The 115,343-nt window shown below is 71.7% G+C and carries 100 protein-coding genes, 2 tRNA genes and 1 pseudogene (1 of these 103 running past the window's edge); 67 read left to right on the forward strand and 36 right to left on the reverse strand.

The genetic code is table 11. From position 1 onward, the window contains the following. From HW837_RS24305 to obgE, 5 genes are all read left to right on the forward strand, one after another. A partial coding sequence (locus tag HW837_RS24305; RefSeq protein ID WP_193383459.1) for an Rne/Rng family ribonuclease occupies positions 1 to 3,459 on the forward strand: 3,459 nt, incomplete at its 5' end. Between the two features lie 325 nt (positions 3,460 to 3,784). Next, entirely contained in the window at positions 3,785 to 5,086 is a 1,302-nt protein-coding gene (locus HW837_RS24310; RefSeq protein ID WP_045557527.1) for a phospholipase D-like domain-containing protein, read from the forward strand. 195 nt (positions 5,087 to 5,281) lie between these two features. After that, on the forward strand, positions 5,282 to 5,602 hold the full coding sequence (gene rplU, locus HW837_RS24315; RefSeq protein ID WP_033525816.1) for a 50S ribosomal protein L21: 321 nt from the start codon (positions 5,282 to 5,284) through the stop codon (positions 5,600 to 5,602). Positions 5,603 to 5,616: 14 nt separating this feature from the next. Beyond that, entirely contained in the window at positions 5,617 to 5,871 is a 255-nt protein-coding gene (rpmA, locus tag HW837_RS24320) for a 50S ribosomal protein L27 (RefSeq protein ID WP_045557526.1), read from the forward strand. A gap of 146 nt (positions 5,872 to 6,017) precedes the next feature. Continuing rightward, a complete protein-coding gene (gene obgE, locus HW837_RS24325; protein WP_045557525.1) occupies positions 6,018 to 7,454 on the forward strand; it encodes a GTPase ObgE in 1,437 nt (478 codons plus the stop codon). A 317-nt stretch (positions 7,455 to 7,771) separates the two neighbouring features. Here obgE and HW837_RS24330 read toward each other — a convergent pair whose 3' ends face one another. After that, a complete protein-coding gene (locus HW837_RS24330) occupies positions 7,772 to 9,841 on the reverse strand; it encodes a membrane protein (protein ID WP_045557524.1) in 2,070 nt (689 codons plus the stop codon). Positions 9,842 to 10,187: 346 nt separating this feature from the next. On the opposite strand from HW837_RS24330, the gene proB reads away from it, so the two are divergent. The 5 genes from proB (at position 10,188) to HW837_RS24355 (ending at position 15,293) form a co-directional block, all read left to right on the forward strand. Beyond that, positions 10,188 to 11,294 carry a glutamate 5-kinase gene (gene proB, locus HW837_RS24335; protein WP_045557523.1) on the forward strand — a complete coding sequence of 369 codons (1,107 nt, stop codon included), beginning with the start codon at positions 10,188 to 10,190 and terminating at the stop codon, positions 11,292 to 11,294. 196 nt (positions 11,295 to 11,490) lie between these two features. Further along, positions 11,491 to 11,958, forward strand: coding sequence for a hypothetical protein (locus HW837_RS24340; protein WP_045557522.1), 468 nt, complete (start codon positions 11,491 to 11,493; stop codon positions 11,956 to 11,958). Between the two features lie 144 nt (positions 11,959 to 12,102). Next, positions 12,103 to 13,389 carry a glutamate-5-semialdehyde dehydrogenase gene (locus tag HW837_RS24345; RefSeq protein ID WP_045557521.1) on the forward strand — a complete coding sequence of 429 codons (1,287 nt, stop codon included), beginning with the start codon at positions 12,103 to 12,105 and terminating at the stop codon, positions 13,387 to 13,389. A gap of 119 nt (positions 13,390 to 13,508) precedes the next feature. Next, positions 13,509 to 14,099, forward strand: coding sequence for an SCO2584 family spore wall biosynthesis protein (locus HW837_RS24350; RefSeq protein WP_060884730.1), 591 nt, complete (start codon positions 13,509 to 13,511; stop codon positions 14,097 to 14,099). Between the two features lie 123 nt (positions 14,100 to 14,222). Continuing rightward, a complete protein-coding gene (locus HW837_RS24355) occupies positions 14,223 to 15,293 on the forward strand; it encodes an SCO2583 family membrane protein (protein WP_093790881.1) in 1,071 nt (356 codons plus the stop codon). 121 nt (positions 15,294 to 15,414) lie between these two features. On the opposite strand, the gene HW837_RS24360 is transcribed toward HW837_RS24355, so the two are convergent. After that, positions 15,415 to 16,494 carry a M48 family metallopeptidase gene (locus HW837_RS24360; RefSeq protein WP_093790882.1) on the reverse strand — a complete coding sequence of 360 codons (1,080 nt, stop codon included), beginning with the start codon at positions 16,492 to 16,494 and terminating at the stop codon, positions 15,415 to 15,417. Between the two features lie 98 nt (positions 16,495 to 16,592). Here HW837_RS24360 and HW837_RS24365 point away from each other — a divergent pair, with 98 nt between their 5' ends. The 9 genes from HW837_RS24365 (at position 16,593) to HW837_RS24405 (ending at position 22,179) form a co-directional block, all read left to right on the forward strand. After that, the gene (locus tag HW837_RS24365) at positions 16,593 to 16,763 is read left to right on the forward strand and encodes a hypothetical protein (protein WP_045557517.1); all 171 of its coding nucleotides are present in this window, start codon (positions 16,593 to 16,595) and stop codon (positions 16,761 to 16,763) included. A gap of 177 nt (positions 16,764 to 16,940) precedes the next feature. Beyond that, the gene (locus tag HW837_RS24370; protein ID WP_045557516.1) at positions 16,941 to 17,108 is read left to right on the forward strand and encodes a hypothetical protein; all 168 of its coding nucleotides are present in this window, start codon (positions 16,941 to 16,943) and stop codon (positions 17,106 to 17,108) included. 58 nt (positions 17,109 to 17,166) lie between these two features. After that, the gene (gene nadD / locus HW837_RS24375) at positions 17,167 to 17,877 is read left to right on the forward strand and encodes a nicotinate-nucleotide adenylyltransferase (RefSeq protein WP_045557515.1); all 711 of its coding nucleotides are present in this window, start codon (positions 17,167 to 17,169) and stop codon (positions 17,875 to 17,877) included. 16 nt (positions 17,878 to 17,893) lie between these two features. Next, the gene (locus tag HW837_RS24380) at positions 17,894 to 19,711 is read left to right on the forward strand and encodes an LCP family protein (RefSeq protein WP_193380093.1); all 1,818 of its coding nucleotides are present in this window, start codon (positions 17,894 to 17,896) and stop codon (positions 19,709 to 19,711) included. Between the two features lie 177 nt (positions 19,712 to 19,888). Next, the gene (rsfS, locus tag HW837_RS24385; protein WP_045557513.1) at positions 19,889 to 20,335 is read left to right on the forward strand and encodes a ribosome silencing factor; all 447 of its coding nucleotides are present in this window, start codon (positions 19,889 to 19,891) and stop codon (positions 20,333 to 20,335) included. Next, the gene (locus HW837_RS24390; RefSeq protein WP_045557512.1) at positions 20,332 to 21,000 is read left to right on the forward strand and encodes a histidine phosphatase family protein; all 669 of its coding nucleotides are present in this window, start codon (positions 20,332 to 20,334) and stop codon (positions 20,998 to 21,000) included. The genes rsfS and HW837_RS24390 overlap by 4 nt, the downstream gene beginning before the upstream one ends. 132 nt (positions 21,001 to 21,132) lie before the next feature. Beyond that, positions 21,133 to 21,205 (forward strand) — tRNA-Ala (locus tag HW837_RS24395). Positions 21,206 to 21,604: 399 nt separating this feature from the next. Continuing rightward, positions 21,605 to 21,838: a hypothetical protein gene (locus tag HW837_RS24400; protein WP_005479297.1), complete on the forward strand. Its 234-nt coding sequence runs from the start codon at positions 21,605 to 21,607 to the stop codon at positions 21,836 to 21,838. Between the two features lie 268 nt (positions 21,839 to 22,106). Next, a tRNA-Ala gene (locus HW837_RS24405) sits at positions 22,107 to 22,179 on the forward strand. 147 nt (positions 22,180 to 22,326) lie between these two features. Here HW837_RS24405 and HW837_RS24410 read toward each other — a convergent pair. Both HW837_RS24410 and HW837_RS24415 read right to left on the reverse strand, forming a co-directional pair. Continuing rightward, complete coding sequence (locus HW837_RS24410; RefSeq protein WP_045557511.1) at positions 22,327 to 23,943, reverse strand: NADH-quinone oxidoreductase subunit NuoF family protein; 1,617 nt, start codon at positions 23,941 to 23,943, stop codon at positions 22,327 to 22,329. Further along, positions 23,940 to 25,352: a ferric reductase-like transmembrane domain-containing protein gene (locus HW837_RS24415; RefSeq protein ID WP_196790384.1), complete on the reverse strand. Its 1,413-nt coding sequence runs from the start codon at positions 25,350 to 25,352 to the stop codon at positions 23,940 to 23,942. Before HW837_RS24415 ends, HW837_RS24410 begins: the two co-directional genes overlap by 4 nt. Before the next feature lie 403 nt (positions 25,353 to 25,755). Here HW837_RS24415 and leuS point away from each other — a divergent pair, with 403 nt between their 5' ends. From leuS to holA, 8 genes are all read left to right on the forward strand, one after another. Next, on the forward strand, positions 25,756 to 28,623 hold the full coding sequence (gene leuS / locus HW837_RS24420; RefSeq protein WP_193380092.1) for a leucine--tRNA ligase: 2,868 nt from the start codon (positions 25,756 to 25,758) through the stop codon (positions 28,621 to 28,623). Positions 28,624 to 28,869: 246 nt separating this feature from the next. Further along, entirely contained in the window at positions 28,870 to 29,643 is a 774-nt protein-coding gene (locus HW837_RS24425) for a hypothetical protein (protein ID WP_045557509.1), read from the forward strand. Positions 29,644 to 29,733: 90 nt separating this feature from the next. Beyond that, positions 29,734 to 30,579, forward strand: coding sequence for a DegV family protein (locus HW837_RS24430; RefSeq protein WP_045557508.1), 846 nt, complete (start codon positions 29,734 to 29,736; stop codon positions 30,577 to 30,579). Between the two features lie 182 nt (positions 30,580 to 30,761). Beyond that, entirely contained in the window at positions 30,762 to 32,048 is a 1,287-nt protein-coding gene (locus tag HW837_RS24435; RefSeq protein WP_064744208.1) for a ComEA family DNA-binding protein, read from the forward strand. 83 nt (positions 32,049 to 32,131) lie between these two features. Next, positions 32,132 to 34,705 carry a ComEC/Rec2 family competence protein gene (locus tag HW837_RS24440; protein ID WP_193380108.1) on the forward strand — a complete coding sequence of 858 codons (2,574 nt, stop codon included), beginning with the start codon at positions 32,132 to 32,134 and terminating at the stop codon, positions 34,703 to 34,705. A gap of 4 nt (positions 34,706 to 34,709) precedes the next feature. Continuing rightward, the gene (locus tag HW837_RS24445; RefSeq protein WP_193380091.1) at positions 34,710 to 35,528 is read left to right on the forward strand and encodes an arylamine N-acetyltransferase family protein; all 819 of its coding nucleotides are present in this window, start codon (positions 34,710 to 34,712) and stop codon (positions 35,526 to 35,528) included. A 95-nt stretch (positions 35,529 to 35,623) separates the two neighbouring features. Continuing rightward, positions 35,624 to 35,869, forward strand: coding sequence for a hypothetical protein (locus HW837_RS24450; protein ID WP_193380090.1), 246 nt, complete (start codon positions 35,624 to 35,626; stop codon positions 35,867 to 35,869). 262 nt (positions 35,870 to 36,131) lie between these two features. Next, complete coding sequence (gene holA, locus HW837_RS24455; RefSeq protein ID WP_193380089.1) at positions 36,132 to 37,118, forward strand: DNA polymerase III subunit delta; 987 nt, start codon at positions 36,132 to 36,134, stop codon at positions 37,116 to 37,118. 603 nt (positions 37,119 to 37,721) lie between these two features. Here the strand turns inward: holA and rpsT are convergent. After that, complete coding sequence (rpsT, locus tag HW837_RS24460) at positions 37,722 to 37,988, reverse strand: 30S ribosomal protein S20 (RefSeq protein ID WP_045557503.1); 267 nt, start codon at positions 37,986 to 37,988, stop codon at positions 37,722 to 37,724. 224 nt (positions 37,989 to 38,212) lie between these two features. On the opposite strand from rpsT, the gene lepA reads away from it, so the two are divergent. Both lepA and HW837_RS24470 read left to right on the forward strand, forming a co-directional pair. Further along, positions 38,213 to 40,081, forward strand: coding sequence for a translation elongation factor 4 (gene lepA / locus HW837_RS24465; RefSeq protein ID WP_045557502.1), 1,869 nt, complete (start codon positions 38,213 to 38,215; stop codon positions 40,079 to 40,081). 244 nt (positions 40,082 to 40,325) lie between these two features. Further along, positions 40,326 to 42,203: an AMP-dependent synthetase/ligase gene (locus tag HW837_RS24470; protein ID WP_045557501.1), complete on the forward strand. Its 1,878-nt coding sequence runs from the start codon at positions 40,326 to 40,328 to the stop codon at positions 42,201 to 42,203. Between the two features lie 78 nt (positions 42,204 to 42,281). On the opposite strand, the gene HW837_RS24475 is transcribed toward HW837_RS24470, so the two are convergent. Then, positions 42,282 to 42,854 carry a response regulator gene (locus HW837_RS24475; RefSeq protein WP_045557500.1) on the reverse strand — a complete coding sequence of 191 codons (573 nt, stop codon included), beginning with the start codon at positions 42,852 to 42,854 and terminating at the stop codon, positions 42,282 to 42,284. Then, positions 42,851 to 47,023, reverse strand: a complete 4,173-nt coding sequence (locus HW837_RS24480) for a HAMP domain-containing protein (RefSeq protein WP_193380088.1) — start codon at positions 47,021 to 47,023, stop codon at positions 42,851 to 42,853. The genes HW837_RS24475 and HW837_RS24480 overlap by 4 nt, the downstream gene beginning before the upstream one ends. A gap of 104 nt (positions 47,024 to 47,127) precedes the next feature. Here HW837_RS24480 and HW837_RS24485 point away from each other — a divergent pair, with 104 nt between their 5' ends. From HW837_RS24485 to HW837_RS24495, 3 genes are all read left to right on the forward strand, one after another. Continuing rightward, entirely contained in the window at positions 47,128 to 49,860 is a 2,733-nt protein-coding gene (locus HW837_RS24485; protein ID WP_193380087.1) for a SpoIIE family protein phosphatase, read from the forward strand. A gap of 110 nt (positions 49,861 to 49,970) precedes the next feature. Next, positions 49,971 to 51,203: a radical SAM family heme chaperone HemW gene (gene hemW, locus HW837_RS24490; RefSeq protein WP_093789145.1), complete on the forward strand. Its 1,233-nt coding sequence runs from the start codon at positions 49,971 to 49,973 to the stop codon at positions 51,201 to 51,203. Positions 51,204 to 51,286: 83 nt separating this feature from the next. Further along, positions 51,287 to 51,883 (forward strand): Uma2 family endonuclease, encoded by a 597-nt coding sequence (locus tag HW837_RS24495; protein ID WP_093789146.1) that lies wholly within the window; start codon positions 51,287 to 51,289, stop codon positions 51,881 to 51,883. Here HW837_RS24495 and HW837_RS24500 read toward each other — a convergent pair. Together HW837_RS24500 and HW837_RS24505 are read right to left on the reverse strand one after the other, a co-directional pair. Beyond that, a complete protein-coding gene (locus HW837_RS24500) occupies positions 51,861 to 52,676 on the reverse strand; it encodes a DUF3097 domain-containing protein (protein ID WP_093789147.1) in 816 nt (271 codons plus the stop codon). The genes HW837_RS24495 and HW837_RS24500 overlap by 23 nt on opposite strands. Before the next feature lie 41 nt (positions 52,677 to 52,717). Next, the gene (locus HW837_RS24505; protein WP_045557496.1) at positions 52,718 to 53,473 is read right to left on the reverse strand and encodes an MBL fold metallo-hydrolase; all 756 of its coding nucleotides are present in this window, start codon (positions 53,471 to 53,473) and stop codon (positions 52,718 to 52,720) included. A 463-nt stretch (positions 53,474 to 53,936) separates the two neighbouring features. Here HW837_RS24505 and hrcA point away from each other — a divergent pair, with 463 nt between their 5' ends. The 10 genes from hrcA to HW837_RS24555 all read left to right on the forward strand — a co-directional run bounded on the left by hrcA (position 53,937) and on the right by HW837_RS24555 (position 65,130). Further along, positions 53,937 to 54,953 carry a heat-inducible transcriptional repressor HrcA gene (hrcA, locus tag HW837_RS24510; RefSeq protein ID WP_045557495.1) on the forward strand — a complete coding sequence of 339 codons (1,017 nt, stop codon included), beginning with the start codon at positions 53,937 to 53,939 and terminating at the stop codon, positions 54,951 to 54,953. Further along, complete coding sequence (gene dnaJ, locus HW837_RS24515; RefSeq protein WP_045557494.1) at positions 54,954 to 56,090, forward strand: molecular chaperone DnaJ; 1,137 nt, start codon at positions 54,954 to 54,956, stop codon at positions 56,088 to 56,090. Between the two features lie 264 nt (positions 56,091 to 56,354). Beyond that, the gene (locus tag HW837_RS24520; RefSeq protein WP_093789149.1) at positions 56,355 to 57,464 is read left to right on the forward strand and encodes a nitronate monooxygenase; all 1,110 of its coding nucleotides are present in this window, start codon (positions 56,355 to 56,357) and stop codon (positions 57,462 to 57,464) included. Further along, positions 57,461 to 58,201, forward strand: coding sequence for a 16S rRNA (uracil(1498)-N(3))-methyltransferase (locus tag HW837_RS24525; protein WP_045557492.1), 741 nt, complete (start codon positions 57,461 to 57,463; stop codon positions 58,199 to 58,201). The genes HW837_RS24520 and HW837_RS24525 overlap by 4 nt, the downstream gene beginning before the upstream one ends. A gap of 43 nt (positions 58,202 to 58,244) precedes the next feature. Continuing rightward, a complete protein-coding gene (locus HW837_RS24530; protein WP_193380086.1) occupies positions 58,245 to 58,637 on the forward strand; it encodes a VOC family protein in 393 nt (130 codons plus the stop codon). A 181-nt stretch (positions 58,638 to 58,818) separates the two neighbouring features. Further along, entirely contained in the window at positions 58,819 to 59,304 is a 486-nt protein-coding gene (locus HW837_RS24535; RefSeq protein WP_045557755.1) for a hypothetical protein, read from the forward strand. Positions 59,305 to 59,391: 87 nt separating this feature from the next. Continuing rightward, positions 59,392 to 62,622, forward strand: coding sequence for a S41 family peptidase (locus HW837_RS24540; protein WP_093789150.1), 3,231 nt, complete (start codon positions 59,392 to 59,394; stop codon positions 62,620 to 62,622). Positions 62,623 to 62,848: 226 nt separating this feature from the next. Then, entirely contained in the window at positions 62,849 to 63,202 is a 354-nt protein-coding gene (locus HW837_RS24545) for a histidine triad nucleotide-binding protein (protein WP_045557489.1), read from the forward strand. 6 nt (positions 63,203 to 63,208) lie between these two features. After that, complete coding sequence (locus HW837_RS24550; protein ID WP_045557488.1) at positions 63,209 to 64,117, forward strand: ribonuclease Z; 909 nt, start codon at positions 63,209 to 63,211, stop codon at positions 64,115 to 64,117. Positions 64,118 to 64,137: 20 nt separating this feature from the next. Next, positions 64,138 to 65,130: an adenosine deaminase gene (locus HW837_RS24555; protein WP_093789151.1), complete on the forward strand. Its 993-nt coding sequence runs from the start codon at positions 64,138 to 64,140 to the stop codon at positions 65,128 to 65,130. A 56-nt stretch (positions 65,131 to 65,186) separates the two neighbouring features. Here HW837_RS24555 and HW837_RS24560 read toward each other — a convergent pair whose 3' ends face one another. The 6 genes from HW837_RS24560 to HW837_RS24585 all read right to left on the reverse strand — a co-directional run bounded on the left by HW837_RS24560 (position 65,187) and on the right by HW837_RS24585 (position 70,869). Then, positions 65,187 to 66,380: an MFS transporter gene (locus tag HW837_RS24560; protein WP_093789152.1), complete on the reverse strand. Its 1,194-nt coding sequence runs from the start codon at positions 66,378 to 66,380 to the stop codon at positions 65,187 to 65,189. 361 nt (positions 66,381 to 66,741) lie between these two features. Continuing rightward, positions 66,742 to 67,851 carry a carbohydrate kinase family protein gene (locus HW837_RS24565; protein WP_093789153.1) on the reverse strand — a complete coding sequence of 370 codons (1,110 nt, stop codon included), beginning with the start codon at positions 67,849 to 67,851 and terminating at the stop codon, positions 66,742 to 66,744. Positions 67,852 to 68,135: 284 nt separating this feature from the next. Beyond that, a complete protein-coding gene (locus HW837_RS24570) occupies positions 68,136 to 68,579 on the reverse strand; it encodes a MarR family winged helix-turn-helix transcriptional regulator (protein WP_060884752.1) in 444 nt (147 codons plus the stop codon). Next, a complete protein-coding gene (locus HW837_RS24575) occupies positions 68,576 to 68,989 on the reverse strand; it encodes an EVE domain-containing protein (protein WP_045557483.1) in 414 nt (137 codons plus the stop codon). Before HW837_RS24575 ends, HW837_RS24570 begins: the two co-directional genes overlap by 4 nt. Further along, positions 68,986 to 69,423 carry an SRPBCC family protein gene (locus HW837_RS24580; RefSeq protein WP_045557482.1) on the reverse strand — a complete coding sequence of 146 codons (438 nt, stop codon included), beginning with the start codon at positions 69,421 to 69,423 and terminating at the stop codon, positions 68,986 to 68,988. The genes HW837_RS24575 and HW837_RS24580 overlap by 4 nt, the downstream gene beginning before the upstream one ends. A gap of 144 nt (positions 69,424 to 69,567) precedes the next feature. Then, positions 69,568 to 70,869: a glucarate dehydratase family protein gene (locus HW837_RS24585; protein WP_313895575.1), complete on the reverse strand. Its 1,302-nt coding sequence runs from the start codon at positions 70,867 to 70,869 to the stop codon at positions 69,568 to 69,570. Positions 70,870 to 71,002: 133 nt separating this feature from the next. Here HW837_RS24585 and HW837_RS24590 point away from each other — a divergent pair, with 133 nt between their 5' ends. The 6 genes from HW837_RS24590 to HW837_RS24615 all read left to right on the forward strand — a co-directional run bounded on the left by HW837_RS24590 (position 71,003) and on the right by HW837_RS24615 (position 75,650). Continuing rightward, on the forward strand, positions 71,003 to 71,791 hold the full coding sequence (locus HW837_RS24590) for an IclR family transcriptional regulator (protein ID WP_193382455.1): 789 nt from the start codon (positions 71,003 to 71,005) through the stop codon (positions 71,789 to 71,791). 204 nt (positions 71,792 to 71,995) lie between these two features. Next, positions 71,996 to 73,069, forward strand: a complete 1,074-nt coding sequence (locus tag HW837_RS24595) for a PhoH family protein (RefSeq protein WP_093789155.1) — start codon at positions 71,996 to 71,998, stop codon at positions 73,067 to 73,069. Positions 73,070 to 73,083: 14 nt separating this feature from the next. After that, positions 73,084 to 73,581, forward strand: coding sequence for an rRNA maturation RNase YbeY (ybeY, locus tag HW837_RS24600; RefSeq protein ID WP_033530060.1), 498 nt, complete (start codon positions 73,084 to 73,086; stop codon positions 73,579 to 73,581). Continuing rightward, entirely contained in the window at positions 73,578 to 74,885 is a 1,308-nt protein-coding gene (locus HW837_RS24605) for a hemolysin family protein (protein WP_045557481.1), read from the forward strand. The genes ybeY and HW837_RS24605 overlap by 4 nt, the downstream gene beginning before the upstream one ends. Then, positions 74,882 to 75,241, forward strand: coding sequence for an MmcQ/YjbR family DNA-binding protein (locus tag HW837_RS24610; protein ID WP_193380084.1), 360 nt, complete (start codon positions 74,882 to 74,884; stop codon positions 75,239 to 75,241). Before HW837_RS24605 ends, HW837_RS24610 begins: the two co-directional genes overlap by 4 nt. A gap of 49 nt (positions 75,242 to 75,290) precedes the next feature. Beyond that, positions 75,291 to 75,650 (forward strand): cytidine deaminase, encoded by a 360-nt coding sequence (locus HW837_RS24615; protein WP_193380083.1) that lies wholly within the window; start codon positions 75,291 to 75,293, stop codon positions 75,648 to 75,650. Between the two features lie 25 nt (positions 75,651 to 75,675). Here HW837_RS24615 and HW837_RS24620 read toward each other — a convergent pair whose 3' ends face one another. After that, positions 75,676 to 77,256 carry a hypothetical protein gene (locus HW837_RS24620; protein ID WP_045557478.1) on the reverse strand — a complete coding sequence of 527 codons (1,581 nt, stop codon included), beginning with the start codon at positions 77,254 to 77,256 and terminating at the stop codon, positions 75,676 to 75,678. A gap of 429 nt (positions 77,257 to 77,685) precedes the next feature. On the opposite strand from HW837_RS24620, the gene HW837_RS24625 reads away from it, so the two are divergent. Continuing rightward, complete coding sequence (locus tag HW837_RS24625) at positions 77,686 to 78,162, forward strand: hypothetical protein (protein ID WP_045557477.1); 477 nt, start codon at positions 77,686 to 77,688, stop codon at positions 78,160 to 78,162. Positions 78,163 to 78,233: 71 nt separating this feature from the next. Here the strand turns inward: HW837_RS24625 and HW837_RS24630 are convergent, their stop codons facing one another. Continuing rightward, entirely contained in the window at positions 78,234 to 78,572 is a 339-nt protein-coding gene (locus HW837_RS24630; RefSeq protein WP_045557476.1) for a P-II family nitrogen regulator, read from the reverse strand. Positions 78,573 to 78,575: 3 nt separating this feature from the next. Then, positions 78,576 to 79,907 (reverse strand): ammonium transporter, encoded by a 1,332-nt coding sequence (locus HW837_RS24635; RefSeq protein WP_045557751.1) that lies wholly within the window; start codon positions 79,905 to 79,907, stop codon positions 78,576 to 78,578. Between the two features lie 154 nt (positions 79,908 to 80,061). Between HW837_RS24635 and era the strand changes: the two genes are divergently transcribed. Beyond that, positions 80,062 to 81,024, forward strand: a complete 963-nt coding sequence (era, locus tag HW837_RS24640) for a GTPase Era (RefSeq protein WP_177261760.1) — start codon at positions 80,062 to 80,064, stop codon at positions 81,022 to 81,024. Between the two features lie 92 nt (positions 81,025 to 81,116). Then, positions 81,117 to 81,836 carry a bleomycin resistance protein gene (locus tag HW837_RS24645; protein ID WP_093789159.1) on the forward strand — a complete coding sequence of 240 codons (720 nt, stop codon included), beginning with the start codon at positions 81,117 to 81,119 and terminating at the stop codon, positions 81,834 to 81,836. Positions 81,837 to 81,905: 69 nt separating this feature from the next. On the opposite strand, the gene HW837_RS24650 is transcribed toward HW837_RS24645, so the two are convergent. From HW837_RS24650 to HW837_RS24670, 5 genes are all read right to left on the reverse strand, one after another. Then, entirely contained in the window at positions 81,906 to 83,843 is a 1,938-nt protein-coding gene (locus HW837_RS24650) for a protein-arginine deiminase domain-containing protein (protein ID WP_093789160.1), read from the reverse strand. A 285-nt stretch (positions 83,844 to 84,128) separates the two neighbouring features. Next, the gene (locus tag HW837_RS24655) at positions 84,129 to 85,382 is read right to left on the reverse strand and encodes an MFS transporter (protein WP_045557473.1); all 1,254 of its coding nucleotides are present in this window, start codon (positions 85,380 to 85,382) and stop codon (positions 84,129 to 84,131) included. Continuing rightward, positions 85,379 to 86,713, reverse strand: coding sequence for a GH1 family beta-glucosidase (locus HW837_RS24660; RefSeq protein ID WP_045557472.1), 1,335 nt, complete (start codon positions 86,711 to 86,713; stop codon positions 85,379 to 85,381). The genes HW837_RS24655 and HW837_RS24660 overlap by 4 nt, the downstream gene beginning before the upstream one ends. 88 nt (positions 86,714 to 86,801) lie before the next feature. After that, positions 86,802 to 87,068 (reverse strand): protealysin inhibitor emfourin, encoded by a 267-nt coding sequence (locus HW837_RS24665; protein ID WP_045557471.1) that lies wholly within the window; start codon positions 87,066 to 87,068, stop codon positions 86,802 to 86,804. Positions 87,069 to 87,127: 59 nt separating this feature from the next. After that, on the reverse strand, positions 87,128 to 88,198 hold the full coding sequence (locus HW837_RS24670) for a M4 family metallopeptidase (protein WP_045557470.1): 1,071 nt from the start codon (positions 88,196 to 88,198) through the stop codon (positions 87,128 to 87,130). 419 nt (positions 88,199 to 88,617) lie between these two features. On the opposite strand from HW837_RS24670, the gene leuA reads away from it, so the two are divergent. The 3 genes from leuA (at position 88,618) to HW837_RS24685 (ending at position 92,313) form a co-directional block, all read left to right on the forward strand. Further along, the gene (gene leuA, locus HW837_RS24675; protein WP_093789161.1) at positions 88,618 to 90,339 is read left to right on the forward strand and encodes a 2-isopropylmalate synthase; all 1,722 of its coding nucleotides are present in this window, start codon (positions 88,618 to 88,620) and stop codon (positions 90,337 to 90,339) included. 219 nt (positions 90,340 to 90,558) lie between these two features. After that, complete coding sequence (locus HW837_RS24680; RefSeq protein WP_045557468.1) at positions 90,559 to 91,290, forward strand: tellurite resistance TerB family protein; 732 nt, start codon at positions 90,559 to 90,561, stop codon at positions 91,288 to 91,290. 252 nt (positions 91,291 to 91,542) lie between these two features. Continuing rightward, complete coding sequence (locus HW837_RS24685) at positions 91,543 to 92,313, forward strand: hypothetical protein (protein WP_177261761.1); 771 nt, start codon at positions 91,543 to 91,545, stop codon at positions 92,311 to 92,313. 28 nt (positions 92,314 to 92,341) lie between these two features. On the opposite strand, the gene HW837_RS24690 is transcribed toward HW837_RS24685, so the two are convergent. Next, positions 92,342 to 93,277 carry a dihydrodipicolinate synthase family protein gene (locus HW837_RS24690; RefSeq protein ID WP_093789162.1) on the reverse strand — a complete coding sequence of 312 codons (936 nt, stop codon included), beginning with the start codon at positions 93,275 to 93,277 and terminating at the stop codon, positions 92,342 to 92,344. A gap of 36 nt (positions 93,278 to 93,313) precedes the next feature. Further along, positions 93,314 to 93,523, reverse strand: a pseudogene (locus tag HW837_RS24695) (peptide ABC transporter ATP-binding protein); the annotation flags it as partial. A 222-nt stretch (positions 93,524 to 93,745) separates the two neighbouring features. On the opposite strand from HW837_RS24695, the gene HW837_RS24700 reads away from it, so the two are divergent. From HW837_RS24700 to HW837_RS24710, 3 genes are all read left to right on the forward strand, one after another. After that, a complete protein-coding gene (locus HW837_RS24700; protein WP_234442505.1) occupies positions 93,746 to 94,360 on the forward strand; it encodes a FadR/GntR family transcriptional regulator in 615 nt (204 codons plus the stop codon). Positions 94,361 to 94,363: 3 nt separating this feature from the next. Further along, entirely contained in the window at positions 94,364 to 94,804 is a 441-nt protein-coding gene (locus HW837_RS24705; RefSeq protein ID WP_045557464.1) for a protein-tyrosine phosphatase family protein, read from the forward strand. Between the two features lie 203 nt (positions 94,805 to 95,007). Then, entirely contained in the window at positions 95,008 to 95,694 is a 687-nt protein-coding gene (locus HW837_RS24710) for a hypothetical protein (RefSeq protein WP_193380080.1), read from the forward strand. Between the two features lie 187 nt (positions 95,695 to 95,881). Here the strand turns inward: HW837_RS24710 and HW837_RS24715 are convergent, their stop codons facing one another. The 3 genes from HW837_RS24715 to HW837_RS24725 all read right to left on the reverse strand — a co-directional run bounded on the left by HW837_RS24715 (position 95,882) and on the right by HW837_RS24725 (position 100,835). Further along, positions 95,882 to 96,538, reverse strand: a complete 657-nt coding sequence (locus HW837_RS24715; protein WP_045557462.1) for a M15 family metallopeptidase — start codon at positions 96,536 to 96,538, stop codon at positions 95,882 to 95,884. A 362-nt stretch (positions 96,539 to 96,900) separates the two neighbouring features. Next, positions 96,901 to 99,993 carry an AfsR/SARP family transcriptional regulator gene (locus tag HW837_RS24720; RefSeq protein WP_193380079.1) on the reverse strand — a complete coding sequence of 1,031 codons (3,093 nt, stop codon included), beginning with the start codon at positions 99,991 to 99,993 and terminating at the stop codon, positions 96,901 to 96,903. 230 nt (positions 99,994 to 100,223) lie between these two features. Next, positions 100,224 to 100,835, reverse strand: coding sequence for an HD domain-containing protein (locus HW837_RS24725; protein ID WP_234442504.1), 612 nt, complete (start codon positions 100,833 to 100,835; stop codon positions 100,224 to 100,226). Between the two features lie 298 nt (positions 100,836 to 101,133). On the opposite strand from HW837_RS24725, the gene HW837_RS24730 reads away from it, so the two are divergent. From HW837_RS24730 to HW837_RS24745, 4 genes are all read left to right on the forward strand, one after another. Next, positions 101,134 to 101,364, forward strand: coding sequence for a hypothetical protein (locus HW837_RS24730; protein WP_045557460.1), 231 nt, complete (start codon positions 101,134 to 101,136; stop codon positions 101,362 to 101,364). A 183-nt stretch (positions 101,365 to 101,547) separates the two neighbouring features. Next, on the forward strand, positions 101,548 to 102,297 hold the full coding sequence (gene recO / locus HW837_RS24735) for a DNA repair protein RecO (RefSeq protein WP_045557459.1): 750 nt from the start codon (positions 101,548 to 101,550) through the stop codon (positions 102,295 to 102,297). 42 nt (positions 102,298 to 102,339) lie between these two features. Then, positions 102,340 to 103,188, forward strand: coding sequence for an isoprenyl transferase (locus HW837_RS24740; protein WP_193380078.1), 849 nt, complete (start codon positions 102,340 to 102,342; stop codon positions 103,186 to 103,188). 3 nt (positions 103,189 to 103,191) lie between these two features. Beyond that, a complete protein-coding gene (locus HW837_RS24745) occupies positions 103,192 to 103,716 on the forward strand; it encodes a YcxB family protein (protein WP_193380077.1) in 525 nt (174 codons plus the stop codon). Positions 103,717 to 103,752: 36 nt separating this feature from the next. Here HW837_RS24745 and HW837_RS24750 read toward each other — a convergent pair whose 3' ends face one another. The 4 genes from HW837_RS24750 to HW837_RS24765 form a co-directional block, all read right to left on the reverse strand. After that, positions 103,753 to 104,166, reverse strand: a complete 414-nt coding sequence (locus tag HW837_RS24750) for a Fur family transcriptional regulator (RefSeq protein ID WP_045557456.1) — start codon at positions 104,164 to 104,166, stop codon at positions 103,753 to 103,755. Positions 104,167 to 104,237: 71 nt separating this feature from the next. Continuing rightward, a complete protein-coding gene (locus HW837_RS24755; RefSeq protein ID WP_045557455.1) occupies positions 104,238 to 105,182 on the reverse strand; it encodes a metal ABC transporter permease in 945 nt (314 codons plus the stop codon). 13 nt (positions 105,183 to 105,195) lie between these two features. Continuing rightward, entirely contained in the window at positions 105,196 to 105,963 is a 768-nt protein-coding gene (locus tag HW837_RS24760) for a metal ABC transporter ATP-binding protein (RefSeq protein ID WP_193380076.1), read from the reverse strand. A gap of 28 nt (positions 105,964 to 105,991) precedes the next feature. Beyond that, positions 105,992 to 106,954: a metal ABC transporter substrate-binding protein gene (locus HW837_RS24765; RefSeq protein WP_045557453.1), complete on the reverse strand. Its 963-nt coding sequence runs from the start codon at positions 106,952 to 106,954 to the stop codon at positions 105,992 to 105,994. 215 nt (positions 106,955 to 107,169) lie between these two features. Here HW837_RS24765 and HW837_RS24770 point away from each other — a divergent pair, with 215 nt between their 5' ends. After that, the gene (locus HW837_RS24770; RefSeq protein WP_045557452.1) at positions 107,170 to 108,552 is read left to right on the forward strand and encodes a glycine--tRNA ligase; all 1,383 of its coding nucleotides are present in this window, start codon (positions 107,170 to 107,172) and stop codon (positions 108,550 to 108,552) included. 125 nt (positions 108,553 to 108,677) lie between these two features. Here HW837_RS24770 and HW837_RS24775 read toward each other — a convergent pair whose 3' ends face one another. Next, on the reverse strand, positions 108,678 to 109,790 hold the full coding sequence (locus tag HW837_RS24775; protein ID WP_193380075.1) for an endonuclease/exonuclease/phosphatase family protein: 1,113 nt from the start codon (positions 109,788 to 109,790) through the stop codon (positions 108,678 to 108,680). Between the two features lie 247 nt (positions 109,791 to 110,037). On the opposite strand from HW837_RS24775, the gene HW837_RS24780 reads away from it, so the two are divergent. The 3 genes from HW837_RS24780 (at position 110,038) to HW837_RS24790 (ending at position 112,776) form a co-directional block, all read left to right on the forward strand. Next, positions 110,038 to 111,048 (forward strand): DUF4394 domain-containing protein, encoded by a 1,011-nt coding sequence (locus HW837_RS24780; protein ID WP_193380074.1) that lies wholly within the window; start codon positions 110,038 to 110,040, stop codon positions 111,046 to 111,048. 106 nt (positions 111,049 to 111,154) lie between these two features. Continuing rightward, on the forward strand, positions 111,155 to 112,159 hold the full coding sequence (locus tag HW837_RS24785; RefSeq protein WP_193380107.1) for an aldo/keto reductase: 1,005 nt from the start codon (positions 111,155 to 111,157) through the stop codon (positions 112,157 to 112,159). 26 nt (positions 112,160 to 112,185) lie between these two features. Continuing rightward, on the forward strand, positions 112,186 to 112,776 hold the full coding sequence (locus HW837_RS24790) for a TetR/AcrR family transcriptional regulator (protein WP_045557449.1): 591 nt from the start codon (positions 112,186 to 112,188) through the stop codon (positions 112,774 to 112,776). Between the two features lie 37 nt (positions 112,777 to 112,813). On the opposite strand, the gene HW837_RS24795 is transcribed toward HW837_RS24790, so the two are convergent. Beyond that, positions 112,814 to 113,278 (reverse strand): VOC family protein, encoded by a 465-nt coding sequence (locus HW837_RS24795; protein WP_045557448.1) that lies wholly within the window; start codon positions 113,276 to 113,278, stop codon positions 112,814 to 112,816. Positions 113,279 to 113,299: 21 nt separating this feature from the next. Between HW837_RS24795 and HW837_RS24800 the strand changes: the two genes are divergently transcribed. Then, the gene (locus tag HW837_RS24800) at positions 113,300 to 113,968 is read left to right on the forward strand and encodes a CGNR zinc finger domain-containing protein (protein ID WP_045557447.1); all 669 of its coding nucleotides are present in this window, start codon (positions 113,300 to 113,302) and stop codon (positions 113,966 to 113,968) included. A 16-nt stretch (positions 113,969 to 113,984) separates the two neighbouring features. After that, positions 113,985 to 114,389 carry an SRPBCC family protein gene (locus HW837_RS24805; RefSeq protein WP_045557746.1) on the forward strand — a complete coding sequence of 135 codons (405 nt, stop codon included), beginning with the start codon at positions 113,985 to 113,987 and terminating at the stop codon, positions 114,387 to 114,389. 44 nt (positions 114,390 to 114,433) lie between these two features. Here the strand turns inward: HW837_RS24805 and HW837_RS24810 are convergent, their stop codons facing one another. Continuing rightward, on the reverse strand, positions 114,434 to 114,640 hold the full coding sequence (locus HW837_RS24810; RefSeq protein WP_045557446.1) for a hypothetical protein: 207 nt from the start codon (positions 114,638 to 114,640) through the stop codon (positions 114,434 to 114,436). Positions 114,641 to 114,958: 318 nt separating this feature from the next. After that, on the reverse strand, positions 114,959 to 115,343 hold the end of the coding sequence (locus HW837_RS24815; RefSeq protein ID WP_045557745.1) for an MFS transporter. It continues 1,061 nt past the right edge of the window; only the last 385 of its 1,446 coding nucleotides appear in the window; its start codon lies beyond the right edge, outside the window; the stop codon is at positions 114,959 to 114,961.

Raw genomic sequence — 115,343 nt, forward strand, 5'->3', positions numbered from 1 at the left:
CCCGCGGAGGCCGGGGAGACCGCGCCCGCCGCCGTTCAGGAGAGTGCGCCGGTGGAGGCGGCGGCCGAGGAGGCCGCGCCCCGTCGCACCCGTCGCCGCGCCACACGCCGGGTCACCGCGCCCGAGGGCGAGGCCGCCGAGACCGTGTCGGCCCCGGCCGAGCAGGCGACGCCCGCGGCCGAGGTCGCCCCGGCGACCGCCGTCGCCGAGCGTGAGCCGGTCGAGGCGCCGCGCGCGGCCGCCGAGGCCGAGCCCGAGGAGGCCGGTCCGCGTCGGGCCCGTCGTCGGTCCACCCGCAAGGCGGCCGGTGGCTTCTCCGAGCCGGCGGCGCCGGCCGGGGAGGACACGCCGTCGCGTCCGTCGCGGCCCGCCGTGGCCGTGTTCCAGGCGCCGGTGTTCACCGAGCCGATGTTCCAGACGCCGGAGCGGGCCGCCGCGCAGGCCGCCGCCGAGGCGCAGTCCGAGACCGAGCCGGTCGAGCCGGTCGAGTCGGCCGAGGCAGCCGAGACCACCGACCTCGGCGGGTTCGCCGAGGAGGAGCCCACCGGCGGCTCGCGGCGTCGCCGCCGTCGCCGGGCCGAGCCCGCCGAGGCCGAGCAGCCCGCCGCCGCCCCCGTGGTCGCCGACGAGCCGGAGGAGCCCGAGGACTCCGAGGAGACCGGCGAGGCCGCCGACGAGGGCGACGAGTACGGCGAGGAGGAGTCCACCGGGTCGCGGCGTCGCCGTCGCCGTGGTGGCCGCCGCCGTCGCCGGGGCGAGTCCGCCGAGGCCGAGGACGCCGCCGAGGGCGACGACCTCGCCGCCGAGCAGGCCGAGCAGGACGCCGAGGACACCGCCGAGCAGCTGGACGAGGACGCCGAGGACGACGGCGACGAGCGCGAGGAGTCCGGTTCGGGCTCCAGCAGCAGCCGTCGGCGCCGTCGCCGTCGTCGCCGCGCCGGTGACTCCGGCACCGAGGCCGAGACGGGCTCGGACGACCCCGAGCGCACGGTCGTCAAGGTCCGCGAGCCGCGCGAGCCGCGCGAGCGGCGCGCCAAGGAGACCGAGTTCTCCGACGAGGTGCAGTCCATCAAGGGCTCCACCCGGCTGGAGGCCAAGAAGCAGCGCCGCCGGGAAGGCCGCGAGCAGGGCCGCCGTCGCGTCCCGATCATCACCGAGGCCGAGTTCCTCGCCCGCCGCGAGGCCGTCGAGCGCGTCATGGTCGTCCGCCAGAGCGGTGAGCGCACCCAGATCGGCGTCCTGGAAGACAACGTGCTCGTCGAGCACTACGTCAACAAGGAGCAGGCGACCTCGTACGTCGGCAACGTCTACCTCGGCAAGGTGCAGAACGTGCTGCCGTCGATGGAGGCCGCCTTCATCGACATCGGCAAGGGGCGCAACGCCGTCCTGTACGCCGGTGAGGTCAACTTCGAGGCGCTGGGCATGGCCAACGGCCCGCGCCGTATCGAGTCCGCGCTCAAGTCCGGTCAGTCGGTCCTCGTCCAGGTGACCAAGGACCCGATCGGGCACAAGGGCGCGCGTCTGACCAGCCAGGTCTCCCTGCCCGGCCGGTACCTGGTCTACGTCCCCGAGGGGTCGATGACCGGTATCAGCCGCAAGCTGCCCGACACCGAGCGGGCCCGGCTGAAGACCATCCTCAAGAAGATCGTCCCCGAGGACGCGGGCGTCATCGTGCGCACCGCCGCCGAGGGCGCGAGCGAGGACGAGCTGCGCCGTGACGTCGAGCGGCTGCAGGCGCAGTGGGAGGACATCCAGAAGAAGGCCAAGAACGGCAACGCGCCGACGCTGCTGTACGGCGAGCCGGACATGACCGTCCGGGTCGTCCGCGACATCTTCAACGAGGACTTCTCCAAGGTCATCGTGAGCGGCGAGGAGGCCTGGGAGACCATCCACGGGTATGTCTCGCACGTCGCGCCCGACCTCGCGGAGCGCCTTCAGAAGTGGACCTCCGAGGTCGACGTCTTCGCGACGTACCGCATCGACGAGCAGCTGATGAAGGCGCTGGACCGCAAGGTGTGGCTGCCCAGCGGTGGTTCGCTGGTGATCGACAAGACCGAGGCCATGATCGTGGTCGACGTCAACACCGGTAAGTTCACCGGCCAGGGCGGCAACCTGGAGGAGACGGTCACCAGGAACAACCTGGAGGCGGCCGAGGAGATCGTGCGTCAGCTGCGGCTGCGTGACCTCGGCGGCATCGTCGTCATCGACTTCATCGACATGGTCCTGGAGTCCAACCGGGACCTGGTGCTGCGGCGCCTGCTGGAGTGCCTGGGACGCGACCGTACGAAGCACCAGGTCGCCGAGGTCACCTCGCTGGGCCTGGTGCAGATGACCCGCAAGCGGGTCGGCCAGGGTCTGCTGGAGTCCTTCTCCGAGACCTGTGTCCACTGCAACGGGCGCGGCGTGATCGTGCACATGGACCAGCCGACCGCCCCGGGCGGTGGCGGCAAGCGCCGCAAGCGCGGGCGTGGCGGTGCCGAGCACGACCACGAGCACGTGTCCGCTCCCGAGGCCGTCGAGCCGGCGGAGTCGGCCGAGCTGGTCGAGGCCGAGGTGGCCGCCGAGGTCGCCGAGCCCGTGGCGCTGCCCGCGCCGGAGTTCGAGCCGGACGAGGAGCTGTACAGCAGCGTCGCCGAGGCCGAGGCGGCGGTCGGCCGCGGCCGTTCGCGCCGTCGGGCGACCCGCCGGGCGTCGGCGCCCTCCGGTGCCCCGAAGTCCCGCGAGTCCCGCGAGGCCGTGGCGGTCACCACCGTCTCCGAGGACCGTGCCCCGAAGTCGCGGGAGGCCGCCGAGGCGGAGCCCGTCGCGGTGGAGGACCCGGTCGTCGAGATGCCGGCCGCCGCGCCGAGCACCGAGGAGGCCGCGCCCAAGGGCCGTACGCGTCGTCGGGCGACCCGGAAGGTGTCCGCCCCCGCCGGCGCGCCGGCCGGGGCGGCCGCGGACGACGCCGTGGTCACGGTCGAGCCGACCCCGGAGCCGGTCGCCGAGCCGGTCGTCGAGCCCGTGGCCGAGGAGGTCGCGCAGCCCGAGGCGGCGGTCGTCGCCGAGAGCGCGGCTCCGGCGCGTCCGCGTCGGCGTGCCGTGCGCAAGGCGACCGCGCCCACCGCGTCCGAGGAGGCGGCCGTGGTCGTGGTCCCGTCGGCTCCGGCCGAGGACGCGGCCGAGGCCCCCGTCGAGGCTCCGGTCGAGGAGGCCGCTCCGGCCGCCGAGGAGACCGAGGCCGGGACCGAGGCCGAGGCGCCCGCCAAGAAGGCGGCGGCGCGCAAGACAGCCAAGAAGGCCACGGCGAAGAAGGCCGCCACGAAGAAGACGGCGGCCGCCAAGAAGACCGTCGCGAAGAAGACCACGGCCAAGAAGGCGGCCACGAAGGCCGCCACCAAGAAGGCGGCCGCGAAGAAGACCACGGTGGCCGCCGAGCAGTCCTCGGCCACGGTGACGGCTTCGACCGACGAGGGCTGAGCCCACGGGGCGGACGTCCGGTCCGCTCCAACTGATGCCCCCGGCGGGTGGTTTGACCACCCGCCGGGGGCATCGGCGTGTACGGGGAGAGTAACTTCACACCCGCTGGGAAGCTTTGTGCGGGTTTGCCGTTCTCTGTCGTCTCATCCGCACCCCCTCGCGCTTGGAGCCTCCTCTGACGCCTGTAACACTCACGTAGTCGAATTCGCAGTCGTATACGCAGTGGTGAGTGCTGTCGAGGACATTCCGGCAGAGCGAGTCGGCGCGGAGCAAGACAGAGCAAGGCAGAGCAAGGCAGAGCAGGGCGGGAACGGGGAGGGATCGCATGGCGCGCACGCGTGTGCGGGGAGCGGTGGCGCTGGCCACCGTGCTGGCGGCGGCCGGTGTGCAGGTGACGACGGCCGCGGGAGTCGCGCAGGCCGCGCCGAACTGGACCGAAGGCCCGCTCTTCAACGACCCGTTGGGCGACGGGAACGCGCAACTCGCCATACGCACCCGGCTGATCGAGCTGACGGACGCCGCGCTGCCCGGCTCCACCATCAAGGTCGCCGTCTACCACGTGTGGGAGGCGTCGGTCGTCGACGCCCTCGTCGCCGCGAAGAACCGGGGCGTGCACGTCCAGGTCCTGCTGGACGAGTCGAGCGTCAGCGACCGCCCCACCAACACCGCGTACGGCAACCTGGTCGCGGCGCTCGGCACCGACCGGACCAAGGGGTCGTACATAGCGACCTGCGCGGTCGACCGGTCCTGCCTCGGCGATCCGAAGTACGGGCAGTCGATCATGCACAACAAGTTCTGGCTGTTCTCGGCGGTCGAGGGCGCCACCAACGTGGTCGTGCAGACGACGTCGAACTCGACGCCCTCCGCGCACACCAAGTTCTTCAACGACGCGCTGCTGCTGCCGGACAACCCGACGATGTACGACGCGTACGCGGACTACTTCGACACGATGGTCGCCCGGGACTGGGCGGCCTGGGAGTACCGGACCGTCAGCAACGGCCTCTACAAGGCGTACTTCTTCCCCCGGGCCGGGAGCACTCGGGCCACCGACACCGTGTACTCCGTGCTCAACAACGTGCAGTGCTCGTACAAGGACAGCGCCGGGGTGGCGCGGAAGACCTGGGTGCGGGTCGCGATCTTCAAGATCACGCGGTTGGCGATCGCCGAGAAGCTGGTGGCCCTGAAGCAGGCCGGCTGCAACGTGAGCATCGTGTACGCCGAGTCCGACAGCGCCAAGAGCAGCGGCGGGACCAAGGGGACGTGGGAGAAGCTGCACACGTCCGGCGGACCGACCGTGCGGTGCTACAACGACGACCGGGACCCGCTGAACCCGGGGAACAAGCTGACCACTCCGTACATCATCCACACCAAGTACATCCTGGTGGACGGCCAGTACGACGGCGTCCGCAACAAGATCAGCTTCACCGGGTCGGGCAACTACACCGGGCCCGCGCTGCGCGAGAACGACGAGGCGATCGTCAAGGTCGACGACGACGCGGTGCACGACATGTACCGGACGCACTTCGACAAGGTGATCGGCGTCGCCTACCCGGGCAAGGCGGACACCACCGACCTGTGCAAGGGCGTGAAGCCGCTGCCGGCGGACGGCGAGAAGCCCGCCGGGTAGCGGGGGAGGGGCTCGGTTTGACCCCTTCGGGCGTGGCCCCGTAACCTTGACCGTCGGCGTGTCCGTAGGTAGAGACGCGTCACATCCCCGTAAACCTCATTCCTTCCGCGCGCCGGGCGCCGTGGGAGAGGCCGTTCGCATGTCGGGCGGCTGGACTGCGGGGGTGCCGTTCCCGAGCGAGAGAGTGAGATCCGCGTGTACGCCATCGTGCGCAGCGGTGGTCGCCAGCACAAGGTTGCTGTCGGCGACATCGTTGAGGTTGACAAGATTTCCACCGCCAATGTCGGCGACACGGTCGAGCTCTCGACCCTGCTCGTCGTCGACGGCGACGCTGTGACCAGCGACCCGTGGGTGCTGGCCGGCATCAAGGTCCAGGCCGAGGTCGTGGACCACCACAAGGGCCAGAAGATCGACATTCTGCGCTACAAGAACAAGACCGGCTACCGCCGTCGTCAGGGCCACCGCCAGCAGTACACGGCGATCAAGGTCACTGAGATCCCCGCGGCTGCGAAGTAAGGGACTGAGGAGAGATGGCACACAAGAAGGGCGCATCGTCCACCCGGAACGGTCGCGACTCCAACGCTCAGCGGCTCGGCGTGAAGCGCTTCGGCGGTCAGGTCGTCAACGCCGGTGAGATCCTGGTCCGCCAGCGCGGCACGCACTTCCACCCGGGCGCGGGTGTCGGCCGCGGCAAGGACGACACGCTGTTCGCGCTGTCCGCCGGTGCGGTCGAGTTCGGCACCGCCCGTGGGCGCAAGGTCGTGAACATCGTTCCGGTCGGCTGATTCGGATCAGTCTTCGGACAATCTTTCGCGAGGCGGACCTCACTTCCCGTTCGGGAAGGCGGGTCCGCCTTTCGCGTGTTAACCAAGAACTGAACCCGTACCACCCTCGGCCGCCGGCCGGGGGGACCCCCAGGAGGCACCCCACCATGACCACCTTCGTGGACCGCGTCGAGCTGCATGTCGCCGCGGGTAACGGAGGTCACGGCTGTGCCTCCGTCCACCGGGAGAAGTTCAAGCCGCTCGGCGGCCCCGACGGCGGCAACGGCGGACGGGGCGGCGACGTCGTCCTGACCGTCGACCAGTCGGTGACGACGCTCCTCGAGTACCACCACTCCCCGCATCGCAAGGCCACCAACGGCAAGCCCGGAGAGGGCGGCAACCGCTCCGGCAAGGACGGCCAGGACCTGGTCCTGCCGGTCCCGGACGGCACCGTCGTGCTCGACCGGCAGGGGAACGTCCTCGCCGACCTCGTCGGTCACGGCACCTCCTTCGTCGCCGCCCAGGGCGGCCGCGGCGGCCTCGGCAACGCGGCCCTCGCCTCCGCCCGCCGCAAGGCCCCCGGCTTCGCGCTGCTCGGCGTGCCCGGCGACACGGGCGACATCGTGCTGGAGCTCAAGACCGTCGCCGACGTGGCGCTGGTCGGCTACCCCAGCGCAGGCAAGTCCTCGCTGATCTCGGTCCTGTCCGCCGCCAAGCCGAAGATCGCGGACTACCCGTTCACGACCCTCGTCCCCAACCTGGGCGTGGTCACGGCCGGCGAGACGGTCTACACGATCGCCGACGTGCCCGGCCTGATCCCGGGCGCCAGCCAGGGCAAGGGCCTCGGCCTCGAGTTCCTGCGCCACGTCGAGCGGTGCAGCGTCCTCGTCCACGTCCTCGACACCGCGACGCTGGAGTCGGACCGCGACCCCGTCTCCGACCTCGACATCATCGAGGAGGAGCTGACGCAGTACGGCGGGCTCGACAAGCGGCCCCGGATCGTCGTCCTCAACAAGATCGACGTGCCCGACGGCAAGGACCTCGCCGAGATGGTCCGGCCGGACCTGGAGGCCCGCGGCTACCGCGTCTTCGAGGTGTCCGCCGTCGCCCACACCGGGCTGAGGGAGCTGTCCTTCGCCCTCGCCGACCTCGTGGGCCGGGCGCGTGCCGCGAAGCCCAAGGAGGAGGCGACGAGGATCGTCATCCGGCCCAAGGCCGTCGACGACGCGGGCTTCACGGTCGTGCGGGAGGAGGACGGTCTCTTCCGGGTGCGCGGCGAGAAGCCCGAGCGCTGGGTGCGCCAGACCGACTTCAGCAACGACGAGGCCGTCGGCTACCTCGCCGACCGGCTCAACCGCCTCGGTGTCGAGGAGGAGCTGATGAAGGCGGGCGCCCGCTCCGGCGACGGCGTCGCCATCGGCCCCGAGGACAACGCGGTCGTCTTCGACTGGGAGCCGACGGTCATGGCCGGTGCGGAGATGCTCGGCCGCCGGGGCGAGGACCACCGCTTCGAGGCGCCGCGGCCCGCGGTCCAGCGCCGCCGCGACCGGCAGGCCGAGCGGGACGAGCTCCAGAAGGAGTACGACGACTTCGAGCCGTTCTAGGGGTGCCGGGGGCGCTCTGGGGCTCTGCGACGGCCGGGGGATCCCTCGGAGTCAGGGGCCCTGCGGCGCTCTGGTGCCGACCGGGGGCGGGTTTCGCTGACCGGCGCTCGCCGCGCGCCGCCTGCGCCCACCCGTGCCCCGTCAGGGGCGCGGGGAACTGCGCGAGCAACCACGTACGTGCCGCGGTCGCCCTACCGGCTCAGCCCCCGAGCTGACGGGCGGTCTTCCACCCGGCCTTCCACCCGGCCCGCAACGGCCCGCACACGACGAAGGGCCCCGGTCACGACCGGGGCCCTTCGGCTGCTGACGGACGGCCGTCAGGCCAGTGCCTCCGTGGTCTCGCCCTCCGCGAGCTCGTCGCTCGACTCCTCCGGCTTCCGCGGTGACGGCACCTCGTCGGCGAGGCGCGACTCCATACGGGCGCGACGGTCGTCCGCCTTGGCGCACAGCGCCTTCACCGCGAGGTCGAAGCGGACCAGGGACGGCGGGTCCGAGGGGCCGAGCAGCTGCTCCTTGAGCTCGGCGCGGGCCGGCGCGAACCGGTCCTTCTCGGGGTTGCGGACCGCGTCCAGCAGCGCCGGCACACCGTCCGCCTTGGGCGTCAGCACGACACCCGCGGAGACCGTCGGGAACGCCGCCCGGAACGCCACCTCCGGAAGCCCGGAGGTGTTGGCGACCGAGTACGGCTTCTCGCTGGACAGCCAGTCGGAGACCACCGACGAGACATCGCTGATCAGCAGGTCCGACGCGTTGAAGCAGGCGAAGATCGCGGGTCGCGCCTCGGTGACGATCCGGTGCTCCCACTCCGGGAACGACGCCCAGTACGCCTTCTCCCAGGCCAGCGTCGCCTCCGCGATGGCCGCCTCGCGGTCCCCGCTCGGCGTGCCCTGGAGCAGCATCCGCTCCATCTCGTCCGCGCTGGTCCGGAACGACGTCGAGGTCAGCTTGTCCAACTCGGCCGTACGGCGTACCAGTTCGGCGGCCGCCTCCGGACCGGGGCGAGCGCCGGACCGCTTGGTGTTGGCCTCCCGGATCATCGCCTTGATCCGCTCGTTCGCGGCGCCCGCGCGCGGGTCGACCGAGCCGGTCATCGGGTGCGGCTTGTACAGCAGCCGGACCTTGTCGTCGGCGAGGAGCTGCCGGACGATGTTCTCGCCGGCCAGGACCACGGACGTGTTGCCGGGGTTGCCGTCCCAGCCCTCCCAGGTGGGGGCGTAGAGGACGGTGGTGTACGCGCCGGTCGGCGGGCCCGCGTACGGGCGGATCGGCGCCAGCTGCGGGCGGCCGACCTCGACGATGTCCTTGTCCTCCACGCCGACCTCGGCGAGCGCGTACCGCTCGCGCGCCGCGGGACCGGCGACCCACACCTCGTCGTACGCCTTGGCGTACGGGTTGCAGGAGGACAGCTTGTCGCTCTCGCCGTGGTTGATGAAGGCGTGCTTGATCGTGGGGATGCGCAGCACCTGGGAGGTCTTCGCGGCGTTCGCCGGGTGCAGCATCATCTTCAGCGTCGAGTTCTCCAGGGAGAACATCGTGGAGACCTTCGGGAAGCAGATGACCGGCACGTCCGTCGCGTCGATCTTCTGCACCATGAAGCGCTCACGCAGCACGATCAGCGGCTTCTCCAGCTGGGAGAGCGTGGAGAGCCACATGTTCGCCTGGTACGCCGAGGTGGTGCCGCCGGAGAAGTACATCGCGGTGGTCGGCCGGTAGTCGGCGAGCCACCTGTCAAGCCACTCCATGACCTGCTGCTCGTTCTTCGCGCGCTTCTTCGGCAGCAGCCAGGTCGCCAGGTGGGCGGTGCCCAGGACGAGCAGGGCGAGCCCGGTGCCGACGCCGGCGAAGCCCCAGACGGCGTCCTGCGTGGCCGCCGTGAGCGTCAGGCCGGCCGTGACCGGCAGGGAGAAGGTGAGCAGCCGGTGGGCCTGGCGGCGGGCCAGGATGCGCGGCGGGGCGGCGGTCAGGCGCAGCTCGGAGGCGTCGATGTTGCGGGTGACGATCGGCAGGGTCCGGGTGCGGCGGACCAGCACCGAGACGGCCTGGCAGGCGAAGTGCACCGCATAGAAGGCGATCAGGGCGACCAGCAGAGGGGCCTGCTCGCGCAGCGGATCGATGCCGTCGATGCGCAGCAGCCCCACCAGGATCAGCATGTCGCGGAGCAACTGGCGCACCAGCGCGTCGAAGCGGACCTTGCCCAACAGGGCGAGCAGTCCGGGATCCCGGTACTGGAGGAACGTGTCCAGGAGGAGGCCCGCCGCGCTCGCGGCGACGAACACGGGGATGTTCGGCAGCAGAGCGGAGACGATCTGGGCCGTGAAGAGCGCGAACATCGCGAGCAGCGCTGACAGCTGCGCGATGCGGCGGGGTGCGAGGCGTGCGGAGGGCACGGGCTGGGCTCCTGCGGAGGGTGCGACGGACGAAGGGGGGAGGGGCAAGTCTGGGGGTGGCCTGAGGAGGCCGATCCCTGACCGTATGACCTAGGGAGGTCGAGGAGCAATCTCCCGAGGGCGCAAGGTTCGCATGTCAGACATAACGCCGGGAACCTTGAGGGACGTCACACCATCTCCTCATAAAGGGCTCCGCGCCGGACCGTCCCCTTCCGCACCGGCGGCCGTGCCGTCCGCCCCTCGAAATGAGAACGCGTCCGGCCCGCGCCCTCCCGTAGATTGCGCAGTGCACACACCGGGCTGGTTCGGAACATTGGGGATACAGGTGTCAGCGGCAAGGCAGGGCGTGCGGGACGCGCACCGGATCGTCGTCAAGGTGGGCTCCTCGTCGCTGACGACGGCCTCCGGAGGCCTCGACGCGGACCGGGTGGACGCCCTCGTGGACGTCCTCGCCAAGGCCCGCAGCGGCGGCGAGCGGGAGGTCGTGCTGGTCTCGTCCGGCGCCATCGCCGCCGGGCTCGCGCCCCTGGGCCTGCGCCGCCGCCCCAAGGACCTCGCCCGGCAGCAGGCCGCCGCCAGCGTCGGCCAGGGCCTGCTGGTGGCCCGCTACACCGCCTCCTGCGCCCGCTACGGCATCCGGGTCGGCCAGGTGCTCCTCACCTCCGATGACATGAGCCGCCGCGCCCACCACCGCAACGCCTCCCGCACCCTCGACAAGCTCCTCGCGATGGGCGCCCTGCCGGTCGTCAACGAGAACGACACCGTCGCCACGGACGAGATCCGCTTCGGCGACAACGACCGCCTCGCCGCCCTCGTCGCCCACCTCGTCCGGGCGGACCTGCTGGTCCTGCTGTCGGACGTGGACGGCGTCTACGACGGCGACCCCAGCAGGCCCGGCACGTCGCGGATAGCGGAGGTACGGGGCCCGGAGGACCTCGCGCACGTGGAGATCGGCAGCGCCGGCAAGGCGGGCGTCGGCACCGGCGGCATGGTCACCAAGGTCGAGGCGGCCGGCATCGCCACCGGCGCGGGCATCCCCGTGGTCCTGACCAGCGCCGTCCACGCGGCGGAGGCCCTCTCCGGCGGCGACACCGGCACGTACTTCCACCCCACCGGCAAGCGGTCCGCCGACCGGCTGCTCTGGCTCCAGCACGCCTCCACCCCGCAGGGCGCGCTCGTCCTCGACGAGGGCGCCGTCCGCGCGGTCGTCGAGCGACGTACGTCACTGCTGCCGGCCGGCATCGCGTCCGTCGAGGGCGACTTCACCGCCGGCGACCCCGTGGAACTGCGTGACGGAGCGGGCCGTGCCGTCGCGCGCGGACTGGTGAACTTCGACGCCAAGGAGATCCCCCAGCTGATCGGCCGCTCGACCCGGGAACTGGCGCGCGAGCTGGGTCCCGCGTACGAACGAGAGGTCGTACACAGGGACGACCTCGTCCTCCTGCGTCCCTGACCAGCGGCCCACCGGAGGGGCCGGAGCACAGGCCCCGGCGGTGCACGTTCCGTAAAACCGCCACACGAAGTCCTTGAGCCTGCTCAACTTTGTCCCAGGGAGATTCCGCACGACCTGTCGCAGGCCCGTTGCACGACCCGTTGCACGACCTGTTGTGAGGCACTACATCGTTGCGAAGGAGGCCGTCGTGAGACGAGTGCGCCCCGGGGCCGCGGCGTCCCGTGGTGGGGGTACCTCCCGTGCGGCCGGCGAGGAGCGGACGCTCACCAGCGTCGCCGCCTCGGACACGTACGAGGGCGACCACGTCGAGGAGCCGCAGGACCTGCCCCGGCTGTGGCACGTCACGCTGAGCCTCTCCGGGCCCGAGGCCCCCCTCAAGGAGGTGCGGCGCGGCCTCGAACAGCTCGCCCACGACCACCCCTTTCTGCTGACCAGCCGCTACGCCCAAGACCACGCCGAGATCCGCTACTGGGAGGAGGCCCGCGACCTCCACGACGCGGCCGCCGTCGCCCTGCGCCTGTGGGGTGAGCACCGCCGGACGGCCGGGCTGCCGCCCTGGGAGATCGTCGGCCTGGAGGTCATCGACCGCCAGACCTACCACCAGCGCATCGCCGAGGGCTACGGACCCGCCCCGGCCACGCCCGTGGGGGTCCACCCTTACTGACCGCCCCGCCGCCGGGAGGACCCGCGAAACCCGCGAACGTCCCTCCGCGAGGCCCCTCCGTGTCCCCCGCGGGCGTGACGCGCCGGTGTCTCGCGCTGTGGAACACGCGGCAGCCCCCTCCACCGGGCGGACTACCCTTCCTTTATGACCTCGCTCTCGCCGTACGACTCCATGACGCCGGTCACCCGGGCCGCCTACCGTGCCAAGGCCGCCGCCGCCGACCTCGCGCCGCTCCCGCGCGCCGACAAGGACGACGCGCTGCTCGCCATCGCCGACGCGCTGGAAGTCCGTACGAGTGACGTCATCGAGGCCAACGCCAAGGACATCGAGCGGGCCCGGGAGGCCGGCACCAGCGAGGCGATCGTCGACCGGCTGACGCTGACCCCGGAGCGGATCCGCGCGATCGCCGCCGACGTTCGCGACGTCGCCGCGCTGCCCGACCCGGTCGGCGAGGTCGTCCGCGGCTCCACCCTCCCCAACGGCATCGACCTGCGCCAGGTCCGCGTCCCGCTCGGCGTCGTCGGCATCATCTACGAGGCCCGCCCGAACGTGACCGTGGACGCCGCCGCGCTCTGCCTGAAGTCCGGCAACGCGGTCCTGCTGCGCGGCTCGTCCTCCGCCGTCGAGTCCAACACCGCCCTCGTACGGGTCCTGCGGGACGCCGTCGGCGGCGCGGGCCTGCCCGCCGACGCCGTCCAGCTGGTCCCCGGCGAGAGCCGCGAGTCGGTGCGCGAGCTGATGCGCGCCCGCGGACTGGTCGACGTGCTCATCCCGCGCGGCGGCGCCTCCCTGATCCGCACGGTCGTCGAGGAGTCCACCGTCCCGGTGATCGAGACCGGCACGGGCAACTGCCACGTCTACGTCGACGCGGTCGCCGACCTCGACATGGCGATCGAGATCCTGATCAACTCCAAGGCCCACCGCGTCAGCGTCTGCAACGCCGCCGAGACCCTCCTCGTCCACCAGGACATCGCCCCCGAGTTCCTGCCCCGCGCCCTCGACGCGCTCGCCGACGCCGGGGTCACGGTCCACGCCGACGAGCGCGTGATGGCCTACGCCAAGGACTCCAAGGCCACGGTCGTCGAGGCCACCACGGAGGACTGGGAGACCGAGTACCTGTCGTACGACATCGCCGCCGCCGTGGTCGACTCCCTCGACCGGGCCGTGGAGCACATCCGGCTGTGGAGCTCCGGCCACACGGAGGCGATCGTGACGACCTCCCAGCAGGCCGCCCGCCGCTTCACCCAACTGGTCGACTCCACCACGGTCGCCGTCAACGCCTCGACCCGCTTCACCGACGGCGGTCAGTTCGGATTCGGCGCCGAGATCGGCATCTCCACGCAGAAGCTGCACGCCCGCGGCCCGATGGGTCTGCCCGAGCTGACCAGCACGAAGTACATCGTCACCGGCGACGGACACGTCCGCCGCTAGCCCCACGGGTCCGGTGGGGCGCGTGTCCGTTCCTGTGAACAGCCTGGCGCCTCATCGGCGGAACGGATGAATTTCCTTACCGTCTGCCCAAATTGACCACCCCGGTCTACTCTGGATCCGTGCCGGAGGACGTGGGGGGCACGCCGTTCCCGGACGGCTGGGAGCCCGACGACGACCGCGACCGCGGGGGTATGGACGAAGAGTTCGCCTCCGTGGTCTTCGACGAGGACTTCGTCCGGGCGGCCGTGGTCCACGAGCCGACCGCCGTCGAACGTCTGCTCGCGGCCGCGGAGGCGCGCGCCGCCGCCCAGGAGGCAGAGGCCCGCCGGGCACACTCCAGAGGCGTACGCGACGACGACTTTTACGACGACGGCTTCGGCCCTGATTTCGGCCACCGCCGTGGCGACGACCCGGACGACTTCGACGACGCCGAGATCCTGGAAGACCGCTACGGCCCCGACGGGCCCTACGGCAGGCCGTACGACAAGCAGACCCGCTGGCACCGGCCCGTCGCCTGGATCCTCGCCCTCGTCATGGGCATCGGCATGGTCGCGCTGGCCTTCACCGCGGTCTACCGGGGCGCCTCCTCCGGCCGCGGCGAGAGCCCGCCGCCCGCCACCAGCGGCGTCGAACAGAACCCCCCGACCGGGCCCTCCGCCTCCGCGGACTACTCCCAGCCGGCGGTCTCCGCGGATCCCCGCAGGCCCTGACCCGGCCCCGGTACGCTCCCCGCCGGGCCGAGCGGCGACGCCGCGTGAACCTGGTGAGGACCTGTCAGAACTTGTCGCGCAGCGGTGCGTTTACCGAAGCCTCCGAAGACCTACTCTCCAAGTATGGGCGGGCCAGGAAACCCACCTGAGGGGACTCCCGAGGGCGCCCCCGGCGGTGGAGAGGACGAATACAGATCCGTCGTCTTCGACGAATCGTTCGTCCGGGCTGCCCGCCTCCAGGAGTTCTCCGCCGACGAGCGCCTCTCCGACCACGCCCCCGCCGTGCGCCGCCGCCCGCCCGTGCGCCGCGGCCTCTCCCGGCAGGCCCTGGCCCTCGTCCTGCTGATCGCCCTCGCCTTCGGCACCGCGATCTACATGGGCGTCCGCCACCCGTCCGGCATCCCGTCCGCGGGGCCCACCGAGCCGCTCAGGATGACGGTGATCCCGCTCTCCCCGCAGTCCCCGGTGCCGGGCGCGAAGGACGCGGAGACGCTGTACGCGCGCAGCCCCGCCGCCCAGTTCCGTGTCGGCGCCGAGGGCATCACGATGCCGGCCACCCGGCGCACCGCGCACTTCACCGACAGCCAGGTCGTCTCCGCGCTGACCATCGCCAAGGAGTACCTGGTCGCCTCCGCGCTCGACCCGGAGGTCCTCGGCGGCACCACCGTCCAGCCCGTGCGGCGGCTGCTCGACTCCGAGCAGCTCGACCAGTTCGAGCAGAGCTTCGACCAGCCGGCGGCGGACGGGCGGCACGCTCCCACGGGCTGGCTGGTCCGCTTCGACCCGTCCCGCGCGGAACTCGCCGACCGCAGGATCCGCGTCCAGGGCACCCTCCAGGCCGCCGAGTTCGACTCCGGCACCCTGGAGGTCGTCGCCGCCCACACCCTCGTGTACGCCCTGCGCCCGCCCGGCGACAAGGCCGACGCCGACGCCTCGCTGTTCACCGTCCGGCGCGAGCTGCACTTCCGGTTCGACCAGGACGACCTGCGCACCCACCAGGTCGAGGTCGTCGTCTCCTACGTCCAGGCCGGACCGCTGGCCTGCGCCGACGACGCCACGAATCATCTCCGACCGCTGCTGGCGGGGCAGACCGCGAAGGCGGGCGGGCCGTCCGCCGGCACGGACCCGTACGGCACGGGGGCCGCGACGGCGTTGTGCGGGACCCTGGCAGAGAGTGCGCAGCCGAAGGTGTGAGCCGGGGGTGCGTTGTCGGGTGCGGGTGAGTGGGGCTTCTCGCGCAGTTGCCCGCGCCCCTGAAAAGCTGGGGCTGCGCCCCGTGCTTTTCAGAAGGCCCCACCTACCCGCACCCGACCACCTACTCGTCGTCGCGGGGCCGGTCCTCCTGGGCGGTGGCCGCACCGCCGCCGCCGAAGCCGCGGCGGACCCTGCCGCCGAGGTCGCCCGCGCCGCCCGCGATGTCCGTGACCAGCTTCATCAGCGGGTCCTTGGAGCTCTTCACGCTGCTCGTGTAGTGCGAGGCCGACTCGCGGAAGGAGTCGGTCACCGAGGTGTCCTTGTCCTCGCTGCGCCGCGGGTAGTGCCCGTCCATGATCCGCTGGAAGTCACGGGACTCGGCCCACTTCTTCAGCTCGGCCGCGCGCACCGTGGTGAAGGGGTGCGAGCGGGGCAGCACGTTGAGGATCTTCAGGACGGAGTCGCGCAGGTCGCCCCCGGCCTCGTACTCCTCGGCCTGCGCGAGGAACGCGTCCACGTTCATCTCGTGCAGGTGGTTGCCGCCCGCGATCTTCATCAGACCGCGCATCGACGCCGTGACGTCCTGCCCGACCAGCAGACCCGCCCGGTCGGCGGACAGCTCCGACTTGCGGAACCACTCGCGCAGCGCGGTCACGATCGCCATGATCGCGAGGTTCCCCAGCGGGATCCACGCGACCTTCAGGGCGAGGCTCGTCAGGAAGAGCAGTATCGTCCGGTACACCGAGTGGCCGGAGAGCGCGTGGCCCACCTCGTGACCGATGACGGCCCGCATCTCCTCCTCGTCGAGCAGCTCGACGAGCCCGGTGGTCACGACGATGATCGGCTCGTCCAGACCGATGCACATGGCGTTCGGCTGCGGGTCCTGGTTCACGTACATCGGCGGGACCTTCTCCAGGTCCAGGATGTAGCACGCGTCCCGCAGCATGTCGTTGAGATGGGCGAACTGCTGGTCCGAGACCCGTACGGAGTCGGACAGGAACAGCAGCCTGAGGCTGCGCTCCGGCAGCAGACCGCTGAGTGCCTTGAACACCGTGTCGAAGCCGCTGAGCTTGCGCAGCGCCACCAGCGCCGAGCGGTCCGCGGGGTGTTCGTACGCCCGGGAGGAGATCCCCTCGAAGCGCCTGCGCTGCCTGCTCGGCACGTGCTCGTGCCCGTTCTGCTCGTGGCTGTCGTCCGGCATGTTTCCCCCATGCTCTGTTTGCCCATGTTGCCCCCGAAGCGGGGTCCAGCCTAGGCGGAGTTACCGTGGCAGGGCATCAACCGTAAGGAGCGATCTCCATGGGACATCTCCCGCACCCGCCCGCGTCCGCCTGGCTCACCGAGGCCGCGGACGTCGCCGCGAAGCAACAGGGAGCGGGCAATCTGCTGCGTGTGGTGCTGATCGTGATGGTCCTGGGCTCCGTCCTGATGGCGTGGTTCCTGCTGCGTGGCTACAAGCGGGACGACTGACGCCCGCCGACGACAAGGACGCCGGTGGCGCGCGAACGGTTGTCTCGAACGGGAAGTACGCGCTCCGCGACGGCCCCGTTCACTCCTGGGCGGAGTCGGCGTGATCGCCGACGGACCCCCCGCTTACGATGGGCGGGTCTTTATCCCGATCCCACACCCGGATAGGTCACGCCGACGATGAGCTTCCACAGCACCGCTGCCGACTTGGTCACTCTCGCCGCCGAGGGCGGCGGGGAGCACGGCGGCAACCACGAGAGCCTCAGCCCGTACCTGACCGGCGGCGGAGCATTCGTCGCCCTGATGCTGCTGCTGTGGATCACCACCCGCTTCAACCGCGATCGCTAATCCGCGCAAAAGGACGTTCGAACGGTGCCCGTCGGCCGGGCCGGTAGGCTCTCCACGCATGGGAGAGCAGGAAATGCCTACCGGTCCGGAGCTCGACAGGGCGGCGGACCAGGCGAACGACACCACGGACGGCCGGGCCGACAGCGCCTCCGGCGCAACCGGAAACCGCCCGTCGCAGCCCGGTAGGCGCCGCCTCGGCGTCATGGGCGGCACGTTCGACCCCATCCACCACGGGCACCTCGTGGCGGCCCAGGAGGTCGCCGCCCAGTTCGGTCTCGACGAGGTCGTGTTCGTGCCGACGGGCCAGCCCTGGCAGAAGTCCCACCGCTCGGTCTCGGCGGCCGAGGACCGCTATCTGATGACGGTCATCGCCACGGCCGAGAACCCCCATTTCTCGGTGAGCCGCATCGACATCGACCGCAAGGGTCTCACCTACACCATCGACACCCTGCGTGAACTGCACGAGCTCAACCCGGACTCGGACCTGTTCTTCATCACCGGCGCCGACGCGCTCGGCCAGATCCTCACCTGGCGCGACGCCGAGGAGCTGTTCTCCCTCGCGCACTTCATCGGGGTCACCCGTCCGGGTCACACCCTGGCCGACCCGGGCCTGCCGGCGGGCGGGGTCTCGCTGGTCGAGGTCCCGGCGCTCGCCATCTCCTCCACGGACTGCCGTGCGAGAGTCGCCAAGGGCGACCCCGTCTGGTACCTGGTGCCGGACGGCGTCGTGCGCTACATCGACAAGCGGCAGCTGTACCGCGGCGAGTGAGCCGAGAGGGGCACCGGTGAACGACCGATACGACGCCGGCTACGGGGGCGGCGACCAGAGTTACGAACTCGTCGGCTACGACGAGTACGGGCAGCCGGTGTACCGACAGGCGCCCGCCCAGCAGGTGCCTCAGCAACAGGCGTACGACCCCTACGGGACACAGCAGCACGGCGCACAGCAGCACGGCACGCAGCAGACCCAGGGGCAGCAGGGGTACGGCCAGGGCTACGGCTACGACCCGTACGCGACCCAGCAGCAGTACCCGCAGGGCTACGGCACCGGCGGCGCGGGCTACGACCCGGGCCACCAGGCGCCGGGGTCCGGCTACGACCCGTACGACCCCTACGGGCAGACGGCCGCCACCGGCCTGCAGGCACCCGTCACGGAGCAGACCGCCTACATCCCGCAGCAGTCGGCACCGCAGACGGCCGCCGGGGAGAACGGGCCCCTCGCCGAGGACGCCGCCCCCGAGGGCGACACCGGGGAACGGGAGTACCGCACCGAGCAGTTCGCCTTCGTCGAGGAGCCCGACGGCGACTCCGAGGACGTCATCGACTGGCTGAACTTCACCGAGAACCGCACCGAACGCCGCGAGGAGGCCAAGCGGCGCGCCAAGAGCCGGATGGTCGCCCTGGTCGTGGTCCTCGCCCTGGTCGCGGTCGGCGGTGTCGGCTACCTGTGGTGGGCCGGCATGCTGCCCGGGGCGTCCTCCGACGAGCAGACCGGCACCACCACCTCCGCGGCCGCCCAGAAACGGGACGTGATCGTCGTCCACCTGCACGACACCAAAGGCGGCGGCACATCCACGGCGCTGCTGGTGAACAACGCCACCACCGGGCGGGGCGCCACGGTCCTGATCCCCAACGCCCTCGCCCTCACCGGCGACGACGGCACCACGACCACCCTCGCCAAGTCCGTCGACGACGACGGCTCCTCCGGCACCCGTGACGCGCTCGACACCGTCCTCGGCACCGACATCGAGGGCACCTGGCGGCTCGACACCCCCTACCTGAACAACCTCGTCGGCCTCGTCGGCAACATCGACGTGGACACGAACACCGACGTGCCCGACCCCGAGGCGAAGAAGAAGGGCACCGCCCCCCTCGTCACCAAGGGCAAGGCGCAGACCCTCAGCGGCAAGATGGCCGTCGCCTACGCCACCTACCGGGCCTCCGGCGAGCCGCAGGACGCGCAGCTGAAGCGGTTCGGACAGGTCATGCAGGGGGTCCTGCGCAAGCTGTCCTCCGACGCGCAGGCCGCCACCGTCACCGTGCAGACGCTGGCCCAGATCCTCGACCCCTCGCTCAGCGACCAGGACCTCGGCACCTTCCTCGCGAAGCTCTCCGACCACGCCAAGGGCGGCGACTACGAGACCGAGCTGCTGCCCGTCCAGCAGGACGGCACGCTCAGCGCCGAGGACTCCGACAGCGTGGTCAAGGACCTGCTCGGCGGCGCCGCGAAGAGCCCCGACGCCGGGGACGCCGTCCGCGTCGGCATCCGCAACGCCACCGGCGAGAAGGACGCCACCGAACAGGCCCGCGTCGTCGTCCTCAACGGCGGCTACACGTTCCTCGACGCCGGCACGACCGGCACCGCGCAGGCCACCTCCCGGGTCACCTACTCCGACGCGGCCCGCAAACAGGACGCCGTCGAGGTCGCCAAGACCCTCGGCCTGCCGGCCGGCGCCGTCAAGAAGGGCGAGACCACGTCCAACGCCGACGTCTCCGTCGTCCTCGGCCAGGACTACGAGACGACCGACACCACCGGGACCACGGGCGCGACCGGCACGACCGGCACGACGGGGACCACCGGCACGACCGGCACCACGGGCTGACCGGACGGAGGGGGATCGGCGAGTCAGTCGCCCCGCCGATCCCCCTCCGGTCCCCGGAGCCGCCGTGCCGGCGCCGCTCCGGGGCCCGATCCGTCAACCCGTGGGGCGGTGTCGGTGGGCCGTGAGATCCTTGAACCAGCCCGCGAGGGTTCCTGACCGACGACCGAAAGCCGTGTAGTGACCGCCACAGACCGCTCCCTCGAGCTCATCCACACCGCCGCGCAGGCGGCCGCCGACAAGCTCGCGCACGACGTCATCGCGTACGACGTCAGCGATGTGCTGTCCATCACGGACGCCTTCCTGCTCGCCTCCGCGCCCAACGACCGCCAGGTCAAGTCGATCGTCGACGAGATCGAGGAGCGGCTGAACAAGGAGCTCGGCGCCAAGCCGGTCCGCCGCGAGGGCGACCGCGAGGCCCGCTGGGTGCTGCTCGACTACGTCGACATCGTCGTGCACGTCCAGCACAGCGAGGAGCGGGTCTTCTACGCCCTGGAGCGCCTCTGGAAGGACTGCCCCGAGCTGGAGCTGCCCGCCGACGCCAAGGCCACCCGCGGCAAGGGTGAGGAGCACGCCAAGCTTCGGGCCGCCGAGGAGGAGGCCGAGCTGGGCGGGGAGCTGCGGTGACGGGCGGCACCGGCTCCGAGGACCGCAAGGGCCGGGGCCGCCGCCTCATCCTGTGGCGGCACGGCCAGACCTCGTGGAACGTGGAGCGCCGCTTCCAGGGCACCACGGACGTCGAGCTGACCGAGACCGGCCTCGGCCAGGCCCGTCGCGCGGCCCGGCTGCTGGCCTCCCTCAAACCCGACGCGATCGTCGCCTCCGACCTGGCGCGCGCCGCGAACACGGCCGCCGAGCTGGCCGCGCTCACCGGCCTGGACATCAGCCACGACGAGGGCCTGCGCGAGACCTACGCCGGCGTCTGGCAGGGCCTCACGCACGACGAGATCATCGCCCGGTACGGCGAGGAGTACGCCGCGTGGAAGCGGGGCGAGCCGATCCGCAGGGGCGGCGGCGAGCTGGAGACCGAGGTCGCCGACCGCGCGGCCCCCGTGGTGCTCCGGCACGCCGACAAGCTCCCGGAGAACGGCACCCTGGTCGTGGTCAGCCACGGCGGCACCATCCGCACCACCATCGGACGCCTCCTCGGCCTGGAGCCCCAGCACTGGGAGAGCCTCGGCGGCCTGTCCAACTGCTGCTGGTCCGTCCTCGGCGAGGGCGCCCGAGGCTGGCGGCTGCTGGAGCACAACGCCGGCACGCTCCCCGAGCCGGTCCTCGGCGACGACGACTGAGTCACGTAAGAGCCCTGGTCACACGGCTCGGGCCCCGGATTTCACTTTCCGGCTGGTCGCAGGCTAAAGTTCTTCTTGTTCGCCCCGCCGAGCGGGGCGAAACACCGAGCGACCACCGTCTGTGTGGCGCGAGGGGCTATAGCTCAGTTGGTAGAGCGCCTGCATGGCATGCAGGAGGTCAGGAGTTCAATTCTCCTTAGCTCCACAGATCGGTACAGAAGATCCCGTTCCCGCGAGGGAGCGGGATTTTTCGTGTGTGACCTGCGTCCCTTCTTGAGCAGGTGTGCCCTCGCAGGCGTATACCTCTGCGGACGGCCTTCTTTCCCGCTCCGTACTGGGACTGGTACGAAGGCGTCGCTGACCGTATTGGTCCGGCCGTGGCAGAATCAAACGGCCGGAAGGGGGCGCGGCCCGACGGGAGGGAGAAGCGATGCCTGCGAGCATCCGCGGGAGGGTCCACGACCTTCCCGCCGCGGTGGTGATGCGGAGCAAGACCACCCTCCTCTGCCCTTCCTGCGGCTCGCTCCACGTTGCCCAAGTCCTCGGTGACAACGGAGGGATCTCCTACGTGTGCACGGCCTGCGGCCACAGCTGGAGCTGATCGATGGGTGCACACAGGAGGAAGTGCGACTGGTGCGGCAGCGGCACCCCCATCGTCCGCGACATGGAGCCCGTCAACGCCGACTACCAGTACTGGTGCGAGGAATGCGCCCGGGCGCTGATCATAAAAGGCGACCCGATCGAGACGTACCGTGAGCTGGAGGGCGAGCCGATCTACGGCCGGCTGCTCGAAGAGCACTGCACGCTCAAGCGCTTCTACTCGTTCGTGACGGCCTGAGCGTCAACTCGGCGCCCGTCCCCGGCTGTCGCTCGTCTCCGGGCCTCCACGGCCGCCCCAGCGGTCCCGTGGCGGTCCCGTGGCGGCCTGCGTGGCTACCGCCGGGGCCGGGAAGGTGAACGGCGGCTGAGCGTCAGGCCCTTCGAATCCGACAAAAGCGCCCTGATCGGTCCATAGTTCGCGGCCGACGGAAACGATTTGGTGGTGCGCGCGGGGGACCGGTAATGTTGGCGTCGTCGCCGGGGAAACCGGGCGGACAGCACAGCAAGGGGCTATAGCTCAGTTGGTAGAGCGCCTGCATGGCATGCAGGAGGTCAGGAGTTCAATTCTCCTTAGCTCCACAGAAAAGACCCCGTCCAAGTGGACGGGGTCTTCGCGTTGTTGCCGACGTTGACGACAGCGGCGGCGATGGCGACGACGGTGGACGCGGGAAGGGCGGGCCACCCCACTCGGGTGGCCCGCCCTTCTCACGTCCGTCCGTGCGTGCGTCAGCGACCGCTTCCCAGGGCCCGCCGGCCGCGGCCCTGGGAGAGGACCGGGAGGTTGCGGGCGGGGGCGGAGGGGCGGTTGTCCTCCTCGATGCGCAGGGCGAGCGCGGGGCAGCGGCGCACCGCGCGCAGTGCCTTCGCCTCGGCGTACTGCGGGACCTTGGCCTGGGCGACGGTGGGGAAGCCGTCGGCGCCGAGCTGGAAGACCTCGGGGAGGATGTCGGCGCACAGGCCGTGGCCCCGGCAGAGGGTCCAGTCGACGAAGATCTTCTGGCGGCTCGCGCCGCTCTCCTCCTCGCCCGCGCCGCCCGGGATGCCGGTCGGCATACGGCCGCCCTCGAAGAGCGGCAGCACGCCCTCCACGGGCCGGCCGCAGCCGTTGCCCAGGACGTGTGCGGCGAGGTCGTCCGTGAACGCCTTGATGGTCGATTCCAGGAACATCGCGGAGCCGTCCGGGTGCGAGCAGGCGCCGCGCCGCTTGACGTTCTTCGCGACCTGCTTGAGGGCCTCCAGGGCGGCCGGACCGCCGCCGTTGAGGATGTCCTCCATGCCGCGCGCGGCGGCCGGCAGACCGAGGTAGCAGGGGCCGCACTGGCCCGCGCTCTCCTCGGCGAGCCACTTGGCGACCTGGAGCGACTCGCCGAGCGGGCAGGTGTCCTGGCTGATCGGCAGGATCGCGCCCGCGCCGAGCGCGCCGCCCACCGCGTCCAGCGAGTTGCGCGAGACGACCGCCTCGTTGACCGTCGCCGCGTCGATCCACTTGCCGTGGTAGCCGCCGGTCAGGACGCCCTGCGGGACCGGTGGCGCGCCGGCGAGCTGGAGGATGTAGCGCAGCGGCACGCCGGTGGGTGCCTCGATCACCATGGGGCGGGCGACCGCGCCGGAGACGGTGAGCATGACGGTGCCCGGCTCGTCGTACAGGCCGGTGTTGCCGTACCGCTCGGAGCCGATGCGGGCGCCGATGGCGAGCTGGGCGAACGTCTCCGCGTTGGACAGCAGCGTCGGCGCGCCGCCGACACCGCTCTTGGACGCGCTGGTCTTGCGGCCCGGCGGGATCGGCGGACCGCCGTCGATGGAGCGGATCAGCGAGCCGGCGGCGCCGGTGACCATACGGACCGGGTTGCGCTGCACACTCGCGCGGATGGCGGCGCCGCGCCGGTTGCTCAGGCCGCGCTCGGCGAGGGCGGCCTCCATCGAACGCTGGGTGGATTCACGTGTCACCCCGATGACCAGTTGGCGTGCGCCCAGGGCCTCGGCGACCAGCAGGGCGCCGTCCAGGATGAGGTGCGGGGCACGGTTGATCAGCACCGTGTCCTTGCGGCAGGCGGGTTCGTCCTCGCTGCCGTTGACGACCACGACGGGTCGGATGCCGCGCTTGATCGCCGACTCGGCGACCGAGCGCAGTTTCTTGTGGAACGGGAAGCCCGCGCCGCCCCTGCCCTTGAGGTTGATCCGCTCGGACAGCTGGGCGAGTTGCTCGCCGCCCATGGGTTCGAGCGGACCGTGCACCTTCAGGTGCATGGGGAGGTCGAGTCTCTCGACGAGGTCGAAGCCCGAGGTGAGCTGGGGGAGACCCACCACTCGGACTTCGGGGACGTCGGGAAGGGCCTCGTTCACTTAAAGCCTCCGGAAGGCGCGTTCCAGGGTTCGCCTGAGCCCGGCTGCTGGTAGTCGTCGTAGCCGGACAGCGTTTCAGTGGCGGGACCGCTGTTGTACGTGTCGTTCGGGATGTACGTGCCGTAGGGGGCGTTCGTCTCAGCGGTTCCGTAGGAAGTTTCGGGGACCACGGGGTTGGCCCCGGTGTTGTACGTCTCGCCCTGGTACGCCTGGCCCGGATACGCCTGGCCGCCCTGGTACGACTGCCCGCCCAACGGCTGTCCGGCGAAGGTGTCCTGCATCGGGTCGTACGCCGACGGGGGCGCCTCGCCGACCGGCGGCGGGGACGGCGCCGGCCAGCGGGTGCTGCCCGTGGTCGATCCGTCGTCCATGCGGGGCATCGCCTGCGTCGGCTGCATGTCCAGCGGCGGCTGCTGCTGCGTCAGATAGGGCGCCGTGGGCTCCTGGGCGCGCGGGGTCATCGACACCGCGCGGTACGCGGCCGCGAAACCGGGGCCGCTGTCGGCCGAGGCACCCGCGCGCTGCGGGGGGACCAGGGGGTCGCCCAGCGGGGGGTTGCCCTGGCCGCCGCCGAAACCGGGCAGCGGGAACTGGCCGGTGTCCCGCATCCCGTCACGCTGTCCGCCGTCGCGCCGGCCGCCCTCGCGGCGTCCGCCGGTCTCGTCCAGGCCCTGCAGGGCCGAGCGGGACTTCACGAGTTCGTCGACCTCGGGGGGCCGCTGGCCGTCGGTGCCCAGGATGGCGGTGACGCGCTCGACCACTTGGCGCTTGACCTCGCGCGGCGCGGCCCGCAGCAGCAGGGCGACGGCGACGGCGAGCAGGCCGGCGGAGTAGAGGATCACGAAGACCGGCTTGGCCTCGCGACCCGCGTAGAGTCCGTGCACGAGCGCGAAACACCAGGCTGGGTAGGCCATCATGTGCATCGCGCGCCAGCGTGCCGCGACCGGCGCCGGGGAGGCGAAGTTGCTGCGCAGCGCGCCGGTGATGGCGACGAAGATCATCATGGAGCCGGCGGTCGCGCCGAAGCCGATGAGCGCGCCCGAGCCCGTCACGCCGAGGGCGAAGGGGAACAGGGCGATCGCGGAGACGTGGTTCAGCGCCAGCTTGACCGAGACATGCAGCACGAGGAACGCGACCGAGGCGATGGCCGTCGTGCGGTGGACGGCCTGGCCGATGATGCGCTGACGCACCGTGAGCAGGGTCCGGTCCTGGGCGACGAGCCCCCAGAGCACCGAGAGCGTCAGCGAGACGAGCGAGAGAACGCCCGCTCCGAAGTCGAGGAACTCCCGGTACGCGTCACCTCCGACCAGCACACTTACGGGTATCAGCAGCAGAGCGGCAGCCGTGGCTATCCCGTAGGCCGAGCGGCCTGTCTGGGGCAGCGAGCTGTTACTGCGACGAGGGTTCATGGGGGCAACTCCGAACAGTTCGGGAAAGCGGTCCCGTCGTCGAACTGTAAGTGGTGGCAATACCGGGCGGTACGAGGTTTGAGTTATTGCGTTGTTATCAAGGGCCAATCTCACATCTGTGATGTCCCTTAGCGGCTGTTACGCGAAGTAAGATTTGAATAAAGTTCAACTTTTTTGGCCGGATTCCGTGGCTGACACGCTGTGGGTCCGTGTCCATCGGGGCTGCGGTACCCTGACCGCATGCGTGCCGTACGCCTTCTGCTTAGCGGGCCGCGCTGATCAGTCCCGACCGCCGTTGACGGCGTGGTCGGCATCAGCGCGGCGTCCCCTCCTGTGTGAGGGGATTTTTCGTTTCCTGGACGAACAGCCCGCTGCAGAGACGATCGATGGAGCTTTGAGGATCATGAGCGAGACGAACCCCGCTGCCGCCGAAGTGGCCGCGCACCGCTACACGGCCGCCGTCGCGGCCGAGATCGAGGCACGCTGGCAGGACTTCTGGGACGCCGACGGCACGTACGCGGCGCCGAACCCCACGGGCGACCTGGCGGGCGACGCGACGACGGCCGCCAAGCCCAAGAAGTTCATCATGGACATGTTCCCGTATCCCTCCGGCGCCGGCCTGCACGTCGGCCACCCCCTGGGGTACATCGCCACCGACGTCTTCGCCCGCTACCAGCGGATGACCGGCCACAACGTCCTGCACACCCTGGGCTTCGACGCCTTCGGCCTGCCCGCCGAACAGCACGCCGTGGCCACCGGCGAGCACCCCCGGGTCACCACCGAGGCCGCCATCGCCAACATGAAGTCCCAGCTGCGCCGGCTGGGCCTGGGCCACGACAGGCGCCGGTCGTTCGCCACGATCGACCCGGACTACTACAAGTGGACCCAGTGGATCTTCCTGCAGATCTTCAACTCCTGGTACGACGACGAGGCGAGGAAGGCCCGCCCGATCGCCGAGCTGGTCGCCCAGTTCGAGTCGGGCGAGCGGGCGCTGCCCGGCGGCGGCTCCTGGAGCGCGCTGAGCGCCGCTGAACGCGCCGACGTCCTGGGCGATTACCGCCTGGCGTACGCCTCCGACGCGCCGGTCAACTGGTGCCCCGGCCTGGGCACCGTTCTGGCCAACGAGGAGGTCACCGCCGACGGCCGCTCCGAGCGCGGCAACTTCCCCGTCTTCAAGGCCAAGCTGCGCCAGTGGAACATGCGGATCACGGCCTACGCCGACCGTCTGCTGGAGGACCTGAACGAGCTGGACTGGCCCGAGGCCATCAAGCTGCAGCAGCGCAACTGGATCGGCCGCTCCGAGGGTGCCCGCGTCGACTTCCCGATCGACGGCGAGCGCATCACCGTCTTCACCACCCGCCCCGACACCCTGTTCGGCGCGACCTACATGGTGCTGGCCCCCGAGCACCCGCTGGTCGACAAGTTCACCCCGGCCGCCTGGCCCGAGGACACCCACGACGTGTGGACCGGCGGTCACGCGACCCCCGCCGAGGCCGTCGCCGCCTACCGCGCGCAGGCCGCCTCCAAGTCCGACGTCGAGCGGCAGGCCGAGGCCAAGGACAAGACCGGCGTCTTCACCGGCTCCTACGCCACCAACCCGGTCAACGGCGAGCGGGTCCCGGTCTTCATCGCCGACTACGTCCTGATGGGCTACGGCACCGGCGCGATCATGGCCGTCCCGGCGCACGACACGCGTGACTTCGCCTTCGCCCGCGCCTTCGAACTGCCGATCGTCTGCGTGGTCGAGCCCACGGACGGCCGCGGCACCGACACCTCGACGTGGGACGAGGCCTTCGTGTCGTACGACGCGAAGATCGTCAACTCCACCGGTGCGGGCGTGTCCCTGGACGGCCTGGGCGTCGTCGAGGCCAAGGCGCGCATCACCGAGTGGCTGGAGCGGTCCGGCATCGGCGAGGGCACCGTCAACTTCCGGCTGCGCGACTGGCTGTTCAGCCGCCAGCGCTACTGGGGCGAGCCCTTCCCGATCGTCTACGACGAGGACGGCGTCGCCCACCCGCTGCCCGAGTCGATGCTGCCGCTGGAGCTGCCCGAGGTCGAGGACTACAGCCCGCGCACCTTCGACCCGGACGACGCCGACACCCAGCCCGAGACCCCCCTGTCGCGCAACGCCGACTGGATGAACGTCACGCTGGACCTGGGCGACGGCCGCGGCCCGCGCCCCTACCGCCGCGAGACCAACACCATGCCCAACTGGGCCGGTTCCTGCTGGTACGAGCTGCGCTACCTGGACCCGCACAACTCCGAGAAGCTGGTCGACCCGGAGATCGAGCGGTACTGGATGGGCCCGCGCGAGGGCCAGCCGCACGGCGGGGTCGACCTGTACGTCGGCGGCGCCGAGCACGCCGTGCTGCACCTGCTGTACGCGCGCTTCTGGTCCAAGGTCCTGTTCGACCTGGGGCACGTCTCGTCGGCCGAGCCGTTCCACAAGCTGTTCAACCAGGGCATGATCCAGGCCTTCGTCTACCGCGACAGCCGTGGCTTCGCGGTGCCGGCCGCCGAGGTGGAGGAGCGCGACGGCGCCTACTACTACCAGGGCGAGAAGGTCAGCCGCCTGCTGGGCAAGATGGGCAAGTCCCTGAAGAACGCCGTCACTCCCGAGTCGATCGCCGAGGAGTACGGCGCGGACACGCTGCGCCTGTACGAGATGGCGATGGGCCCGCTGGACGTCTCCCGGCCGTGGGACACGCGCGCGGTGGTCGGCCAGTTCCGGCTGCTGCAGCGGCTGTGGCGCAACGTCGTCGACGAGAACACCGGCGAGGTGACGGTCGTCGACACCGAGCCCGGCGAGGACACCCTGCGAGCGCTGCACAAGGCCGTCGACGGTGTCCGCCAGGACCTGGAGGGCCTGCGCTTCAACACCGCGATCGCCAAGATCACCGAGCTGAACAACCACCTGACCAAGGTCGGCGGCCCGGTGTCCCGCTCCGTCGCCGAGGCCCTGGTCCTGCTGGTCGCCCCGCTGGCCCCGCACATCGCCGAGGAATTGTGGCGCAAGCTGGGACACGACGACTCGGTCGTGCACCGGGACTTCCCCGTCGCCGACCCCGCGTACGTCGTCGACGAGGCCGTCACCTGCGTCGTCCAGATCAAGGGCAAGGTCAAGGCCCGCCTGGAGGTGCCGCCGGCCATCTCCGAGGAGGAGCTGGAGAAGGTGGCCCTGGGTGACGAGAAGGTGGTCGCGGCGCTGGCCGGGGCGCCGATCCGGAAGGTGATCGTGCGGGCGCCGAAGCTGGTGAACATCGTTACGTGAGTGCGGTGGGGCCGTTGCCGCGAGGTCGTGCGGACGGGTGGCCGGGTGGCCGCTCGGTGACCTCGGATAGCCGCATGGTGACCTCGGGTAGCCGCTGGTGGACGTAACGCTGCCGGCCGGCCGCGGGTCGGGGTCGTCCCCTACGGGCAGGTTCCGGGTTCCGATGGAACCTGGGGCCTGCCTGTTGCGTTTACCGTGGAAGAGCGCCGCTGCACATGCCCGTGCCGGTCGGAGGAGGAGCGCGTCGTGGAAGCCGTCATCGCAGTCGTCGTGTTCTTCGTGCTGCTCGTGGTGCTGGGCGCCTACGCCACGGTGAAGGCGGTCGGCGCGGCCAAGCGCGGCGTGGACCGCACGATCACCCAGGCCAAGCGCACCGTCGAGGACACCACCCTGCGCGCCAGAAGCCTGGCCCAGCCCGGCCCCGTCGGGCAACTGGCCGACCTGCGGCTCAAGTTGCGCACCTCCATGCGGGCCACCCAGGAGGCCCTGCACGCGGGCGTGGGCGAGGACGAGTCGCTGAAGGAGTCCCTGGCCCTCTTCGACCAGCTCAGCAAGCACGGCAAGGAGCTGGACGCCGAGCTGCGGCGCCTGGAGCCCGAGCCCGACCGCGCCAAGGTGGCCCAGCGGCTGCCCGCGCTGCGCGAGCGTACGGAGCGGATCATCAAGTCCGCCGACTCGCTGCGCTGGGCGGCGCACGACCGCGCCCGCAAGTTCGCGGAGGACGACCTCGACACGCTCAGCGCGCAGATCGACGTCGAGGCGGGCGCGTTGCGCCACTGGACCACGGAACCCGCCGACGTGTGGCCCGAGGCGCCCAGGCCCGAGCCGACCGCCTCCACCGGCCAGACCTGGCAGGAGACTCCCGGGTCGGGCGGGGCCGGTGCCGGGGCCGCAGAGGGTGCGTCTCGCGGCGGGGAGTCCTCCGGTGGGCAGGAGCCGCCCAGGCCCGCGATCACGCCGCCGAGTGCGCGGCCCACCTACCCGTGGCAGAAGAAGCCCCGCCCGGAGAGCACCACTTGAGCCGTTCGACCCGGTCGGACCGCCCCGTGCGGTCGCGGGTGACAGGGGCCGGGCTGCCGTCCGCACGGCTCGGCGGGTAACCTCCAGCTCATGTCCCGCCATGTCGCGATCGTCACCGATTCAACGGCCTACCTGCCGCCGCCGGCGATGGAGCGTCACCACATCACCGCGGTGCCGTTGACCGTGGTCCTCGGCGACCAGGCGCTCGAAGAGGGGACCGAGATCTCGGCGCGCTCCCTCGCCCAAGCGCTGCAGAAACGACGGTCCGTCACCACCTCCCGCCCCAGCCCCGAACTGTTCGCCGAGACCTACCGCAGGGTCGCGGAGTCGGGCGCCACGGGCATCGTCTCCCTCCACCTCTCCGCCGAGTTCTCGGGCACGTACGACGCGGCCGTGCTCGCGGCACGTGAGGCACCCGTGCCGGTGCGCGTCGTGGACACCGGGATGGTCGCGATGGCCCTCGGATTCTGCGCCCTCGCCGCCGCGGAGTCCGCCGAGGCGGGCGGCACGGTGGACGAAGCCGTCACGGCCGCCGAGAAGCGCGCCGCGGGGACGTCCGCGTTCTTCTACGTCGACACCCTGGACTACCTCCGCAGGGGCGGACGGATCGGTGCGGCCCAGGCACTGTTCGGGTCCGCGCTGGCGGTCAAGCCGCTGCTCCAGCTGGACGGCGGCCGCATCGAGATGCTGGAGAAGGTCAGAACGGCGTCCAAGGCGATCGCCCGCCTGGAGGAGATCGTCGCCGAGCGGGCGGGCGGGGCGCCGGTCGACATCGCCGTCCACCACCTCGCCGCACCCGAGCGGGCCGCGGCGCTCGCGGATCGGCTGCGGGGCCGGGTGCCCGGGCTGGCCGATCTGCACGTGAGCGAGGTCGGGGCGGTGATCGGGGCGCACACGGGGCCTGGGTTGCTGGGGGCGGTCGTCTCGCCTCGGTGAGGTGGGTGTGGTGGGCGTGGCGGTGCGGTGGGTGAGGCGGGTGCGGTGGGTGAGGCGGTTCAGGTAGCTCGTCTCAGGGGCGTTCGCTCGGGTGGGTGACGGAGTTATCCACAACTGGGTAGTAATCCACGGGAATTGAGCAAGATCATCGCGAGTGGGGGAGTCTGCCCGATCCTCGTCGCATGGCACTTCGATCACGTTCACGTACGGCGACGGTCACCAGCGGCCCGGGCCGGGGTCCCTCTTCCGACGGGCGCGCCCGGCACCACCACCATCCACGGCGACCGCGAGGCCGAGCCGGCCGCCGCCACCAGGCCTCGGCGGAGACACTCCGCCTGCGCGCGGAGGCGTTGTTTCCCGAAACGGCAGGGGAACCACGGGAGTTGGGGCATGGACCGCCGGCGGAGGGGCGTCGGGGGAGGTCGGGGGGTGAGGCCGACGGTGGGGTTGCGTCTGGTGGAGACTCCGACGGGTGGGGCGCGTCTGGTCGTGGCGCCGGTGGGTGGGGCGCGTCTGGTCGTGGGCCTGATGGCAGGGGCGTGTCTGGTCCGGGCGGTGGTGACTCGCCTGGGACTGCTTCCGCTGCCGACGACAGGGGCGTGCCCGCTGTCGAAGCTGATGATGGGGCTGTCCGCGTTTCCGAAGCCGATGACCGGGTGGTGTCCGCTGCCGTAGCCGACGACGGGGGCGTGGGTCGGGATGCGGGCGGGGCGTGGCGCGAGCGGGTGGGGCCTGCCGTGCGGGAGCGACTGCCGCTGTGGTTGCAGGCGCGGTGCGGCATCGAGCGCAAGAGCGTGGTCGCGCTGAGTGTGGTGCTGGTTGTCGCGGCGGTATTCGCGGCACAGCACTTCTGGGCGGGGCGACCCCAGCCGGTGAGCGCGCCCGAGGTGGTGCGGGCGGGAGCTCCAGGTGCGTCGGCGGTGCCTGGGGGCGCGGAGGCACCGTTCGGCGGGGACGGCGGCGCGGCGGCGGTGTCGGGTGCCCCGCCCGGGGTGGGGGCTCCCTCGGCCGGCCCTTCCATCGTGGTGGACGTCGGCGGCAAGGTGCGCAGCCCGGGTATTCAACGGCTGCCGGCCGGTTCGCGGGTCGCCGACGCACTGCGGGCGGCGGGCGGGGTGCGGCCGGGTGCGAACACCGACGGGCTGAACCGCGCGCGGCTCCTCGTGGACGGCGAACAGGTCCTGGTCGGCACTCCGGCGCCGGTGGCTGGACCGGTCGGGGCACCTGGGGCGGGAGCGGGCGGGACCGGTGGTGCCGTGGCCGGAGCGGCGCCCACGACCCCCGTGTCGCTCAACACGGCCACCGTCGACCAACTGGACACCCTGCCCGGCGTGGGCCCCGTCCTCGCCCAGCACATCATCGACTACCGCACTCAGCAGGGCGGCTTCCGCTCGGTGGACGAGCTGCGTGAGGTCAACGGCATCGGCGACCGCCGCTTCGCCGACCTACGGAATCTCGTACGGCCATGAGGGCTACGGGAGAGGAGGAGAGGGCCACAGCGGAGGCGGGGTCCGCGGGGGCAGGGGTGCCTGGTGCTCCGCTGCGATCCGCCGTGCACGCGGCCTCGGGCAGCCGTCTGGGCGACGCGCACCCCAGGCAAGAGGGGCCCACGGATCTGCGCCTCGTCCCACCGGCGCTGGCCGCGTGGGCGACGGCGGCCCTGACGGTGCACGCCTCGCCGGGATGGGTCACGGGAGTGGTCGTGGTCTGTGGGGTGGTGGGGGCGGCTCTGCTGATCTGCCGGCAGGGGCAGGGGCAGGGGCAGGGGCAGGGGCAGGGGCAGGGGCTGGGGCTGGGGCTGGGACGGGCGCAAGGGCTGGGGCTGGGGCGGGAGCCTGGGCGCGGACGCGGACGCGGACGCGGGTGCGGGCTTGGGCGTGGGGCCTGGTCGAAGGTGTCCGTGGCGGTGGTGCTGCTCTGTGCGGGTGCGGCGGCCGCCTCTGCCGGGCTGCACGGGGCTGATCTGCGCCGGGGGCCGGTCCCGGGGCTGGTCGAGCGGTACGCCCGGGTGACCGCGGATGTGGAGCTCACCTCCGACCCGCGCCTCACCCGCCCCCGGGTCCAGGGCCACCGCGCGGCCCCGGCCGCCGTGCTCCTTCAGGCCGAGGTGCGGCGTGTGCGGAGCCCGGACGGAGCCGTCGTCGACACGCGGACACCGGTGCTGGTCATCGTCGATGTGGAGGCGGGGCCGCGCAGGGCGGCCTGGCTCTCGCTGCTGCCGTCCACGCGGGTGCGGGTGGGGGCGCACGCCGTGCCGGCCATGGTCGGGGGAGACCGGGTGGCGGGCGTGCTGCGGGTGCGGGGCGGTGGCGCTCCGGTCGTGGTGGACGAGGCGAGCGCGGTGCAGCGGGTCGCGGGGCGGTTGCGCGCTGGGCTGCGGGAGGCGACCGACGGGCTGGACGCGGACGCGCGGGCCCTGCTGCCCGGGTTCGTCGTGGGGGACACCTCGCGCGTACCGGCGGAGTTGGACGAGGCGTTCAAGGCGACGGATCTCACGCATCTCCTCGCTGTCAGCGGTGCGAACTTCACGATCCTGTTGGCCCTCTTCATCGGTCCGCCGGGGCTGGCTCAGCGGGCCGAGCGGAAGGGGCTGGCACCTCGGCTCGGGATCCCGTTGCGGGCGACCGCGCTGGCCGGTGGGGCGCTGACCCTCGGGTTCGTGATCGTGTGCCGGCCCGACCCGAGCGTGGTGCGGGCGGCGGCGTGCGGTTCGATCGCGCTGCTGGCCATCGCGACCGGACGCCGCAGGTCCCTCATCCCGGCACTGGCGACGGCGGTGCTGCTGCTGGTGCTGTACGACCCGTGGCTGGCCCGCAGTTACGGCTTCCTGCTGTCCGTCCTCGCGACCGGCGCCCTGCTCACTCTCGCCCCGCGCTGGAGTGCGGCGCTCCAGCGGCGCCGGGTGCCACCACGCCCGGCCGAGGCGCTGGCGGCGGCGGGAGCCGCGCAGGCGGTGTGCGCGCCGGTGGTGGCGGTGCTGTCGGCCAAGGTGAGCCTCGTGGCGGTGCCGTGCAATCTGCTGGCGGAGTTCGCGGTTGCCCCGGCGACGGTGCTGGGGTTCGCCACCCTCGCGACGGCACCGGTGGCGATGCCCGTGGCCGAGTGCCTTGCCTGGTGCGCGAGTTGGCCGGCCGGATGGATCGCCGACATCGCCCGGACCGGGGCGTCGCTGCCGGGCGCGGGCGTGGACTGGCCGGGCAGCTGGGCCGGCGCGCTGCTGCTCGGCCTGGTCACGGTGGTCGTCGTCCTCGTAGGACGGCGGCTGGTGAGCCGTCCGTGGCTGGTGGGGGCCTGCCTGATGGCGTTCCTGCTGGTCGTGGTGCAGCCACCGCCGCTGACCAGGGTGATCACGGGCTGGCCGCCGCCGGGGTGGCGCTTCGTGATGTGCGACGTGGGTCAGGGAGACGCGACCGTTCTCGCGGCGGGGGACGGGGCGGGGGTGGTCGTGGACGCGGGCCCCGATCCGGTGTTGGTCGACCGCTGTCTGACCTCGCTAGGCATTACCGAGATCCCGTTGGTGGTCCTCACCCATTTCCACGCCGACCATGTGATGGGGCTGCCCGGAGTGCTGCGGGGGCGCTCGGTGGGGGCGATCGCGACGACGGGGTTCGAGGAGCCGGTGGAGCAGGCCGCGTTCGTGCGCAGGGAAGCGGCGGCCCGGCGGATCCCGCTGACCCGGGCCGTGGCCGGGGAGGAACGACGCACGGGCGGTCTCACCTGGCGGGTGCTGTGGCCGCCGGGCGACCAGGCCGCGCCGGACGGGCCGAACGACGCCAGCGTGACCATGCTGGTCCGCTCGGCCGGGCTGACCCTGCTGCTCCTCGGCGACCTGGAACCGCCCGGTCAGAGAGAGCTGGCGAGATCTCCGGAGGCCGCCGCACTGGGGGCCGTGGACGTGGTCAAGGTCGCCCACCACGGTTCGGCATACCAGGATCCGGGGCTGATACGGGCCATGGCCCCCGAGCTGGCACTCATCTCCGTGGGCGCGGACAACCCGTACGGTCATCCGGCGCCCAGCACGGTCGCGGCGCTGCGGGCCGGGGGTGCCACGGTGCTGCGTACGGACGAGGACGGCGCGGTCGCCGTCGCGGGTACGGCGGAGGAGTTGCTCGTGGCGAGAGACTGAGGGCATGGACACCGCAGAGCTTGACGCCTACCTTCGCCGTCTCGGGGCCGAGCAGCAGGCCTGGCCGACTGTCGACGTACTGCGTGAACTGCACCTGCGCCACCTGCGGGCGGTGCCGTTCGAGAACCTGTCGATCCACCTCGGTGAGGAGATCGTCCTGGAGGAGAAGCGGCTGCTGGACAAGGTGGTCGGGGAGCGCCGGGGCGGGTTCTGCTTCGAACTGAACGGGCTGTTCGGGGCGTTGCTCTCGAAACTGGGGTTCGATGTGACGCTGCTCGCGGCTCGGGTGTACGGCGAGGAGGGGCGGCTCGGCATCCCGTTCGACCATCTCGCGCTGCGGGTGAGGACGGTGGACGGGGGCGACTGGCTGGCCGATGTCGGGTTCGGGGCGAACAGCCACTATCCGCTGGAGTTCGGGAACCGGGCGGAGCAGGAGGATCCGGGAGGCAGGTTCCGGGTGGCGGAGGCGGACCGGGAGAGCGGGGGCCGGGAGTTCGGGGACCTGGACGTGTTCCGCAACGGCAAGCCCCAGTACCGGCTGGAGACGAGGCCGAGGGTCCTCGGGGACTTCGTGGCCGGGGCCTGGTGGCACAGCACCTCGCCGGCCTCGCACTTCACGCAGTCCCTGGTCTGCTCCCGCCTCACGGAGGACGGCGGCCGCGTCACCCTGAGCGGCCGCACATTCACCGTCACCTCGGCGGAGGGCGCCCGCGAGGTGACCGAGCTGGGCTCGGACGCGGAGGTGCTGGCGGTGTACCGGGACCACTTCGGGGTGCGGTTGGACAGGGTGCCGGAGGTGGGGGCGGGGCGCGGGGTGGGGTAGTGGGGGGCAAGACCGCCGGGGGGGGGGAGGGGCGGGGAGGGGAGGGGAGGGGAGGGGAGGGGAGGGGCCCCAGGTGGGTGGCGGAAGATGGGGGTGTGAGTGATGCGAGGCATGTGTTGGTGTTGCCGGACCGGGACGCGGCCGAGGAGGTCGTCGAGGCGCTGGGGGAGCGGTTCGGGCTGGATGAGGAGCCGCAGCTGGTGCGGGACGCGTTGGCGGGCGAGGACGACGCCGAGGACGCGCAGTGGCTGGTGGTGCTGCGGGACGAGCGGGAGCGGCTCGATCCTGTGGCGTTGGACGAGTTCGCGGGGGAGTGGGAGGGGTGGAGGGAGGAGCCGTAGATTGGCCGCTGCCGCTGCCGCTGCCGCTGCCGCTGCCGCTGCCGCTGCCGCTGCCGCTGCCGCTGCCGCTGCCGCTGCCGCTGCCGCTCGTCCCGGTCGGGTGTTCGTGCGTTCGTCCGCTTGGCCTGGGGCGTCGTCCTGCGGCCCGCCGTCGTCGACGTTCACGTCGTCCGGCTCGTGTCGTCTGTGGCGGGGGACCTGCGCCGGCAGGGGTGGTCCGTGGGCGGTTCGGTTGTCAGTGGGGCGTGGGATGCTGTGCGGGATGGCCAAGAAGACTGTGAACGATGATCCTCTCGCCCCCGTGACGTTGGCCGTGGGGCAGGAGGAGTTGCTGCTCGACCGGGCTGTGCAGGTGGTGGTGGCCGCGGCGAAGGCCGCGGATGCCGACACGGATGTGCGGGATCTGACCTCGGACCAGGTGCAGCCCGGCACGCTCGCGGAGCTGACGAGTCCGTCGCTCTTCGCGGAGCGCAAGGTCGTGGTCGTGCGGAACGCGCAGGATCTGTCGGCCGACACGGTCAAGGACGTGAAGGCGTATCTGGGGGCTCCCGCCGAGGAGATCACCCTGGTGCTGCTGCACGCGGGCGGCGCCAAGGGCAAGGGCCTGCTGGACGCGGCGCGCAAGGTCGGGGCGCGGGAGGTGGCGTGCCCCAAGATGACGAAGCCGGGGGATCGGCTGGCGTTCGTGCGGGGGGAGTTCCGGACGCTCGGGCGGTCCGCGACGCCGGAGGCGTGCCAGGCGCTCGTCGACGCGATCGGGAGTGATCTGCGGGAGTTGGCGTCGGCGGCGTCGCAGTTGGTGGCGGACGTCGAGGGGACGATCGACGAGGCGGTGGTCGGGCGGTACTACACCGGGCGGGCCGAGGCGTCGAGCTTCGAGGTGGCCGATCGGGCCGTCGAGGGGCGGGCGGCGGAGGCGTTGGAGGCGCTGCGGTGGTCGTTGGCGACGGGGGTGGCGCCGGTGTTGATCACCAGTGCGTTGGCTCAGGGGGTGCGGGCGATCGGGAAGTTGTCGTCGGCGCGGGGTGGGCGGCCGGGGGATCTCGCGCGGGAGTTGGGGATGCCGCCGTGGAAGATCGATCGGGTGCGGCAGCAGATGCGGGGGTGGACGCCGGAGGGGGTGGCTGTGGCGTTGCGGGCGGTCGCGGAGGCGGATGCCGGGGTCAAGGGTGGGGGCGATGATCCCGAGTACGCGTTGGAGAAGGCGGTTGTGGTGATCGCTCGGGCGGCTCGGTCGCGTCGGGGTTGAGTTTTGTCGCCCCCGCCGCCCCTACCCGTCCCGTCCTCCAGGGGCGCTGCCCCTTCGACCCCGGTCGGCCCCGGGACGAGGGGAGAAGAGGAGGAGGGGGAGGGGGAGGGGACGGGCAGGAAGGGGGGCGTGTGGTGAGTGAGTACGTGCGGGAGCGTTGGGGCTTGTCGCGCAGTTCCCCGCGCCCCTGAAAAGCCTGCAGCCGCCCCACGCCCTACCTGCACCGCCGCCTCCCGAAGCCGCCCCCTGGCACCTCTGCTGCGCGAAGCGCCCCCCGCACCTCTGCTGCGCGAAGCGCCCCCCGCATCTCCGCTGCAGGAAGCCACTCCCTGTACTTCCGCTGCCGGCGCCGTCGGCGCACTGTCAGCCGCCCCCGCCCCCGCCCTCCCCGAAGCCGTCCCCGGCCCCCGCACGCCCCCCACAAACGCCAATAGCCCCACCCCGGGCCCCGGGGAAGGGGCGTGGGGTGGGGCTATTGGTTTGAGATGGGGGATCCGCACCCGCGTGGCGAACGCAGGCCGCGTGCGGATCCGGGGGGTCGGGTGGGAGCGGAGAGAGAGGGCCCGCTCTGGGTCCAGCCGACGGTCAGATCAAAGGAGAAGCTCAGCCCTTGAGGGAAGCGACCTTGGTAGCAAGCGCCGACTTCTTGTTGGCGGCCTGGTTCTTGTGGATGACGCCCTTCGAGACGGCCTTGTCGAGCTGACGCGCGGCAGCGCGCTGGTACTCGGTGGCCTTCTCGACGTCACCCGCGGCAGCTGCCTCACGGGCCTTGCGGATCGCGGTCTTGAGCGACGACTTGACGGCCTTGTTGCGCAGGCGCGCCTTCTCGTTGGTCTTGTTCCGCTTGATCTGGGACTTGATGTTCGCCACGAATGAGCCTTTTCAGCTTGGATTGAGCTTGGTTTTCTCTGGCTGTGCCTCCTGCAGAGAGGGCATGAGACACAGCGGCCCACGTTACCAGCAGCTCTCGCGTCGGCCCAAACCGGTCGCAGCCCTCCACCCGTGGGACCATGGTGCCTACGTACAGACCCGCCAGACCCGATCCGACCCGAGACCGCAGACGGCTGCGGACACCTCAAGAATCAGGACCCTGCGTGCCCGCGATCCCCAGCCATGTGCCCGAGCCGAGCCGTACCGCCCCGGCTCAGATCCGCAATTTCTGCATCATCGCGCACATCGACCACGGCAAGTCCACGCTCGCCGACCGGATGCTTCAGCTGACCGGCGTCGTCGACCAGCGGCAGATGCGTGCTCAGTACCTCGACCGCATGGACATCGAGCGTGAGCGCGGAATCACGATCAAGTCCCAGGCGGTGCGTCTGCCCTGGGCGCCGACCGACGATCCGGGCAACACGCACATTCTCAACATGATCGACACCCCCGGGCACGTCGACTTCACGTACGAGGTGTCGCGGTCGCTGGCGGCCTGTGAGGGGACCGTCCTCCTGGTCGACGCGGCCCAGGGGATCGAGGCCCAGACCCTCGCCAACCTGTACCTGGCGATGGAGAACGACCTCAAGATCATCCCCGTACTGAACAAGATCGACCTGCCGGCCGCGCAGCCGGAGAAGTTCTCCGAGGAGCTGGCGAACCTCATCGGCTGCGACCCGGCGGACGTGCTGAAGGTCAGCGCCAAGACGGGTGTGGGGGTCGACGCGCTGCTCGACCGGGTCGTGGCGGAGGTTCCGGCGCCGGTCGGCGTCAAGGACGCGCCCGCGCGCGCGATGATCTTCGACTCGGTGTACGACTCGTACCGGGGCGTGGTCACGTACGTCCGTGTGATCGACGGGCAGCTCAACAAGCGTGAGCGGATCCGGATGATGTCCACCGGCGCGACGCACGAGCTGCTGGAGATCGGGACCAACTCGCCCGAGATGCTGCCGGCCGACGGGCTGGCCGTCGGTGAGGTGGGTTACCTCATCACCGGTGTGAAGGACGTCCGGCAGTCCAAGGTCGGTGACACGATCACCAGCCAGGTGAAGGGGGCGACCGAGGCGCTCGGGGGGTACAAGGACCCCAAGCCGATGGTCTTCTCGGGCCTGTATCCGCTGGACGGGTCCGACTACCCGGAGCTGCGTGACGCCCTCGACAAGCTCCAGCTCAACGACGCCGCGCTCGTGTACGAGCCGGAGACGTCCGCCGCGCTGGGCTTCGGTTTCCGCGTCGGTTTCCTCGGGCTGCTGCACCTGGATGTGATCCGGGAGCGGCTGGAGCGTGAGTTCGGGCTCGACCTGATCGCCACCGCGCCGAACGTCGTGTACCGCGTCGTCATGGAGGACGGCGTCGAGCACACGGTCACCAACCCGAGCGAGTTCCCCGAGGGCAAGATCAACGAGGTGTACGAGCCCGTCGTACGCGCCACGATCCTCGCCCCGACCGAGTTCATCGGTTCGATCATGGAGCTGTGCCAGACCCGGCGCGGCACCCTGCTCGGCATGGACTACCTGTCGGAGGACCGGGTCGAGATCCGGTACACGCTGCCGCTCGCGGAGATCGTCTTCGACTTCTTCGACCAGCTGAAGTCGAAGACGCGCGGGTACGCCTCGCTGGACTACGAGCCCACGGGTGAGCAGACCTCCAGCCTGGTCAAGGTCGACATCCTGCTGCACGGCGACAAGGTGGACGCCTTCTCGGCGATCACGCACAAGGACGCGGCGTACGCGTACGGGGTGCGGCTCGTCGCCAAGCTGCGCGAGCTGATCCCGCGGCAGGCCTTCGAGGTGCCCATCCAGGCGGCCATCGGCTCGCGGGTCATCGCCCGCGAGACCATCCGCGCCATCCGCAAGGACGTCCTCGCCAAGTGCTACGGCGGTGACATCTCCCGGAAGCGCAAGCTGCTGGAGAAGCAGAAGGAAGGCAAGAAGCGGATGAAGATGGTGGGCTCTGTGGAGGTTCCGCAGGAGGCCTTCATCGCCGTTCTGTCCAGCGACGACAGCGCCGGGGGCGGCAAGGGCAAGAAGTAGCCACTGTTCACCCCCGGAAACTTGAGGGGAGCGTGGGCCTGTCGCGTGTCGCCGCGACGGGCCCGCGTGTGTTCGTAGGGTCGTTCTCGGTGGAAAGTGACCCGCCGCCGCCCCTTACCAACCGGCCTACCTCGCTCTACCCTGATCACCACTCGATGGTTACTCGCGAGTTAAACAACAGCCGCTTTGAGCCAGCCGCACAGTCCGTGAGCCAGCTGTACTGTCGCGTGCCCCGGAGGATGTCGTGAGCGACACACAGACCCTGATCGAGAACCGTCCGCCCTCGGTGGCGGCCCTCTTCCTCGAGCGCGTGGCGGCCACGCCCGACGGCGAGGCCTACCGCTACCCGGTGCCACCGGCCTCCGGGGAGGGGCCCTCCGACTGGAAGTCGCTGAGCTGGGCGGAGTCGGCCGAACGGGTCTACGCCGTCGCGGCCGGACTGATCGAGCTGGGTGTGCAGCCGGAGCAGCGGGTCGCCCTCGCCTCGTCGACGCGCATCGAGTGGATCCTCGCCGACCTCGGCATCATGTGCGCCGGCGCCGCCACCACGACCGTCTATCCGCAGACCAACGCCGAGGAGTCCGCGTACATCCTCTCGGACTCCTCCAGCCGGATCCTCATCGCGGAGGACGCGGCGCAGCTGGCCAAGGCCCGGGAGAAGAAGGCCGAGCTGCCCGAGCTGACGCATGTCGTGGTCATCGACACCGAGGGCGCGGACCTCTCGGAGGACTGGGTCCTCTCGCTGGCCGAGCTGGAGAAGCGCGGCGCGGCGTACCTGGAGAAGAAGCCCGACCTGATCAAGGAGAAGGTCGGCGCGATCACCAAGGACCAGCTGGCCACCCTCATCTACACCTCGGGCACCACGGGCCGCCCCAAGGGTGTCCGGCTGCCGCACGACAACTGGTCGTACATGGCGAAGGCGATCGCCGCGACCGGGCTGGTCAGTGCCGAGGACGTGCAGTACCTGTGGCTGCCGCTCGCGCACGTGTTCGGCAAGGTGCTCACCAGCGGTCAGATCGAGGTCGGGCACGTCACCGCGGTCGACGGCCGGATCGACAAGATCATCGAGAACCTGCCGGTGGTGCAGCCGACGTACATGGCGGCCGTGCCCCGCATCTTCGAGAAGGTCTACAACGGCGTCGTCGCCAAGGCCCGCGCGGGCGGCCCGGCCAAGTACAAGATCTTCCAGTGGGCGGCCGGGGTCTCCCGCGAGTACGCCAAGGCCAGCCAGGACAACTTCCGCCGCACCGGCACGGCCTCGGTGCCGTTCGCGCTCGGCGCGAAGCACGCGGTCGCCGACAAGCTGGTGTACGCCAAGCTCCGTGAGGCGTTCGGCGGCCGGCTGCGGGCCTGTGTCTCCGGGTCGGTCGCGCTGGCGCCCGAGATCGGGTTCTTCTTCGCCGGCGCCGGCATCCACATCCTGGAGGGCTACGGCCTCACGGAGACCTCGGCGGCGTCCTTCGTGAACCCCGGCGAGGCGTACCGCACCGGCACGGTCGGCAAGCCGCTGCCCGGCTGCGAGGTGCGGATCGCGGACGACGGCGAGATCCTGCTGCGAGGGCCCGGTGTGATGGAGGGCTACCACAAGCTGCCGGAGAAGACGGCGGAGGTGCTGGAGGCCGACGGGTGGTTCCACACCGGTGACATCGGCGAGCTCTCGCCCGACGGGTACCTGCGGATCACCGACCGGAAGAAGGACCTGTTCAAGACGTCCGGCGGCAAGTACATCGCGCCGACCGAGATCGAGGGGCAGTTCAAGTCGCTGTGCCCCTTCACCTCCAACGTCATGGTGCTCGGCGCGGACCGGAACTTCTGCACGGCGCTCATCGCCCTCGACGAGCTGTCCCTCCAGGGGTGGGCCGCGGAGAACGGGCTGGCCGGAAAGTCGTACGAGGAGATCATCACGGCGCCGGCGACGGTGGAGATGGTCGACGGGTACGTCAAGCAGCTCAACGAGGGGTTGCAGCGGTGGCAGACGATCAAGAAGTTCCGGTTGCTGCCTCGAGACCTCGACGTCGAGCACGGTGAGCTGACGCCGAGCCTGAAGCTGAAGCGGCCGGTGGTGGAGAAGGAGTACCAGCACCTCATCGATGAGATGTACGCCGGTGCGCGTGAGGCATAGCGCGTGAGGTAGGGGGTGGCGGGGGACTGGGTGGCGGCTGCGGGATCGTCGTGGCTTGTCGCGCAGTTCCCCGCGCCCCTAGAAGGCGCGGTTGCCCTCCACCAAGGTTCGAAGTTCACGTATCTGGGTGCGTATCTCGGTCAAGTCCGGTGAAGGTGCTGCCAGTTGCTTCTCCAGGGCCGTCAGGCGGGCGTCCAGCTGGTCCGCGTGTTCCCGTCGCGTCGTCAGCAGGGTCTCCAGCTGGCGGGTCTTGCGGTGCAGGTCCAGGAAGACGCTGACCTTGGCCCGTAACACCCACGGGTCGAAGGGCTTGGTGAGGTAGTCGGCGGCGCCGGTGGCGTAGCCGCGGAAGGCGTAGCCGGTGTCGGCGTCCGTGCCGGTGAGGAAGATGATCGGGACGTCCTTGGTCTGGTCGAGGCGCTTGATGTGGGCGGCGGTCTCGAAGCCGTCCATGCCGGGCATCCGGATGTCGAGGAGGACGACGGCGAAGCGGTGCCGCAGCAGGGCCTTCATCGCCTCCTCGCCCGAACGGGCGCGGACGAGCGGCTCGTTGAGGGATGCCAGGACGGCCTCCAGGGCGAGCAGGTTGTCCTCCATGTCGTCGACGAGGAGGATGCCCGCGCCTGCGTCGGTCCGGTCCTGAGAGGTCATGGTGAGGGTGCCTCGTTCTCTTCGGTGCGTTTCTCGGGGGACGGCTCGGCGCCCTGCTGGACCTGGGGGGCCTCCGGGTCCAGGACCGCGCAGACGACCGTGAGCAGCTGGTCCACGTCCACCGGCTTGGGCACGTAGTCGTTGGCGCCGCGGGCGATCGACTTCTCGCGGTCGCCGGGCATCGCCTTGGCGGTGAGGGCGACGATGGGCAGGCCCGCCCAGCGGGGGGTACGGCGGATGGCGGAGATCGTCTCGTAGCCGTCCATCTCCGGCATCATGATGTCCATCAGGACGAGTTCGACGTCCGGGTTGCGCTCCAGGGTCTCGATGCCCTCGCGGCCGTTCTCCGCGTACAGGACGGGCATGCCGACCCGGCCCAGGACATGGGTGAGCGCGAAGACGTTGCGGATGTCGTCGTCGACGATCAGCACCCGGCGGCCGGGCAGCACCTGGCCCGCGCGGCCCACCTTCCACGCCTCCAGCTTGGTGGGTGCCGGCCAGGAGTCGTCGCTGTCGTACGTGTCGGCTTCGTGCGCTGCCGGGTACGGCTCGGTCGTCAACTGCTCGGGTACGAGACTGCCGCGCTCTTCGACCACCGGGCCCGTCACCCCGTGGCCCGGACTGAACACCGGGACGTACAGGGTGAAGATCGAGCCCTTGCCGGGGACGCTCTCCGCGATGATGCGGCCGCCGAGCAGGCCGGCGATCTCGCGGCTGATGGACAGACCGAGGCCGGTGCCGCCGTACTTGCGGTTGGTGGTGCCGTCGGCCTGCTGGAACGCCTCGAAGATCACCGGGAGTTTCTCGGCGGCGATGCCGATGCCGGTGTCGGAGACGGCGAAGGCGATCACCTCGTCGTGGTCCTCGCGGGTGTAGCGGTGGTCGGGGTCCTTGACGCGGCTGACGGTCAGCTCGACCCGGCCCGACGCGGTGAACTTGATCGCGTTCGAGAGGAGGTTGCGCAGGATCTGTTGGAGGCGCTGCTCGTCCGAGTACATCTCGCGCGGGACGTCCTCGCCGACCGTCACCTCGAAAGCCAGGCCCCGGTCGAGGGTGAGGGGCCGGAACGTGGCGTGGACGTAGTCCAGGAGTTTGATCAGGGGGAGGCGCTTCGGGCGTACGTCCATCCGGCCCGCCTCGATCTTCGAGAGGTCGAGGATGTCGTTGATCAGCTGGAGGAGGTCGGAGCCCGAGCGGTGGATCGTGGTCGCGAACTGCACCTCCTGGTCGGTGAGATGGCCGTCCGGGTTGTCGGAGAGCAGCCGTGCCAGGATCAGCAGCGAGTTCAGCGGGGTGCGCAGCTCGTGGGACATGTTCGCCAGGAACTCCGACTTGTACTGCGAGGAGGTGGCCAACAGTGCTGCCTTCTCCTCCAGTTCGGCGTTGGAGCGCTGCAACTCCGCCTGCTGCATCTGTAGTTCGTCGGAGCGTTCCTGGAGCTGCATGGCGAGGCGCTGGGACTCGCCGAGGAGGGACTCCGTACGGGAGTTGGCGATGATGGTGTTGATGGCGACGCCGATGGTGTTCACGAACTGGTCGAAGAACGCCAGGTGGACGTCGGAGAAGCGGGAGAAGGAGGCGAGCTCGATCACGCCGAGGAGCTTGTCCTCGAAGAGGATCGGGATGATCACCACGCTGGACGGGGAGGCCTCCCCGAGACCACTGTTGATCTTGATGTAGCCGGGCGGGGCCTCCTCCACCAGGATCCGCTTCCTCTCGCGGGCCGCCTGCGCGACCAGGCCGTGCACCGGCAGGCCGCCGGTCTCGACGGTCGCACCCTGCGCCGCGCCGTAACCCGCGATGAAGGCCAGGCCCTTGGTGGGCGCCACCGGGAGCGGGGCCGCGCCGTCCTCGTCGGGGTCGGCCAGGTAGAAGGCGCCGTACTGGGCGTTCACCAGCGGGGTCAGCTCGCGCAGGATCAGATCGGCGACCTCCATCAGGTCGCGGTGGCCCTGCATCAGGGCGGCGAGCCGGGCGAGGTTGGACTCCAGCCAGTCCTTCGCGCGGGTGGTCTCGCGGAGGTTGGCCACCATCAGGTTGATGTTGTCCTTCAGCTCGGCGACCTCGCCCTGCGTCTCCACCGTGATCGAGCGGGACATGTCGCCCTGGGCCACGGCGGAGGCGACCTCGGCGATCGCGCGGACCTGCGTGGTCAGGTTCGACGCGAGCTCGTTCACGTTCGTCGTCAGACGCTTCCAGGTGCCGTAGACGCCCTCGACCCGTGCCTGGCCGCCGAGTTGGCCCTCGGAGCCGACCTCGCGGGCCACGCGGGTGACCTCGGAGGAGAAGGAGGAGAGGGTGTCGACCATCGTGTTGATGGCGGTCTTCAGCTCCAGGATCTCGCCGCGCGCGTCCACATCGATCTTCTTGGAGAGATCGCCGTTCGCGACCGCGGTGGTCACCTGGGCGATGTTGCGGACCTGCGAGGTCAGGTTGTCCGCCATGTAGTTGACGTTGTCGGTGAGGTCCCGCCACACACCGGACACGCCCAGCACCTGGGCGCGGCCGCCGAGCGCGCCGTCGGTGCCGACCTCGCGGGCCACCCGCGTCACCTCGTCGGCGAAAGCCCGCAACTGCTCCACCATCGTGTTGACGGTGTCCTTCAGCTCCAGGATCTCGCCGCGCGCGTCGACGGTGATCTTCTTGGAGAGGTCGCCGTTGGCGACGGCCGTGGTGACCTGGGCGATGTTGCGGACCTGCGAGGTCAGATTCAGGGCCATGAAGTTGACGTTGTCGGTGAGGTCCTTCCAGACGCCCGACACGCCCCGGACCTGCGCCTGCCCGCCGAGGTTGCCCTCGGTGCCGACCTCGCGGGCGACCCGGGTGACCTCGTCGGCGAAGGCGGAGAGCTGGTCGACCATCGTGTTGATCGTCGACTTCAGCTCCAGGATCTCGCCCTTGGCCTCGACGGTGATCTTCTTGCCGAGGTCCCCTTGGGCGACGGCCGTGGAGACAAGGGCGATGTTCCTGACCTGCGAGGTCAGGTTGTCCGCCATGAAGTTGACGTTGTCGGTGAGGTCCTTCCAGACGCCGGAGACGCCCCGGACCTGGGCCCGGCCGCCGAGGTTGCCCTCGGTGCCGACCTCGCGGGCGACCCGGGTCACTTCGTCGGCGAAGGCGGAGAGCTGGTCGACCATCGTGTTGATGGTGGACTTCAGCTCCAGGATCTCGCCCTGCGCGTCGACGGTGATCTTCTGGCTGAGGTCGCCGTTCGCCACCGCCGTGGTCACCTGGGCGATGTTGCGGACCTGCGAAGTCAGGTTCGACGCCATGAAGTTGACGTTGTCGGTGAGGTCCTTCCAGACCCCGGAGACACCCCGGACCTGGGCGCGACCGCCGAGCCGGCCCTCGGTGCCGACCTCGCGGGCCACGCGGGTGACCTCGTCGGCGAAGGCGGAGAGCTGGTCGACCATCGTGTTCACGGTGAGCTTCAGTTCGAGCAACTCGCCGGTCGCCTCGACCGTCACCGTACGGGTGAGGTCGCCGCGCGCCACCGCGGTGGTCACCAGGGCGATGTCCCGCACCTGCGCGGTCAGCCGGGCGGCCATGGTGTTGACCGCCTCGGTCACGTCCCGCCAACTCCCGGACAGACCCCGGACCTTGGCGCGGCCGCCGAGCCGGCCTTCGGTCCCGACCTCGCGCGCCACCCGGGTCACCTCGCCGGTGAACAGGGACAGCTGGTCGACCATCTTGTTCACCGCGCGGCCCAACCGCCTGAGGTCGCCCCGCAGTTGACGGTTGCCGTCGTGCAGGTCGACCCGCTGGGTGAGGTCGCCGCCGGCCACCGCGTCCAGCACGCGGGTGGCGTTGGCGGCCGGGGCGACCAGGGCGTCCAGGGTCTGGTTCACATCGTCGACCCGGGTCGCCCAGGCACCCTGGCCCGGGCTCGCCGACAGCCGCTCGTCGAGGCGGCCGTGCCGCACCAACTCCCGCCGGACCCGCTGCACTTCGCTGCCGAAGTGGGTGCTGCGGTCGATGATCTGGTTGAAGAGGGCGCACAGCTCCGCCACCGGCGCGGGGCCCGCCTCCGGGACCTTCGTGAAGCTGCCGTCTCGGGCGGCGGTCATGGCCGCGGTCAGCGCGCGGAGATCGGATGCCCGGATCAGAACGTCCGTTTGGCTGTCTTTTTGACCGTCTCGGAGCACCCGCGTAGCACTGTTCTCACTCATGGTGGCCCACTTCGGTAACTCGGCGCTTATGGGCGTGGTCAGTCTGTCACTCTGTCCGTGCCGCCTGAGGCCTATTCGTCCGAACTTTCTCAGGGAGCCGCTCAGTGGGGGCCATTCCGACGCAACGGGAGACCGCGTCCTGTGCGCCCGACGCGCCCGCGCGCGTCGGGGCTGACACGCTGTCCGCCGGGACCGCGTACGCGGGCGCGGACCGGCGCGCGGTGGTGCGTGTGTCGCTGCCCGGGGGACCGCTCGCGCCGGGAGCCGCCCGGCGCTTCGTCGGTACCGCGCTCGGGGAGTGGGCCGAGCTCGATCTGCCGGGGGCCGCGGCCCTCTCCGCCCGCCTCGTCGAGGACGCCCTCGTGGTGGTCAGCGAGCTGGTCACCAACGCGGTCGTCCACGCGGGCACGGACGTCGAACTGCTGTGCCGTCTGGGGCGCGACGACCCCGCCTCCGCCGGGTGGCTGCTGGTCGAGGTCTCGGACCATCATCCCTCCAGGGCGGTACGGGACGAGGGCGCCGAACGCCCCTACCTCGTCGAACGGCCGTACGGGGCCGCCGAGTACGGACGGGGCCTGCGCCTCGTCGCGGCGCTCTCCGAGGCGTGGGGGATCACCTACCGGACCGGCATGAAGACCGTCTGGGCCCGGTTGTCGGTCGACGGGGCGATGGCGGTGGAGGACGCGTTCGGGGCGTACGGCGGTGAGGTGCCGGGGGTGGGGGGCGCGGGGATCTCGGGGACCGTCGGGGCCGGGGATGTCGGGGAGGTAGCGGGAACCGAGGGCGACGGGGCGGTCGAGGGGGGCGCGGGAGGGGACGACTGGCGCGTGTCGGCGTACGCCGGGGACGGGGAGGTGCGGGGAGTTCGCGGTGCGCGGGCGTACGCGGGGGGCGTCGGACACGGTGACGAAGGGGGCCCCGAGCTGGGGCCGGACCCGGTCGATCTGGTCGCCCCCGTGCCCCGGCTCGGTGTGGAGCGCGACCGGGAGTGGTTGAACCGGGGTGCGCTCTCCTTCCTGGCCGAGGCGTCCGATCTGCTCGCCGGACAGCTCGACGAGGACCTGGTCGCCGCGCTCGCCGGGCAGCTGCTGGTGCCGAGGCTGGCGGACTGGTGCGCGGTGTGGCTGGAGGACGAGGGGCTGGGCTGGCGCGGCGGCGACGGTTCGCTCGGCCCGGCACCCCGGCTCGCCCGCGTCTGGCACGGCAGCGAGAACCGCATCGAGGAACTGCGCCGGGCCCTGGAGCAGAATCCGCCGCGACTGCCCGAGTCGGTGCGGTCGAGAGCGGTACCGGTGCCGTGGCCGGAGCCGGCCGCCGGCGACCGGCCGAGCGGGGTGGGTGACCGGGGGCGGACAGCGGACGGCGAGGGTGCGCCGACGGACGGCGAGGGTGCCTCGCGGGACGGCGGGGGTGCCTCGGCGGGGTCGGTCGGGAAGCGGGACGGTGGTTCGGCCGGGGAACGACTCGGCGGGTCGCCCGGGCTGAGTCGCGGCGGGGCCGTGCGCGGGCGCGAAGACGGGGCGGCACCGGAGTGTGACAGCGGGGCGGCGCCGGAGCGTGCGGGCGGGGCGGCGCCGGAGTGCGACGGCGGGATCGTGCGCGGGCGCGAGAGCCGGGCGGCCCGGGAGTGTGACGGCGAGACCGGGCGGGAGCGTGACGATGAAACCGCCCGGGAGTGTGAAGGTGGGGCCCCGTCGGGGCGTGCGGGCGGGGCGGCGCCGGAGTGCGACGGCGGGATCGTGCGCGGGCGCGAGAGCCGGGCGGCCCAAGAGCGTGACGGTGAGACCGGGCGGGAGCGGGACGGCGAGACCGGGCGGGAGCGTGACGGTGGGGCCGCGTGGGAGCGTGGCGGCGAGGTCGTGCGGGAGCGTGAGGGTGGGGCCGCGCTTGCCTATCGGCTGATTGCCGGGGGGCGGCCGCTCGGGACTCTCGTCATCGGGCGGGCCGGGCTGCTGCGGTTCCCGGACGAGGTGACCGGACTGGTGGAGGACCTGAGCCGACGCATCGCGCTGTCGATCGGGGCGGCCCGTCAGTACGCCCGTCAGGCGACCATCAGCCGCGTGCTCCAGCGCGGCCTGCTGCCGGGCGCGGTCGCCGAGATCCCCGGAGTGTCGAGCGCACTGGTGTACGAGCCGTGCGACAAGGGTGGACCCAGCGGCGACTTCTACGACCTCTTCCCCGCCGGCCGGGGCCGCTGGTGCTTCGCCATCGGTGACGTCCAGGGCAAGGGCCCCGAGGCCGCCGTGGTCATCGGTCTCGCCCGCCCCTGGCTGCGGCTGCTCGCCCGCGAGGGCTACGGCGTGGCGGACGTGCTCGACCGCCTCAACCAGCTCCTCCTCGACGACGCGACCGAGGCCGCCGACGCCGCCGCCCGCGCCCTGGTCACGGCCGGCGACCCCGGTCTCGTCGATCCCGACGGCCCCCAGATCCGCTTCCTCTCCCTTCTCTACGGCGAACTCGTCCCCGTCCCCGGCGGCGTCCGCTGCACCCTCGCCTCCGCCGGCCACCCGCTGCCGCTGCTCCTCGGGCCCGACGGCGACGTCCGGACCGTGGCCGAGCCGCAGACCCTGCTCGGGGTGATCGAGGACACGGAGTACGTCTCCGAGACGTTCGAGCTGCGCTGCGGCGACACCCTGCTCTGCGTGACCGACGGGGTCACCGAGCGGCGCAGCGGCCCGCGCATGTTCGACGACGGGGACGGCCTCGCCACCGCCCTCTCCGGCTGCGCCGGCCTCGACGCCCAGCTGATCGCCGAACGCATCCGCCGACTCGTCCACGAGTTCGGGGAACGGCCTCCGGACGACGATCTGGCGCTGCTGGTGCTGCGGGCGGAGTAGTGGCCGGAGCAGGGTCGGAGGAGCGGCCTGAGTAGGACCGGAGCAGGGGCGTGACGGCGGCGGATCGACGGCGGACCGAGGACCGGCGGCGTTGCTGGACAATGGAAGGCATGCCTTCCGCACTCCCCGACGGTGAGCCCGTCCCCGACGACGGGGCGTTGCCCGCGCACGCCCTGGCCGACGCGGCCGAGCGTCCCCTCGGGTTCTATCTCCACGTCCCGTACTGCGCGACCCGCTGCGGCTACTGCGACTTCAACACCTACACCGCCACCGAACTGCGCGGCACCGGCGGCGTCCTCGCCTCCCGCGACAACTACGCGGAGACGGTCGTCGACGAGATCCGCCTCGCCCGCAAGGTCATGGGCGACGACCCGCGCCCCGTCCGTACGGTCTTCGTCGGCGGCGGGACGCCCACGCTGCTGGCCGCCGACGACCTCGTACGGATGCTGGGGGCGATCCGGGAGGAGTTCGGGCTCGCGGACGACGCGGAGGTGACGACCGAGGCGAACCCGGAGTCGGTCGACCCCGCCTATCTGGAGACTCTGCGCGCGGGCGGCTTCAACCGGCTCTCGTTCGGTATGCAGAGCGCACGGCAGCACGTGCTGAAGATCCTCGACCGTACGCACACGCCGGGGCGCCCGGAGGCGTGCGTGGCGGAGGCGCGCGCCGCCGGCTTCGACCACGTCAACCTGGACCTGATCTACGGCACGCCGGGCGAGTCGGACGACGACTGGCGGGCCTCCCTGGGCGCCGCGCTCGGCGCCGGGCCGGACCACATCTCGGCGTACGCCCTGATCGTCGAGGAGGGCACGCAGCTGGCGCGGCGCATCCGCCGGGGCGAGGTGCCGATGACCGACGACGACGTCCACGCCGACCGGTACCTCATCGCCGAGGAGACGCTCTCGGCCGCCGGGTTCGACTGGTACGAGGTCTCCAACTGGGCCACCTCGGACGCCGGGCGTTGCCTCCACAACGAGCTGTACTGGCGCGGCGCGGACTGGTGGGGCGCGGGGCCGGGCGCCCACAGCCACGTCGGCGGCGTGCGCTGGTGGAACGTCAAGCACCCCGGCGCGTACGCGGGCGCGCTGGCGGCGGGGAAGTCGCCGGGCGCCGGGCGTGAGCTCCTGTCGGACGAGGACCGCCGCGTCGAGCGCATCCTGCTGGAGCTGCGGCTGCGGGAGGGGTGCCCGTTGTCGCTGCTGCGGGAGCAGGGCCTCGCGGCGGCCGGGCGCGCCCTGTCCGACGGGCTGCTCGACCCGGGCCCGTACGAGGAGGGGCGCGCGGTGCTCACGCTGCGGGGGCGGTTGCTGGCGGACGCGGTGGTGCGGGACTTGGTGGACTGATCACTCTGGTGGGTGAATCGGTGCGGAACGGGGGTTCGGTACCTAATCTGGCTCGTAGGCTGCCGCCGAAAAGGACGCGGCGGATGTGGAGGGCCACGGAGATGACCGCTGTGGATGAGCGTGGGATGGCTGAGTTCTTCGCGGGGTTCGAGCCCCCGGACGGCGTCAAGATGGAGCTTCTCCGGGGGGAAATCGTGATGATGTCCAGCCCTGATCTGGTGCACAACCGGATCGTGACGGCGGTGCAGGACCAGATCCCGCGCCAGCGTTGGGAGAGGCTGCAGACTCAGGACGTCGACATCGTCGACGAAGCCAGCGAGCCCGTACCTGACCTGGTCGTGCTGGAGAATGACCTCAGCCCGGAGGCGGGGCGCTTGCTGTCGTCCCGGCTGATCACTTTGGTGGTCGAAGTCGTTTCCAAGACCAGCGTTGACCGGGACTATGGGGTCAAGCGATCGATCTATGCAGCGGGTCAGGTGCCCGCCTACCTGATCATCGACCCGATCATGTCCCAATGCGTGCTGCTCACTGAGCCCCGGGGAGCTGGTGACGCCGCCGACTATCAGGTGCAGCGCATTACCAAGTTCGGGGACCCTGTACCGCTGGATTTGCTCGGCGTCGAGCTGGATACCAGCACGTTCGGCACTCTCCCGGGGGTCAGGCCCCACCGCCGACCGTGACGAAGTCGATCAACTCCTCCACCCGGCCCAGCAGTTCAGGCTCCAGGTCTTTGTAGGAACCCACCCGCGCCAGAATCGCCTGCCAGACCGCGCCGGTGTTGTCCGAAGGCCACCCCAGCGCCCGGCACACCCCCGTCTTCCAGTCCTGCCCGCGCGGGACGCGCGGCCACGACGCGATGCCCAGCGACGACGGCTTCACCGCCTCCCAGATGTCGATGTACGGGTGGCCCACGACGAGCGCGTGCTCGCTGGTCACCGACGCGGCGATCCGTGACTCCTTGCTGCCGGGGACCAGATGATCGACCAGGACGCCCAACCGCGCGTCCGGCCCCGGTGCGAAGTCCGCGACGATCGCGGGCAGGTCGTCCACGCCCTCCAGGTACTCCACCACCACGCCCTCGACGCGCAGATCGTCGCCCCAGACCTTCTCGACGAGTTCCGCGTCGTGGCGGCCCTCGACATAGATGCGTCCGGCCCGGGCCACGCGCGCGCGGGCGCCCGGGACGGCCACCGAGCCGGAGGCGGTGCGGGAGGGGCGGACGGGCGCCGAGGACGTGGGGCGGACCAGAGTCACCACCCGGCCCTCCAGCAGGAAGCCCCGGGGCTCCAGCGGGAACACGCGGAGCTTGCCGAAGCGGTCCTCCAGCGTCACCGTGCCCGCCTCGCAGCGGATGACCGCGCCGCAGAAGCCGGTCGTGGGCTCCTCGACGACCAGTCCGGGGTCGGCCGGGACCTCGGGGACCGGCTTGGGCTTCTTCCAGGGAGGGGTCAGGTCGGGTGAGTACTGGCGCATTCGGATGACGATAGGAGAAGCGGCGCCCGGAAACCCCGTACTCAGCCCGACACGCCGAAGCGCCGTGCCAGCGCGTCGCGTTGGGCGCGGACGAACGCCGCGTCCACCACCGCCCCGTGGCCGGGCACGTACAGCGCGTCCTCGCCGCCCAGGGCCAGCAGTCGGTCCAGCGCGTCGGGCCAGCGGGACGGGACGGCGTCGGGACCGGCCTGGGGTTCACCGGACTCCTCCACCAGGTCCCCGCAGAACACGACCTCCGGCGAACCGGCGGACCCCGCCGTGGCCGGCGTGCCCGGGACCAGGACCACCAGGTCGTGTGCGGTGTGCCCCGGCCCCACGTTCGCCAGCAGCACCCGATGACCGCCGCCCAGGTCGAGCGTCCACTCGCCGGAGACCAGGTGGCGGGGGAGGACGAGCAGGTCCGCGGCCTCGGTGGCGTCCGCCGGGGGGAGGCCGTGGCGCACCGCGTCCGCGTGGAGTGCGTCGCGGTCACGGGTCAGGACGCCGTCGACACCCACCGCGCCGAACACCTCCACCCCGGAGAACGCCGCCGCCCCGAAGACATGGTCGAAGTGGGGGTGGGTCAGCGCGAGATGCGTCACACGGGCGCCACCGAGCAGCCGGCACGCCTCGGTGCGCAACCGCGCGCCCTCCCGCACGCTGGAACCCGCGTCGATCATGAGGGCCGCACCGTCCCCGGCCACCAACCCGACCGTGCAGTCCCAGCCGGGAAGGCGGCACCGTCCGACCCGTGGCGTCAATTCCTGCCACCCGCACTCTTCCCAAGTCACCGTCATGCACCGACGCTAGCTGTAGCTCGGCATCCGCCGACGAAGCGGGGTGTGAGGGAGGTCGCGGCGCAGCCGGTGAAGCGTCGAGGGCGGGTGCGGCAGGCGGCGAGGACGGTCCGTCACGGGTGCTCCGCGGTGGCCGTGAGCGGGTCGTGAGCGGGTCGCGAGGTGTCCGTGGGGCGGGCGCGCGGTGTGGCGTGGTCGCCCGTGTGTTCGGCGGTCGGTGGGGCCGGTCGGCTTCGCCCGTCGCCGCGTACCCGTCGGTAGGAAGTGTGCCGCGACATGGCCCGGCAGGGGTCGGACAGTGGCCCGACATGGCCGGACACGTCCGTACACGTCGGCATGACATGGCTGGACCGGCCTTGCCGGGGGCGTACCCCACCGCCGTACACTGGGCGGGGAGTGCTGGCACTCGCCCGGGGCGAGTGCCAAGGGGGAGTCACGGAAGAGCGAGCTGGAGGTGTGCGCGATGCTCAGTGAACGCAGGCTCCAGGTGCTGCGCGCCATCGTCCAGGACTACGTGGGCACCGAGGAGCCCGTCGGTTCCAAGGCGCTCACCGAGCGGCACAACCTGGGGGTCTCCCCGGCGACCGTCCGCAACGACATGGCGGCGCTGGAGGACGAGGGTTTCATCGCCCAGCCCCACACCAGCGCGGGCCGCATCCCCACCGACAAGGGGTACCGGCTCTTCGTCGACAAGCTGGCCGGCGTCAAGCCGATGACGCCGCCCGAGCGGCGCGCCATCCAGAACTTCCTGGACGGCGCGGTCGATCTGGACGACGTCGTGGCGCGGACCGTGCGGCTGCTGGCGCAGCTGACGCGGCAGGTCGCGGTCGTGCAGTACCCCTCGCTCACCCGCTCGACCGTGCGGCACGTGGAGCTGCTGTCGCTGGCCCCGGCCCGGCTGATGCTCGTGCTGATCACGGACACCGGACGGGTGGAGCAGCGGCTGGTGGACTGCCCGGCGCCCTTCGGAGAAACGTCACTCGCGGATCTTCGCGCCCGGCTGAACAGCAAGGTCGCGGGCCGCCGGTTCACCGATGTGCCCCGGCTGGTCGAGGACCTGCCGGAGGCGTTCGACGTCGAGGACCGGGGCACGGTCTCGACGGTGCTCTCCACCCTGCTGGAGGCACTCGTCGAGGAGAGCGAGGAGCGGCTGATGATCGGCGGAACCGCCAATCTCACCCGCTTCGGACATGACTTCCCCCTCACCATCCGGCCCGTTCTGGAAGCCTTGGAGGAGCAGGTCGTCCTCCTCAAGTTGCTTGGCGAGGCCGGGGATTCGGGCATGACCGTACGCATCGGTCATGAGAACGCGTATGAGGGACTCAACTCCACGTCCGTCGTCTCCGTCGGTTACGGTTCGGGCGGCGAGGCAGTAGCGAAGCTGGGCGTGGTCGGACCTACGCGCATGGACTATCCGGGAACGATGGGAGCGGTACGAGCGGTGGCACGGTACGTCGGACAGATCCTGGCGGAGTCTTAAGTGGCCACGGACTACTACGCCGTGCTCGGCGTGCGCCGCGACGCGTCCCAGGACGAGATCAAGAAGGCGTTCCGGAGGCTCGCTCGCGAGCTGCACCCGGACGTCAATCCCGATCCGAAGACCCAGGAGCGGTTCAAGGAGATCAACGCCGCCTACGAGGTGTTGTCGGACCCGCAGAAGAAGCAGGTCTACGACCTCGGCGGCGACCCGCTGTCCCAGGCGGGCGGCGGAGGCGCGGGCGGCTTCGGCGCCGGTGGCTTCGGCAACTTCTCGGACATCATGGACGCGTTCTTCGGTACGGCGTCGCAGCGGGGTCCCCGCTCGCGCACGCGCCGGGGACAGGACGCGATGATCCGGCTGGAGATCGACCTCGACGAGGCGGCCTTCGGCACGACGAAGGACATCCAGGTCGACACGGCCGTCGTCTGTACGACGTGCAGTGGCGAGGGGGCCGCTCCCGGCACCACCGCCCAGACCTGTGACATGTGCCGGGGCCGCGGTGAGGTCTCGCAGGTCACGCGGTCCTTCCTCGGCCAGGTCATGACCTCCCGGCCCTGCCCGCAGTGCCAGGGCTTCGGCACGATCGTCCCCAACCCGTGCCCCGAGTGCGCGGGCGACGGGCGGGTGCGGTCGCGGCGGACGCTGACCGTCAAGATCCCGGCCGGTGTCGACAACGGCACGCGGATCCAGCTGGCCGGTGAGGGCGAGGTCGGGCCCGGTGGAGGTCCCGCCGGTGACCTCTACGTCGAGATCCACGAGCTGCCGCACCCGATGTTCCAGCGGCGTGGCGACGATCTGCACTGCACGGTGACGATCCCGATGACGGCGGCGTCCCTCGGCACGAAGGTGCCGCTGGAGACGCTGGACGGGCTGGAGGAGGTCGACATCCGGCCCGGGACGCAGTCCGGGCAGTCGATCCCGCTGCACGGGCGCGGTGTCACGCATCTGCGCGGCGGCGGGCGGGGCGATCTGATCGTCCACGTCGAGGTGCAGACGCCGACGAAGCTGGACCCCGAGCAGGAGGGGTTGCTGCGGCAGCTGGCCGCGCTGCGCGGGGAGGAACGGCCGACGGGGCAGTTCCAGCCCGGTCAGCAGGGGCTGTTCTCCCGGCTGAAGGACGCGTTCAACGGGCGCTGAGTGGGTGTGTCGGCGGGCCCGCTGAGTGGGCGCGCCGTCGGGTGCGGCTGCGTGGGGCTTCTCGCGCAGTTCCCCGCGCCCCTGAAAAGCAGGGGCTGCGCCCCGTGCTTTTCAGACCCGCGGGGCCGTGGTCTTCCAGGCCCGCAGGGCCTGGTCCTTCAGGGGCGCGGGGAACTGCGCGACCAGCCCCCACCCACCCGCACCCGACGAGCAACCGTCCGCCCCGATTCGGCGATGTCCGGAGGACAGTGGCACCATGCCGTCATGTCCTCCGCACTGACCGATCTCGTCCCGCTCCCGATCGTGCAGGCCCCGATGGCGGGCGGTGTGTCCGTGCCGCGGCTGGCCGCCGCCGTGTCCGAGGCCGGCGGGCTGGGATTCCTGGCCGCCGGGTACAAGACGGCCGACGGGATGTACCAGGAGATCAAGGCCCTCCGGGCGCTCACCTCACGCCCCTTCGGCGTGAACCTCTTCATGCCGCAACCGGAGTATGCCGAGCCCGCCGCCGTCGAGGTCTACGCGGAGCAGCTCGCCGGTGAGGCCACCTGGTACGACGCCGAGCTGGGCGACCCGGACAGCGGACGCGACGACGGCTACGAGGCCAAGCTCGCCGTGCTGCTCGACAACCCGGTGCCCGTGGTCTCGTTCCACTTCGGCTGCCCGACGCCCGAGGTCGTCGAGTCCCTCGCCCGCAAGGGCACGCTCACCCTGGTCAGCGCGACCTCGGCGGAGGAGGCGCAGGCCGTGGAGCGGTCCGGGGCCCACGCCGTGATCGTGCAGGGCGTCGAGGCCGGCGGCCACCAGGGCACCCACCGGGACGACCCCGAGCGCGACCGCGCCGGCATCGGGCTGCTCTCGCTGGTCGCCCAGGTCCGCGAGGCCGTGGCGCTGCCGATGGTCGCGGCCGGCGGCATCATGCGAGGCAGTCAGATCGCCGCCCTCCTCACGGCCGGCGTGAGCGCGGCCCAGCTCGGCACCGCGTTCCTCGCGACCGCCGAGTCCGGCGCGCACGCCGTGCACAAGCAGGCCCTGACCGACCCCCTCTTCGTCCGCACCGAGCTGACCCGGGCCTTCTCCGGCCGGCCGGCCCGGGGCCTGGTCAACCGGTTCCTGCGCGAGCACGGCCCGTACGCGCCCGTCGCCTATCCGGAGGTCCACCACCTCACCTCGCCGCTGCGCAAGGCCGCCGCGAAGGCCGGGGACGCCCAGGGCATGGCGCTGTGGGCCGGGCAGGGCCACCGGATGGCCCGCGCGCTGCCCGCCGGGGAACTGGTCGAGGTGCTGGCCGCCGAGATCGCCGCCGCACAGGACGAGCAGGCCGCCGCGCGGGTCGGCAGCGGCCAGGGCGGTCAGGCCGGGAGCGAGGGGCGATGACCGCACCCGTGTTCGTGGTCGACCGGTTCGACGGCCGGGGCTCGGAGATCGTGCTCGACGGCCCCGAAGGACGCCACGCGGTCTCCGTGAAGCGGCTGCGGCCCGGTGAGGACGTGGTCCTCACCGACGGGCGGGGCCGGTGGGTGGAAGGCGTGGTGAAGGCCGCCGAGGGCAAGGACCGGCTGGTCGTCATGGATGTGGGGGACCTGCGGGAGGAGCCGCCCGCACAGCCCCGCATCACCGTCGTCCAGGCGCTGCCCAAGGGCGACCGGGGCGAACTGGCCGTCGAGACCATGACCGAGGTCGGTGTCGACGCGATCGTGCCCTGGGCCGCCTCCCGCTGCATCACCCAGTGGAAGGGCGACCGGGGACTGAAGGCGCTCGCCAAGTGGCGGGCCACCGCCCGGGAGGCGGGCAAGCAGTCCCGCCGGACGCGGTTCCCCGAGGTCGCGGACGCGGCCACGGGCAAGCAGGTCGCGGCACTGCTGGCGAAGGCCGACTTCGCCGCCGTCCTGCACGAGAGCGGCGACGAGACCCTGGCCACGGCGAAGCTGCCGACGGCCGGGGAGATCGTGCTCGTCGTGGGGCCCGAGGGGGGCGTGTCGCCGGAGGAGCTGGCGCTCTTCGGCGAGGCGGGCGCGGGGGCGTACCGACTCGGGCCCAGTGTGCTGCGCACGTCGACCGCCGGGACGGCGGCGGGGGCGCTGCTGCTGGGCCGCACCGGACGCTGGTCCTGACCGCCCTGGTCCCGACCGTGTCCCCGACCCCTCAGGGAGCATCGTGGAACTCGCCCAAGTAAGGCTGCTCGTCACCGACCTCGCCGTGTGCTACCGCTTCTACGCCGATGTGCTCGGGCTGAAGCCGCAGTCCGGGGCCGTCGACGGGCCGTACGAGAAGTTCAGCCCGGCCGTCGGGTCCGCGGGGATCGCGCTGCAGGACCGGGCGATGATGGCCGAGGTGCTCGGGGAGCTGGCCGACGCGGCGAACGGACACCGGTCGCTGGTCGTCCTGCGCGTCGACGACCTCGACGCGTACTGCGAGCGGGTCACCTCGTTCGGCGTACGGCTCCTGCACGGACCCGCACGTATGACCGACCGGATGCGGGTGGCCCATCTCAAGGACCCCGAGGGGAACTTGGTCGAGCTGCAGGAATGGCTGCTGATGAGCGGCTGACGCCCCCCGCCGGTGTCCTCCGCCCGTGTCCCCCGTCCCGGTGGCATGGCCGCACGCGGTCTTCCGTGCCGCCGCGGGCGGTGGCAGGCTGCCGGGCATGGGGGCATGGAAGCGTCTCAGGGCGTACCGGACGGGCGGGCGCCGGCTCCTGCTGGGAGCCGGGCTCGGTGTCTGCGCGGTCGTGGGCCTGGTGGCCTGCGAGGGCGGCGGGCTGAACACCGGCGCCGTCGCGTTCACCACCGACCAGCTCGCCACCAAGGAGCTGGAGCGGGAGGGCCTCGACGTGCGGTGGCTCACCTGCACGGCGTCGTACGACGGCGACGGCGACGGGCAGGGCGACGGCAAGAAGTCCGGCGCGCCGTCCGCGTCCGTGAACACCGTCGCCGACGTCGACTGCACCGGCGAGGACAAGGAGGGCCGGGACATCGAGGTCACCGGGAAGGTGACCAAAGAGGTCAACGGCAGGTGCGTACGCGGGGATCTGACCGCGAAGGTCGGCGGCAAGGAGTGGTTCCACGTCGAGGGGCTCGGCAACTGCGATGCCCCCGCCCCGACGCCGAGCGCCGGACAGCCGGACCCGGACCGGCCGGGGCCGACGGTGACGGTCACCGTCACCCAGACCATCTGGTGCCAGAAGGACCCGGCATGCGTGCCCGAGGGCAAGTGAGGCCCGGCCCGGGGCAACTCGGGCCCGGTGCGAGGGACATGATCCAAACCCCTCCCCATCGGACCGAACGCTGCATAAAGTGACCGGGTGACTCAGCTCGCGTATTTCCGGTATCCGCACCTGCACGGCGACCTGGTCGCCTTCACCGCCGAGGACGACGTGTGGGTCGCGCCTCTGGACGGCGGCCGTGCCTGGCGGGTCAGCGCGGACAACGTACCCGTGAACCATCCCCGGATCTCCCCGGACGGCACCACCGTCGCGTGGACCTCCACCCGGGACGGCGCGCCCGAGGTGCACATCGCGCCCGTCGACGGCGGCTCGGCCAAGCGCCTGACGTACTGGGGGAGTTGGCGCACCCAGGTGCGCGGCTGGACGCCCGACGGGCAGGTCCTCGCGCTCAGCACCCACGGCGAGGCCAGCCTGCGGCGCAGCTGGGCGCGCGCCGTGCCGCTCGACGGCGGACCGGCCACCACCCTCCCCTACGGGCCCGTCGGCGATGTCGCCCACGGGCCCGCCACCGTGCTGCTGTCCGCGCCGATGGGCCGCGAGGCCGCCTGGTGGAAGCGGTACCGGGGCGGCACCGCGGGCAAGCTGTGGATCGACCGCGCGGGTGAGGGCGGCGAGGGCGCCGGGGAATTCGAGCGTCTGCACACCGAGTTGGACGGCAACATCGAGTACCCGCTGTGGGTCGGGGACCGGATCGCGTTCCTCTCCGACCACGAGGGCGTCGGGGCGCTCTACTCCTCCCTCGGCGACGGCTCCGACCTGCGCCGGCACACCCCCATCGACGGCTTCTACGCCCGGCACGCGGCCACCGACGGCACCCGCGTCGTGTACGCGTCCGCCGGGGAGCTGTGGCTGCTGGACGACCTCGACGGCGTCGCCGAGCCGCGCCGGCTCGACATCCGGCTCGGCGGACAGCGCGTGGACCTCCAGCCGTTCCCGGTGAACGCCTCCCGCTGGTTCGGCTCCGCCTCGCCCGACCACACCGCCCGGGGCAGCGCCGTCTCCGTGCGCGGCTCGATCCACTGGATCACCCACCGCTCCGGCCCCGCCCGCGCGCTCGCCGCCGAGGACGGCGTACGGGCCCGGCTGCCCCGCACCTTCCGGGTGGAGGGCGAGGAGTGGGTGGTGTGGGTGACGGACGCGGAGGGCGACGACGCGCTGGAGTTCGCCCCGGCGACCGGCGTCGGCCCCGGCGCCACCCCGCGCCGGCTCGCCGCCGGGCAGCTCGGCCGCGTCCTCGGGCTCTCCGTGGCCCCCGACGGCAGCCGGGTCGCCGTCGCCGCCGACGACGGCCGGGTGCTGCTCGTCGAGCGGGAGACCGGCGAGGTGCGCGAGGTCGACCGCAGCGAGGACGGCGAGGTGACCGGGCTCGTCTTCTCGCCCGACTCCGCCTGGCTCGCCTGGTCGCACCCGGGCCCGCGCCCGCTGCGTCAGCTCAAGCTCGCCAACACCGCCGACCTGTCCGTCACCGAGGCGACCCCGCTGCGCTTCCAGGACTTCTCGCCGACGTTCACGCTCGACGGCAAGCACCTCGCCTTCCTCTCCGCCCGCGCCTTCGACCCGGTCTACGACGAACACGTCTTCGACCTGCACTTCGTCAGCGGCGCCCGCCCGCACCTGATCACGCTCGCGGCGACGACCCCGTCCCCGTTCGGACCGCAGCGCCACGGCCGGCCGTTCGAGGCACCCGACAAGGACGAGACCCCGGACAGCGAGGGCGCCCCCGCCACCCGGATCGACCTCGAAGGGCTCGCCGACCGGATCGTCCCCTTCCCGGTCGAGGCCGCCCGCTACTCCACGCTCCGCGCGGCCAAGGACGGTGTGCTGTGGCTGCGCCACCCCGTCACCGGCGTCCTCGGCCATCTACGGGCCACGCCCGACGACCCGGACCCCAAGACCTCCCTGGAGCGGTACGACCTCGCCCAGCGGCGCCTGGAGTACCTGGCGTCCGACGCCGACCACTTCGCCGTCAGCGGCGACGGCAAACGGGTCCTGCTGTGGACCGACGGCAAGCTCAAGGTCGTCCCCAGCGACCGGCGCGCCTCGGGCGACGACGACAGCGACTCCAACGTCACGGTCGACCTCTCGCGCATCCGGCGGACCGTCGATCCGGCCGCCGAGTGGCGCCAGATGTTCGACGAGACCGGCCGGCTGATGCGGGACAACTTCTGGCGGCCCGACCTGGGCGGCGTCGACTGGTCCGGCGTCCTGGACCGCTACCGCCCCGTCCTGGAACGGGTGGCCACCCACGACGACCTCGTGGACCTGCTCTGGGAGGTGCAGGGCGAACTGGGCACCTCCCACGCCTACGTCACCCCGCGCGGCCGGGGCGGCTCCGGCGACCGGCGGCAGGGCCTGCTCGGCGCGGACGTCTCCCGGCACGAGGACGGCCCCCAGGGAGCCCCGGTGTGGCGCATCGACCGGGTGCTGCCCTCGGAGACCTCCGACCCGGACGCGCACTCGCCGCTCGCCGCGCCCGGGGTGGCCGTGCGCGCCGGGGACGCGATCCTCGCGGTCGGCGGACAGCCGGTCGACCCGCTGGCCGGACCCGGGCCGCTGCTCGTCGGCACGGCCGGCAAGGCCGTCGAACTGACCGTGCTGCCGGCCGGCGGCGGTGACCTCCGGCATCCCGTGGTCGTGCCCATCTCCGACGAGGAGCCCCTGCGGTACCACGCGTGGGTCGCGGACCGGCGGGCGTACGTCCACGAGAAGTCGGGCGGCCGCCTCGGGTACCTGCACGTCCCCGACATGGTCGGCTCCGGCTGGGCCCAGCTCCACCGCGACCTGCGCATCGAGGTCGCGCGGGAGGGGCTGGTCGTGGACGTCCGGGAGAACCGGGGCGGGCACACCTCCCAGCTCGTGGTGGAGAAGCTGGCCCGGCGGATCGTCGGATGGGACCTGCCGCGCGGGATGCGGGCGAGCAGCTACCCCGACGACGCGCCCCGGGGGCCCGTCGTCGCCGTCGCCAACGAGTTCTCCGGGTCCGACGGGGACATCGTCAACGCGGCGATCAAGGCGCTCGGGATCGGGCCGGTGGTCGGGACGCGGACGTGGGGCGGGGTCGTCGGGATCGACAGCCGGTATCGGCTGGTGGACGGGACGCTGGTGACACAGCCGAAGTACGCGTTCTGGCTGGAGGGGTACGGGTGGGGCGTCGAGAACCACGGGGTGGATCCTGACGTGGAGGTCGTGCAGGCGCCCCAGGACCACGCGGCGGGGCGTGACCCCCAGCTCGACGAGGCGATCCGGATCGCGCTGGAGGGGTTGGAAGCGACGCCGGCGAAGACGGCGCCCTCCTTGCCGGAGTCCTAGGGCCGGGGGGTGCGTCGTCGGGTGCGGCTGAGTGGGGCTTCTCGCGCAGTTCCCCGCGCCCCTGAAAAGCAGGGGCTGCGCCCCCTGCTTTTCAGGCCCGCAGGGGCCTGATGCTTTCAGGGGCGCGGGGAACTGCGCGAGAAGCCCCCACGCACTCGCACCCGACGAAGCACCCCGGAGATAGCATGCCCCGGTACGGGATTCACCGGTGGCTGGGAGGCGACGTATGGCTGGGGAGCCGCAGGACGACTGTCTGTTCTGCAAGATCGTGGCGGGACACGTCCCCGCGACGATCGTGAGGGAGACGGAGACGACGGTCGCGTTCCGGGACATCAACCCCCAGGCACCGACCCACGTCCTGGTCATCCCGAAGGCGCACTACGCGGACGCCGCCACGCTCGCCACCGCCGCCCCCGGCCTCGCCGCGGACGTCCTGCGCGAGACCCAGGCCGTCGCGGACGAGGACAAGCTGGAGAGCTACCGCATCGTCTTCAACACCGGTACCGGCGCCGGCCAGACCGTCTTCCACGCGCACGCCCACGTCGTCGGCGGCCGCGGCCTGCAGTGGCCCCCCGGGTGACGAGCCGTGTCCGTACGTGAACTGGTGGTCCTCGGCACCGCCAGCCAGGTTCCGACCCGGCACCGCAACCACAACGGCTATCTGCTCCGCTGGGGCGCCGAGGGGCTCCTCTTCGACCCCGGCGAGGGCACCCAGCGTCAGATGCTGCGCGCCGGGGTCGCCGCGCACGACCTGAACCGCATCTGCGTCACCCACTTCCACGGCGACCACTCGCTGGGGCTGGCCGGCGTCATCCAGCGGATCAACCTCGACCGGGTCCCGCACGGCGTCACGGCCCACTACCCGCGCTCCGGCCAGCGGTTCTTCGACCGGCTGCGGTACGCCACCGCCTACCGGGAGACGGTCCAGCTGATCGAGGCGCCGGTCGACGGCGAGGGCGGCGTACTGGTCACCACCCCCGCCTACACGCTCGACGCACGCAAGCTCTCGCACCCCGTCGAGTCCTACGGGTACCGCCTCGTCGAGCCCGACGGACGCCGGATGCTGCCCGAGCGGCTCGCCGCGCACGGGATCAAGGGGCCGGACATCGGACGGATCCAGCGGGAGGGCGCCATCGGGGACGTCCGGCTCGACGACGTCAGTGAGCTGCGGCGCGGACAACGGTTCGCGTTCGTCATGGACACCCGGCTCTGCGACGGCGTCTACGCCCTCGCGGACGCGGCCGACATGCTCGTCATCGAGTCCACGTTCCTGAACGAGGACATCGAACTCGCCGTCGAACACGGCCATCTGACGGCAGGTCAAGCCGCTTCCGTCGCCCGCGACTGCGGGGTGCGGCACCTCGTGCTCACCCACTTCAGCCAGCGGTACACCGAGCCCGAGGAGTTCGAACGGCAGGCGCGGGCCGCCGGGTTCGAGGGGGAGCTGACCGTGGCCCACGACCTCCTGAGGGTGGCGCTTCCGAAACGGCGCTGAAGCGGCCGTACGATTCTTTGATGTCCCTCCCCAAAGCTGAACTGCACCTGCACATCGAAGGAACCCTGGAGCCGGAGCTGGCGTTCGCACTGGCCGCCCGCAACGGGGTCGCGCTGCCGTACGCGGACACGGAAGCGCTCCGCAAGGCCTACGAGTTCGAGGACCTCCAGTCCTTCCTGAACCTGTACTACGAGCTGATGGCGGTCCTGCGCACCGAGCAGGACTTCGCGGACCTCGCCGACGCCTATCTCGCCCGCGCCGCCGCCCAGGGCGTACGTCACGCCGAGATCTTCTTCGACCCGCAGGCCCACATCGCGCGGGGCGTGGGGATGGGGACGGTCGTCGAGGGGCTGTGGCGGGCGCTGGGCGGGAGCGAGGAGCGGCACGGGATCTCCACGCAGCTGATCCTCTGCTTCCTGCGGGACGAGTCCGCCGAGTCGGCCCTCGACACGCTGGAGGCAGCGAAGCCGTATCTCGACCGGATCGTCGGGATCGGACTGGACTCCGCCGAGGTCGGGCATCCGCCGGTCAAGTTCCGTGAGGTGTACGAGGCGGCCGCCGCGCTCGGACTGCGGCGCGTCGCGCACGCGGGGGAGGAGGGCCCGCCGGAGTACATCACCGAGGCCCTCGACGTCCTCGGGGTCGAGCGCGTCGACCACGGGCTGCGCTGCATGGAGGACCCCGACCTCGTCGCACGGCTGGTGCGCGAGCGGATCCCGCTGACGCTCTGCCCGCTCTCCAACGTCCGGCTGCGCGCCGTCGACTCCCTCGCCGACCACCCGCTGCCCGCCATGCTCGACGCGGGCCTGCTCTGCACGGTCAACTCCGACGACCCCGCCTACTTCGGCGGATACGCCGGCGACAACTTCGACGCCGTACGCCGGACCCTCGGCCTGGACGAGGACCGGCTGCGGGAGCTGGCCCGCAACTCCTTCACCGCGTCCTTCCTGGAGCACGACGAGGAGCGGCGGGCCCGGTACCTCGCCGAGGTGGACGCGTACGAGTTCGGGTGACCGTTCTGGCCCTGGGGCGGGCGCGGGGGGCCATGGCCCTTACGCCGCCCTCACGCCTAGGCCGCCGGGCGGTACTCCGGTTGCCCGGTGGTCGACTGCTCCTGGTAGCGGGCGTGTTCCGTGGTGGGCGTGGCGGTGCGCAGGGCCACCCAGGTCATGGGGGCCGTGATGAGGAGCAGGCCCACCGCCAGGATCGCACCCATCGCCGGGTAGCCGGCGTGGGCGGAGAGCAGACTGCCGACGAGGGGCCCGGCGGCCGTGCCGAGCGAGGACGCGGAGCCGATCAGGACCGCCCAGCGGCCACGCGGGTCGAGGGAGGCGGCGAGGCCGATGAGGTACGACAGGACGACCGGGTAGAGCGCGTTCCAGGCGATCTCGCCGGTGGCGAAGGTCGGCAGGTCGGTCGCGGTGGCGCTGAGCGCGATACAGCCGGAGATGAGGGCCGTGCCGGCGCCGATGGGGAGCGCGCGGCCGAAGCGCACGCCCAGCGCGCTCGCCCCGATCACCCCGAGCAGGCCCGCGCCGAGCGCCGTCGCGAAGACCGCGCCGACGGTGACCTCGGACAGCCCGGCCTGGGTCGTGCCGATGCGGCCGCTGACGCCCCAGAGGGAGTTCTGCGCCAGGGACCACAGCAGGAGCGTGACGGCCAGGGTCAGGCCGTGGCGCAGGTGGGGGAGCGGGCCCCGGTCCCGGGCGACCTGGGCGGTGGCCACGGGGTCGGCGAGCCGGGAGGTCGCCGGGAGGGTGAGCAGGGCCGTGAGGGCGAGGGCGGCGAGCGGAATGCCGTGGCCGGGGCCCAGGCGGGGGATCGTCAGATACAGGGCGCCGGCCAGTGCCGAGACGCTCAGCAGGCCCGTCGTCGACACCCGGTGCGGGTCGCGCTGCGCGGCGATCCCGGTCGCGGCCACGGCGGTCGCCGTACCGGAACCGAAGCCGCCGAGGACCGCGCCCACGACCACGGCGGGCAGGGCGGTGGTGAGCGCGGCGGTGCCGTAGCCGGCGGCGGCCAGCAGCAGGCCCGCGCGGGCGAGGCGGCGGGGGCCGAGGCGTGACACGTGCGCGGCGAGCGTGAAGCCGGCCGTGGCCGAGCCGAGCAGCAGCGCGCTGCCGACGGCGCCGGCCTCGGTGGTGGTGAGGGGGAGCGCCGCGTCGAGTCTGCCCACGGTGGTGGGCAGGAGGTACGCGGCGAGATACCCGGCCGTGAAAAGGGCGACGAGGGGCCAGGGCGGGGTGGTGGTGCGGGGGGACACGGGCGTTCCTGGACGTGCGAAGGTGCGGCTCGATGAGGGGGGTTGGGCGGCTGGCTGTCGACGGACAGGGACGCGCGGGAGAATTTGTATCACGGCGCGTTTGGGGTGGGGATCGGTGGGTAGACGTGTGGGTTTTTGGATGCGCCTGATGGCTCGGGGGTGCCTGTTTCGTCGGCGGGTGCGGGTGGGTGGGGCTTCTCGCGCAGTTCCCCGCGCCCCTGAAAGACCAGGCCCCTGCGGGCCTGAAAAGCATGGGGGCGCAGCCCCTGCTTTTCAGGGGCGCGGGGAACTGCGCGAGCGACCACGAACCATCCGCAGTCGCCGACGAAACAGGCACCCCCGAGCCATGACGCGCCCGGTCTCAAGCCGACCGGCGGAAGCCGATCGTCGGGACCGCCCGCCGCAGCGGCCACGGGCTGACGTGATCCTTCGGGAGGAAGTCCTCCAGGAAGGCGTACCGGCGCAGCGCCGCGGGATCCTGCCCGTCCAGCGACTGCACCCGCCGCCACCACGCCGCGATCTCCGCCCAGCCCGGCGCGGACAGCGACCCCCCGAACTCCTGCACCGACAGCGCCGCGGTCAGCCCCGCGAAGGCCAGCCGGTCCGCCAGCGGCCAGTCCGCCAGCGTGCCGGTGACGAACCCGGCCACGAACACATCCCCCGCCCCCGTCGGGTCCAGGGCCTCCACCGCGATGGCCGGCACCTCCGCCGTCTCACCGGTCCGCCCGTCCACGGCGTACGCGCCCTCCGCGCCCAGCGTCACCACGGCCACGGGGACGTGCTCGGTCAGCGCGCGGGCGGCGGCCCTCGGGCACTCGGCGCCGGTGTACCGCATCGCCTCGGCCGCGTTGGGCAGGAACGCCTCGCAGTGGGCGAGATCGGCGAGCCCCGCCAAGTCCCAGGCGCCGGTCTCGTCCCAGCCGACGTCCGCGAAGATACGGGTGCCCTTGCTCGCGGCCTGGGCGATCCAGGGGGCGCGTACGCCGGGCGTGAGGGAGGCGACGGCGGCGCGCGCAGGGGGTGGGCACTCCGGCGCGGACTCCTCCGGGGGCGCCTCGTGGCCGTGGGAGACCATCGTGCGCTCGCCCTCGTACGCCATGGAGACGGTGACCGGGGAGTGCCAGCCGAGGACCGTGCGGGAGGGGGAGAGGTCGATGCCCTCGCCCTGCTCCAGGGTGTCCCAGCAGTACTCGCCGTAGTGGTCGTCGCCGAAGGCCGCCGCGAGGGAGGTCCTGAGGCCCAGCCGGGCCAGGGCCGTGGCCATGTTGGCCACGCCGCCGGGGCTGGACCCCATGCCGCGGGCCCAGGACTCGGTTCCGCGCACCGGGGCGGAGTCCAGCCCGGTGAAGATGATGTCGAGGAAGACGGTGCCGGTCAGATAGACGTCCCAGGGCGGGTCACCCGGTGTGCGCAGGGCCCTCAGCGGGTCGACCTGGGGCCGGTGCGGTCGCTCTCCCTTGAACGCGGTCACGATGTGCTCCCTGGCGTGGTGCGGATCCAGCCAGTCTGCACCAAACGCTCCGCTGGGTGGGATGGGTCACGCCGGTGTGGGGGGCGGGTGCGTGGTCGGGTGCGGGCCCGGTGGGGCTTCTCGCGCAGTTCCCCGCGCCCCTGACGCGTCGATGGCTGCGGCGAGCACGGTGGCCTCGTGACGGACAGAGCTTCGAGCCGGCCGCGGTCGGAACCCACAGCTGCGAAACGGCGTATGTCCGGCGCGGTACGCGTCGGGTACGCCGTTTCGTCGGTGCGTAGCAGTCACTTGAGGCGCCGCAGCGCTCGCGTGAATGCGCCGGTCTCCTGCCCGAGGGCTCCGAAGAACTCGGCGTCGCACGCCTCGACCGCGACCACGGCGCGGTTCGCCAGCGCGCGCCCCTCCTCTGTCACAGCGAGCGCCCGTGCCCGGCCGTCCTGCGGGTGCGGGCGGCGCTCGACCAGACCGCGCCCTTCCAGGACGCGCAGAACCTGGGACGTCATCATGGGATCCGACGCGGCGTGGTCGGCGAGGGCCTTCTGTGTCACCGGCCCCTCGGATCCCAGCCAGGTCAACGTCGCGAGGAGCACGAACTGGACGTGGGTGAGCCCGTAGGGCTTGAGGGTGAGGCGGATAGCCGCCTGCCATCGGTTGGTGACCTGCCACAGGAGCAATCCGGGGCTTTCCTCGGCGTCGGTGTACCGGGTGTCCAGGTCGCGCGGGGTCACGGAGCGACCATGGCTGAACGAATCCGACGGAAATCACCTTCGGTCAGCTCGACCAGGCCGCGTCGCAGCTGATGGCCCCAGTTCGGGAGGGAGGTCAGGTCCAGGGAGCCGTCGAACCGACGGATGGATACTTCCACTGCGTGCTCCACATAACGGATTCGTCGACGCCAGGGTTGGAAGCCGCCTTCGTCGGCTTGCCAGATCTCGCCGTCGGTGATCTCGCCGATCGCGGTGAACGCCTGAAGGGTCTCACCGTCTCGCAGGCTTGTGCGTGGCGAATAGTAGATCAGCCAATCGCCGGGGCCGAGTCGGGCCAGGCCGGGGCGCTTGCCGTGGCCCAGTTGGGCTGTCCCTGCCTCGATGGCGCGGTGCACGTGGTCGCGGCTGACGACGCCCAGCCAGTACTTCACGCGAGGCCCCTTGCGGAAGAAGCCTCGGCCACGGCCTTCAGGCTGTCCAGATCTTGCTGCAGTGTCGCCTTGATGCCGTTGCCGAGGATCAGATTCCAGAGGTGGGACAGCGGCCCGGACAAGGTGACGGTCACCTGAACCTTCGTGCCGCCACCCTGGGTTTCCTCGACGAAGTGGCTGAACGTCATACGTGCCCCGGCGAGTCTGGAGACGTCGACGAATCGGTCGTCGGTGAGCTCGGCGATGACGAAGTTCGTCCTGGGGCCGCCCTTGGGCTTCAGGACACCGGTCGAACCGGCCTCGAAGGGTCCGTCGAGACGGACCCATTCAGTGTCGGCGTTCCACTCCGGCCAGGTCGCCATGTCGGCCCAGCGGGCAAAGAAGGCGGACGGGGCAGCGGTCGAAGCGGTCTGGGCGGTGCCTATGGTGATCATGCATTTAATATGCGCGCTTATTGATTTGAGGTCAACACCCTGCGGTCAGCACCCCGAGCCATGGCTCAGGCGCCGCCCCTGCTTTTCAGGGGCGCGGGGAACTCGGCGACCAGCCCCCACGCGCCCGCAGACGAACAACCGGCCTCACCAGCGAGGCACCGTCGGCGTCACCCACCCCGGCTCCGCCACCCGCATCGCCGCCGCGTCGTCCCGCTCCCGCAGGGAACCGTCGTCGGACAGCCACCGCCGGTGCAGGAACTCCAGCTTGTCCCGGTCGAGTTCGACCCCGAGACCCGGCGCGTCCGACACCCGTACCGCGCCGTCCTCGAAGGTGAGCCGTGCGGTGAGGACGTCCTCCGACTGCCACGGGTAGTGGGAGTCGCAGGCGTGGTGCAGGTTCGGCACGGTCGACGCCACCTGGGTCATCGCCGCGAGGCTGATCCCCAGGTGGGTGTTGGAGTGCATGGACACCCCGACGCCGAACGTGCGGCAGATCGCGGCCAGTTCACGCGTGTTGCGCAGCCCGCCCCAGTAGTGGTGGTCGGAGAGGACGACCTGCACGGCCCCCTTCGTGAACGCCTCCTCGATCTCCGCGAAGGTCGTCACACACATGTTGGTGGCCAGCGGCACCGACGTCCGCGACGCCACCTCGGCCATCGCGGCCGTCCCGAGCGCCGGGTCCTCCAGGTACTCGAGCACGTCCGCCAGCGCGTCCGCGACCTTCAGCGAGGTCTCCACCGACCAGGCCCCGTTCGGGTCCAGCCGCAGCGGATGTCCGGGGAACGCCTCGGCCAGCGCGCGGACCGCCGCGATCTCCTCGTCCGGCGGGAAGACGCCCCCCTTGAGCTTGAACGAGGTGAACCCGTACCGCTCCTTGAACCGCCGGGCCTGCTCCACGACCCCGGCCGGGTCCATGGCGGCCCCCCAGTCGTCCCGCTCGCCCACGACGCCCTCGGGGTGGTCGGCCCACTTGTAGAAGAGGTACGCGCTGTACTCCACGGTGTCCCGCAGCTTCCCGCCGAGCAGCGCGTGCACGGGCAGCCCCAGCGCCTTGCCGAGCGCGTCGAGACAGGCGACCTCGAACCCGGACACGACCGACAGCCGCAGCTTGTCGGCCGTCTGGACACCGCGCAGGCCGCCCACGTCGACCTGCCCGGAGACCCGGGCCCCGTCGACGGCCACCTCGTCGGCGAGCGTGAACAGCCCGTTCAGATCGCTGACCGGCCGGCCCACCAGCTTCTGAGCGAACGGTCTGGCCAGCTCCAGGTACTTGGTGTCGCCGTAGGTCTCGCCCAGGCCCGTGGTCCCGTCGGCGGTCACCACCTCCACGATCAGCCGGGGGGTGTACGGCTGGTGCACGCCCTGGGTGTTCAGCAGCGGCGGGTCGGCGACCAGGATCGGGGTCAGCCGGACCTCGGCGATGGTCAGGTCACGGGTCGCGGTCACGGGGCGGCTCCTATCAGAGGTCATCCAGGCGTGCACAACACTCGTCTACGTATAGAGATGGAGGTTAGATATGCGAACCCACCCGGGTCAATGGCGCCGCGTCGTCTCCTACGATCGGCGCATGTCGGAAACCATGTCGGAGACAGAGGGCGGCGTCCGTGAGGTGAAGTCCGCGGCGCGCACGGTCGACCTGCTGGAACTGCTGGCCGCGCGCGGCGACCGCCCCGCCCGCCTCCAGGAGCTGGCGGACGAGATGCGGGTTCCGCGCAGCTCGATGTACGCCCTGCTGCAGACCCTGATCGGCCGGGGCTGGGTCCGCACGGACACCACCGGGTCCCTCTACGGCATCGGCATCCGCGCCCTGCTCACCGGCACCGGCTACCTGGACTCCGACCCGCGTGTACGCGCCGTACGGCCCTACCTCGACGAGGCGTCCGAGGCGCTCGGCGAGACCATCCACCTCGCCCGCCTCGACGGCATGGACGTCGCGTATCTGGCGACCCGCGAGTCGCACGAGTACCTGCGCACGATCAGCCGTGTGGGCAGGCGCCTCCCCGCCCACGCCGGCGCCCTCGGCAAGGCCCTCCTCGCCGAGCGCCCCGACACGGACCTCCCCGAGGGCCCCTACGAGGCGCTCACCCCCCGCACCCACACCACCCGCGCCGCCCTCGCCGCGGACCTCGCCGCCGTCCGCGCCCGCGGCTACGCCGTCGACCGCGAGGAGGGCGTGCCCGGCATCGTCGGCTTCGGCTTCGCCCTGCGCACCGACACCCCCGCCGCCGACGCCATCAGCTGCTCCGTCCCGGTCGCCCGTCTCACCCCGGAGCACGAGGAAGGGATCGTGACGGTGATGAGAGAGATCCGAACCAAGATCGAGGCGACGACCCCGGGTGCGCCGGGGGGCGCGCCGGCATGGCGATGAAGGGCCAGGGCGCAGCCCAGCCCTTCAGGGGCGCGGGGAACTGCGCGATCAGCCCCCACCGGGCCGCAGACCGCCACGTACCCGCGGCCCCGAGCTCCCCCCGGTAAAAGCCCTACGGCACTGTCACCGCCGCGTCGTACTCTGGAAAAGGGCAACACGAGCCCCACGGCCAAGAGGAGGAACCGCGGCCTACAGAGCCGGCCCATGACTCAGACACGCACAGCTCACACCCCCGCGCAGGGCAAGGCGAGAGCGCAGTTCACCGTCCCCGCGGCGCACCCCATGGTGACCGTGCTGGGTTCCGGCGACTCCCTCCTGCGCGTGATCGAGAAGGCCTTCCCGGCGGTCGACATCCATGTCCGGGGCAATGAGATCAGCGCGGTCGGCGACGCCCCCGAAGTCGCTCTCGTCCAGCGCCTGTTCGACGAGATGATGCTGGTGCTCCGCACCGGACAGCCGATGACGGAGGATGCGGTGGAACGCTCGATCGCCATGCTGAGGGCGAGCGAGAACGGGAAGAGCGAAGGCCAGGAGACCCCGGCCGAGGTGCTGACACAGAACATCCTGTCCTCGCGTGGCCGCACGATCCGCCCCAAGACGCTCAACCAGAAGCGGTACGTCGACGCCATCGACAAGCACACCGTCGTCTTCGGCATCGGCCCGGCCGGTACCGGCAAGACGTACCTCGCCATGGCCAAGGCGGTCCAGGCCCTGCAGTCCAAGCAGGTCAACCGGATCATCCTGACCCGCCCGGCCGTCGAGGCCGGCGAACGCCTCGGCTTCCTCCCCGGCACCCTCTACGAGAAGATCGACCCCTACCTGCGTCCGCTGTACGACGCGCTGCACGACATGCTCGACCCCGACTCGATCCCCCGGCTGATGGCCGCCGGGACCATAGAGGTCGCGCCGCTGGCGTACATGCGCGGTCGCACGCTCAACGACGCCTTCATCATCCTCGACGAGGCGCAGAACACCTCGCCCGAGCAGATGAAGATGTTCCTCACCCGCCTCGGCTTCGACTCGAAGATCGTGATCACGGGAGACGTGACGCAGGTCGACCTGCCGAACGGCACGAAGTCCGGTCTGCGCCAGGTGCAGGACATCCTGGAGGGCCTGGACGACGTGCACTTCTCCCGGCTGTCGTCGCAGGATGTCGTCCGGCACAAGCTCGTCGGCCGTATCGTCGACGCGTACGAGAAGTACGACAGCGAGCACGGCACCGAGAACGGCGGCCACCAGGGCGGCCGGGGCAGGCAGTCCGGGCCCAAGGGGAAGTAGACAGACACCGCACCATGTCGATCGACGTCAACAACGAGTCCGGAACCGAGGTCGACGAGCAGGCGATCCTCGACATCGCCCGCTACGCGCTGACACGGATGCGCATCCACCCCCTCTCCGAGCTCTCGGTGATCGTGGTGGACGCCGACGCCATGGAGCAGCTGCACATCCAGTGGATGGACCTGCCCGGTCCCACGGACGTCATGTCCTTCCCGATGGACGAGCTGCGGCCGCCGTCGAAGGACGACGACGAGCCGCCGCAGGGCCTGCTCGGCGACATCGTGCTGTGCCCCGAGGTCGCCGAGAAGCAGGGCAAGGAAGCCGATACGCAGCACTCCATGGACGAGGAGCTCCAGCTCCTCACCGTCCACGGGGTGCTGCATCTGCTGGGGTACGACCACGAGGAGCCGGACGAGAAGGCCGAGATGTTCGGCCTCCAGGCCGCCATCGTGGACGGCTGGCGCGCGGAGAAGGGCTTCACCGGCCCCTCCCCGGCACCGACCGTCTCATGAGCGCGTCTCTCATCGGTGGTGCGGTCGCCCTGGTCGTCGTCGCCTGGCTCGCCGCCTGCGCGGAGGCGGGCCTCGCGCGCGTCTCCAGCTTCCGTGCCGAGGAGGCCGTACGGGCCGGGCGGCGCGGCAGCGCGAAGCTGGCGCAGATCTCGGCGGACCCCACCCGCTATCTGAACGTGGCGCTGCTGGTGCGCGTGGCCTGTGAGATGGCCGCCGCCGCGCTCGTCACCTACGCCTGCCTGAAGCAGTTCGACGCGACCTGGGAGGCCCTGGTCGTCGCCATCGGGGTGATGGTCCTCGTCAGTTACGTGGCCGTCGGCGTCTCCCCGCGCACCATCGGCCGCCAGCACCCCCTGAACACGGCCACGGCGGCGGCGTACGTGCTGCTGCCGCTGGCCCGGATCATGGGCCCGATCCCGAACCTGCTGATCCTCATCGGTAACGCGCTCACGCCCGGCAAGGGCTTCCGCCGGGGCCCGTTCGCCTCCGAGGCGGAGCTGCGGGCGATGGTCGACCTCGCGGAGGCGGAGTCCCTGATCGAGGCCGAGGAGCGCCGCATGGTGCACTCCGTCTTCGAGCTGGGGGACACCCTCGTGCGCGAGGTGATGGTCCCGCGCACCGACCTGGTCGCCATCGAGCGGTACAAGACCATCCGCCAGGCCCTCACCCTCGCCCTGCGCTCCGGTTTCTCACGCATACCGGTCACCGGGGAGAACGAGGACGACATCGTCGGGATCGTCTACCTGAAGGACCTGGCCCGAAAGACGCACATCAGCCGGGACGCCGAGAGTGAACTGGTGTCCACGGCCATGCGCCCGGCCGTCTTCGTCCCCGACACCAAGAACGCCGGTGACCTGCTGCGCGAGATGCAGCAGGAGCGCAACCACGTCGCCGTCGTCATCGACGAGTACGGCGGCACCGCCGGCATCGTCACCATCGAGGACATCCTGGAGGAGATCGTCGGCGAGATCACCGACGAGTACGACCGGGAGCTGCCGCCGGTGGAGGACCTCGGCGACGACCGCTACCGCGTCACCGCCCGCCTCGACATCACCGACCTCGGCGAGCTGTACGGCCTCGACGCCTACGACGACGAGGACGTGGAGACCGTCGGCGGCCTCCTCGCCAAGGCCCTGGGCCGTGTCCCCATCGCCGGCGCCTCCTCGGTCGTCGCCCTGCCGGACGAGCGCGAACTGCGGCTCACCGCCGAGGCCGCCGCCGGCCGCCGGAACAAGATCGTCACGGTGCTGGTGGAGCCGATCGGCCCCGCCGAGGTGCCGGAGGAGGAGAAGAAGTCCGAGTGACCCCCCAGGAGTTGCGTGCCTTCTGCCTCTCCTTCAACGAGGCCGTCGAGGACTTCCCCTTCCGTCCGGAGATCTCGGTCTTCAAGGTCCTCGGCAAGATGTTCGCCCTGAGCTGGATCGACCAGCGCCCCCTGAAGGTCAACCTCAAGTGCGACCCCGAGGACGCGGTCCGGCTGCGCACCGAGTACCCCGGCCTCATCACCCCCGGCTATCACATGAACAAACGCCACTGGAACACCGTCGCCCTCGACGCGGGCCTCCTTGACCGCCTGGTCGAGGAGCTGATTGAGGACTCGTACGACCTGGTGGTGGCGGGTCTGCCCCGTGCCGAGCGGCTGCGGCTGGACCGGAGGTGACCGGACCCCGGCGCGTGGCGGACCGGCCGGGTCTCCGTATGCTCGGCTCATGACCGACAGCAGCGCGCACGACCTCGGCCCCGAGGACCGGAAGATCGTCACCCTGGCCCGTTCCGCGCGGGCCCGCAACGGGGTGCCCGAGGGGGCGGCCGTACGCGACGAGACGGGCCGGACCTATGTCGCCGGGACCGTGGCCCTCGACTCCCTGCGGCTCAGCGCGCTGCGCACGGCCGTCGCCATGGCGGTGGCCTCCGGCGCGAAGTCCCTGGAGGCGGCGGCCGTGGTGACCGCCGCGGAGACCGTCTCCGACGAGGACCGGGCCGCCGTGCGGGACCTCGGCGGGCCGCAGACCCCGGTTCTGCTGGCGGGGCCGGACGGGTCGGTGCGGGCGACGGTGACGGCGGGCTGAGGACCGCGCCCGCCGGGAAGTCCCGCTAGTTCTTCTGCAAGGTGCGGGTCACTCCCGCGATGACGGCCGTCGTGAGGATCCAGCCGAGGGCGATCAGGGCGTAGGCCAGCCACTGGAGGGTGCCGTCCGTCCAGTACCAGGCCGTGCGCTGGCCCAGGCCGCCGATGGGGACCAGCAGGTCGAGGGTGTAGACGAGCGGCTGGAAGGGCGCGCCCTCGTCCTGTTTCACCGCGGTGGGGGTGGCGGTGTCGAACGCCGTCGTCCCCAGCAGGACCAGCGCGAGCAGCCAGACACCGGCCAGCCAGGGGCGGTAGCCGTAGCCGACGGTCGCGTCGAGGAGGTGGCCCCAGACGCGGGCCGCCGGGGAGAGCGTGCTCCGCCGGTGCCGTTGCTTGGACAGCAGCACCCGGCGGGCGTCGTCGTCGTGCCCGACCTTGCGGTACCAGGCCGCGAGTTGCTCGTACGGCTGCGGGCTGTAGCCCGGGCTGCGGCGTATCCACTCCACGCGGCGCCGCACGGCCGCCGGACCGCTCACCGCCTCCCGCCGCTCACCGTTCGTCTCCGCGGTCTTGATCGAGCCGTAGACGAAGCCGTCCAGCTCCACGACCCCGGGCCAGCTGTGCGCGCTCTCGTGGAGGTACGACACCTGGGCGCCCCGCAGATCCACCGCGCCCGTCGGCCGTCCGGCCAGGGCGAAGTCGAAGTCGGCGGCCTGCATGAGCATGGCCATCAGGGCCGGGCCGGTGCCCGTTCCGCCGTCGTCGCCGGGTGGTCCGTTCAGGACGGCGCCCTCGAAGGACAGGTTGTCCGTGATCCGGGCGCCGCGCAGGCGGACGGTGCCGTGGGAGACGAAACCCTCGGAGCAGTCGACCGTCTGGGCGACCGCGTTGTCCAGGGCGAGGGTCACCCCGTGCGGGCCGGGCCGTTCCAGGCGGGCCCCCTGGAGGAACAGTCCGCCGGGCAACTGGGCGCCCAGCAGCCGTATCTCGCCGTCGGCGACGAAGCCGCGCCGGCAGAAGAGGCCTCCTTCGACGACCAGGCCGCCGGCGGCCATCGCCCAGCCGCCGGGTGCGATCAGCCGGGCCCTGTTCAGCATGATGCCGCCGGCCACATGGGCGTTGACCAGCGACAGGGCGGTGCTCGCGCGATGGAAGGGGGAGGAGGGCGGCCCGGCCTCCACCTGGGTGCCGTGCAGGTCGAGACGTCCGCCGATCCGGCTCGCCCCGGCCTCCAGCCGGGGCACCCGGCTGCCCATGATCGCGACCGTCCGGGTCTCCGCCCCGTACAGGTTCACCTCCCGCTCGAACCAGCAGCCCTCCAGCCAGAGGGGATGCTCGATCCGGGCACCGGCCAGGTCGACATGGCCGGAGATCCGCGCGCCGGCGAGGGAGAGCGAGCCGACCGCGCCGGGCCGCTGGGCGGCGTTGGCCCCCAGCAGCAGCGCCATGATCACCGTCGCCCGTACCGTGCGCCCGGGCCCCCAGTCCTCGCCGCCGGCGACCCGGTCCTCCTCGGGCACCCCGGTCCTGAGGTCGACCCGCCGTCCTTCCGGAAACGCGTCCCACAGCTCACGTTCCGGCCCCGTCAACTCCTCGTAGGTGAGCACCGGTCCAGAGTAGTGATCTTCGGTCCGGCGGGGGGACCGGCGGGCGCTCGCCGCATAGTGTTACGGCCGGTAACAGCCCTCCGAGCTGCGTGGAAATCTTGCGCGGGCGAGTGGACACCCGGCCCGCGCTACCGGCGAAAGCGTGCGGCGCGGGACAGATCGGCTCACCGCCCCCACACCGCCGGGGCGTCGGCCGGCACCCGGGCGAACGGCTTCGGCCACTTTCGCCGACCCCTGCCGCAACCGGCGGAGCAACTCTTGCAATCTCGGCCCGCGCACGCCTCAATGGAGCCGTTCTCCTGGCGGACCGTCATATTCCGCCGCGCGGCCGCGCATTGCATCGCCCCCACATGGCAACGCCCGTACCGGGACGTACGGGGCTTCCCCAGGCCCCGTGCACCTCCCGTACCAGGGAAGGGAATTCGCTCGATGACACGCATACGACTCGGAGTCGGCGCGGCGCTCGCGGCAGGGACGCTGGCCGTCACCGGACTCGCGTTCGCGCCGACCGCCCTCGCGGTCACCCCCGAGACCGCGACCATCAACGCCAGCTGCACGATCGGCGGCGCCGGCGCGGCCACGCTCACGGCCACGCAGAGCGGTACGACCGCCACCGTCACCCTCACCTCCGAGGAGATCACCGCGCCGATCGCCCTCGCCGAGGACTCCATCCAGTCCACGCTCACCTTCGTCAAGGCGAGCGGCGGCACGACGGCCTTCACCGGCACCGAGAACCCGGCCCTGGCCGCCGGCGACGGCATGGTGGTGGGCCCGCTCACCGGCACCGTCGCCCCCGGTGACAGCCTGGAGGCGTTCGGCGGCTCCCTGCAGATGGTGGTCTTCGGCATCACCGTGACCTGCACGGCGAGCGGACCGCAGTCGCCGGGACCGTTCGTCTTCGACTGAGCCGAGCGCCCATGAGTGAGGGGTGGTGCCGCCCTCGGGCCGCACCACCCCTGCTGTTCGGTTCCGTCGCCTCAGAGCGCGTCGGGACCCCGCTCGCCGGTCCGGACCCGTACGACCGTCTCCACCGGCAGGGCCCACACCTTGCCGTCGCCGATTTTGCCGGTCTGGGCGGCCTTGACGATGGTGTCGATGACGTCGTCGCTCACCGCGTCCTCGACGACGATCTCGATCCGGACCTTGGGCACGAGGTCGACCTGGTACTCGGCACCCCGGTACACCTCGGTGTGACCGCGCTGCCGGCCGTAGCCGCTTGCCTCGCTGACGGTCAGACCGTGCACGCCCATCTCCTGGAGGGCGGTCTTGACCGCGTCGAGGCGGTACGGCTTGACGATCGCGGTGATGAGTCTCATGCCTTAAGCCTTGGCCTTCTGCGTGGAGGACGGGGACGGGACGGACGAGCTGACCGGGGCGCCGTGGCCCAGGACGCCGTGATCGTATGCCGTCTCGGCGTGCACCGTAAGGTCGAGACCGGTGTGCTCGTGCTCCTCCTCCGCGCGGAAGCCCAGCACCTTGTCGATCAGCTTCCCGATGCCGTACGTCACGAGGAACGCGTACGCCCCGACGGCGACCACGGCCACCGCCTGCTTGCCGAGTTGGGCGAGACCGCCGCCGTACAGGAGGCCCTCGGCGCCGCCGGTCATCGACCGGGCGGCGAAGACACCGATCAGGACCGTGCCGATGATCCCGCCGACCAGGTGGACGCCGACGACGTCGAGCGAGTCGTCGTAGTTCAGCCGGAACTTCCAGCCCACCGCGTAGGAGCAGACGACACCCGCGGCGAGGCCGATGACCAGCGCGCCGAGCAGCGAGACCGAGCCGCAGGACGGGGTGATCGCGACGAGGCCGGCCACCGCGCCGGACGCCGCGCCCAGCGTCGTCGGGTGGCCGTCGCGCTTCTGCTCGACGAAGAGCCAGCCGAGCAGACCGGTGCAGCCGGCGGCGAGCGTGTTGAGGAACGCGGCGGCGGCCAGGCCGTTGGCGCCGAGCGCGGAGCCGGCGTTGAAGCCGAACCAGCCGAACCAGAGCAGGCCCGCGCCCAGCATGACCATCGGCAGGTTGTGCGGGCGCATGGCGTCCTTCTTGAAGCCCAGACGGGGGCCGAGGACCAGGCACAGGGCCAGTCCGGAGGCGCCGGAGGTGATCTCCACCGGCAGTCCGCCCGCGAAGTCCAGGGCGCCGAGGTCGCTGAGGATCCAGCCGCCAGGACCCCACACCCAGTGGGCGACCGGAACGTATACGAGCAGCGCCCACACCGGCACGAAGACCAGCCACGCCCCGAACTTCGCGCGGTCCGCGATCGCGCCGCTGATCAGCGCGGCCGTGATGATCGCGAAGGTCAGCTGGAAGGTGGCGAAGAGGACGGTGGGGACGGTGCCGTGGACGCTCGCGGGGTCGATACCGCTCATGCCGAGGTGGTCGAGGCCGCCTATGAGCCCGCCGAAGGCGTCGTCGCCGAAGGCGAGCGAGTAGCCGGCGGCCAGCCACACCACGGTGACCAGCGCGATCGAGACGAAGCTCATCATCAGCATGTTGAGGACGCTCTTCGTGCGGACCATGCCGCCGTAGAAGAGGGCGAGGCCCGGTGTCATCAGCAGGACCAGGGCGGTGGCGGCGAGCAGCCAGGCGGTGTCGCCGGTGTCGACGGCCGGTGCGGCGAGGGGCGCGGCCAGGGGCACGGTGGGCACGGTGGACTCCAACGGGTGCGGGGGCTCGTCAGAGGGTGATCGGCGTGCGTTTCGGGACGCGTACGGGTGTGTTTCCGTGACGTTTCGTTGCGTGAGGGTTTCGGAAAGCTCACGGTCCGTGGTGGGTACGGCGGGGCTCCGAGGATCAGGGAGAATGGGCGCCATGAGCGTCCGTACCCAGTCATCCGAGCAGCCGGCCGAGGCCGCCCACCGCGCCGGCTTCGCCTGCTTCGTGGGCCGCCCCAACGCGGGCAAGTCCACCCTCACGAACGCTCTGGTCGGCCAGAAGGTGGCGATCACGGCGAACCAGCCGCAGACCACGCGGCACACGGTCCGGGGCATCGTGCACCGGCCGGACGCGCAGCTGATCCTGGTCGACACCCCGGGGCTGCACAAACCGCGCACCCTGTTGGGCGAGCGCCTCAACGACGTGGTCCGCACGACGTGGGCCGAGGTGGACGTCATCGGCTTCTGCCTGCCCGCGAACGAGAAGCTCGGTCCCGGTGACCGGTTCATCGCCAAGGAACTGGCGTCCATCAAGAAGACACCGAAGATCGCGATCGTCACCAAGACCGACCTGGTGGACAGCAAGGCGCTGGCCGAGCAGCTGATCGCCATCGACCAGCTCGGCAAGGAGCTGGGCTTCGAGTGGGCCGAGATCGTGCCCGTCTCGGCCGTCGCCGACAAGCAGGTGGATCTGCTGGCCGACCTGCTCGTCCCCCTGCTCCCGGAGGGCCCGGCCCTCTACCCCGAGGGCGACCTCACCGACGAGCCCGAGCAGGTCATGATCGCCGAGCTGATCCGCGAGGCGGCCCTGGAGGGTGTGCGCGACGAGCTGCCGCACTCCATCGCCGTCGTCGTCGAGGAGATGCTCCCCCGCGAGGACCGTCCCGCCGACAAGCCGCTCCTCGACATCCACGCCTTCGTCTACATCGAGCGCCCCAGCCAGAAGGGCATCATCATCGGCCCCAAGGGCAAGCGCCTGAAGGAGGTCGGCATCAAGTCGCGCAAGCAGATCGAGGCGCTGCTGGGCACGCCGGTCTTCCTCGACCTCCATGTGAAGGTGGCGAAGGACTGGCAGCGCGACCCGCGCCAGCTCCGGAAGCTGGGGTTCTGAGGGGGCGGCGACACTCCGTGCGGAGGGCGGCCGTGTGAACGGTCGCCCTTTAAACGGTCGCCCCTCTGGTCAAGTTTGACTAGTGTCGGGGTATGGGCGAGAAGACGATTCCGATCCTTCCGTGTCAGAGCCTCCAGCCGCTCCTCGACTTCTACACAGCGCTCGGCTTCGAGGTCACCTTCGAGCAGCGCAGCCCCAACCCGTACGCCGTGGTGGAACGCGGCGGCGTCGAGCTGCAGTTCTTCGGGCTGAGGACCTACGAGCCGACCGCCTCGGTCAGTACCTGCTACGTGGTCACCGATGACGTCGACGGCCTGTACGCCGCGTTCCGTGCCGGGCTCAAGCGGGCGTACGGGCGGGTGCCGACGCGGGGCCTGCCCCGCCTCGGACCGCTGAAGGACATGTCGTACGGCATGCGGCAGTTCCTGATGACCGATCCGGGCGGCAACTGCGTACGGGTGGGGCAGCCGACGAGCGAGGACCAGCACCACCGGCCCGCCCCACGGGAGACCTACGCGCGGGCCCTGCACCACGCCTCCCTGCTGGCGGACTCCCGGGACGACCCGGCGGCCGCGGCGAAGGTCATCGACCGGGTGCTGCGGCCGGCGGAGGGCGCACCGACCCCCACGGCGTCCCAGCTGGTGCGGCTGCTCGTGCTGCGCGCCGATGTCGCCGCCCGCACGGGGGACGAGGAGACGGCGGCGGACGCGATCCGGCGCGCCGGGGCGGTGCCGCTCACCGACGAGGAGCGGCAGGAGGCCTCGGACAGCCTCCTGCGGCTGGAGGACCTGCGGGGCCGGGAGCGGGCATGAGAGAAGCCGCCGCCCCGGAGTTCCGGGGCGGCGGCCGTCAGGTCGTGCGGGGTCCGGCGGTGGCCGGTGTCAGCGCGTCCACCAGGCGGCGGAGGTGCTCCGCAGGGTGTTCGTGCCGCAGTGGATCTCGCCCATGCCGAGGTGGTACGTCTCCCAGTCGTCCAGGTACGACACCTTCATGCCGGCGCTCGTGTACGCGGCCGTCACCGCCTCGCCGAAGATGTCCTTGCCGCCGATGACCGGGCCCCACTGGCGCGGCGCCAGGTAGTGCGTGCGGCTGAGGACGATGCCGTTGACCGCGCCGGGGACGTACGCGCTGGTCATCACCGAGGGCGCGGGCGCCGCGGGGGACGCGGCACCGAAGCCCTCCCGGTTCTTCGCGCCCTGGTCCGCCGTCGTCTCGTCGAGACGGCGCTGCTGGCCGTAGTCCCGTGCCACGTCCGGGAGTTCGGCGCCGGCGCCGAGGCGGGTCAGACGGGGGAGACGGGTCTTGTCGTCGCCCGACTGCGTCTCGCCGACCATCTCCGTGCCCTGGGTGTAGAGGGCCGGGACCCGGACGATCTCGGCGTCGGTGACGCCCGTCTCGCGCTTGAGCACCGCGAGGTTGGCCTCGATCTTGCGGGTGGCGAGGTTGTTGTCGGAGACCAGGGTCTTGGAGGCGAGGGCCTTGCTGATGGTCTCCGTGGGGCCGAGCTTCAGGGAGAACATCTTCGTCGAGCCGTGGCCCGCGGCCTTCGCGTCACGCAGCAGCTGGAGCCCCGCCTCGGGGTCGGCGATCGCGATCTTCCAGCCGCGCGGGGTGTCGGCGGGCAGGAACTGGACGAACTCGTCGACGTGGCCCACGTGCAGCCAGGACGTGTCGAGGAACAGCGGGTCCTGCATGCCCTGGGACTTCAGGAACGTCCGCATCACCTTGGCCGGCTTGGAGCCGACGTCCGGGCGCTGCCCCATGATGATCCGGCCCGCCGGGAAGGAACGGTCGCCGTGGGCGTACGGCGGAATGGTCTCCAGGTTGCCCATGGAGTTGAGCGTCCACTCCTCCGAGTCCTTGGCGCCCGTCACCTGCACGGCACCGATGTTCGGGCCCCGCATCTTCTCGAACAGCTCCCGGCCGGCCTCCCGGTCCAGCTGGGCGGAGCGCAGCATCACCCGCATGGCCTGCCGCTTGCCGTCCGCGCCGGTCATGCTGACGTACGCGGGCTCGACGAAGTCCTGCGCCCAGATGTCCCCGTACTTGGTGAAGTTCACCGTCGGCCGGGTGATGCCGGCGTCCTTGGCCGCCTGGTCCAGGCCCTTGCGGAAGGCGGCGTTGAGCTTGCCGTAGTTGCCGCCGGAGATCTTGGTGACCAGCAACTGCTGGGCGTTCTGCAGGTGGTGGTGGGTGAGGAGCGGGGCGACGCGCAGGGTGACGGAGTCGGCGGTGGTGCCCTTGGAGGACTTCACGGTCAGCCGGACCCGGGCCGTCCCGTCCCACTTCGCGGTGTCCCGGATGACGTCCTTGGCCTCGACGCCGAACTCCACCCCGGCCTTCAACTCGGCCCGCGACAGACGGGTCTTGGCGGTGACGGGCTCCCACTTGGTGCCCCGCTTGACGAACACCCGGGTCTGCTGGGCGCCCGCGGTGACCTTCACGCTGCCCTGCGCCCCGGCGGGGACGCCCGCCATCGGCACGGACCGGACGCGGGCCAGGTCGGCGGCGTCGGCGGTGCCGTTCACCTTGGTGTCGGAGGCGTCGTTGCAGGCGGCCAGCTTGGCGTCCGTGAGGGGCTTGCCCTTGGGGCCGGTGGCCGGGCAACGGCGGGTGTCGTCGTCGATGTTGGGCAGCATCAGGGCGCCGCGGGCGACGGTCCAGCCGTTCTCGCCGGAGGTGTCGGTGGTGCCGGTGACGTCGACCTTGCCGTCGCGGTTGGTGTCGACGCGCAGATCGGTCGGGGGCGCCCCGGCCGCGAAGGCCGAGGGCACCGCCAGCGACGGCGTCGCGAGCAGCGTGCCGGACACCGCCAGCACGGCTATCGCCTGCCGTGCGGGGCGGGTTCGGGATGGTCTGGTTGAACGCGTAGGCACAGGGCGTCCCTTCGGCGGCGAGGGTGGTCAGCACTGAAGACGGCGGAAGGCGCGTATCCGTTGTCTGTGCGCCCGCTGTGAAACACGTGATCTGCCGCACGCCGCACGCCGCACGCCGCACGCCGCACGCCGCACGCCGCACGCCGCACGCCGCACGCCGCACGCCGCACGCCGCACGCGCGGGACGCCCGACGCTTCGCCCCCGGACGCGGGTCGGGCGCGCGCGAGCTACTCCACGCCCCGGATGCGCCCCACCAACACCGCCCCCGCCAGTCCGATCACCGCCGCCACCAGGTACAGCGCCCGGTAGCCGCCGGCGTACGTCACGATCGGGGCCGCCAGCACCGGAGCGGCCACCTGGGGAAGGGAGTTGGCCACGTTGATGACGCCCAGGTCCTTGCCCCGGTCGAGGGCCGCCGGGAGGACATCGGTCATCAGGGCGAAGTCGACCGAGGTGAACACCCCGAAGCCCAGGCCGAGCAGGGCCGAGGCGACGATCGCGCCGGGCCAGGTCGGCCAGAGGGCGATGAGACCCGTCGCGGCCGCCATCAGCATCCCCGACCAGTACACGAACGGCTTGCGCCGCCCCACCCGGTCCGACCACACCCCGGAGACCACCACCGTCGCCAGCAGCGTCGAGGCGTTCACCACGGTGAGGATCAGCACGCCCTCCTCCGGGTCGGGGTACCCGACCCGGTCCCGCAGGTAGAACAGCAGGTAGAGCAGGCCGACGCTGTTGCTCAGATTGATCAGGAAACGCGTCAGCCACGCCCACGCGAAGTCCGGGTACCGCCGCGGGCTCAGCCAGAAGCCCGCCAGGAAGCTCCGCCACGACCACGCCGGCCGGGCCGCCGCAGGCAACCGCGGGTCCCGGTGCCCCAGCACATACGGCAACACGCCCACCAGCGTGAACACCGCGCACGCCGCGTACCCCGCGCCGACGCCCCCGCCGAGCGTCGCCAGCCCGGTGCCGCCGACCACGCCCAGGATCTGCGCCGCCCCCAACCAGCCGCCCACCGAGCCCCGTTGGAGACGCGGCACCTGGTCCGGGACCGCCGCGGTGACCGCCGCCCAGGACGCGTTCAGGGTGAGCTGCACCAGACACCAGCCGGCCGCCATGGTCCACAGCCCGCCCGCGCCCGCGAGCAGCAGCAGCGACACCGCCCCGCCCGCCGACCCCACGACGATCCACGGCGTACGGCGGCCCCAGCGGGACGCCGTCCGGTCCGACAGCGCCCCGAACAGCGGCGTGGCCAGCAGCGAGACGATCGCACCGGCGCCGGTCACCCACGCCAGCACCGACTCCTTCGACATGCCCGCGCCGGGCGCGAAGTCCTCCGCCTGCGAGGCCAGCAGGATCTGCAGCGGGCCGTACCAGCCCACCCAGATCGCCCCGTTGGCCAGCGCCAGGGCGGAGGTCCAGCCCCCGCCGACCCGCTCGACCGGTTCGGCGAGGGCGTCCGTCGGCCTGGTCGTCGTCATCCTCTGCTCTGCGCCCGCAGCAGGTCCCGGAACCAGGCGTACGACGCCTTCGGGGTCCGCTCCAGCGTCTCGAAGTCCACGTGGACCAGGCCGAACCGGCGCGCGTACCCCTCGGCCCACTCGAAGTTGTCCAGCAGGGACCAGACGAAGTAGCCGCGGAGGTCGACGCCCGCCTCGGACGCCGCGTGCAGGGCGCGCACATGGCCGTCCAGGTAGGCGATGCGCTCCTGGTCGTCGACGCCCTCGTAGGAGCAGCCGTTCTCGGTGATGACCACGGGCGGCAGCCGGTCGCCGTAGCGGTCGCGGAAGGTGGTGAGGAGTTCGGTGAGGCCCTCGGGGACCACCGGCCAGCCGAAGTCGGTGGTCGGGACGTTCTCGATCTGCTTGACGGTGAAGGGGAGTTCGGCCGGGATGGAGACTCCGCCGAACTCGATGTCCTCACCCTCGGGGGCGCCGACCCGGGTCGGCGCGTAGTAGTTGACGCCGTACCAGTCGATCGGCTCGGAGATGATCTTCAGATCGGAGCCGATGTCCGTGCCCGGCATCAACTCGCCCAGTCCCTCCGGGTATTCGCCCAGCAGGACCGGCTCCGCGAACAGCCGGTTGAGGAGCAGGTCGTAGAAGCCGGCCGCCTCCACGTCCGCCTGCTCCTGGGAGGCCGCCCAGGTCGGTCCGTGCGAGTTGGCGATGCCGATGTCCGTGACTCCGGCCGCGCGCAGGGCCCGTACGGCGAGGCCGTGGCCCAGCAGCTGGTGGTGGGCGGCCGGGAGCGCGTCGAACATCAGCTGCTTGCCGGGCGCGTGGGTGCCGAGGGCGTGGCCCAGCAGCGTGTGCTCGGCGGGCTCGTTGATGGTGATCCACTTGCTGACGCGGTCGCCGAGCCGGGCCGCCACTACGGCGACGTACTCGGCGAACCGCTCGGCCGTGTCCCGGTTCAGCCAGCCGCCGCTCTCCGCCAGCGACGACGGCAGGTCCCAGTGGAAGAGGGTCGGCACGGGGCGCACGCCGGCGCCGATCAGCTCGTCCACCAGACGGTCGTAGAAGTCCAGGCCGCCCGGGGTGTTCACCCGGGGCCAGGAGATCGAGAAGCGGTACGCGCCGACACCCAGGTCGCGCAGGAGGGCCACGTCCTCCGGGTAGCGGTGGAAGTGGTCGCAGGCCACCGCCGCCGTCGAGCCGTCCTTGATCCGGCCCGCCTCGGCCGAGAAGGCGTCCCACACGGACGGCTCGCGCTCGCCCGCGGCCCCCTCGATCTGATGCGCGGAGGTCGAGACGCCCCACAGGAAGCCTGCCGGGAACTGGGGTATCGGGTTGGTCGCGTTCGTCGCCATGGGCGGATCATCCGTACCACGGGTAACGGAAGTCAACGCCCCAGGGTGAAGTGCCCGTTACGCGCCCCCGGGGCCCCAGCGGGGCTGCTCACGCCCCCTCCTTGAGCACCCTGCTGATCAGCTCCCGCTGTGCCTCGGACAGCCGGGGGTCCGCGCAGTGCACGGTCCGGCCGTCCACCGTGATCTCGTACGAGAAGCCGTCAGGCACCCCGAGCGGCGGCGAGCCCCGGCCGGCGGTGAGGGCCCGCTCGGCCAGGGTGTGCCAGTCCTGGGCATCGGGCCGCCCGGCGGTGTCCACCACCGCGTGCCGCTCGATGCCCGCGAAACCGCCCGTGCGCCGCACTTCGATACGCATGCGTCATGTGTAGTACGGAACGGGGCCGCGGCGCAGCACCGCACCGCCGCCGCGCCCCACTACAGCGTCCGTACGCCCACCTGCTCCCAGGCCTTCAGCACCGCCGTCAGCTCGTCGCCCTGGCCGTAACGGTCCTTCGCGGCCTTGACCGTGAGCGTGGCGAAGTCGACGAAGAGGGCCTGCTTGTCCAGTTCGCCGCCGGTGAGGACGTCGTACCAGATCTGTCCGGCCCGCTCCCAGGCGTGGCCGCCGAGCGCGGTGGCCACCAGGTAGAACGCGTGGTTGGGGATACCGGAGTTGATGTGCACGCCGCCGTTGTCGCGGCCGGTGCGGACGAAGTCGTCCATGGTCGCCGGCTGCGGGTCCTTGCCGAGGACGTCGTCGTCGTACGCCGTGCCCGGGGCCTTCATCGAGCGCAGCGCGACTCCCGTGACGCGGGGCGCCAGCAGACCGGCGCCGATCAGCCAGTCCGCCTCCGCGGCGGTCTGGCCGAGCGTGTACTGCTTGATGAGGGCGCCGAAGACGTCCGACATCGACTCGTTGAGCGCGCCCGGCTGACCGAAGTACGTGAGGTTCGCCGTGTACTGGGTGACGCCGTGGCTGAGTTCGTGGCCGATGACGTCGATCGGGATGGTGAAGTCGAGGAAGATCTCGCCGTCCCCGTCGCCGAACACCATCTGTTCGCCGTTCCAGAAGGCGTTGTTGTAGTCGCGCTCGTAGTGCACGGTCGCGTTCAGCGGCAGGCCGTTGCCGTCGATCGAGTCGCGGGCGAAGGACTTCCAGAACAGTTCGTACGTGGCGCCCAGGCCGGCGTACGCGCGGTTGACCGTGGCGTCCTTGCCGGGCGTGTCGCCCTCGCCGCGGACTTTCCTGCCGGGCAGGTCCGTGCCGTGGCGGGCGTCGTGGATGGTGCGGTGCGGTGTGCCCTCCTCGGCGCCGACGGGCGCGGTGATGCTCGGGGCGCCGATGACGGTGGTCAGCCGGCGGTGGGTGCGTTCGAGTGCGTCGCGCTCCAGGGTCTTGCGCGCGGCGCCGGCGAGCACCGGGTCCTCGGCCTGGGAGAGCTTGTCGAGGACGTGGGGTGGGACGACTGTGCAGAAGACGGGCTCGTGGCCCCCGTTGGTGGTCATGTCTCGCACGATTGCACTCCGTTGGAGGGCTGTCACTGGGGGCAACCATGATTGGTGAAATGTCGCCGTATGGGTTGCGATTCGTCATCACCGTGTTACTGAGGGTTGAGTGCGGGCTCTCTCGTGGGCGGGGCTTCTCGCGCAGTTCCCCGCGCCCCCGGCGGGGCGCTCCTGCCGGCCCGTGTGGCCTTGCGCACCTTTTGTCCGGATCGGTTCTCCGGTCCCGCATACTGATACGACCCCGCACGGCAGAAACGGCTCGGCTAAGCTGCTCCGCATCATGCGTTTCGGGCTGCTTCTCCTTAGCTGCCGCGGCGAGGGCCTGTACTAGAGGCCGACCCCCTCCCCGCGGTGCTTTGGCGTTGTGTCGTCGGCCGTCCTTCCCGGCAGTGGCCGGACCATCGAGGAGCCCACGCATCATGGCGAACCGCCAGCAGCCCACGTCCATGCCGATCCACAAGTACGGGCGTTACGAGCAGGTCGACATCCCCGACCGCACGTGGCCGAACAACCGGATCACCGTCGCCCCCCGCTGGCTCTCCACCGACCTGCGTGACGGCAACCAGTCCCTGATCGACCCGATGTCGCCCGAGCGCAAGCGCCGGATGTTCGACCAGCTGGTCAAGATGGGCTACAAGGAGATCGAGGTCGGCTTCCCCGCCTCGGGACAGACGGACTTCGACTTCGTACGGTCGATCATCGAGGAGCCGGGCGTCATCCCGGACGACGTCACCATCTCCGTACTGACCCAGGCCCGTGAGGACCTGATCGAGCGGACCGTGGAGTCGCTGAAGGGCGCCAAGCGGGCGACCGTCCACCTGTACAACGCCACCGCCCCCGTCTTCCGCCGGGTCGTCTTCCGCGGCTCCAAGGACGACATCAAGCAGATCGCCGTGGACGGCACACGGCTGGTGATGGAGTACGCGGAGAAGCTGCTGGGCCCCGAGACCGAGTTCGGCTACCAGTACAGCCCCGAGATCTTCACGGACACCGAGCTGGACTTCGCGCTGGAGGTCTGCGAGGCGGTCATGGACGTCTGGCAGCCCGGTCCGGGCCGCGAGATCATCCTCAACCTGCCCGCCACGGTGGAGCGTTCGACCCCGTCCACGCACGCGGACCGCTTCGAGTGGATGGGGCGCAACATCTCCCGCCGCGAGCACGTCTGCATCTCCATCCACCCGCACAACGACCGCGGCACCGCCGTCGCCGCCGCCGAACTGGCGCTGATGGCCGGCGCCGACCGCGTCGAGGGCTGCCTGTTCGGGCAGGGCGAGCGCACCGGCAACGTCGACCTGGTCACCCTGGGCATGAACCTGTTCTCCCAGGGCGTCGACCCGCAGATCGACTTCTCCGACATCGACGAGATCCGTCGCACGTGGGAGTACTGCAACCAGATGGAGGTCCACCCGCGCCACCCGTACGTGGGCGACCTGGTCTACACGTCCTTCTCCGGCTCCCACCAGGACGCCATCAAGAAGGGCTTCGACGCCATGGAGGCGTCCGCGCAGGAGCAGGGCAAGACGGTCGACGACATCGAGTGGGCCGTCCCGTACCTGCCGATCGACCCCAAGGACGTAGGCCGCTCCTACGAGGCCGTCATCCGGGTCAACTCGCAGTCCGGCAAGGGCGGTATCGCCTACGTCCTGAAGAACGACCACAAGCTGGACCTGCCGCGCCGGATGCAGATCGAGTTCTCGAAGCTGATCCAGGCGAAGACCGACGCCGAGGGCGGCGAGGTCACCGGCTCCGACATCTGGGCCGTCTTCCAGGACGAGTACCTGCCGAACCCCGAGAACCCCTGGGGCCGGGTCCAGGTCCGCACCAACCAGTCGACCACCGACACGGACGGCGTGGACACGCTGACCGTGGAGGCCGAGGTCGACGGCGTGGAGACCACCCTGGTCGGCACCGGCAACGGCCCGATCTCCGCGTTCTTCCACGCGCTGCAGGGCATCGGCATCGACGCCCGCCTGCTGGACTACCAGGAGCACACGATGAGCGAGGGCGCCTCCGCGCAGGCCGCCTCGTACATCGAGGTCGCCATCGAGGACAAGGTCCTGTGGGGCATCGGGATCGACGCGAACACGACGCGTGCGTCGCTGAAGGCGGTCGTCTCCGCCGTCAACCGCGCGGCCCGCTGACCAGCCTGACCGGCGGTTTGAACGCCCCGTTCGCCGGATTCCGGCGGACGGGGCCCGTCGTTTACCGGCCAAACCCTGTGCAGGTCGCGGGTAGGCCTCGTCCGGAGTACTGACTGCGCCTCACCGATGTGGCTAACATCACGCAAGCGCGGCGATGATGCCGAGGGGGCACTTCCCGCGCCCAAGGGGCCGTGTGTGGGGGAGTTACGGAGGTGCGACGTGCTGCCAGGACGGGACCCGATCGGCCGTGCCGCCGCGCTCGCCCGCGACGGGCGGACCAGCCGTGCCACCGGCTTCTCGCGCGTGCTGGGCACCCGGATCGCGTGGACGGGCGTCGGTGACGGCGAGTTCTTCTGTCCCGGCTGCGGGGGCGACCGCAACTACCAGCGCCTCACCGGCCGCCGCCGCTTCACCCTCCTCGGCGTCCCCGTGCTGCCCCGCGGCGAGACCGGGCCCGTGGTCGAATGCGCGGCCTGTCGCCACCACTACACCCTCGACGTCCTCGACCACCCCACCACCACCCGCTTCTCCGCGATGCTCCGCGACGCCGTCCACACAGTCGCCCTCGCGGTCCTCGCGGCCGGCGGCGCCGCCTCCCGCACCTCACTCTCCGTCGCCGCCGGCGCCGTGCGCTCCGCCGGGTTCGACGACTGCACCGAGGACCAGCTGGGCGCCTTGGTCGAGGCCTTGGCCGCCGACACCGGCCGCGTCCACGGCGAACCCTGCGGCCCCGGTCTCGCCATAGAGCTCCACGAGGCCCTGGACCCGCTGGCACCGCACCTCGCCCCGACCGGCCGCGAGGAGATCCTGCTCCAGGGCGCGCGGATCGCCCTGGCGGACGGGCCGTACACCCCGGCGGAACGGGACACGCTGGCCACGGTGGGCGCGGCGCTCACCATCTGCGCGGACGACGTGACCCGACTCCTCGCGACGGCCCGGACCCCGTCCTAGCGCCCAGCCATCACCACCCCTGCGGCTACGGCCACAGCCACAGCCTCCGACCGACCCCCGTACCGGCTGCCGCCGTTCACACTCACGTACCGAAGTCGTACGTGCGCCCTGTGTCGACCCCCGCCCGGCTTCCACTTGGGCGCACGCTGGGGGCGCGAGAGAGCGAACAGCGGCCGGAAACTGCGCCCCCGTGCGCGGCTGGGCGGGCGCGAAACGCTGCGGTATCAATGATCCTCGGAAACGGGGAGGACCATGTCGCAGACAGGTGCGGGGTCAGGTGGCGGTGCCGCCCAGAACGGGCAGACTCCGGGCAACGGAGGTGGAGGGGCGAGCGGGGACGGTGGGGACGGTGGAAGCCAGGACGCCGGTTCCGGGAAGAAGGGCATAGCCATTCTGATCGCCGTCATCGGCGCGTTGGCGGCGGTCGTGGCGGCGGCGATCCAAGTGCTTCCGGACATGATCGGCGGTTCCGAGGAGAGTTCCGGTAAAGGTCCCGAATCCACCGTCTCCGCGACGCCGAGCAGCGACCCGTGTGATCTCGACCGGCTGGAGGGCGCGGAGGAGTCCTGGGTCCGGCCCGCCGCTCAGCGACCGCACCCCAAGCTGCTCGCCGACCGGAAACCGAGCGTGCTCACCAGGGTGGACGGCGACGCGAACCCCGGTATCAGTGTGCGGGGCCGGCTCCAGGTGTCCGTGCCCGACGATCAGGTCCTGTACCTGGTACGGCAGCCGGACAGGAACACGCGGGACGAGGAAGGCCGCCCCGGCTCGCATCAGTACTATCCGGCCGCTCTCGTGACCCCGGACGGCGACGGCTGCTGGGGGGACACGAACCGGCAGGTCGGGTATGACGGGGCGAAGGGGATCACCGAGATCTACTACGTGTGTCTGGTCTCGCGCGAGCAGGCGGACAGGTTCGCCAGGGACCGCGCGGCCGATGGCTGGGACGGCTACGGCGCTCACCAGTGGCGGTCCGTCGGTGCGACCGACGTGCTCTCCTTCAGGGTTCCGACGGTGACGTAGACCGGGTACCTCCCCCGCGCACGGCGCCTCAGAGCAGGCCCGCCGCCGCCAGGTACTTGCCGACTCGTTCGGTCTCCGCCTGCGACAGGGGGATCTGGGGTTCCGCCGTGGCAGGGCAGGCGATGACGCCGCGCAGGTGCAGGGCGGCCTTGAAGGCGCCGAGCGCGGCGGAGGATCCGCCCATGCGGGCCGGGTCACCTGCGCCGACCATGGCGAAGAGGGCGCACAGGCGCTCCTGTTCGGCGCGGGCCCGGTCGAGGTCACCGGCACGGAAGAGGCGGTAGAGGCGGACATAGCCGGCGGGGTCGACGTTCGCCAGCCCCGGCACGGCCCCGTCGGCGCCCAGGGCGAGCGCGGAGTCGACGAGCAGCTCGGAGCCGGTGAGGGCGCTGAAGCCGGTGACGGCGGGGTCGGTGCGGGCGCCGGTGACGACCCCGCGGAACGCGGCCAGGTCGCCGCTGGAGTCCTTCAGGCCGGCCAGCACCCCGTCAGCCGCCAGCTCCAGGACCACCTCGGCGGGCAGCCCGCAGTGCACGGCGGACGGGATGTCGTAGGCGAGGACCGGGACGGGGGAGCCCGCGGCGAGCAGCCGGTAGTGGCGGGAGATCTCCGCCGGGTGGGTTCGCGTGTAGAACGGGGCGGTCGCCACGACGGCCTCCGCTCCGGCGGCGGTCACGGCCCGGACGTGGTCCAGGACGCGCGGCGTGGTCATGTCGATCGCCCCGGCGAGGACGGGGAGCTGCCCGCCGACGTGACCGACCACCGTCTCGACGACGACGCGCCGCTGCGCGTCCGTCAGGAAGGCCGCCTCCGACGACGAACCGAGCACGAACAGCGCGTCCACACCGCCCGCCACGAGATGGTCGACCAGCCGGACCAGCGAGGCGGTGTCCACCTCGCGGTCCGGTGTCAGGGGCGTGCAGACGGGCGGGACGACACCGGTCAGCGGGGTGGGGAAGGTCATGGCGGCTCCCTGGTGCTCGGACATCGCTGGGCATCGCTAGGCGTCGGGCACGGATCCCGGCGCCGACGCGGCCCCCGCCTGGGCGACCAGGTCGCGCGTCGAGTCCGTCTCCCGCACAGGATGGTGGCAGCGGAAGCGGTGTCCGGGGGCCGACGCGGCCGTGAGGTCCGGCAGGATCTCCGCGCAGACCTCGTCCGCCTTACCGCAGCGGGCACGGAACGGGCAGCCGCTCGGCGGCCGGGTCGCCGGCCGCTGCCGGTGACCGCGGTCAAGAGCGCGCACACGAATGGCGTACGTGTCAGAGGTGCGACCAATGGCGGATCAACTGGGGTATGGAACAACGACAGTTGAGGGTCCGTTGGGTGAGGGTTTCCCGGGCTGATCACGGGGCGTTGACCTGGCGTTCCCCTGGCCGGTCCACGCGGTTTGCGTTCGGAGGTGGGACGTCGGATGTCCGGCGAGCGTACGATGCGTCGCATGTCTCAGGAGAGCGTCGGCAGGCGTCGGTTCGAGCGGCGGGTGAGCAGCCAGAGCCAGCACGAGGTCATCCAGCTCGTCCTCGACCGCAGGCTCCAGGCGGGGGCGCCGCCGCCCACCGAGACGGAGCTGATGGAGGACCTCGGCGTCAGCCGCGACTCCGTCCGCGAGGCACCCAAGGCCCTCCAGGCCCTCGACACAGTCGACATCCGGCACGGCTACGGCACCTATGCCGGCGAGGCCTCCCTCACCCCCTTCGTCGACGGCCTGACCTTCCGCACCCTGGCCCGGCCCGACGGCGACACCGCCGCCCTCGCCGAGATCCTCCAGGTCCGCGAGATCCTGGAGGACGGCCTCGTGCGACGGGTCGCGGGCACCCTCACGGACGACGAACCGGACGCCCTGGAAGCCGTCGTCGACCGGCTGGAGGCGGCCGGGAAGGCGGGCGAACCCGACGACCCCACCCCCGAGCTGACGGTCCGCCGCCACCGGGACATCGTGGCCGCGCTCCGCGCCCGCGACGACGAGGGCGCCCAGCGGGCGATGTCCGACCACTTCCGGGGCATCGAGGCGAGGGCGGCGCAGGCCTCGCGGGGGGTGGGCTAGGCCATGGAGCGCTCCTCGACCGAGCCGTGGGACCCCGCCGGCGCCGGTGTGCTGCGGCTGCCCTCCGGGCGGCTGGTGCGCGGCCGGGGGCTGCGCCGGCCGCTCCCCGACGGCCCCGTCCCCACCTACGCCGTCTACCTCCTGGGCAAGGAACCGCCCGGCGTCCCCTGGCAGTCCCGCTGGCTGCGCTGGCCCGACTTCCGGCTGCCCGGCGACCGGGCGGAGGCGGCCGGGGTGCTGCGCGAGGTCTGGGAACGGGCGGCCGTCGACCGGGTCGAACTCGCGTGCGGCGGCGGCCGGGGCCGCACCGGCACGGCGCTGGCCTGTCTCGCGGTCCTCGACGGCGTACCGCCGGGGGAGGCCGTGGCGTACGTACGGCGGCACTACGACCGGCACGCGGTGGAGACGCCGTGGCAGCGGCGGTACGTACGGAGATTCGGCTGAACGTCGTGGGGCGACCGGGGCAGGACCGGTAAATCGTTTCTTCATGGCCTCTTCCCGATATTCGGCAGGTAATCCGAGGAAAGTGGTCCATGAGGTGAGTCAGGGCGGCACCATGAGGCGGGAGATCACTCCGCCGATCCGGCCGGAACACGCCCGGCGACCCGGCCGGAACACGCCCGTCGAACCCACCTCCGAGGCCGTCAGTGACGACACCCCCTTCTCCGCCCACGCCACCCTCCCCGTCCGACTCCCGATGGCACACCGTCGGGATCATCGTCGCGGCCGTCATCACCGCGGCGGCGACCGTCACGGCGGGGCTGATGAGCGCCGACACCGAGAAGAGCGGGCCCGAGGCGGCGCCCTCGTCCGGCCGGACGTCGGCGCCCGCGCAGTCACCCACCCCGATCGCCACCCCCACCCCCACCCCTTCCGCGATATCGACGCCGCCCTCGGCGCCCGAACCCGCACCCACGCCCACCCCCACGCCCACCCCCACGCAGCCCGTCATCCGGTCGGTGGGGCTGCCGCCGGAGCTGGCCGGAACCTGGGTGGGGATCGCCACGGAGTCCGACAGCGGCTCGAACGGCGACTCGACCGACTCCTACCGCGTGCGGCTGGAACTGACCGGGGGCGCCGTCACCGAGGACATCGGCGAGGTCCACTACGAGATGCAGGGCTCCCGCTGCCAGGGCGACCTCACCCTGTGGGCGGTGGACGCGGTCAGCGAGGCCCTCTCCCTCGGCGAGTACATCGAGTCCGGCAACTGTGTGAAGGGCGGCCGGATCACCCTCACCCCGATGCCGGACGGCACGCTGGACTTCGCCTACACGGGTGCCAAGGTCGACGGCTCCGAGCAGACGGTGCACGCCGGTCTGGAGAAGGTCCGCTGAGGCCGGCGGTCCCGGCCCCGTCACCCCTGCCCGCCCCATCCACAGGGTGCTGCCCCTGACCCCCGCTACGGGGTTTGCCGCCGAGGCGGCACGGAGGACGGGGTGCAGCCCTCAGGGATGGGACGGGTAGGGGTGACGGGGCCGGGAGCCCGGCTCGCCCACCGGGCCGGTGAGGCGGCGGACGCGGCTAGGGCCCAGTGCTCGCCGGGCCGTACAACGCGTTCGGTGCGCCCGTCATCAGCGCCCAGTACCGGTCCCCGTACGACCAGTGCCACCACTCGGTGGGGTAGTTGACCAGCCCGGCCGTGGTGAGCGCCGCGGAGAGCGTGCGCCGGTTGCGGCGGGCGGTCTCGGAGATGTTGGGCGCGTCGGTGTAGCAGGCGTCGTCGCTCTCCTCGGGGCTGGCGTCCAGACGCGTGCCCATGTCGAGCTCCTCCCCGGCGGCCGTGCACAGGGTGAGGTCGACCGCGGCGCCTGCGACATGCGGCCCGATCTCCGGCGGCGAGAGGGAACGGCTGGTCTGGACGTGCAGGTACTCCTCCGACCAGTCCGGGTTGGCGAGCCGCAGCTCGGCGGCGTACCGCTCGAAGTACTCGATCTGCAGTTCCAGCGGCCGGTACCCCTCGGTGACCAGCAGCCGCAGCCCGTCCGGCAGCAGCCGGGCGGCGCGCGCGAGGCGCCAGGCGACGCCCTCGCGCAGATGCGCGTACGCCCCCTCGGGGTCGGCCTGACGGGAGTCGACCACCACGAAGGGCAGCTCCCTCAGATCGACGAGGGGCTCACCGCACTCCTGGACCGGGACACCGGCGACCTCGGGGTCGCTCATGAGGATGATCGAAGGCATGCGTCGTCTTCCACCGGACGGGAGGTGCGATGCGTCGGGGTGTGTGGCAGCACCCCGGGGAGGGACTTGATCCCCTGATGTCCCTCCCCGGGGGCTTCCCCCCTTGAGTGGTGGTTCGTGGTCTGGCTCCGGGCGTCCCCCCAGCCCGTCCTGCGCGTGCGATCCCACTGTTGTCACGTTCCCACCGGTCCGTCCCCTGTGCGCTCCGGTGGGCCGACCGGCCGGGCGGTGGTCGCCCGGCCGATCCGTTGTTCCCCCGAGAACAACGAGAATGGCGCACTCCGCTGGAAGTTCTCTGCAAGTCGGCCGCAAGCGGGTTTCGGCCTGCGCGACCGGCCGGAACGCGCCTCCGGCACGGGACGTCAGGGGGAGCGGACCCACGGCCACGGCTCGTGCCGCTCGCGCGCTTCGCAGGCGTCGAACACCGCCATGGCCTCGGCCCGCAGCGCCCGCGCCCCGTCCCGGTCCCCGAGCGCGGCCCGGACCACCGACAGATCACGCAGGGCACGGGCCCGGGGCAGGGGCAGCGCGAGGACGCCCCAAAGCGCGGCGGAGGCGGTCAGCAGCCCCTCCGCGTCCGTCAGCCGGCCGCCGGCCAGCGCGCACTCGCCCAGCGTGCGCAGCGTCAGCGCCTCGCCGAAGCGGTCCTCGTGGGTCCGGCAGACCTCCAGGATCTCGTGCAGTGCCGTCTCCGCCTCCCGGACGTGCCCCAGCCGCATCCGGGCCTTGGCGCGGGCCCGCAGGGCGTACGCCGCCATGTGCGGGTCGCCGAGGTCGCGCAGGATCTCCAGCGCCTGCTCGGCCACGCGAGCGGCCTCCTCGTACGCGCCGAGCGAGCGGTGCACCAGGCTGAGCGTGCGCAGAGCCAGCGCCTCGCCGCGCCGGCTGCCGAGCCGCCGGTAGGCCCGCAGCGACTCGTCCAGCAGCGGGAACGCGCCCTGCTGGTCGCCGAGTTCGAGGCGTACGGAGCCGCCGTACCGGCAGGCGACGCCGACCCCGGTGTCGTCGCCGATCCGCCGGAAGCCGTCGGCGGCGTCGGTCAACGCCCGTTCCGCGTCCCGCAGCTCGCCGACCTCGCGGCAGGCGCTGCCGAGGCCCGCGAGGGCGGCGGAGCGGCCGCGCACGTCGCCGAGTTCGGTGCAGACGCGCTCGGCGGTGCGGAAGTACTCCTGCGACTCGGCGATGCGGTCCTGTTCGTAGCGGAGCTGTCCCAGGCCGATGATCAGCAGGGCCTCGCCCGAGCGGTCCTCGGCGCGGCGGGCCGCCGCGAGGGCCGCGTCGTGGCTGCGCCACCAGGCGTCGAAGCGGTTCTTGATGGCGAACGAGGAGGAGCACAACGCCGCTGCCGCTTCGCAGGCGAGGGTGTGCAGGCCGAGGGCTGCCGCCCGTTCGACCGCGGTGGTGAGGGTGTCGGCTTCGGCGTCGAACCAGGCGAAGGGGTCGGTGAGGGCGCGATGGGTGGTTCGGGCGCCCACCGGGGTGGGGGGTTCTGCTGTGTCGCGGTTTTCGGTTGTGTGTGGTTGTTCGCGCAGTTCCCCGCGCCCCTTGGGGGTGAAGCCCTGTCGCAAAGTGACCGCGCCCGACGGGGACTTCTCCGTCACCCTGTCCATCAGCCACAGGCCCGCGCTCAGTGCCCTGCCCACCGCCGCCGTGCGGTCGTCGGACGGGTCCTCGGTCTCCGCGCGTTCGGCCGCGTAGACGCGGACCAGGTCGTGCAGGCGGTAGCGGGGCTGGCCCACCTGGTCCCGGCCGGGACAGGTGATCAACTGGGCGTCCAGGAGGCGTTCGAGGATCTCCTCGGCCTCGTCCTCCGAGGTGCCGGAGAGCGCGGCGACCGCCCATACGGCGACATCGGCCGAGCCGAGGGTGGCGACACGGCGCAGGACGCGCCGGGCACACACGTCGAGGGCCTGGTAGCTGAGGCCGAGACCGGCCCGGACCTCCAGGTCGCCCACGGACAGCTCGTCGAGGCGGCGGTGTTCGTCCGCGAGGCGCTCGGCGAGCACGCTGGGCGTCCAGTGCCGCCGGGTGGCCAGCCGGGCCCCGGCGATCCGCAGCGCCAGCGGCAGCCCGCCGCACAGCTCGACGATCCGGCGGGCCGCGGCCTGTTCGAGCGGGTCGTCCGGGGTGCGGTCGGGGCCGGTGACCCGGGTGAGCAGTTCGAGGCCGCGGGCGTCGTCCAGGACGTCCAGGTCGGTGCGCCGGGCCCCGACGAGCCCGCCGAGCCGGGCCCGTGAGGTCACCAGCACCCCGCAGCTGGCGCTGCCCGGCAGCAGCGGCCGTACCTGGGCCTCGCCGTTCGCGTCGTCCAGGACCAGCAGCATCCGCCGCCCGGCGACCAGGCTGCGGAACAGGTCGCCGCGCTCGGCAGTGTCCTCCGGCGGGTCCGCGCCGAGCGCCCGCAGCAGCCGGCCGAGGACCTCGGCGGGCGGCACGGGCTCGCTGAAGCCGTGGAGTTCGGCGTAGAGCTGCCCGTCGGGGTACTCGTCGGCGACCCGGTGCGCGGCCTGCACGGCGAGCGCGGACTTGCCGACCCCGGCGGCCCCGGAGACCACGACGACGGGCATCGCCTCCCGCGCGCCGGTCAGCCCCTCGACGACCCGCGCCAGCTCCTCCTCCCGGCCGGTGAAGTCGCCGATGGCGGGCGGCAGGAGCGACACCGGCCGGGGAGCGGGAGCGGGAGCGGGAGCGGGGGTGGTGGTGGCCAGCAGGGCGGGGTCGGCCCGCAGGATGGCCTCGTACAGACGGTTCAGCTCCGGGCCCGGGTCCAGCCCCAGCTCCTCGGCGAGCACCGCCCGGCCCTCCGCGTAGACGGCCAGCGCCTCGGCCTGCCGCCCGAGCCGGTACAGGCCCAGCATCAGCTGCCCGCGCGGCCTCTCCCGGGCCGGGTGCTCGCCCACCAGCGCGGTCAGTTCGGTGACCAGCTCCGCCTCGTGCCCGCCGGCCTCCAGTTCGGCGGCGATGCGTTCCTCCAGGGCCGCCTGCCGGGCCTCCTCCAGCCGTCCGGCCTCGCCCCGCAGCGCCTCCCCGACGCCGCCGAGCGCCGGGCCGCGCCACAGCTCCAGCGCCCGGCGCAGCAGCCGCGCGGCCTCCGCGTGGTCGCCCTCGGCGGCGGCCCGCCGCCCGTCGGCCGTGCGGGCCTCGAACTCCGTCAGGTCGACCCGGCCGACCCCGGGCCGCAGCACGTATCCCGGTGGCCTGGTCTCGATCGCGTCCGCCGCCCCGGGCGGCAGCGCCCGGCGCAGCGCCGACACATACGTCTGCACCAGCGCCCGCGCGGTGTCCGGGGGTTCGTCCCCCCAGATCACGTCCACGAGCGCGTCGGCGGGCACCACCTGTCCGGCCCGCAGCAGCAGCACGGCCAGCAGCGCGCGCGGTTTCGGGCCGCCCAGCCGCAGGGGTCTGTCACCGTGCCATGCCTCGACCGGGCCGAGCAGTCGGAATTCCAGCTCCACGGGTCCCCATCTTCCGTGCTGTCGGACCGCCGGGACAGCGGTTGCTCACGCACCGTTCGACGCTCATGTACGGCGTGTGGTTTCCCAGGACGCGTGATGCGCCGCGGACTTGTCGGAAAACGGGGCAACCGAAGGGAATCTTAGGTGGACGACGCGGAGATTCCCCACGTAGGTGAGGACCACCTGTGACGATGCTGTGAGAACCGTCCGTGGCCGTCGGGAGCACGGGCCTACGGGTGCACGGGGTACGACGCCTGGAAGGCGAGCCGGTGGTCCGCGCCGGCGCCGAGCGGTTCGAGGAGGTCGTCGAGGGCGAGGAACTCCTCCCAGACGGGCCTGCCGCTCGCCTCCGCCAGCCGGCCCACCACCAGGTCCTCCAGCTCCCGCACCCGCTTGTTCTTCCACACCTTGTCCGCCAGCGAGACCAGCAGGTCCTCGATCCCGGTGCCCGGCTCCGTCCACGCGGCGTGCGTCCCCGCGAACCTGGCCCACTCCGGCTCGACCCCGTGCTCCAGCAGCAGCCGGCGTCCCGCCTCCTCGTGCGCGGAACCCGGGCCCGACAGCTCCCCGGTGTGGGCGACCTTGCCGATGTCGTGCGTGGCCGCGCCGAAGAGGACGGCCGCGCGCTCGAACGGCAGCTCCGGGCAGCGGCGCTCCACCCAGTCGGCCAGCTCGTGCGCCACGTCGTGCACGAGCCGCAGATGCGCCGCGAGCCGGGGCGGCGCGCCGAGGCTCCGCAGCAGCGCGGCGGCCCGCTCCGGCAGGGGCCTCAGGGGCGGGTCGGTGACGGCGGTCAGGGGATCGGCGGGGTCGGTCGGGTGGGCGGGGCGCGACGCGTGCACGGCTTCTGTATACCGCTCGGCCGGGCCCGCCGGTCAAGGTCCAACGCTTCTGTGCCGACCTGGAGTTGTACGGGACAGACTCCCGCCGAGTTTAGGCACTGCAGGTCATCGAGGAGATGCGAAGAGTGAAATTCGACGGGGTGGGGGAGCACCGTGAGGGCAGGTGGAGAAGGGCTCGGGGGACGGTACTCGGCGGGCGCGCCGAAGAGGCGGAGGAATTGGTGGAGGAATTGCGGCGGACGGCCGAAAGAGCGGGAATTGTTCTGCCGTCACCGGTCCTTTCGGCGGTGGCCCTGCGGTGAGCGGGAACGGGAGGAAGCCGGCGATCGGCACCTACGCCGTCGACACCCGCACCGGGAAGGTCGGCCGCGTCATGGGCCACGAGGGGCCCTACGTCCAACTGCGGCCGGTCGGCGGCGGGAGGGAGTGGGACTGCGCCCCCGAGGTCGTACGGGCCGCCACGACCATAGAACGCCTGCGCGCCGCCACCGCCTACGAGAACGCCCGCAGCCGGGGGGAGGTCCCTTGAAGGCGTGACTGTGGGCCGAGGTCCCGCCGGGGGCCGGCCGTAGGCGAGAATGGGCGGCATGAGCCTGTTCCGCGACGACGCCGTCGTCCCGCGCACCCGGAAGCCGGGTGAAGCGGACCGGATCACGCCGCGGTCTCCCGGGGGACGGCCCCCGTGCCCCCGGCAGGCCCCCGGGGGCGGGCGATGAGTCTCTTCCGCGACGACGGGGTCGTGCTCCGCACCCAGAAGCTGGGTGAGGCGGACCGGATCATCACCCTGCTCACCCGGGGGCACGGGCGGGTGCGGGCCGTGGCGCGCGGGGTGCGGCGGACGAAGTCGAAGTTCGGGGCGCGGCTCGAACCCTTCTCCCACGTCGACGTGCAGTTCTTCGCGCGGGGCAGCGAGTTGATCGGACGCGGTCTGCCCCTGTGCACCCAGAGCGAGACCATCGCCCCGTACGGCGGCGGCATCGTGAGCGACTACGCCCGCTACACCGCCGGGACGGCCATGCTGGAGACAGCCGAGCGGTTCACCGATCACGAGGGCGAGCCCGCCGTGCAGCAGTACCTGCTGCTCGTCGGCGGGCTGCGCACCCTCGCCCGCGGCGAGCACGCCCCGCACCTCGTCCTCGACGCGTTCCTGCTGCGCTCTCTCGCCGTCAACGGCTACGCCCCCACCTTCAGCGACTGCGCCAAGTGCGGCATGCCCGGCCCGAACCGGTTCTTCTCGGTCGCCGCCGGGGGCTCCGTCTGCGTGGACTGCCGGGTGCCCGGCAGCGTCGTACCCTCGCCACAGACGCTGGAACTGCTCGCCGCGCTCCTTACGGGAGACTGGGAGACCGCGGACGCGAGCGAGCCGCGGCACGTGCGGGAGGGCAGCGGACTGGTGTCCGCCTATCTGCACTGGCATCTGGAGCGCGGGCTGCGCTCCCTTCGGTACGTGGAGAAGTCGTAGGCACGACCGATCCACCGGCACCACTAAGGAGACGAGAAGCACATGGTGGTACGCGGGTTCCTGGGACGTCAGCGCCGCGAGTACAGGGCGCCGACGCCGCACCCGTCCGGCGCCCGCGCGCCCAAGCTCCCCGGCGAGCTGGTCCCCGAGCACGTGGCGATCGTCATGGACGGCAACGGCCGCTGGGCCAAGGAGCGCGGGCTGCCGCGCACCGAGGGCCACAAGGTCGGCGCCGAGCGCGTCCTGGACGTCCTCCAGGGCTCGATCGAGATCGGCGTGCGCAACATCTCCCTCTACGCCTTCTCCACCGAGAACTGGAAGCGCTCGCCCGACGAGGTCCGCTTCCTGATGAACTTCAACCGCGACTTCATCCGCAAGACCCGCGACCAGCTCGACGAACTCGGCATCCGGGTGCGCTGGGTGGGCCGGATGCCGAAGCTGTGGAAGTCGGTCGCCAAGGAACTCCAGGTCGCCCAGGAGCAGACCAAGGACAACAACCTGCTCACCCTGTACTTCTGCATGAACTACGGCGGCCGGGCCGAGATCGCCGACGCGGCGCAGGCCCTCGCCGAGGACGTCCGCGCGGGCCGCCTCGACCCCTCCAAGGTCAATGAGAAGACCTTCGCGAAGTACCTCTACTACCCGGACATGCCGGACGTCGACCTCTTCCTGCGTCCCAGCGGCGAACAGCGCACCTCCAACTACCTGCTCTGGCAGAGCGCCTACGCCGAGATGGTCTTCCAGGACGTGCTGTGGCCCGACTTCGACCGCCGTGACCTGTGGCGGGCCTGCATGGAGTTCGCCTCCCGCGACCGCCGCTTCGGCGGCGCCGTCCCGAACGAGGAGCTCCTCGCGATGGAGGCCGCGATGGAGGGCCGGACGGAGGACTGACCCGTGGCCGAGGCCGGTGGGGAGAACGTCGAGCTGGTGTACCGGGCGGCGGTCGGGGACTTCCGCGAGGCGGTGCGGGTGTCCGCGCGTGCCTCGGCCGCCGGCCGGTGGGGACAGGGTCTGCTGCTGTTCTGCGCCGGGGCGGGCCTCTTCGTCACGGCCGTGGCGCTCGCCCTCGGGACCACGCCCGACGCGCAGGCCTGTGTGATGCCGGTGGCGGCGCTCGGCGCCCTCGTCCTGCTGCCCCGGCTCCAGGCCCGCCTCCTGCACCGGCGGGCGGCGGCCCTGGGGCTGCACCGCGCCGTGCTGGACCCGTGGGGCGTGACGGTCGCGCACGACCACGGCACCGAGCGCCCGGCCCGCTGGTCCCAGGTGTCCCGGTACGCGGAGACCCCGCACACCTTCGTCCTCTTCGGCGGCGCCCACGCGCTTCGCCTCACGGTGCTGCCGAAGCGGGGCCTGGCGACCCCGGCCGACGCCGACCGGCTCCGCGCCGTCCTCGCCCGCGAGGGCCTGACCCGGCTGTAGAGCGGGCGCGGGCGTGGACGAGCGCGACGAGGGGCGCTACGACGTCTTCGCCGCGCACTCCGCGCAGGTGCCGAAGATCTCCACGGTGTGGGCGACGTTCACGAAGCCGTGCTCCGCGGCGATCGCGTCGGCCCACTTCTCGACCGCCGGGCCCTCCACTTCCACGGCCTTGCCGCAGACCCGGCAGACCAGGTGGTGGTGGTGCTCGCCGGTGGAGCAGCGGCGGTACACGGACTCGCCGTCGGAGGTGCGCAGGACATCGACCTCTCCCGCGTCGGCGAGGGACTGCAACGTGCGGTACACGGTGGTGAGCCCGACCGAGTCGCCCTTGTGCTTGAGCATGTCGTGGAGTTCCTGCGCGCTGCGGAACTCGTCGACCTCGTCCAGTGCCGCGGCCACGGCCGCCCGCTGCCGGGTGGAACGACCTCGTACAGGTCCGGCGGTCGTCACCGTTGCCTCCTCACGTAGCGGTCTTGCGGGGGCCATTGTGCCAGCCCTCGCCGGACCCGTTCAGCCGCCGGTCACCCGGTGGACCCCTGGGCGGAGCCCCGGGCGGCCGGAACAGTGTCCTTCGCGGCCCCGGCCCCGGCGGTCTCCCGGGCCGTCGGGACCCCGCACTCCGCCGGGTCCCCGAGGGCCGTCTCCAAGGCCTTCGCACGGCGCCTGGCCAGCGGTGTCGCCAGTGCGGTCAGCACCATGAACGCGGCGATGGCCAGCAGCACGATCGTCGCGCCGGGCGGCACGTCCTGGTAGTACGAGGTGATCGTGCCGCCGATCGTCACGGACACCCCGAGGGCCACGGCGATCGCGAAGGTCGCCGCGAAACTGCGGGTGAGCTGCTGCGCGGCGGCGACGGGGACGACCATCAGCGCGGAGACCAGCAGCAGGCCGACGACGCGCATGGCGACCGTCACGGTCACCGCCGCCGTGACCGCCGTGAGCAGGTTCAACGCCCGCACCGGCAGGCCGGTGACGCGGGCGAACTCCTCGTCCTGGCTGACCGCGAAGAGCTGCCGGCGCAGCGCCAGCGTCATCACGATCACGAACGCGGCGAGCACGCAGATCGCGGTGATGTCCTCCTGTGACACGGTCGACAGCGAGCCGAAGAGGAACGACATCAGATTGGCGTTGGTACCGCCGGGCGCGAGGTTGATGAGCATCACACCGCCGGCCATGCCGCCGTAGAAGAGCATGGCGAGCGCGATGTCGCCGCGTGTCTTCCCGTACCAGCGGATCAGCTCCATCAGCACGGCGCCCACGACGGACACCAGCGTCGCCATCCACACCGGCGACCACGAGAGCATGAAGCCGAGGCCGACGCCGGTCATCGCGACATGGCCGATGCCGTCACCCATGAGGGCCTGGCGGCGCTGGACGAGGTAGATGCCGATCGCGGGGGCGGTGATGCCGACGAGGACGGCGGCGAGCAGGGCCCGCTGCATGAAGGCGTAGTCGAGGAAATCCATCGTGGGTGCCTTCTCAGCTCAGCAGGCCCGTACGGACGGGCTCGGCGCCCGGTGCCGCGTGCGGGTGGACGTGGTCGTGGCCGGGCAGCGCGTGCTGGCCGACCGCCTTCGGGGGCGGGCCGTCGTGGGTGACGCAGCCGTCGCGCAGGACGACCGCGCGGTCGATCAGCGGCTCCAGCGGGCCGAGTTCATGGAGGACCAGCAGCACGGTGGTGCCCTTGGCGACCTGCTCGCGCAGGGTCGCGGCCAGCACCTCCTGGCTGGCCAGGTCGACGCCCGCCATGGGCTCGTCCATGATCAGGAGTTCGGGTTCCGAGGCGAGGGCGCGGGCGATGAGGACGCGCTGGTGCTGGCCGCCGGAGAGGGCGTTCACCGAGTCCTTGGCGCGGTCCGCCATGCCGACCATCTCCAGGGCGTGCCGGATCGCCGCGCGGTCGACTCCGCGCAGGATGCCGAAGCGGGCGCGGGAGAGCCTGCCCGAGGCCACGATCTCCGTCACCGTCGCCGGGACACCGCCGGCCGCCGTGGTGCGCTGCGGCACGTACCCGAGGCGCCGCCAGTCGCGGAAGCGGCGCCGGGGGGTGCCGAACAGCTCGATCTCGCCGTCGCTGACCGGTACCTGCCCGATCACCGTGCGCACGGCGGTGGACTTCCCGGAGCCGTTGGCGCCGAGCAGCGCGACGACCTCACCGCGGTGCACGGTGAGGTCGATGCCGCGCAGGACGGTGCGCGAGCCCAGTTCGGCGCGGACGCCGCGCAACGCGATGACGGGCTCGGTCATGCCTGCTGCCTCCGGATGATCAACAAGGTCACTTGGCTCCCAGGGCCGTCTGGAGGGCCTTGAGGTTGGCTTCCTGGACCGCGAAGTAGTCCTTGCCGCGCGACTTCTCCGTGATGCCCTCGATCGGGTCGAGGACGTCGGTCTTCAGGTTCGCGTCGGCGGCGATGGTCTTCGCGGTCTTGTCGCTGACCAGTGTCTCGTAGAACACCGTGGTCACGCCGTCGGCCTTCGCCATCTTCTCAAGTTCCTTCACCCGGGCGGCACTCGGCTCGGACTCGGGGTCGAGGCCGGAGATGGCCTCCTCGGTGAGGCCGTAGCGCTCGGCGAGGTAGCCGAAGGCGGCGTGGGTGGTGATGAAGACCTTGGTCCTCGTGTCCTTCAGCCCGTTGACGAACTGGTCGTTGAGCGCGCCCAGCTTCTCGACCAGGGCCTCGGTGTTGGTCTTGTAGGTGTCCGCGTGGTCCGGGTCGGCCTTCTCGAGGGCGGCGCCGACCCCCTTGGCGACCTCGGCGTACTTCACGGGGTCGAGCCAGATGTGCGGGTCCTTGCCCTCCAGCTCCTCGTTCTCGTGGTCGTCGTGCTCGGCCGAGTGGCCGCCGACCTCGTTGCCGTGGTGCTCCATGTCGGTCAGCGTGGCCGCGTCGATCTTCGTCTCGTGGCCGGACTGCGCGACCGCCTCGTCGACGGAGGGCTGCAGGCCCTTGAGGTAGAGCACGGCGTCCGACTCCTGGAGCGCGGCCGTCTGCTTGGCGCTGATCTCCAGGTCGTGCGGCTCCTGGCCGGGCTGGGTCAGACTGGTGACGTTCACGTACTTCCCGCCGATCTGCTCGGCGAGGAAGGCCATCGGGTAGAACGACGCGACGACGTCGAACTTGTCGGTGTTGCCCGCGGCGGCGCTGTCGCCGCCGCACGCCGTGAGAGTGGTGAGGCCGAGGGCGGCGGCCGCGGTCGCCGCCGCGGGTATCAGAAGGCGTCGTCGTACTACGTTCATGACAGTCATTTTCATCTTGTCTGGAAACGATTGTCAACAAGCCTGGTGGTAAGCCCAAGGTAAGGCCTTTGTCCGCTCTCGGCCGTCTCCTTCCCCGAACCGATTTGATCCGAGGGGCCGCCCCGCCGGTAACCTGAAGCATTCGCTCTGAAGCGCGTCCGCTTCCTCCAGGAGCGCATCGCTTCGTCGCCCGTCGTCGTAATGAAGAGAGCACCGTGGCCGCCGACAAGATCGACACCATCGTCAGCCTGAGCAAGCGCCGTGGCTTCGTATTCCCGTGCAGCGAGATCTACGGCGGCCAGCGCGCCGCCTGGGACTACGGACCGCTGGGTGTCGAGCTCAAGGAGAACATCAAGCGTCAGTGGTGGCGCTACATGGTGACGTCGCGCGAGGACGTGGTCGGTATCGACTCGTCCGTCATCCTGGCCTCCGAGGTCTGGGTGGCATCCGGCCACGTCGCCACCTTCTCCGACCCGCTCACCGAGTGCACCGCGTGCCACAAGCGGTACCGCGCGGACCACCTGGAAGAGGGCTACGAGGAGAAGAAGGGCTACGCCCCGGCGAACGGCCTGGCCGACATCAACTGCCCCAACTGCGGCAACAAGGGCCAGTTCACCGAGCCCAAGCAGTTCTCGGGTCTGCTCTCCACCCACCTCGGCCCCACCCAGGACACCGGCTCCATCGCCTACCTGCGTCCCGAGACCGCCCAGGGCATCTTCACCAACTTCGCCCAGGTGCAGACCACTTCGCGCCGCAAGCCGCCGTTCGGCATCGCGCAGATGGGCAAGTCCTTCCGCAACGAGATCACGCCCGGCAACTTCATCTTCCGCACCCGCGAGTTCGAGCAGATGGAGATGGAGTTCTTCGTCAAGCCGGGCGAGGACGAGAAGTGGCAGGAGTACTGGATGCAGGAGCGGTGGAACTGGTACACCGGCCTGGGTCTGCGCGAGGAGAACATGCGGTGGTTCGAGCACCCGCAGGAGAAGCTCTCCCACTACTCCAAGCGCACCGCCGACATCGAGTACCGCTTCCAGTTCGGCGGCAGCGAGTGGGGTGAGCTGGAGGGCGTCGCCAACCGCACCGACTACGACCTCGGCGCGCACTCCAAGGCCTCCGGCCAGGACCTGTCGTACTACGACCAGGAGGCGAGCGAGCGCTACACGCCGTTCGTCATCGAGCCGGCGGCCGGTGTCGGCCGCACGATGCTGGCGTTCCTGCTCGACGCGTACACCGAGGACGAGGCCCCCAACGCCAAGGGCAAGCTGGAGAAGCGCACGGTGCTGCGCCTCGACCACCGCATCGCCCCGGTGAAGGTGGCGGTCCTCCCGCTGTCCCGCAACCCCGAGCTGTCCCCGAAGGCGAAGGGGCTCGCGACGGCGCTGCGGCAGAACTGGAACATCGAGTTCGACGACGCGGGTGCGATCGGGCGGCGTTACCGCCGCCAGGACGAGATCGGTACGCCGTACTGCGTGACCGTCGACTTCGACACGCTCGACGACAACGCGGTGACCGTGCGCGAGCGCGACTCGATGAAGCAGGAGCGGGTGTCTCTCGACCAGATCGAGGGCTACCTCGCGGCTCGGCTGGTCGGCGCCTGAGGGGTTGCCTCGCTGGTGTGATTGAGCGGCTGCGGGCCGTTCGTGGCTGGTCGCGCAGTTCCCCGCGCCCCTGGAGGGCCTTCGGCCCTTCCGGGCGCGGGGAACTCGGCGTTCCGCAGGGCCGGTTACAGGTCCAGGTCGGCGAAGAGGGCCGCGTGGTCGGAGGCCTGGGTCAGGCGGGACGTCACCGTGTCGAAGTGCGGGAAGGTGTTCGGCGCCCAGACCCCGCGGCGCTCCACCTCCACGTTCCGCACCCGGTCGAACAGCTCGGGCGAGAACATCAGGTAGTCGATCTTGTCCTTCGGGTTGGTCGCCGTGCCGTGGGTGCCCGGGAGTTCATCGTCGTAACTGGGGTGGCTCATCGCGTCCTGGAGGCCGGCGGCGAGCAGGTGCTTGATCGGGTCGCTGGTCGGTGAGTCGTTGAGGTCACCGGCGACGATCACCCGGTCCGAGCGGTCCAGGGCGGCCTCGTAGATCTCCCGCACTCTCCGTGCCTGGTCCAGGCGCAGGCTCCCGCCGCCGCCTATCTGGCTCTTGAAGTGGTTGCCCAGGATCCACAGCGGGGTGCCGCCCAGCGCTATCTCGAACTCGGGGCAGTCCCGGCTGAAGAGCCGGTCCGTGGAGCCGTTCCGCATGTCGAAGATGTGGGAGCGGACGGAGGTGATCGGGTGCCGGCTGAGGATGCCCACATCGATGCCGCGCCGGTCGTTGCCGTCGACCAGCATGTTGAACGGGTACGGCTTGCCGCCGGGGAGACCGCCCACGATCTGCTCGTTGAAGCGCTCCAGGGTGAGGCGGTCCTCGACCTCGACCGTGACCACGATGTCGGCGTCGACCTCCTTGATCACCCGCGCGGTGTTCCGGATGGACTCCAGGCTGAGGTCGCCGCGCACCAGCTCGGCCCAACCCGACCATTTCGTACGGCCCTTGGCCACGACCTTGATGACGGGGTCGTCCGGGTTCCCGCTCTGGGTGAAGAGCTTGGCGCCCGATCCCTTGAGCTGGTTGACGAAGATCGGCCCCCGGGTCTCCGGATCGATGTCGAAGGCGCGGTGTTCCTTGACCAGCCCGGCGATCCGGGCCTTGTCGTCCTCCGAGTAGACCTCCTTGTCGAGGAGGTCCACCAGTGTGTTGAAGTCCCGGAGGATCTTCTCCCGGTCCTGCTCGTCCGCGAACCGGAAGACCTCGGGGCGTCGGAACAGGTTCTCGACGTTGTAGGTGGCGATACGGACGGTCATGGCGCCCTCCTCGGGGCGGCGCAGGTGATCGCGCGGCCGTGGCGCAGGCGCCGCTCCGGGTTGACTGCGCCCCGACAATCAAGAGTGTCCGAGAAGGGGTGATCCGTGTCCAACGGAGCGACAGGGAGAATGTCCGGAACGTTATGAGAATTTCCGTACAGACGCACCAATCCGCACCCTTCCCCGCGCCGAAGGAGAGGGCAGACGGCCCGCAGAGGGCGGGCCGCGCATCTTCACGGGGGCGTTCATGCGCAAGCAAGCGGTCATCGGCGTACTGACCATGGCGGTGGCGATCGGCACGGTCGGTGCCGTCGGAACCGGGGCACTGGGCGGATCCGGCGCGCTGGGGGGATCGGGTTCGTCGGGCGGATCCGGGGCGTCGAGCGGTTCGTCGGCGTCGGCGTCGGCGTGGGGCTCGGCGGGCGACTCCGTCGGCACCGGGGCCGACGTCGAGTCCAAGGGCGGGCTCCTCGGCGGCGGGGCGAAGGTGCCCGGCGGTCTGAAGGCCGTCGGGCTCACCACCGACCAGCGGCTCGTCGTCTTCCGCGTCGACAAGCCGGGTGCCGTCGTCCCGCTCGGCAGGGTCCGCGGTCTCAAGGGCGACACCCGGCTCGTCGGCATCGACTACCGCGTCCAGAACAACAAGCTGTACGGCGTCGGCGACAAGGGCGGTGTCTACACCCTCGGCGAGGCCGGCGCCAAGGCCACCAAGGTCTCCCAGCTCACCGTCGCCCTCCAAGGCACGGCGTACGGCGTCGACTTCAACCCCGCCGCCAACCGTCTGCGGGTGATCAGTGACACCGGCCAGAACCTCCGCCACAACCTCGACGACCCCCAGGGCGCCCCGGCCGCCGGCACCACGGCCGTCGACGGCACCCTCACCGACCCGCCGGTCCCGCCCGCCACGGCCGGCGTCACCGCGCGGGGGGTGACCGGGGCGGCGTACACGAACAACGACCTCGACACCGCCACCGCGACCACCCTGTTCGACCTCGACACCGCCCAGGACCGGATCTCCCTCCAGTCCCCGGCCAACGCGGGCAACCTCGCCCCCACGGGCGGGCTCGGCGTGGACGCCCCGCTGAACACCGGGTTCGACATCCACAGCTCGGCGCGGAGCGGGGTGAACGCCGGGTATGCGGTGACGGGGTCGCGCCTCTTCGCCGTCGACCTGCTGACGGGGAAGGCGAGTTCGGTGGGCGCCTTCCCGAAGGGCCGCCAGGTGGTGGACCTGGCGATACCGCTGCGTCAGGGCTGACGGACGAGCGGGGCTGACGAATAACGAATAACGAATGGCAGGTGACAGCTGACAGATATTGAAATCTGTCAGCTGTCATGTCATCGTGGAGCCCATGACGACGACGATGCAGACCCGCCCCCTCGGATCCGCCGGCCCCCAGGTCTCCGCCCTCGGCCTCGGCTGCATGGGCATGTCCGCGCTGTACGGCGGCGCCGACCGGACCGAATCGCTCGCGACCATCCACGAGGCCCTCGAAGCCGGCGTCACCCTGCTGGACACCGGCGACTTCTACGGGATGGGCCACAACGAACTGCTGATCGGCGAAGCCCTGCGCACCGCGCCCGCGGCCCACCGGGAGCAGGCCCTGACCAGCGTCAAGTTCGGCGCGCTGCGCGACGCGGACGGCGGCTGGTCCGGCTACGACGGCCGCCCGGCGGCCGTGCGCAACTTCGCCGCCTACTCCCTCCAGCGCCTCGGCACCGACCACATCGACGTCTACCGGATCGCACGGGTCGACCCCGACGTGCCGATCGAGGAGACGGTCGGCGCGATCGCCGAACTGGTCGAGAAGGGGTACGTCCGCCACATCGGCCTGAGCGAGGTGGGCGCGGAGACCATCCGCCGCGCCGCCGCCACGGCCCCGATCGCGGACCTCCAGATCGAGTACTCCCTCATCTCGCGCGGCATCGAGCGGGAGATCCTGCCGACCACGCGCGAACTGGGCATCGCCGTCACGGCATACGGCGTCCTCTCCCGCGGGCTGATCTCCGGCCACTTCACCCACGACCGGCAGCTGGCGCCCGGCGACTTCCGGGCCTTCTCGCCCCGCTTTCAGGGGGAGAACCTCCGGCACAACCTGGACCTCGTCGAGGCCCTGCGGAAGATCGCCGACCAGAAGGGGGCGTCGGTGGCCCAGATCGCGATCGCCTGGGTGCTCTCGCGCGGCGAGGACGTCGTCCCGCTCGTCGGGGCCCGCCGCCGGGACCGCCTCGCGGAGGCACTGGGCGCGCTGGAGGTGCGCCTCGACGCCGACGACCTCGCGGCGATCGAGGGCGCCGTCCCGGCGGACGCGGCGGCCGGCGACCGCTACCCGGCCGCCCAGCTGGCGCACCTCGACAGCGAGCGCTGATCCCGCCGCCGGGTACGGTTCCCTCCATGTCACCGACGTCCGAGACCCTGACCGCCGAGCGCATCCTCGAAGCGACCGAGGAGGTCCTGCGCCGCCACGGGCCCGCCAAGGCCACCGTGGTCGACGTGGCCCGCGCGCTCGGCGTCAGCCACGGCAGCGTCTACCGCCACTTCCGGACGAAGGCGGTGCTGCGCGGTGCGGTGACCAAGCGCTGGCTGGACCGGACGACGGCCACCCTGACCGCCCTCGCCGCCGGGGACCGCGATCCCGAGGGCCGGCTGCGCGCCTGGCTGGCCGCGCTCTTCGAGGCCAAGCGCCGCAAGGCGGGCGACGACCCCGAGCTGTTCGCCACGTACCAGGTCCTCACGGAGGAGAACGGCGAGGTGGTCGGCGCCCATATCGCCGACCTGACCGACCAGTTGACCCGGATCGTCCGCTCCGGCGTGGACTCCGGGGAGTTCGCCTCCACCGACCCGGCCGGCACCGCCCGGGCCGTCTTCCAGGCCACGGCCCGCTTCCACGACCCCTCCTACGCCCCCGTCTGGCGCCAGCCGGACATCGAGGCCCAGTTCGAGGCGGTCGTGGAACTGCTGGTGCGGGGCCTGCGCGCCCGCTGAGGCCGGTCTCCCGGCCGGGGCGCCCGACCGGCGCGGGTCACGCCACGCAGAACTCGTTGCCCTCCGGGTCGCGCATGACCCACCAGTGGCCCGCCGGGCCCCGGTCGAACTCCTCGACACGGGTGGCGCCCAGGGTCTCCAGGCGGGTCGCCAGGGCCTCCAGGCCGTCGGGGCCCGCGTGGACGTCGATGTGGAGGCGGTTCTTGACCGTCTTGGGTTCCGGCACGTCCTGGAAGAGCAGCCGGCGGCCCTTGCCGATGCCCGTGAAGGGGTCGTACGGGTCGTCGGGGTGGCGGACGGCGGCGTAGCCGCGGAAGACATGGTGGCCGTCGTGCTCGGCCACGGCCGCCTCCGGGAGGTCGCCCGTGGCGAGGAGGTGGGTGATCAGGGTGCTCGGGTCCTCCACCTCGTAGCCCAGCGCCGCGGCCCAGAAGTCGGCCAGGGGCTGGGCGTCCCGGGTGTCGATGACCAGTTTCCAGTTCAGTGCGGTGGTCGTAGCCATGTAACCGGTTATATTGGTTACATGGGTTCGACGTCCAGGGCATCGGCTGCGCAGGGGGTGTCGGGAGTGTCGGCGGCGTACGGCATCCGGCTCCGGTCTCACTCCGGGAAGGTCTACCGCTTCGATCCGGGCGCCCTGTGTCTGGAGCTGCTCGTCACCGGCGGCCCCGGCGCCCTGACCCGCCACGAGGTGCTGCACACCCCCGCTGACCTGGTCGAATGGGCCGAACAGTCCCGGCTCACCCCGACGCCCCCCGCCCTCCACGTCACGGCGGACGACATCGCGTACGCCCGGCGGCTGCGCGACGCGCTGACCCGTACGGCCGTCTCCCGTGTCGTCGGCGGCGCCGGGCTCCCCGAGCTGGGCATCGCCCCGGCGGACACCGCCGACCTCGACCTCGTCAACGAGGCCGCGGCCCGGCCCCCGCTGGCCCCGGCGATCGGCCCGGACGGTACCCGGGGCTGGGCCGCCGGTACGGCGACCGGCGCGCAGCTCCTGTCCACCGTCGCCCGCGACGCCGTCGACCTCCTCACCGGGCCGTACGCGCAGCGGATCCGGATGTGCGCCGGCGACCGCTGTTACCTCCTCTACGTCGACACCTCACGCCCGGGTCGCCGCCGCTGGTGCTCGATGGAGCACTGCGGCAACCGCCACAAGGTCCGCGCCCATCGCGTACGGCAGAAGTCCTAGAGAAAGGGTGATCCTCATGTCCGCTCGATCCACCGGACTCACCAAGGACGCCGGATGGCAGGTCGGTGTCTCCCGCACCCTGCCCCAGTCACCCGCCGCCGTCTGGGAGTTCATCAGCGGGCCGCGCGGGCTGGAGCTGTGGCTCGGGGCCGGGGCGCGGCTCACGCCCGAGCCCGGTGCCGGATACGAGACCGACGCGGGCGCCACGGGTGAGGTGCGCGGATACCGCCCCGGCGACCGGATCCGGGTGACGTACGGCGACACGACTGTCCAGGTCGCCGTCTCGGCGGCCGGCGGTGGCAGGTCCGTGCTCGTCTTCCACCAGGAGCGCATGGCGGGCCCCGAGGAGCGGGAACGCCAACGGGCGCACTGGCGGGGCGTGATGGAACGGGTCGCCGAGGAACTCGATCGACCGGCCTGACGGCGGGGGCCCGAGGACCTGTGGAGGCCTGGGAGCTTCGGCGGTCACGAGCTTGTCGGGTCCACCGTCGCCTGATGGGCCTCGGCGAGGTGTTCCTCGGCCTTCAGCCAGGGCAGGAACTGCGCGCCCTGGCGCCAGCCGCAGGTGTCGCAGCTGAGGGTGCGCTGCACGCCCGAGCGCCGGACGTGCACGGTGTGCTCCCGGCCGTGCTGGTCCCAGCGGCTCACCCTGCTCGTGTTGATCTGCGCCATGACGTCTCCAGCCGACACCTCCACGGCTCCGCGACCGTGAAGTCCGTGTGGTCCGTGGTGTGGTGCGTGCGGTCCGTGAGGAGTGTGCGGCAAGACCAACATCAACAGGGGGGATGGACCGAGGAGTTGTCCCAGGCGTTACCTCATGTGCGGTCTTGAGGAACAGAGAAAGGTGCGGCCCGGTGGGGCTTCTCGCGCAGTTCCCCGCGCTCCTTGAAAGCATGGGCGCGCCCAGTGCCTTTAGGGGCGCGGGGAACTGCGCGAGCAACCACGACGCACCCGCACCCGCCCTACCAGCGAAACGCCCCCGCACCTGCCCTACGAGCGGAGCGACTCCGCGTCCCGCATCTCCGGGGACTCCAGGCGCTTCGCCGTGCGGGCGGCGGTCTCGCGGGCCCAGGTGCCTGTGGTGAGCGCGCCCAGGACGAGGACGGCGAAGCCGCAGGCCGCGACGATCCACCAGGCGGGGCGGGCGGCCGTGACGAAGGAGTCGGCGTACGAGGAGGAGCCGATGCCCGCCGCCAGGACCGCTCCTATCACCGCGACGCCCAGCGTCTGGCCGATCTGGCGGCTGGTGGAGGCGACCGCCGCGGCGACCCCGGCCTGCGCGCGCGGCATGCCGGAGACGGCCGTGTTGGTGATGGGCGCGTTGACGAAGCCGAAGCCGAGGCCGAAGAGGACGTAGCCGATGACGAGGGTGACG

Origin of the sequence: Streptomyces caniscabiei, from assembly GCF_014930365.1 — a bacterium.
GTDB classification, from domain to species: domain Bacteria; phylum Actinomycetota; class Actinomycetes; order Streptomycetales; family Streptomycetaceae; genus Streptomyces; species Streptomyces caniscabiei.

Coding starts and splice junctions, on each gene's coding strand:
- HW837_RS24310 (WP_045557527.1), top strand. CDS start 3,785: ATGGCGCGCACGCGTGTGCGGGGAGCGGTGGCGCTGGCCACCGTGCTG.
- rpmA (WP_045557526.1), top strand. CDS start 5,617: ATGGCACACAAGAAGGGCGCATCGTCCACCCGGAACGGTCGCGACTCC.
- obgE (WP_045557525.1), top strand. CDS start 6,018: ATGACCACCTTCGTGGACCGCGTCGAGCTGCATGTCGCCGCGGGTAAC.
- HW837_RS24345 (WP_045557521.1), top strand. CDS start 12,103: ATGACCTCGCTCTCGCCGTACGACTCCATGACGCCGGTCACCCGGGCC.
- HW837_RS24355 (WP_093790881.1), top strand. CDS start 14,223: ATGGGCGGGCCAGGAAACCCACCTGAGGGGACTCCCGAGGGCGCCCCC.
- HW837_RS24360 (WP_093790882.1), bottom strand. CDS start 16,494: ATGCCGGACGACAGCCACGAGCAGAACGGGCACGAGCACGTGCCGAGC.
- HW837_RS24365 (WP_045557517.1), top strand. CDS start 16,593: ATGGGACATCTCCCGCACCCGCCCGCGTCCGCCTGGCTCACCGAGGCC.
- HW837_RS24370 (WP_045557516.1), top strand. CDS start 16,941: ATGAGCTTCCACAGCACCGCTGCCGACTTGGTCACTCTCGCCGCCGAG.
- nadD (WP_045557515.1), top strand. CDS start 17,167: ATGGGAGAGCAGGAAATGCCTACCGGTCCGGAGCTCGACAGGGCGGCG.
- HW837_RS24400 (WP_005479297.1), top strand. CDS start 21,605: ATGGGTGCACACAGGAGGAAGTGCGACTGGTGCGGCAGCGGCACCCCC.
- HW837_RS24415 (WP_196790384.1), bottom strand. CDS start 25,352: ATGAACCCTCGTCGCAGTAACAGCTCGCTGCCCCAGACAGGCCGCTCG.
- leuS (WP_193380092.1), top strand. CDS start 25,756: ATGAGCGAGACGAACCCCGCTGCCGCCGAAGTGGCCGCGCACCGCTAC.
- HW837_RS24430 (WP_045557508.1), top strand. CDS start 29,734: ATGTCCCGCCATGTCGCGATCGTCACCGATTCAACGGCCTACCTGCCG.
- HW837_RS24435 (WP_064744208.1), top strand. CDS start 30,762: ATGGCACTTCGATCACGTTCACGTACGGCGACGGTCACCAGCGGCCCG.
- HW837_RS24445 (WP_193380091.1), top strand. CDS start 34,710: ATGGACACCGCAGAGCTTGACGCCTACCTTCGCCGTCTCGGGGCCGAG.
- holA (WP_193380089.1), top strand. CDS start 36,132: ATGGCCAAGAAGACTGTGAACGATGATCCTCTCGCCCCCGTGACGTTG.
- HW837_RS24475 (WP_045557500.1), bottom strand. CDS start 42,854: ATGACCTCTCAGGACCGGACCGACGCAGGCGCGGGCATCCTCCTCGTC.
- HW837_RS24480 (WP_193380088.1), bottom strand. CDS start 47,023: ATGAGTGAGAACAGTGCTACGCGGGTGCTCCGAGACGGTCAAAAAGAC.
- hemW (WP_093789145.1), top strand. CDS start 49,971: ATGCCTTCCGCACTCCCCGACGGTGAGCCCGTCCCCGACGACGGGGCG.
- HW837_RS24495 (WP_093789146.1), top strand. CDS start 51,287: ATGTGGAGGGCCACGGAGATGACCGCTGTGGATGAGCGTGGGATGGCT.
- HW837_RS24500 (WP_093789147.1), bottom strand. CDS start 52,676: ATGCGCCAGTACTCACCCGACCTGACCCCTCCCTGGAAGAAGCCCAAG.
- HW837_RS24505 (WP_045557496.1), bottom strand. CDS start 53,473: ATGACGGTGACTTGGGAAGAGTGCGGGTGGCAGGAATTGACGCCACGG.
- hrcA (WP_045557495.1), top strand. CDS start 53,937: ATGCTCAGTGAACGCAGGCTCCAGGTGCTGCGCGCCATCGTCCAGGAC.
- HW837_RS24520 (WP_093789149.1), top strand. CDS start 56,355: ATGTCCTCCGCACTGACCGATCTCGTCCCGCTCCCGATCGTGCAGGCC.
- HW837_RS24525 (WP_045557492.1), top strand. CDS start 57,461: ATGACCGCACCCGTGTTCGTGGTCGACCGGTTCGACGGCCGGGGCTCG.
- HW837_RS24545 (WP_045557489.1), top strand. CDS start 62,849: ATGGCTGGGGAGCCGCAGGACGACTGTCTGTTCTGCAAGATCGTGGCG.
- HW837_RS24555 (WP_093789151.1), top strand. CDS start 64,138: ATGTCCCTCCCCAAAGCTGAACTGCACCTGCACATCGAAGGAACCCTG.
- HW837_RS24580 (WP_045557482.1), bottom strand. CDS start 69,423: ATGATCACCATAGGCACCGCCCAGACCGCTTCGACCGCTGCCCCGTCC.
- HW837_RS24590 (WP_193382455.1), top strand. CDS start 71,003: ATGTCGGAGACAGAGGGCGGCGTCCGTGAGGTGAAGTCCGCGGCGCGC.
- HW837_RS24595 (WP_093789155.1), top strand. CDS start 71,996: ATGACTCAGACACGCACAGCTCACACCCCCGCGCAGGGCAAGGCGAGA.
- ybeY (WP_033530060.1), top strand. CDS start 73,084: ATGTCGATCGACGTCAACAACGAGTCCGGAACCGAGGTCGACGAGCAG.
- HW837_RS24605 (WP_045557481.1), top strand. CDS start 73,578: ATGAGCGCGTCTCTCATCGGTGGTGCGGTCGCCCTGGTCGTCGTCGCC.
- HW837_RS24615 (WP_193380083.1), top strand. CDS start 75,291: ATGACCGACAGCAGCGCGCACGACCTCGGCCCCGAGGACCGGAAGATC.
- HW837_RS24625 (WP_045557477.1), top strand. CDS start 77,686: ATGACACGCATACGACTCGGAGTCGGCGCGGCGCTCGCGGCAGGGACG.
- HW837_RS24630 (WP_045557476.1), bottom strand. CDS start 78,572: ATGAGACTCATCACCGCGATCGTCAAGCCGTACCGCCTCGACGCGGTC.
- era (WP_177261760.1), top strand. CDS start 80,062: ATGGGCGCCATGAGCGTCCGTACCCAGTCATCCGAGCAGCCGGCCGAG.
- HW837_RS24645 (WP_093789159.1), top strand. CDS start 81,117: ATGGGCGAGAAGACGATTCCGATCCTTCCGTGTCAGAGCCTCCAGCCG.
- HW837_RS24655 (WP_045557473.1), bottom strand. CDS start 85,382: ATGACGACGACCAGGCCGACGGACGCCCTCGCCGAACCGGTCGAGCGG.
- HW837_RS24660 (WP_045557472.1), bottom strand. CDS start 86,713: ATGGCGACGAACGCGACCAACCCGATACCCCAGTTCCCGGCAGGCTTC.
- HW837_RS24665 (WP_045557471.1), bottom strand. CDS start 87,068: ATGCGTATCGAAGTGCGGCGCACGGGCGGTTTCGCGGGCATCGAGCGG.
- HW837_RS24670 (WP_045557470.1), bottom strand. CDS start 88,198: ATGACCACCAACGGGGGCCACGAGCCCGTCTTCTGCACAGTCGTCCCA.
- leuA (WP_093789161.1), top strand. CDS start 88,618: ATGGCGAACCGCCAGCAGCCCACGTCCATGCCGATCCACAAGTACGGG.
- HW837_RS24685 (WP_177261761.1), top strand. CDS start 91,543: ATGTCGCAGACAGGTGCGGGGTCAGGTGGCGGTGCCGCCCAGAACGGG.
- HW837_RS24690 (WP_093789162.1), bottom strand. CDS start 93,277: ATGACCTTCCCCACCCCGCTGACCGGTGTCGTCCCGCCCGTCTGCACG.
- HW837_RS24700 (WP_234442505.1), top strand. CDS start 93,746: ATGCGTCGCATGTCTCAGGAGAGCGTCGGCAGGCGTCGGTTCGAGCGG.
- HW837_RS24705 (WP_045557464.1), top strand. CDS start 94,364: ATGGAGCGCTCCTCGACCGAGCCGTGGGACCCCGCCGGCGCCGGTGTG.
- HW837_RS24715 (WP_045557462.1), bottom strand. CDS start 96,538: ATGCCTTCGATCATCCTCATGAGCGACCCCGAGGTCGCCGGTGTCCCG.
- recO (WP_045557459.1), top strand. CDS start 101,548: ATGAGTCTCTTCCGCGACGACGGGGTCGTGCTCCGCACCCAGAAGCTG.
- HW837_RS24740 (WP_193380078.1), top strand. CDS start 102,340: ATGGTGGTACGCGGGTTCCTGGGACGTCAGCGCCGCGAGTACAGGGCG.
- HW837_RS24755 (WP_045557455.1), bottom strand. CDS start 105,182: ATGGATTTCCTCGACTACGCCTTCATGCAGCGGGCCCTGCTCGCCGCC.
- HW837_RS24760 (WP_193380076.1), bottom strand. CDS start 105,963: ATGACCGAGCCCGTCATCGCGTTGCGCGGCGTCCGCGCCGAACTGGGC.
- HW837_RS24765 (WP_045557453.1), bottom strand. CDS start 106,954: ATGAACGTAGTACGACGACGCCTTCTGATACCCGCGGCGGCGACCGCG.
- HW837_RS24775 (WP_193380075.1), bottom strand. CDS start 109,790: ATGACCGTCCGTATCGCCACCTACAACGTCGAGAACCTGTTCCGACGC.
- HW837_RS24780 (WP_193380074.1), top strand. CDS start 110,038: ATGCGCAAGCAAGCGGTCATCGGCGTACTGACCATGGCGGTGGCGATC.
- HW837_RS24785 (WP_193380107.1), top strand. CDS start 111,155: ATGCAGACCCGCCCCCTCGGATCCGCCGGCCCCCAGGTCTCCGCCCTC.
- HW837_RS24790 (WP_045557449.1), top strand. CDS start 112,186: ATGTCACCGACGTCCGAGACCCTGACCGCCGAGCGCATCCTCGAAGCG.
- HW837_RS24795 (WP_045557448.1), bottom strand. CDS start 113,278: ATGGCTACGACCACCGCACTGAACTGGAAACTGGTCATCGACACCCGG.
- HW837_RS24800 (WP_045557447.1), top strand. CDS start 113,300: ATGGGTTCGACGTCCAGGGCATCGGCTGCGCAGGGGGTGTCGGGAGTG.
- HW837_RS24805 (WP_045557746.1), top strand. CDS start 113,985: ATGTCCGCTCGATCCACCGGACTCACCAAGGACGCCGGATGGCAGGTC.
- HW837_RS24810 (WP_045557446.1), bottom strand. CDS start 114,640: ATGGCGCAGATCAACACGAGCAGGGTGAGCCGCTGGGACCAGCACGGC.